Raw genomic sequence first — 115,343 nt, 5'->3', positions numbered from 1 at the left:
TACTGTGTCTATGCTACGTTTCATAAATATTCCAACATAGTCTCCTAATTGGACGCCGTTTTTAATTAACATATGAGCTATTTGATTACTTTTTTTATTTAGCTCCTCATAAGTTAAAGTACCTTCCCTTGAAGATAAAGCTATACGATTTGGAAATTGAGTAACAGTATTATAGAACATATCGACGATACTTTTCTCAGGATATACTGCTGTCGTATCATTCACTTGACTATAAAGTGCCATCTCGGCCTCTGTAATAATATTAAAATGTTTTATATACTTATTAGTATTTTGTGATATACCAACTAAAACACCTTGTATTTGTTGTGCATAACTAGTAATCGTTGTCTCTTTCCAATTAACACTATTAAATATTATTTCTACACTTTGCATATTTTTACTAAATACAAATTGTAATGTATTCGTGTCTTTTAGCTCATAATATGTTTCACCAATAATAATAGGTGACATTTCATATAATGTATTACCGTTTTGAAACTCTTCTATTTCTTCCTCATTCATTTCTTTAATTTGCTCCAGTTGCTCTTCAATTTGAAAATTTAAACTTTCATAGGAGAGAAAATTAGAAACTTCAATAGTAATTGGAAATAAACTTCCTCTTACATGATAAAGCACGACAATATGTTTTTCTTTAGAAATATGATATAACCACGTTGTAGTCGCTCCTATTAAATCCACAATGTGAGTCAAATTTGAAAACAGTTCCGTTTTCCTTTTTATCCTAAGTTCCGTTCCTTGCACATCTTTAGGTATTTTAATACTTCCTTCTACTTTTCCTAAAAATTCTTTTACCATCTCACTATAAGAAATTGCTAATTTCATATTTATGTAAATTCCTCTCTTAAATATAATAAAGGTGTGAATTTTCACACCTTTTTCATCCCTTATTAACGGGCAGATTAGTTCAATTCATAATCAAGAGAGGATCCCCTTGATTAGAATTGAACTTTCTCCTTATTCGCTTTTAAACTCACCAATAAGCTCTTGTAATTCCTGAGAAAGCCAACTTAAAGAAGTCGCTAATTCTGCAATATCTTGTACTGATATTTCTTGCTCTTTCATGCTTTCTTCAACATTACTACTGCTGTTGGCATAAGTATTTGCAATATGTGATAATTCATTTACGACTTGAACAATATTCTGGCTATTTTGTAAAATGTCACTCGAATTACCGGAAACAGCTTTTACTTGATCTGTAACAGATTGCGCTGATTTTGAGATTTTTTCAAAGAAATCTCCACTACTTTGAACAAGCGAAATTCCAGTTTCTACTTCTTTTGAACCTTTTTGCATGGAAACTACAGCATCTTCTGTCTCAGCTTGTGTTTCACCAATTAATTTCGCTATATCTTTTGCAGACGCTTCCGTTTGTTCTGCTAATTTTCGTACTTCATCAGCAACAACTGCAAACCCTCTTCCAGCTGCTCCAGCACGTGAAGCCTCAATAGAAGCATTTAAAGCTAATAAATTTGTTTGATTTGAAATACCTGTAATTACAGTTACGATATCACTAATTTCTTTTGACCTTGTTTCTAACGAATAAATGATGGAAGATAAATCTTGTACTGCATTTTGGATTAAACTCATTTGATTAATAATTTGTCCAATCACTTCATTACCTTCAATTGAATGTTGTTCCATACCTTCAGAAGCAACCGCAACTTGTTTTGCAGCCCCAGTTATTTCTTCTACCTTATCTTCCATTCCATGTACAATTCCTAAACATTGTTGTACTGAAGTTTTTTGAGACTGTGCCCCTACTCTTAAACCTTCAATAGAACTTGCAATCTCTTGAACTGCCATGCTGTTTTCCTCTGTACTCGCCGACAATTCTTGTGAAGAAGAAGAAACTTGCTCAGCAGTTTGCCTTACTTTATCTATAATCCCTTTAAATTTTTCAATCGTGTTATTGAAATAAACATTAATAATTCCAATATCATCTGGTCTTTCTTTTAATTTAATACTTAAGTCACCTTCACCTATTTTACGTAACCCTTCTCGTAAATCTTTTAATGGAGCTAGCGAGTGACGCACGATAAAGAATTGAGTAATAGTCGCAATTGCTAATGAAATAATGATGAAGAGTAAGCCCTGTATCATAAACTTCTCTTTTGTAATAGGAACAATGGAAGCATCTAAGTCAGCCGCAATAATTGCAACAATATTGTTTTCTCCATCTGTAATTGGTTCTAATATTGTCACCCACGAACCTATTTCATCTTCATATACTTCTGTCATTTGAGCCTTTTTCGTATCAATCACTTTATCGTATGCCTTCATCCAATGAGCGGGTTGTTCATAATAATCTCCCGGCTTTATAGGAAACGCATTTGTTAACTCTGTAGTCAAACCAACGAGTTGTAATTCTCGCTTTTCATTCGGCTTTGCTCCTGTAACATACGTTTGTCCAACGCTTTTCAATTCTTTTGATACTTCATCTAATTTCTCTGTTAACTTTTCTTTTTTCACTTTTTCGGCTGTAGGATCTTTCGCCATGTCTCTAACTAATTCTACATCCAGTTTTTTCAATACTATTTCTCCTGTTTCAATAGACTGCCTTTCAAATAAAGACATCATACTATTTTGAAACATGTTGAAACTTAATGCACCCATACTTCCAACAAGTGTCAAAATAACTAATACGGTTAATAAGACGTTCTTTTGAAGGAACGATAACTTATGCCAATATTTTTTCATTAATATCCACCTTCCTTAATCAACATAAACAAAAAAAACAAAATATATGAATATTTTGTTTGAAAATGTTTCTCAATATGTTCGAGAATAAAAAAAAGCCAATGTAAAAGCATTGGCCAAGACCAACCCTATCCGTCCGGTAACTGGCTAGCGTAGCCTTTCGACCTTAGCTCCTGTAGTTTTGCGTCCTCATGTTTCCATCAGTTTGCCTTTCTCGCTGAACGAGTTGAACGATATGGGAGTTCTATGAGAATTAATTTATTCTCTTTCAAAGATTACAACATATAAATCAAAATGTCTACTTATTTAGAGATATAAATACAAATTTTTAATGAATTGCTTTTTCAAAATAATTTCAAAAAGTACGTGAATGTTACTTTTTTTATGTTATATAATAAAAAATGTATAAATAACAAGGATTTCTTCGGGTATTTATTTAATTTTCATTCAAATTAAACTATTCGAATATATCTTAACTAATGAATTTCGGAGGTAGTTTATCATGTTTTGGCTACAATTTCTTACCTTGTTACTCTGTATTTTTATTGGTGCACGCCTAGGCGGAGTTGGTTTAGGAGTAATGGGTGGAGTTGGTATGGCAATACTCGTTTTTGTCTTCCACTTACAACCAACGGCGCCTCCTATCGATGTAATGCTTATGATTTTGGCAGTAATTACAGCTGCTGGTGCTTTGCAAGCCGCTGGAGGAATGGACTACCTTGTTCATCTAGCTGAAAAGGCATTACGAAAAAATCCAAAACGCATTACATTCTTTGCTCCAATTGTTACTTATTTATTTACACTTTGTGCAGGAACTGGTCACGTTGCTTATTCTGTACTTCCTGTTATCGCTGAAGTCTCTCGCGAATCCGGAATTAGACCAGAACGACCAATGTCAATTGCCGTAATTGCTTCCCAACAAGCAATTACAGCTAGTCCTATATCAGCTGCAACAGTTGCACTTTTAGCAATGTTAGCTGACTATAAAATCACCTTATTAGATATTTTAAAAGTAAGTATCCCTTCTACTTTCATCGCTTGTATGATAGCTGCATTTGTTGCTAGTAAGATGGGAAAAGAATTAAATGAAGACCCTGAATACTTAAAACGATTAAAAGAAGGATTAATTCCTAAGCTTGAAGAGAAAAAAGAATTTGTAGGTGTAAAGGGCGCAAAATTATCAGTTATCCTTTTCCTTGTAGGAACCTTCCTTGTTGTACTTCTTGGTTCATTTGAAGCACTTCGTCCAGGATGGATAGTTGATGGGAAGTTAGCCCGTCTTTCCATGCCGAACACAATTGAGATGGTTATGTTAACTATCGCGGCTCTTATTATTATTTTCTGTAAACCAAATGTAGAAAGCATTGTATCTGGTAACGTCTTTAAAGCAGGAGCAACAGCAGTTGTTGCTATTTTCGGTATCGCTTGGATGGGAGATACTTTCTTTAATGGAAACTTAAATATGATTCAAGGATCGATTCAGCATTTAGTAACAAGTGCACCTTGGCTATTTGCTATCGCACTATTCATTCTATCTATTTTACTGTACAGCCAAGCAGCAACAGTTCGTGCCTTAATGCCACTTGGACTATCTCTTGGTATTCCACCAGCGCTACTGATTGCGATGTTCCCTGCAGTAAATGGATATTTCTTCATTCCAAACTATGGAACAATCGTTGCTGCCATTAACTTTGACCGTACTGGTACAACAGGTATCGGTAAATACGTATTAAATCATAGTTTTATGATTCCGGGCCTAATTGCAACATTTACTTCTATCGGAATTGGAATGCTCTTAATTTCAATTATGTTTTAAAGAAAAAGCACAAACCTTTATTTAAAAAGGTTTGTGCTTTTTTAATCAAATATTTGTTTAAATTTTGGGCAGTCTATTTCTTCATGTAGCACTTAAAATACTACACTTCCTTCCCTACAAACTTCTCTTTACTTCTTCAACTAATTTTCTCGTACTTTCATACGCAGATTCCGCTAAACTAATTGCTGAAATAACTGAAACACCGTCCGCACCCGCCTCTATAACTGCCGCTGTATTTTCAATTGTAATCCCACCAATACCAACGATTGGCACTGTAATTCCTTGTTCTCTAAAATAAGCTAATCCTTTCGTTCCTTGAACCGCTTTCGTATCTTTTTTCGTACTCGTTGGGAAAATAGGACCAACACCTAAATAATCCGCTCCATTTTCGATTGCAAAGCGTGCTTCTTCAATTGTATGAGCAGATACGCCGATAATTTTATCTCCCATTTTTTCACGAACAGATGTAATTCCTTCATCATCTTGTCCAACATGAACACCATCTGCATCTAATTCAATGGCTAATTCTACATCATCATTTACAATGAAAGGAACACTATATTCCTTACAAAGCGTCTGCAATTCTTTTGCAAAGCGCACTCTATCTTCTCCGATTAAAGAACCTTCCCCCTTCTCGCGAAACTGAAAAAGTGTCACTCCACCATCTAACGCTTCTTTCAATACAGCTAAAGGATCCCTCGTGCAGTTATTACTTCCCATAATAAAATACACTTGCAATAGCTTAGACATTTTATCTATTTCAATGCGTGCCATTTCTTTCACTCCCTCTTACTCTAACTCCACAATCTTCCCATACTTCTCAATATCACCTGAAGTTGTATTCGCTAATTGATTTAAAAATTCAATTTGGAAACTACCAGGCCCTTTTTCTACCGCCTTAGCAGCTGCCAGTTCCGAAGCTACACCATAAAACGTTAATGCGGCTACTGCTGCTTTTACATAATCTTTTTCCACTGCTACAAATGCTCCTATTACAGAAGTTAGTAAACAACCTGTTCCCGTAACTTTCGTTAAAATAGGGTGACCATTTCGAATAACAATAGTTCTCTCTCCATCTGTAACAACATCTTCTTTTCCAGTAATGACCGCAACTGTATTTAGTTCATCTGCTGCCTGCCTTGCAATACTTACAACATTGCCATTTCCAGTACCAGCGTCTACCCCTTTAATTTCCCATTTCTCATTAATAACATTTGCTATTTCAGCCGCATTTCCGCGGATAATTGCTAAATCTATTTCGGCTGGAATATGTCTCGCAACTTCTGTTCGATACGAAGTTGCTCCTGCACCAACTGGGTCAAATAGTACTGGCACATTGTTCGCATTTGCTGATTTACCCGCGAGTAACATCGCTTCTACTTCTTCAGGACGAAGTGTCCCCATATTTAATACTAACGCTCCAGCAATGCTAGCCATTTCTGCTACTTCTTCTTTTGCATACGCCATTACAGGCGATGCTCCAAGTGCCAACAAACCGTTAGCAGTAAAATTTGTTACAACAACATTTGTAATATTATGAACGAGCGGATTAGATTCTCTCACCAAATCCACTACTTTACTAATTTCTTTCATATTCATCCTTTTCATCTCCTAACTATAATGATGGGAGATACACAAAAAGACACTTTGCGCGTACGCAAAGTGCTGAACATGTGCTTTTACACTCTCCCTACGCTGGCATTATCCAACAGGTTCAAATGGTCAATGACGGACTAGTCATACTCTCAGTTTGCATCCACAAACTCCCATGTGCTTATTATTCATCTACTTCAAAGTCTACTCTTATTCTACTAAAATAACAAGTTCTTTACTTTTCTATTTAATATAGAAGCAACCTATATAACAATAAACATAATCAAGTGAAACTTTAATCAGTGAGTGTTTTGTTCATCCCACTAAAAACCGATCAAATATGGAGCGAAACTGAATCTCAAGAAGATGTATGCTATATTTAACTTATGGAAATTTGAAAGGATGTTTTTAATATGTCAAAAAGCGTTGTAATCGCTGAAAAACCTTCCGTTGCACGAGATATTGCTCGTGTACTTAAGTGCGATAAAAAAGGAAATGGCTACCTTGAAGGTAGTAAATATATTGTAACTTGGGCTTTAGGTCATCTCGTTACATTAGCAGATCCAGAAAGTTATGATGTGAAATATAAAAAGTGGAATTTAGAAGATTTACCGATGCTACCTGAGCGTTTGAAATTAACGGTTATTAAACAAACTGGTAAACAATTTAATGCTGTAAAAAGTCAGCTACTTAGAAAAGATGTAAATGAAATTATTGTAGCAACAGACGCTGGACGTGAAGGGGAATTAGTCGCACGCTGGATTATCGATAAAGTTAAGCTAAATAAACCAATCAAACGTTTATGGATTTCTTCTGTAACCGATAAAGCAATTAAAGATGGTTTTGCAAATTTAAAACCAGGTAAAGCCTATGACAATTTATACGCTTCAGCAGTTGCACGTTCAGAAGCTGACTGGTATATCGGTCTTAATGCAACTCGTGCTTTAACGACTCGCTTTAATGCCCAGTTAAATTGCGGCCGTGTACAAACCCCTACTGTTGCTATGATTGCTAGTCGTGAGGATGAAATAAAGAACTTCAAAGCTCAAACTTACTACGGCATCGAAGCTCAAACAATGGAGAAGCTCAAACTTACTTGGCAAGATGCAAATGGCAATAGCCGTAGTTTTAATAAAGAAAAAATCGATGGTATTGTAAAAAGTTTAGATAAACAAAATGCTACTGTTGTGGAAATTGATAAGAAACAGAAGAAGTCATTCTCTCCTGGTCTTTACGATTTAACTGAATTGCAACGTGATGCAAATAAAAAGTTCGGTTACTCTGCTAAAGAAACATTAAATATTATGCAAAAATTGTATGAACAGCATAAAGTACTAACGTACCCTCGTACAGATTCACGCTACATTTCATCTGATATCGTTGGAACACTTCCAGAACGTCTAAAAGCATGTGGTGTTGGAGAATACCGTCCCTTCGCACATAAAGTATTACAAAAGCCTATCAAACCTAACAAATCATTTGTTGATGATAGTAAAGTAAGCGATCATCATGCGATTATTCCAACAGAAGGATACGTTAACTTCGCAGCATTCACAGATAAAGAACGCAAAATTTATGATTTAGTTGTAAAACGTTTCTTAGCTGTTTTATTCCCAGCATTCGAATACGAACAACTAACGTTACGCACAAAGGTCGGCAATGAAATATTCATTGCACGCGGAAAAACGATTTTACATGCTGGTTGGAAGGAAGTATACGAAAATCGATTTGAAGACGATGATGTAACTGATGACGTAAAAGAGCAAATTCTACCTCACATTGAAAAGGGCGATACATTAACTGTAAAGTTACTTATGCAAACATCAGGTCAAACGAAAGCACCTGCACGCTTTAATGAAGCAACTTTACTTTCAGCAATGGAGAATCCTACAAAATATATGGATACGCAAAATAAACAACTTGCTGATACGTTAAAATCGACTGGTGGATTAGGTACTGTAGCGACACGTGCAGATATTATCGACAAACTTTTCAATTCTTTCTTAATTGAAAAACGTGGTAAAGATATTCACATTACATCAAAAGGTCGTCAATTACTTGATTTAGTACCAGAAGAATTAAAATCACCTACACTAACTGGTGAGTGGGAACAAAAACTTGAAGCAATTGCAAAAGGAAAATTAAAGAAAGAAGTATTCATTTCGGAAATGAAGAACTATACGAAAGAAATTGTTTCTGAAATTAAATCGAGTGATAAGAAATATAAACATGACAACATTTCAACAAAGTCTTGTCCAGATTGCGGTAAACCAATGCTAGAAGTAAATGGAAAAAAGGGGAAAATGCTCGTATGCCAAGACCGTGAATGTGGTCATCGTAAAAATGTATCTCGTACAACAAATGCTCGCTGTCCGCAATGTAAAAAGAAACTAGAATTACGTGGTGAGGGTGCAGGCCAAATTTTCGCATGTAAATGTGGCTATCGCGAGAAATTATCAACATTCCAAGAGCGACGTAAAAAAGAATCTGGAAACAAAGCCGATAAACGCGACGTTCAAAAATATATGAAACAACAGAAAAAAGAAGAAGAACCATTAAATAACCCATTCGCGGAAGCATTAAAAAAATTAAAATTTGATTAAACAAAAAGGTTCCTACCTCTATCGGTAGGAACCTTTTATTTTAGTGAATGATTTTACTTCCTTTTGCATTCTCAACAAATTTTTCACTTGATTTGTTAATTGGTGTTTTCAGTAATAACGCAGCAACAATCATAACTACTACGAAAACACTTAACACAAGTAAATCTCTTATTACGATATCCCAAAGCATTCCGCCTACCGTTTCACGAATTGCACTAATTGCGTATGTGAACGGTAAGAACGGATAAATCGCTTGGAAGAATTTCGGTGTCATTTGAATTGGGAATGTTCCGCCCGACCCTGCTACTTGTAGTACAAGTAAAATGATCGCCATCGATTTCCCAACGTTTCCGAAAATAGAAACGAGTGAATATACGATACAAACGAAGACTCCACCAATAAATAAACTAAATAATACAAACCAGAACTTATCGACTACGTACGTACCGAGTAAGAATATATCTCCCATCGATACGATAAACGCTTGTGAAAGACCTATCGTTAAGAATGTTAATAAACGTCCGAAGTAAATTTCATGGCTCTTATAATTCGCGCCCTCTTCGTGTACTTCTACCGTTAATAATGAAACCATTAATAATGCGCCTACCCATAATGCAAGCACTGTATAGAATGGTGACATCGCTGAACCGTAGTTCGGCATCGCAAATAATTTATTTTCTTTTAAATTTACTGGATTCGCAAAGTAATCACTTTGCTTCTCAACATCGTTTTTCAATAAGCGTATGATGTCTTTTAAATCCTCTTCAGATTCAAAATCACGAATTTTATCTGCTAATTCTTTAATCTTTTTCTCAGTCTCCGGCATTTCAGCTTTAATGTCTACTAATTTCTTTCTACCGTCTACTAAGCCTTTTGATGAATCTTCTAGTAATTTTTTAACATCTGGAAGCTTTTTGTCTGCATCATTTAAAATTTGAGTTGTATTTTTCGACATCTCTTTTGTACGAGCAATTGCTGTATTGAAATTAGGTACAATTTCTGAATCATACGTCGATAATACATCTGTTAATTGAGCTGATCCGCCCTTCGCAGCGTTGTTAATACTTTCAATTACATCTTTTGTAGGTTTCTGGCCATTGTTAAGAAGTGTAATTCCCTTATTCGTTGCCTCTACACCTTTTTGTAAGCTGCTTTTCGCTTTGTTTAATTTTGCGATTCCATTATTAAGGTTTTTATCACTATTTACATCCGCTAAAACCTTATTTGTACTTTCTAGAACTGGAATCATATCATCAATTAAACCGATTCCAGATTGGAATTGACCATTTAAACTATTTAAAGCTACTTTCGTTGAATCTAAATCGTTAATACCTCTATTCTTTACATCTTCTTTCGCCTTTTGTAAGTCTGCTTTTGCACCTTCAATACCATTTTTTACTTTATCGTAATCTGCTTTTGCATTATCATATGCTGTATTTGCATCAACTTTAGCTTGATCGACTGTGCTAACTGCTTTTTTATAATCTGCTACAAACGTTTCATTATAATCTTTTTCAGCTTGATCAATTAATCCATTTGCTGCATCTAATTTTTGATTCGCTACATCCGTTACATCTTTCTTTACTTCTTGTCCTTTACCAATAACATTTACAATATCTTTAATACCGTTGTTTGCATTTTCCATACCGCTTTTCAGCTTAGTTAAGCGATCCACTCGCCCTTGGAAAAAGCTTTGACCAAAATCAGTCGTCGCCGATTTTTGAAGTTCAGTAAATACATTAATAAGATACGAAATACCTTCTGTACGAGCTTGCAATTGATCTGATACCGCATTTAAATCTTTCTTTGCTTGTTCTGGATCAAATTGCCCATTTTGCAATCCATTTACAACACTTTTTCCATAAGCTGTTCCTGCACGTGATGAACTTAAAACATTATTTACTGTTTGATTAATACTTTGTGCTATATTTTTATACCCATCACTATTCAACTTAGAAAGATCTGGTTTCGCCGGGAATTCAGGTAATCCATTCATTCCAGACAAATCAGGGATGTTTAAATCAACACCTGGATTCATTAAAAAGTCAGTAAATGCAGCAGCTCTATCCATAACGCCTTGTGCTGCTACTAAATCATTTCTTATCGTCCCTGGAGCATTTTTTAATGTTTGATCTTGTCTTGCAAAGAACTTATCTAAATTCGCCAATGCTTCCTGCCCATCATTTATTACACTCTCTACAACAGGTAAATCTTTCTGCGCTACTTTCACAACATCTTCTGCTCGAGTTGCATCATCTAACGCCTTATCCATGAGTGTATTCATTTCTGGGAACTGCGCTTCTAGCTTAAAGACAAGATCTTTTACTTTTTCGATACTTGGTAAGTTTGTTTCTAAATCGATTCCAAGGTCATTGAAAATTTTAAAAATCTCACCGTTTGCTGTTTTAACAAAGTTTTTACTAATTTCTTCTGTAATACCTGATGCACCTTTTGCTGTAATCTTCGGTGCAATCGCGTTTACTTTTTCATTCACATAGTAATCCAGTTCTGGTTTTTTCGGATTTTCATCCAGAACAGTTGCGATTTTTTCAGAGAAGTCTTTTGGAATCGTAATACTTGCATAATAATCCCCACGCTCAACTCCGTAAATTGCTTGTTTTTCATCTACAAATTTCCAGCCAAGATTTTTGTTTTTCTTAAGGGAGTCTACAATCTCTTTCCCGATATTAATATCTTTCCCTCTTAAATTAGAACCTGCATCTTGGTTAGAAACTGCAATGGGAACCTCTTTTGTATTTCCATACGGATCCCAAGAAGCTTTAATGTTAAACCATGCATATAACGATGGTAAAATCATTAATCCTAAAACAATAACAATTGCAGCCCAATGTTTGGCTACATTCCGTAAATCTGTCTTATAAATACGCCAAATTTGTTTCATAGAAGTTATCACCTAATTATATATTTTTCCTTCTTTAGAAAATGATACATGCATTTTGCAATTATATCACTTTCTACATCGTGTATTAACCAAAAACGCACTATTTTTTCCCATTAACTTTCACTTACTTCATTATATAACGAAGTGAGTCAAAGTATGAATACAAAATGACCAAATCGGTTTTACATTCAATAATAACAAATATATATGAAATGTCATAAAAAATACAAGTATTTTCTCTTGGAAATACTTGTATTCCTAAAAAAATCCTCACAGCTTTTATTCTCTGTGAGGATTTCTTCTATTATATATCCAATTGAACCTCTACACCGAAATGATCTGAAATTACATTTCTGTTTGTACCATTAAAAATAACTTTTGAAGAATGAACTTTTTTACTTTGGTTACACAATATTAGATCGATTCGCAAATTATGTTTATTTTCATCCCAACCAGCAATCTCACCTTGGACAGTCGTTCCTTCATCCTTCTCTATTGCTAATTCATATGTGTCATACAACCCTTTTTGCATCATATACTCATAACCTTCGCCTTCCAACCGAGCATTGTTATTAAAATCCCCCATTAAGAAGGCGAGCTTATTGCTATCTACACGCTCCATCAAACGATCAACTTGACCTTTGAATGACTCTTCTTCATCATTCCACCAACCGAGATGGCAAGAGTAAAACGTTATATCCTTACCATTATAAGCAATTGTTGTACTTACAATTTTACGTGTTTTCCAATACGTTGTATCCTCGTTCTCTGAAATGAAGAACGTATCTTCTTTTATAATATTATGCTTCGTTATAATCGCTAATCCTTCTTCATACACGTCATAACCAATATGAGAGAAATCCCAAGCAATATTGTAATCTTTTACATGTAGCGCTTTTAACTCTTCTAATAGTAAAAGTCCAAAATTATCTTCTTTCTTGTTACCGCATACATTTTCAGCTTGTATGGACTGACTTACTTCTTGCAATGCGATGACATCGTACTCTTCTTCTTGAATTACTTTAGCAAGGTATTGTATCTTTTCTATTTGATTCTCTTCTTGCCAAGAATGACAGTTTAAAGTTAGCAATTTCATATTATTACGCACCTAACATATCTTGAATGTCTGACTTTAATACGTCAGCTTTCGGACCATATACCGCTTGTACACCTTTATCTTTTACAATAAGCCCTAGAGCACCATTTTGTTTCCACTGTGCTTCTGGTGCAACAACATCTAAATCTTTTACTGTTACACGTAAGCGCGTCATACAAGCATCTACGTCAGCAATATTTTCTTTTCCACCTAATAAATCGATAACTTTTGTTGCTAGTGAACCGTCTTGTACATTTCCTGTTCCTTCTGATGCCTCATCTTCATTATCAATATAGTTACCTGCACGCCCTGGTGTTGGTAAATTGAATTTTTTAATTAAGAAATTAAATAGTGTAAAGTTAAGACCGAAGAACACTAATGAAACAATAACAAAGTTGATTAAGTCTCTTGTTAAACCTGCGTTAACCATCATTGGTGTACGAGTAATTAACTCAATAAATCCAAATGCATGAACACGTAAGTTAATTAAATCAGCTAGCGCGAATGCAAGTCCTGTTGTAATAGCATATACAACATATAATACTGGAGCAATAAACATGAACATGAATTCAATTGGTTCTGTTACACCTGTTAAGAATACTGCTAATGCTGCTGATAAAAACATTGGTTTATATTTTGCACGCTTTTCTTTATCCACGTTACGGAACATCGCAAATGCAATCCCCATTAACGCTGCTGTTGAGCCGATAACTTGTCCAGCTTTGAAACGAGCTGGTACAACGTTATTTAATAAATCGTTATATGCCTTCGTATCTCCATTTGCTAGTAAATTATTTAAATCTGTAATCCATGCAAGCCATAATGGATCTTGTCCTGCTACAACTTGTCCAACTTTTGAACCAGTTAACATCGTATATGTTCCGCCTAGCTCTGTATAGTTCATCGGAATCGTTAACATATGGTGTAAACCAAATGGTAATAATAAACGCTCTAACGTTCCATATACAAACGGTGCAACAACTGGTGCGCTATCTTTTGAAGCTGCAATCCAGCGACCAAATTCATTTAACCCACTTTGGATGAATGGCCATATAAGTGATAATACAATCGCAGTAACTGTAGACCAAAGAATTACAACGAATGGTACAAATCGTTTTCCATTAAAGAATGCTAATGCCTGTGGCAGTTTATTATAGTTATAATATTTGTTATATAAAGTAGCTCCTAAGAAACCTGTGATGATCCCTACGAACACTCCCATGTTTAATGCAGGTGCACCAAGTACAGAAGTAAAGTAATCTTTTACAATTAAATCTCCCGCTATTACTGAAGAAACTTTCGCTTTTGAATCCGCTAACATTTCAGCGTTTACGCCAAATATAGCTCCTGTAATTCGGTTTGTTAAGACGAATGCTAATAGCGCTGCAAATGCACCACCCGCGCGATCTTTCGCCCAAGATCCCCCAATTGCTACTGCGAATAAGATGTGTAGATTTGTAATGATTGCCCAACCGATGTCTTCCATTACGCGAGCGATTGTATGAACTGCGTTAACATCCCCAGCAGACATACCAATTAACTTACCGATGGAAATCATTAAACCAGCTGCTGGCATTACGGCTACAACAACTAATAAAGCTTTCCCGAACTTTTGCCAAAAATCAAAAGACGTAATTTTCATCTGTTCTTCCTCCCCTTTATTTATAACAACATAATGATTTAAATTATAATTTCTGTCCCTTTTATGAAAACGATTCCTCATATCATTTTTCTTTTTTTTTACGCAACCGTTTTCATAAATCTATTTTAATAAAAGCGTTTTCACTTTGCAATAGAAATTTATTTTTTTTCATAAAAAAAGATGCTCAAAGAGCATCCTTTTTTATTATGAAATGCGATAAACCCTTGTTTCATAAGGTTTTAAAGCAATTGTTGTTACTTCTTCATGTTCCGCAACTTCATAGTTATTTAAAAGCAAACGTTTGCGTTCTAGTGCAAATGAACCCTCATTATACACAGCTTCCTCTTTTGAGATATTACTAATTACAATGACTTTTTCATCCTGTAACGTACGTGTATATGCATAAATTTGTGGATCGTCTTCTAAAAGTAAATCGTACGTACCATAGTTCAGTACATCGTGCTCTTTTTTCAGGGCAATCATTTTCTTATAGAAATTGAAAATAGACTTTTCTTCATTTTTTTGCTTTTCAACATTAATTTCTTTGTAATTTGGATTCATGCTAAACCAAGGTGTACTTGTTGTGAAACCAGCATTCATCTCATCATTCCACTGCATAGGTGTACGTGAATTATCGCGGCAAGAAGCCCATATAATCTCCATCATATCTTGATGTGGTACGCCCTCTGCAATTTTCTCGCGATATAAATTTTTAATTGCTACATCATCGTAATCTTCAATATTTGGTAACTGAACATTTGTCATACCAATTTCTTGGCCTTGATAAATAAACGGTGTACCGTGCATAAAGAAATACATCGCCCCTAGAGCTGTTGCACTTTCACGCCAATATTGTTTATCATCTCCCCATGTTGAAACGATACGTGGTTTATCGTGATTCTCAATATATAAAGCGTTCCATCCTTTATTTTCTAATCCTTTTTGCCATTTCGTTAATACTTTTTTCAATCCTACAACATCAAGGTCTTTCTTCTTCTCTGCATCCCATAAACTTAAATGTTCAAATTGGAATACCATATTGAACTTACCTTGCTCTTCTCCAACCCATAGCTCAGCATCTTCAATCTTAACACCATTTGCTTCACCAACAGTCATAATATCGTACTTAGAGAATGTATTTTCTTTTAGCTCTTCTAATAAAGGTTGAATACCTTTCACATTCATATGTTTATCAAAAGATGGCACATATTTTAACTCTTTTGGATTTGGCATATCCTTGAGGCCTTCTTCTTTTTTAATATGACTGATCGCATCAACGCGGAAACCATCAATACCTTTATCAAGCCACCAATTAACCGTATCATATAGTACTTCGCGAACTTCTTTATTCTCCCAGTTTAAATCTGGTTGTTTACGTGAGAATAGATGTAAATAATATTGTTCTGTTTCTTCATCATATTCCCATGCCGAACCATTAAAAATACTTTCCCAGTTGTTTGGCTCCGCACCATCTTTACCATCATGCCAAATATACCAATCACGCTTCGGATTATCTTTAGATGAACGTGATTCAATAAACCATGGATGTTCATCACTCGTATGATTAATAACTAAATCAATAATAAGCTTCATATCACGCTTATGAACTTCATCTAGTAAAGCATCAAAGTCTGCCATTGTACCAAACTCATCCATAATATCTTGATAATCACTAATATCATAACCATTATCATCATTAGGCGATTTATACATTGGACAAATCCAAATTACATCTATACCTAAATCTTTTAAATAATCCAGTTTTGCAATAATACCTTGTAAATCTCCAATACCATCACCATTTGAATCCATAAAGCTTCGTGGATAAATTTGATAAGCAACCGCTTCTTTCCACCATGTCTTATTCATAGTCATTCTCTCCTTTTGCATCCCATCGGATTTTTATGCAAACGTTTTCGTAACACTATCATAACAAAATATGAACAGTTTGCAACTGTTTTCATTGAACTCTATGTAGATTCTTTATTCTTATGCTTTATTTATTTCTCACAAAGGTAAATCTCATTCTTCACCTCTCCTTGAAACTGGTAGCCCCTCTCTCTTTATAGAAGAAGTTCCTTATATAAAGGCTGTTGAATTTTTTAATAGCGGTAACATCCCTGAAAATTTCAAGCGCTCTGGTTCCTATGTCTATAAACCTATTCCCCTTAAAGGCATTCAAATCATGCAATACTTTCTTTCTCATGCACCAAATAAAGATGCTAGTATTTGGCATCAATCGATCATAGGTGCTGTTGAAAATATTTCGCCGAATGAAACGGCTTATTTTCATCGTAAAGCAATTATTGCTCAAGAATACATTACCTCTTGGAAATGCGATGATGAAGAAAATCGAAATATACGCTGGGTTAAAGGTTTACGAGAAAGCTTAGATCCTTATACACTAGGTGACTATGTGAACTGGCCCGATATCGATATTAAAAATTGGCAAACTAGTTATTATGGCTCTAACTTTCACAGATTACGTAAAGTAAAAACCATGTATGATCCTTGTGATGTTTTTCATTTCCAACAAAGTATTCCTCCTTTTCATACGTGAAAAAAGGGGATAACATTAAAAAATCATCCAATATACCGTTACCTCGCAGTATGTTGGATGATTCAAGTTGATTTTCTATATCGTTTCAAATTCTTGCTCCTACTCATAAACTTTTACTTACAGATTAATTGTATTTCGTATCATTTTCATGCAATGAATGTAATTTAATATTTGGTACTTTATCTTTTTCAATACCTCTATTATAAGAAACAGGAACTTGAAATTCGAATTGCTTTGTCTCATGTTTTTGTAAATAGACTGGTTTCGGTACTGGATAGCTTTTTGAATTCTCGTTTGCATTATCGTATAAAACAACTTTTAATGCTTGTGAATGATTACGATAATTTTTTAAAGTAACAATGCACTTCGGTTGGATATTCTCTCCATTTTTCTCCATTCTACACTGGCTATCTTCTTTTTTATATTCTATTGCTTCTACCCCTGTTTTTCCTGCGTAGTACCATGTTTTATTCAATGTCTGGAGGATTGTATTTAAAATAAACGGCATCATTACAATCAAAATACTAATGCCTACTACTTTTATCTTATTCGTTTTTCTAAATGTACTAGACTCCTTTTTTCCTAGCCATTTTAAAAATAATATAAATGCAATTACATGTAGTATGAAAGAAACAATCAATATATTTGAGACTTTATAATCCATATAAACATACGTATGTATCGGAACCTTATAGACATTGAATAGTTTTTCCCCAATTAATTCATTATCATTTGGAATTTTTAATAATAACAAAACCCCTATACTGTAACAAATAGCTACTAATCGATCATACTCAATACGAATCATTCTTTCTCCCCTTCACTTTGTATTTTATTATCGATTTTAGCTATTATTACCATACTATACAATCTTTTTATAGAGGATAACGTAAAAAAGTTCCTTATAAATATATAAAGAACCTTATTAATATACACTATGAATTAAAAAATCAATATACAATTTTCACATAGAGATTTCTTCAAAATATGTTGGATCATGTATTGTAATTTTTTTATCTAAAATTGTAACAATGCTATCATTTTTTAATTGTTTTAATACGCTGCTAACTGTCTCTCGAGATGTTCCAGATATTTTGGATATTTCAATTGTTGTAAGTGGACATGAAATTACAATCTTTTCTCCACTCTGTTCTCCTAAATCCTGCATTAAATAATTTAACGTTTGGATAACACGATCTTGTGCATTAGGAATTGTAATATTTTGCACTCGATTTTCGTTCAATTTTAATATAGATGATAATTGCTGAACAACGTACATCAATTGCGTTCTGCTGGACTTTACCATATCTTCAAAGATTACCGTTGGAATATAATATACCTCCACATCCGTCATTGCTTCTGCTGTATAGTTATATCCTCTGTCTGTAAACATACCACCATAAGGAAAAATAGAATATCGCTTCACATAGTCATCGTATAATAAGTTCCCATTTTGATTAACCCGCTCTAACTTTACAAAACCATCTAACATGAAGTAAATTCTTTCTCTTGAATCCCCTTCTAAAAATAAAAATTGACCTTTTTTATAAGTTCGCCAATAAACAAACTCTGTTAAGCCTTTCAATTTTTTTTCTGTTAAATGAGCAAATAATTCGAACTGCTTTAAGTCTTTCACTACGTTCCGTCTATTCATAAAATTCCCTCTCTCTTGCTGTATGTTGGAGCGAAAAAATCAAGAAAGCGTATTCAATTTGAATTTTATCATAATTAACTTACATATTCAGATTTCATCATGAAAACTTTATGAACAATGAGTACAAAAAATATTAATAAATAAAAAGAATGAAGTTACTAACTCCATTCTTTTTTACTACTAAGTAGCGTACATAAGAATTTAAACATACATGCATACATTCTGTTTTGAAATAATAGTACCAGCTTTTTCTTCTAGTGCTTCATATACTTTTTCTAAAGACGTAATAATTGTTTTTCTTTTTGGATTTGTATTAACAAAATTAATAGCAGCTTCAATTTTCGGAAGCATGCTTCCCGCAGCGAATTGTTGTTCTTCAATATATTCTTCTAATTGATTCACTGTGACATGCTCTAATTTTTTTTGATTCGGTTGATTATAATTTACATACACATGATCAACTGCAGTTAAAATAACGAGCGTATCGGCATCTACTAATTCTGCTAATTTCTGTGCAGCGAAATCTTTATCGATAACCGCTTCAGTTCCTTTTAACCCTTCTTCGGAATCAATTACTGGAATTCCACCTCCGCCAACAGCTATCACTATGTTTCCATCTTCGACCAAAGAATTAATCACTTTATGTTCATGAATACTTACAGGCTTCGGTGATGGAACAACACGTCTCCATCCTCTACCAGCATCTTCTTTAAACACTGCTTTTGTTTCATCCATTAATCTTCTGGCCTCTTCTTCTGTATAAAAAGGACCGATTGGTTTAGTTGGATTTTTAAATGCCTCATCTTTTTTATCCACAACAACGCGTGTTATAACCGTTGCTACGTCTTTTTTTATATTCCGTTTTTTCAATGCCTTTTCAATCGCATTTTCCATCCAATATCCAATCATTCCTTGGCTCATTGCCCCACAAGTATCTAATGGCATTGCAGGTGTCTTTTCCGTTTCTGCAGCTTTTTGCTGTAATAAAATATTCCCCACTTGTGGGCCATTTCCATGCGCAATTACTATATCCACATCATTTTCCATTATTTTCACAAGTTGTTCTGCCGTTTTTTCCAACGCTTCTTGCTGCGCTCCCGCAGTAGCTTCTCCAGACTGTATCGCATTTCCCCCTAGTGCAACTACAATTTTTCTTCGTGCCATATTCCAGCCCTCCAGTTGATTTCGCTTTCACAGCGCTTTATAAAGTAATACTGCCTGTAATTAATCCATAAATCGCAAAGAATGCTAAAGCACCAATTGCTACGGATGATGCTAATTCCACTCGAGTAAATATTTGCTTCGAACTCTTTTGCTTTTGAACATTGTAAAAAATAAAAATACCTGGCGCATATAAAGTCATTGTTAATAATAAATACTCTAAACCAGCTGCATAAACTAACCACACGCCATAAATACTGGCTATCAAACCAATTACTATATTTTTATTTCGATCTACTTCTTCAGAATTTAAGCTATGCTTCAGTTGATAAAATGCTGAAAAAGCATATGGAATTAAAATAGCTGAAGATGCTAAAGAGAATGCAAAGTTATACGCCTGATCAGAAACAACGAATGTTAACAAGAACATTTGTATTAAACCATTTGTTATCCACAATGAATTTACTGGAGCCTTATTTTTATTTTCTTTTGCGAACCATTTTGGAAATACTCCATCTTTAGCCGCTAAATATGGAATTTCAGAAGCGAGCAAAGTCCAACCTAACCAAGCACCTAATACAGAGATGACCAAACCTAAATTAATAAAGATAGCACCCCATTTTCCAACAACACTTTCAAATAAATAAGCCATAGCCGGATTTTTCAAACCCGCAATATCTGCTTGCTGCATAAGTCCAAGAGACAATAATGTGATTAAAATATAAATGATGAGTGTACCAATTAAGCCAATAACGGTTGCTTTCCCTACATCACTTCTATTTTTTGCTCGACTGGATAAAACAACAGCCCCTTCTACCCCAATGAATACCCATAAAGTTACAAGCATTGTACTTTTAACTTGGCTGCCAACTGCTCCCCATGAAAAAGAACCAGTTTGCCCCCAAAATCCATCTAAGAACGTATCAATATGAAACGCGAAGATTCCTATGACAATAAATACAAATACAGGTACTAATTTTGCGATTGTAGTTACTAAATTCACAAGTGCTGCTGATTGAACTCCACGTAAAATTAACATGTGAACACACCATAATAATACGCTTGCACCAATAATGGACGCTACATTTTGCCCGCCTTCAAAGATTGGGAAGAAATATCCTAATGAAGAAAACAATAATGTACCGTAAGCTACATTTCCAAGCCAAGCAGATAACCAGTATCCCCACGCACTATTAAACCCCATAAAATTACCAAATCCTGCTTTTGCATAGCTAAAAATACCACCATCTAAATCTGGCCGTTTTACAGTTAGATTTTGAAAAGATAATCCAAGTGCAATCATCCCAATTCCTGTTATAACCCAGCCAATAATAATGGCTCCAGCACCAGCACCTTTTGCCATATCACTCGCTAAATTAAAGGCTCCACCGCCAATCATAGACCCAACTACAAGAGCCGTTAGTGTAAACAACCCTAATTTCTTATCTTCACCCATTCCACTCACCTCTCTTAAATTGCAATAACAATACAAAAGCAATAGTGAATGATAGTGTCTAAAGGAGGAGAAAGAAGAAAGGAAGACTCCCTTTCTTCTTTACTCCATGTTTCCTAAAGTAGCTGCCATAACCGCTTTAATTGTATGCATTCTATTTTCAGCTTGATCAAATACTTTTGAATGTTTACTGCGGAATACTTCGTCAGTTACCTCCATTTCTTTCAACCCATATTTCTCATAAACTTCTTCGCCATACATCGTTTCAACATCATGAAATGCAGGTAAACAATGTAAGAAAATCACGTTTTCATTCCCTGTTGCTTTAATCATTTTCATATTTACTTGATAAGGTTTCAATAACTCGACACGTTCAGCAAATTTTTCTTCTTCCCCCATAGACACCCATACATCTGTATAAATTACATCTGCATTCGCAACAGCTTCTTCCACATTACTTGTTATCATTACCTGTTCATTATATTTTTTTGCTAAATCAATTACTTCTTGTGCAGGCCATAAAGATTCCGGTGTACAAATACGTACATCCATTCCAACGATTGCTCCACCAACTAGTAAGCTATTAGCAACATTATTTCGTCCATCGCCAACGTAAACGAGCTTCACATTTTTCAATTTCCCTATATGTTCTCTAATTGTTAATAAATCTGCTAGTGTTTGTGTTGGATGCCACATATCTGTTAATCCATTCCAAACCGGCACACCAGAATTTTGTGCTAAAGATTCTACAGTTTCATGATTAAATCCACGAAACTCAATTCCGTCAAACATACGCCCTAACACTTTTGCTGTATCCTCTACAGATTCTTTTTTCCCAAGTTGAATATCACCTTTCCCTAAATATTCAGGATTTGCCCCTAAATCTGTACATGCTACTGTAAATGCACAACGCGTACGAGTAGAAGTTTTTTCAAATAAGAGCGCTACATTTTTACCTTCTAAATAATGATGCGGGATACCATTTTTCTTTTTCTCTTTTAATTCTGCTGCCAAATCTAGAAAATATAACAATTCTTCTTGTGTAAAATCTTTTTCTGCTAGAAAGCTTCTTCCTTTTAAATTTGGTCTAGTCATTAACATAATTCATCCCTACTTTCTCCGTTATTTATACTAAATATCTTTACGAACAATTGGCATACTCATGCAACGTGGACCCCCACGACCACGAGATAATTCCGAACTTAGCACCTCAATCACTTCTATACCGTGTTCCCGTAATAACGTATTAGATACATAGTTGCGATCATATGTAACAACTACACCTGGCGCAATTGCTAATGTGTTCGAGCCATCATTCCATTGTTCACGAGCAGAAGCAATTACATCTCCTCCTCCACATGGAATAAGAACTAATTCACTTAAGCCTAATACCTCTTTTAATGCTTCCATTAAAGAAGTACGATGTGTAATTTTAAGAGTTTCCTCATCTGATCCTTTTTCTAAAATATAAATATTCATATTCCCTTTTGGCCCTTGAATGGCTGGATGAATTGTAAACTTGTCATAATCAACCATTGTAAATACTGTATCTAGATGCATAAATGCTCGACATTTTGGAATTTCTATTGCTAACACTTTCTTAATTTTATTTTGTCGGCTAAAGAGATTTTTAGCTAAACGTTCAATTGCTTTAGCTGAAGTACGAGCAGATACTCCAATCGCAATTGTTTCTTCATTTAAAATTAGCTCGTCGCCACCTTCAATTGGAAATTTATAATCACGATCTAACCAGATTGGTACATTATGTTTTGCAAATCTTGGATGATATTTAATGATGTACTCCATGAATAATGATTCACGTCTACGCGCTGGTTCTCTCATCTTATTTATCGTTAAGCCATCGCCCACGCTAGCTGCTGGATCACGAGTAAAATATAAATTAGGCATTGGATCTAAGTAAAACGGATAGTGATCTTCCATTAATTCATATAAATGTGTCTTCTTACTTGTTTCAATTTCGTTTTTCCGTACACCGCCCATAATTTTTTGAATTAATTCTTCATTTGAAAAGGAAAGTAAATATTCTTTTAAAGTTTGATGTGCAACATTTACGTCGGCCTGTCCTTCTTTTAAAATACGATCAACAAATTCTTCTCGAAGTTTTTTATCTACTAACGCCTCAGCGGCTAGTTTTTCTAAATAAAGAACTTCAACACCCCGATTGCGTAACGTTTGTGCAAAATAATCATGCTCTTTTTGAATAATTGGTAAGTATGGAATATCGTCAAATAATAATTGCTGCAAATAATCTGGCGTCAAGTTTTCCACTTCTTTACCCGGTCGTTTTAATAAAACCGTTTGTAATTCCCCAATTTCTGAAGTAACATGTATCGGATGTTTCATTTGTTGTACCTCCTTTTAAATATGTTTGATGTCTTACAAGTACATAATAAATGCTCTGCACTTTCATCTTTGTGAAAGTATCCACATTATCATTGTGAAATATTAAACAAGTTATTTTTTTAAAATCATACGAATATGTATTTTTATAACAAACTATCTCGCTTTCTCAATAAAAAATACATATATTACGCATATATGTTGAATATTTAACTTCCGTATTTAAACAAAAATCCTGTTTTTAATTTTATTAAAAACAGGATTTTTGCATCTAAATAATTAAATTTAATCTTTCTTCTATAATCTCCCTATCTGATTTCGACTGTGAAATTATAAGGCATGTATCATTTCCACATATACATCCTATTTTTTCTTTCCAATCTAACTCATCAAATAAAACACCAATAACATGTGCATTACCAGGTAATGTTTTAATAACCATTAATTGATCTACACAATCAATTTTTACAACCACTTCTCGTAATTTTTTCTTTAACTTTATATCAGTTTGTACATGCTCTTCTGAGAAAACTTTATATATCATTAATCCTTCTTGAGAAGGTACCTTCGTTAAGTTTAACTCACGAATATCGCGAGAAACCGTAGCTTGTGTTACTAATACATCTTTTTTTGCTAACAATTCTACTAATCTTTCTTGCTTATCTATTTCATACTCCTTTACAAATTGTTTAATTAACCGTTGTCTTTTTTCTTTTTTCATAAAAGACACCCCTTTTAATATTATAGCTCGCTATAATTTTCATCCGAAAGGGACAGAAAAGAATGTTGCGGAAACGTTCATAGTTTAACTGTAAATATTAAATCAAGCTAAATAAAAAAGAGAAGAACAGCATTCTGTTCTTCCTTTTACATTGAAAATCGTTCAATTGTTTGTTTCAAATCAGTTGCTTGCTTCTCTAAATCCTTTAATAATTGATCGATTGCTATCATATTTTTAGACTGTTGTAGCGTCACACGCGCTACTTCTTGCGAACCAGCTGACGTTTCTTCAGCAATTGCTGCTACAGCTTTTGTTTGTGCTCCTGTTTGATGAATGTGGCTCACTTGTTCATTCATATAACTACTAATTTGCTGAGTTGCATCGGCTACTTCCATAACACTTGATGACATTTCTTTTAAAATTAATTCCGTAGCTTCCCCACGTTTCGCCTCTTCTTTAGCTATTTTCACTTGTTCTGTCATTTTCATTGCAACTTGTTGTACTTCATCTTGCATATTCCGTAATAACTGCGATATGTTTCTTGCAGAATGATCACTTTCATCAGCAAGTTTCCGTACTTCTTCCGCAACAACCGCAAAGCCTCTTCCATGCTCTCCTGCGCGAGCTGCCTCAATAGAAGCATTTAGTGCTAATAAATTCGTTTGGCTAGCAATCGCACTCACAACAGACACAATATGTTCTACTTGTTTCATTCGTTCTTCTAACTTCTGTACATTTTGCATTGAATCTTCATTTTCTTTTGCCAATGTTTGAATACCTTGAATTAAAGACGTAAAGACACGAGTACTATGCCCTAAAGCTTCAACCATTTCTGAAGACAATGTATCAGACTGCTTCGCTTTTTCTTCTACTTCACTTGCAATAGAAGTCGTTGTATCAACAGCAGAAACAATTGCTTGAATTGATGCCGCTGATTGCTCAGCGCCTGAAGAAATTTCTGCAAGTGTCTCAGATACACCTTGCGCTTGTCTCGTTGCTTCGCCTGTTTGTTTTCTAATCTGCTGTACTTGATTATTTGTATACGAAAATGTTGTATCAATATTTTTTACCATGCCCCTTAAGTTTCCTAACATCATATTAAATGCAACACTTAAAGATTTAATTTCATCATCTGTCTTCGGTAATGGAACATCTTCACGAATATCACCCTCAGCTGCTTTTCTTGCCGCCTCCTCTAACTTGCGAAGCGGTTTAATTAAAAATACGGCTGCTCCATATGCTAAAATTCCAGACCATACTACCCCTAACAACATAACGATAATATTATATACAGTTTGACTTACATAACTTTGAAAATAATCGTATATCACGTAAATAAAAAAGATACTTGTTGAATATGTAATGAAAGCTAAAACTGTAGTGAATAGCATAAGTTGTGTACGTAATCCAAAAGAAAATGTTTTCCTTTCTTTTTCCATCTTCCCTTTCCCCCTTTTTATAAGCAATATAAATACTACCTATATATTATTATCCATATTTTCATTATAGAAGGATATAGAGATTTTAAAAAATATTATTTCTTTGAATATCAAATTGCACGAAAAAAATAAAGGATTCTGACAATTTATGACTAATAACAGAAATAAGGGGCAACATTTGTAAAATATATTTTTAACTGGGGGTTTTGTATGATTCAAGTTCGAAATCTAGTAAAATCATTCGGTTCACTTGATGTGTTAAAAGGAATTGATTTAGAAGTAAAAGAAAAAGAAGTAGTTGTTTTAATTGGTGCCAGTGGTTCTGGTAAAAGTACATTACTTCGCTGTCTTAACTTTTTAGAAATGTACGATGAAGGCGAAATTCACTTACAAGGTGAGCGAATTGATCCAAAGCATTCAAATTTAAATAAAGTCCGTGAAAATGTCGGTATGGTTTTTCAGCACTTTAACCTCTTTCCTCATATGACCTCACTAGAAAACATCATAGAAGCACCTATTCACGTAAAAAAATTAGAGAAAGCAAATGCAAAGGATATTGGAACTCAACTTCTCCAAAAAGTCGGCCTTCAAGATAAAGCAGATGTAACTCCTCATCTTCTTTCAGGTGGTCAAAAACAGCGCATTGCCATTGCACGAGCTCTTGCAATGAGCCCTAAGATTATGCTATTTGATGAGCCTACCTCAGCTTTAGACCCTGAACTTGTTGGAGAAGTATTGCAAGTTATGAAAGAACTTGCTGAAGAAGGGATGACAATGGTTATTGTTACTCATGAAATGAATTTCGCAAGAGATGTAGCTGATCGCGTCATCTTTATGGATGATGGAAAGATTGTAGAAGATGCTCCGCCAGCACAATTCTTTTCAGCTCCATCACATGAACGGGCAAAACAATTTTTACGCAACGTTTTATAATGTAACTTTTGTTTCGAACGAAAAAGAATACATTCATACGGTGCACAACTAATCATCCAAATAAAATATTTCAATAACATACTAAAAAACCATCTGTATGATCAATATATAGGAGGGGTTTTATGAAAAGAAAACTATTAACCATTGTTGCTAGCATTACACTATGTACATCTTTCATACTAGGAGCTTGTAGCAAAGAAAGCTCCACTACTTCAACAAATGGTGAAAAAGAATTTCGCTATGCGATGAGTGGATTATACAAACCTTTTAACTATAAAGAAAATGACGGCAAACTTGTCGGTTTTGATGTAGAAATCGGTGAAGCTCTTGCTAAAAAGATGAACATGAAGGCTACGCCAGTTACAAACCCATGGGAAACGCTGATTCAAGGTCTTCAAGCGAAGAAATATGATGTAATACTGGGTAGTATGGCAATTACAGAGGAGCGCTTAAAAGCTGTTAGTTTCTCAAATCCGTACTATCGCTCCGGCGCCCAAATTTTTGTAGCTAAAAAGAATAACGCTATCTCTTCTCCAGAAGATTTAAAAGGTAAGAAAATTGGTGTTGTAAAAGCTAGTACCTTTAAAAATCTTGTTGCAAAATATACAGATCAAATCACAGAATATGACAGCGATATTACTGCTCTTATGGATTTAGAGCCTGGGCGTGTTGACGCAGTAATTACGGATCAAATGGTTGGTCTACGTATGATAAAAGAAGGAAAATCAAATATAAAAGAAGCCGGAAAACCATTAAATCTTGATGAAATGGGAATTGCTATTCGCAAAGATGATAAAGAAATGGTTGAGAAAGTAAATAAAGCGTTAGATGAAATCATTAAAGATGGTACGTATGAAAAGATCAGTAAAAAATGGTTCGGGCGTAATATTCTCGGTGAAGAGGAAAAAATGAAGTAAGTTAGCCATTCAAAAGATTCATAAACAGTGCCCCACTGATTAAATGTTCATTTTATGTGGGGCATTTCATTCTCTACTAAAATCTATACAATATGAGGTGAAACACATGTTTGAAATTTTTATCTCTACCTATCCCACACTCTTAAAGGCTACTATTGTCACATTACAATTAACATTAACCTCCCTAGTACTCGGTTCATTAATTGGATTATTATTTGCTTTCTTTCGAATCTCGAATAACAAAGTTTTAAATAGCATTGCTCATATCTATATTGCTATTATTCGTGGTACACCTTTAATCGTTCAAATCGCAATTCTCTATTTTGGCATTACATCTGTCATTGTTTTCTCCCCTTTTTGGGCAGGAGCAATCGCTTTAGCAATTCATAACGGTGCATATATTACGGAAATTTTCCGTGGATCCATTCAATCCGTCGACCGGGGACAATTGGAAGCCGCTCGCTCCTTAGGTATGCCTTACCCTTTAGCTATGCGCCGGATTATATTACCACAAGCATTTCGTCTGTCTCTTCCTCCTCTAGGAAACCAATTTATTATCGGATTAAAAGACTCTTCACTTGTCGCTTACGTAGGACTGTCCGAGTTATGGGGATCAGGTTTATCAATTGCAGCAGGTAACTTCCAACAATTAGATACTTACATAATCGTTGGTGTATACTATCTCGTACTTGTTCTTCTATTTACTTATTTTGTTAATCTCTTAGAAAAACGACTACAACGAAAAGAAACTAACTCCGTCCAATTCCATAAAAAGAACAAAAAGGAAGTTTCTTTATAAGAAAAAGCAAGCCTGAGATGGCTTGCTTTTTCATTGCAAAAATATATTAATTTTTACTGATTTACTTTTTTAATACTCTTTTCTTCCTCTATATGTTCCTCACGATATGAAATATTATGAGGATCTAGTCCATTTCCTAAAGAACCATAGAAATGCTCTCTATGCGGATCCACTAATTCACTTCCTTGATAATACACACGTGGTGTATTCCATAGCGCTGCCAAAGCTTTTGTCATCGGCATCTCATGATAGCGTTCCGGCCACATTTCTTTAATCTTCTCTTTTACTAACGGATAGTATTTAGAACTCATAGCAGGAAACAGATGATGTTCTGTATGATATGAGAAATTGAAATGTAAAACGTCTACCCAGCGCGGCACTGTTACTGACAAACAGTTTGCTAACGGATCATTTACTGGAACAATTGGATTTAAGCGGTGATTTGTTGCGATATATGCCATTACAATAAAGTTAGCAATTAACAACGGAATGACATATGCAAATAACCATTTTCCAGGTCCCATAATAAACAATAAACTAATCCAAACTGTCCAAGGCAAAAGAAGTTGAAGCCATACAGATTTTTGATTGGATGACTTGAACTCTTTTATAAAATGAAAGAACATTCGAGTCGAATGCAATGTAAATTGAATTGTTAGTGACAGAAAACTAAAGAATGAACGTACATGTAAAGGCATACGATATACCCAACTCAAAAACTTACTCTTCTTAAGTTTCTCAAGTGTCGGCCATGCATCCGGATCATTCTCTTCATGCTGTGTATGAACATGATGCGTTGCATTATGCCACTTTCTCCAAAGCTTTGGCCCTGTTGATAATGGCATAAATGCAATCGCGCCTAAGAAATCACGAAGCCATGCCTTTCTTACAACAGTTCCATGTAAAATTTCATGCCCTAAAAATCCAAGTGAAGCAAAACATAATCCAAGAACAATCGCAATTCCTAGATTCGCCCACACATTCAATTCAAATACACCAATCGATATTAACCCCGCCAATGCCACAAGCAAATAAGCCAGTCCACCAAATAAACGAGTAGGCACTGGTTTAAATGCTTTTTTCGGCAAATGTGGTGATACACGTGCTGCATACCACCCAAACGTATGAAGCTCCTTCATCCTTTTGCTCCTTTCTTATGCCGCGCCTTGCGCAACTTACATATATCAATTCTTGCTTCCAGATTGATTTTACTAGATGATCCAAAAAGCATCTATTATAAGGAAAATATACTCACTCTATCGTCACTTATTTTTCGCTTTTATTATCAATGAAAAACATTTCTCTTTTTACTCTCTATCAACCTTTCCACATGATGAATCATAACAATAGAATTTCTATATTGTCAACACCTTTTATGACCTAGTAATAAAAGGTGGTTATATTTTTATAATCATACTTTATTTCACTAAAGAAAATGTATAGATTCCATAAGGATTTACCCACTATATATAGACATTTTCTTAAATGCCATAGACTCTATCTCATTCAATAACTCCCTATGTAATCAACAAACAGAATCACTTGAATTTAGTTTTATATAAATCCCACTACTTCATAATGCCCCACCTAATTAATTATATTAAAATAATTTATAACCTCTTTTAATAAAAATAGACTACTTCTAAAACAACACACATAAATTTCATATAATATGGAAATATTAAAAGGAAAATTGTTCTAAAATCAGGAGGTTTCCGCAATGACAAGTGATACATTTCCACAACTGCCGCTATCTTATTGGATTGAATCTACTCAGCTTCCTACTTTCCCTCGTTTATCCGAAAATATAAAGACGAAAGTTGCTATTATCGGTGCTGGTATTACAGGTATTACTACTGCCTATTTACTTGCAAAAGAAGGCATCGATGTTGTTTTAATTGATTCTGGTCGTATTTTAAACGGAACGACTGGGCATACAACAGCGAAAGTAACAGCACAACATGATCTTATTTATGATGAATTAATAAACCATTTCGGTGTAGAAAAGGCCGGGCTTTACTATGAATCAAATAATCAGGCTCTACAATTCATAAATGAAACTGTTCAAACATATAAAATCGACTGTAATTTCTCAAATGAAGATTCATATTTATATACAACTACCGATAACGGATTAAGAAATTTATCGAAAGAATATGAAGCTTATCAAAAATTAAATATACCTTGTGACTATGTTCAATCTCTATCGATTCCTATTCCAGTACAATCTGCGCTTATAATGAAAAATCAAGCACAATTCCATCCCCTTCTTTATTTAAAAACACTTTTAGAAAAGTTTGTGGAGATGGGCGGAAAGCTCTACGAACAAACAACAGCTATGGATGTGGAAAAGGGAGATCATCCACAAATAATTACAAAAGAGGGCCATCATATCACTTGTGAATATGTCGTCTCTTGTTCACATTTTCCTTTTTATGATGCAAATAGCTTTTTCTTTACGCGAATGTACGCAGAACGCTCCTACGCTCTTGCAATAAAAGCAAAAACGGATTATCCAGGTGGCATGTATTTAAGTATTGATGATCCAAAGCGCTCCTTACGCTATATAACAAACAATGGAGAAAAATTAATTTTGATTGGCGGAGAGAGTCATAAAACAGGACAAGGAATAAATACGATGCTTCATTACGAAGCACTTTATTCTTTTGCTGAAGCAACTTTTGGAATAGACGAAGTTCCTTATAGATGGTCAGCACAAGATTTAATCACTCTAGATAAGCTTCCTTATATCGGACATATTAACGAAAGAAATCCAAATATCTTTGTTGCAACTGGATATCGCAAATGGGGCATGACAACTGGAACTGCTGCCGCTCACCTACTGAAGGACTCCATCCTAAAAGTCCACAGTCCCTATAAAGAACTGTATGCACCATCACGCTTCCATGCAAATCCAGATATAAAAACGTTCCTCTCCCAAAACATTGATGTTGCGAAACATTTAATTGAAGGTAAGATTGAAACCGCATTACGTAAGCCAGAAGATCTCGAAGTTGGTGAAGGATCTGTCGTACATGTTAACGGTAAACGAGCAGGTGCTTATAAGGACAAAGAAGGAAAATTACATATCGTCGATACAACTTGTACACATCTCGGCTGTGAAGTTGAATGGAATAATGGTGATTGTACTTGGGATTGCCCTTGCCATGGTTCTCGTTTTTCAATTGAGGGAGACGTTCTTGAAGGCCCAGCAGATCAACCGTTAAAACGAGTTGATAATGAGTAAACAAATAAAGAAGTTCAACAGAATTACTGTTGAACTTCTTTATTTGTTATAAAATCTTTTCAGATAAATTTCGACACAGGGAGGGAAATATTAACATTAAATAAAATAATATATTCAGCTACAAATTAAAAGGGGTGAATATTATGCAACCTTCAGCTCCACCTCATCTAGAATCTACAGAAACTATCTTTTCAAGCTCTATTACAAAACTTGTTGTTTTTATTTGTTGGCTAGCCATTTTAGCTGATGGATATGATTTAGGTATTTACGGTGCCGTTCTACCAAAGCTCCTAGAAGACAAAAGCTGGGCGCTATCACCAGCGCACGCTGGTACAATTGCAAGCTATGCTTTATTTGGGATGTTTATTGGGGCTATTCTAGTTGGAACGATTACAGATCTAATTGGGCGTAAATGGACGCTTATATGCTGTTTAGCACTTTTTTCTATCACAATGGGTTTAGCGGCTATCGCTTCTTCTCCTAAGTTATTTGGATTATCTCGATTTATAGGAGGAATCGGATTAGGCGGTGTTATCCCAACGGCTTCAGCACTTACTGTTGAATATTCACCAAAAAAAAGGCAATCTTTTATTTATGCTCTTATGTTTACTGGCTATCCTTTAGGTATCGTATTAGGTGCTATTTTGTCTATGTTTATGTTAGAAGATTTCGGATGGAGAATTATGTTTGGTATCGGAATGATTCCACTACTCCTCATTCCTTTCATTATTCGCTATTTACCTGAGTCCATTCAATTTTTATTATCACGTAATCGCCAAGAAGAAGTGAACCAAATTCTTAATCGTTTTCAAATTGAATTTCATGTAAAAAATAAAACTCATCAAGCTCCATCTACTATACGAAAGAAAAATGGATTTTTTACTTTATTCTCAAAAGAATACATAAAAGCAACACTACTTTTTTGGATCACTTATATAATGGGAATGTTTTTAATATACGGTTTAAATACTTGGTTACCACAGATGATGCGCCAGGCGGGATATCCTCTTGGATCTAGTCTGTCTTTTCTACTTATGCTAAATATTACCGCAGCTGTTGGTGCGTTATTCGCTGGAGCAATTGCTGATCGTATAGGCGCAAAAATTGTTATTAGCATCTCTTATCTTATGGCAGCCATATGTATCGGACTATTAACAATTAAGCCATCTGTTACAATCATTTATCTTTTAATTGGCCTTGCTGGTATTGGATCGGTCGGTATTACTCAAATATTAAATGCATATGTAACACAATACTTCCCATCACATATCCGAGCTACCTCCTTAGGCTGGGGACTGGGACTTGGCCGAGTTGGTGCAATTGCTGGCCCTATTCTCATCGGTATTATAATGACAATGCAATATGACTTAGCATGGAATTTTTACTTATTCTCCTTTGCAGGTCTTATCGCAGCTATATCTGTTTTCTTCATTCCTACAAAATAAAAAGAGCACAAACTTACTTGTGCTCTTTTTCATATGCTTCAAACAGCATGTCTCGAAATAGTGTATTTAAAATTTCAATATCGATCCCTGATCCCTTTTCAATTCCTTTTACATATTGCCCATAGTAATGAATTTGTTCTTCTAAAAATTGATTTAGCACCTTAATTTTCAATCCAACATCTAATTCAGTACCTGCTTTTTTCTTTATTAACAACTTTTCAATCTCATCTAATACACTACGTTCTAATGGTAATTCTGTAATCAATCGATCAAATTCTACAGGTGGTAAAGTTGCTTTCTCTTCTAGCCACTTACAAGCTAAAATAGGACGTAATACATAAAAGTACTTTTTCAGCTTTACATTCTCACCTTGCAAAAATTCACGATAATTTTTCGACGCCATATGTAAATAATGATATATCGTTGCTTTTGGATCAAAATTCTTCTCACTCATCTGTTGAAGTAGTTCTGGAAAATTAGAGTTTTTCGAATAAAAAATTGGTGATCGAATCCACTCAAGTAAAGCTGGGTTCGATTTCGCGAATAGTTGCAACGCCTTTTTAATATCCCAACCACTTATATCTAAATCATCACTAATTGGATATTCAATTACATCACGTTTGTCATGAATTGATAAATACCATTCTACCGGATGTATATAAACAAACCTAACATCATAATCGCTATCTTTCGATGGAAACCCCCAAGCACGACTCCCTGATTCCACCGCAAATAAAATTTTTACATCATTCTCTTTTTCAATTCTTTCTAACTCCAACTCGATTTTCTCTCTCATTTCATAACATCTCCATTTTTTGATTATTTCCTTGGAAATTCGACAATACACTATTAATTTTACTACATACTAAAAAAACTGTCAGAAATTACTGACAGCCTAATAAAACTTCTATTGTTGCTTTTCGATTACAGTAGCAGCAATTCGTTCAAACTCTTTTTGAATCTCCTCTTTATATGCATCTACTATCGAAAAATCCATAGCAGCAATATAAATTCGTTCTAATTTATCACGAACCGATTTTGCTTTCGCTAAGAAAGACATTGCCTCATTCATTTTTGCTTTATACTGAATGGAAACATCACGAATTTCCTTCGCATATTTCTCATCCGTCCCTGGCGTAACAATAAGGGCATACATATCAATAATTTCATCACCCTCACGACTTGGAAAATATTCATGCGGTGCGGTGCTATCAAAAATTGCAAAGCCTAATTCTCTTACGATAACCATATCAAGACTATTCGGGTCAAATCCGCAATGATATACTTCAACTTCAAATCCTTTTTCTTCAGCTGCCTTAGCTAACTTTTTGAGCATCGTTGATTTTCCAGAGCCTGGGCGGCCTTTTATAAAATAACGATGTGGTAACCCTTCTGTTAAATTAGGAACAAAGTCAACTGCTCCTTTCGGTGTTGCAGCTCCTAAAAAACGATGTTTGACAAGCGATTGTCTCCTGCTTTTATCTGCAAATAATTTCTGGATTAGCTGATCGGTTAGTTCATTTGCTTTATTAAAATCTATATTATCAATATATATCTTCTCCCACTCATCATGTATAACCAATGCCTCTTTAAAACGTGCGTAAGCAGACTGAAAAGCTTTGCTTGCTTCTGAAACAAATCTTTCAATTTCTAATTTCTGCTTTCTTAGTTTATCTGAGTCCCAAGCAATTCCTAAATTTATATACTCTTCAACAACTCCTGGCATTTTTGGCTCAATAACATGCGGTGATGTCCCATCAACAATTCCTACTTTTAATTGTGGGATAATTACACCATCAACCGATTTATTGTCAGAAGAACAATGTAAAAATTCAATATCATATCCTTTTCCAACCCATTCACGACCTATTGCCTTTATTAAAGAAGATTTTCCCGTTCCTGGACCACCCTTTAAGATAAATAATCTGTCTAATCCTTTTAAATTCTCTTCGTATAAATTGTGAAATCCCCTAGCTGTATTACCACCAGCATAATAATTCAATACATTTCCTGTCACTGCACTCACTCCTTCGCAGCATTCTATTTACATAAGCTACAATATGCGAGCAGCTTTATTTGGGTGAATACCTATTTTGTATTGCACATAAAAAGGAAATGAATTACAATTTAACTATCAGAAAATTAAGATTCCGAAACTGAATACTTCTTTATCAAGAGAGGCAGAGGGACTGGCCCTTTGAAGCCCGGCAACCTCAGTTTATACGAACTGAATAGGTGCTAATTCCTGCAAAATGCATTGCATTTTGGAAGATAAAACTCAACTAGCATGTAAAGCTCATCTTTCTTGATACTGAAGGATGAGCTTTTTATTATTTGAAAAACATATATTGGAGGTATGTAAAATGAAAGTAATTGATTTATCACAAACATTTGAAAATAATATGTCTCAATTTCCTGGAACACCTAAAATACAACTAGAAGCTGTTACAAGTGTTGAAGAATCAGGCTATCAAGTTACAGATTTTCATTCTGTCGTTCATGTTGGCACGCATTGTGATGCTCCTGCGCATTTTATTTCAGGCGCAACGACCATCGATCAATTACCGCTGGATCAATTTGTAGGTGAAGCTGTTCTTATTGATGTAACTCATGTACAAGAACGAAAACTACCTAAAGAAGTACTGCACGATGCTGATATAAAAGAAGGAGATATTGTTATTCTCCATTCCAATCTATCTACTAAATGGAACACGGAGGCGTATGAGAAAGAAGCTTTTTATCTTTCTGAAGAATTAGCCGAGGAACTAGTACAATTAAAAGTAAAATCTGTCGGTTTAGATTTTATTTCTCCTGATGAGGTAACGACAGAAACATCACCAATTCATCACATACTACTTGGGAATAATATTTATTTAATCGAAAACTTAACAAACTTAGATGCCATTCACACGAAACGTTTCTTCTTCTCAGCAGCACCTTTAAAAATTAAAGATAGCGACGGTGCTTTTGCAAGAGCATTTGCTGTAATTTTTTAAACAAACTATACAAAAAAGCAAAGATCATCATTGACCTTTGCTTCTATTTTTTTTATTTAAATTAAGAAAGAATTGCTCAACATGAGGACGTAACCAAGCTAAATAATCCTTCTCTTTCTTCTTTGTACAAGCTATTTCTTCCCCATCTACCATTTCAACAAGTTCTAGTTCTAACAGTTGCTTCGTGAATGCTAACATATTCACTTCTTCGGATGGATACTCTTCTTTTAATTTCTCCTCAATTTCCCCCAATAAAAAACCGTCACGCATCATTGCCAATGCATCAATCCAAAGTGGCGGCATTTCATATTTTTCTCCTGTAATTGTGTCTTTTACAGTATAATTCTTTTGCTCTTTTCGAAATTGAATCGTGTGTAAACATACAGTCGAATTTAATGTTAATTCCATCATACCACCTCTTTCATAATATCTGCATAGAAAAAAGGATGCGCGTGCACCCCTTCTTATCTTTTCATAACACTACTGAACCGTTACATGAGCAATCAATCTCATGTCGATATTTTCCTCCATTATAAACGAAGTATTTTATAAAAAAAACCCTTCTTGAAACATTTTATAAAATGTTTATATTTACACAACAAGAACACTTTTCTGAAAAATCTTTTCTCAAATACATTAAACGGTCGGCAGAAAAATTTCTACTTTCGTTCCTACTCCTAGACTACTTTGGATCGTGATACTCCCTTGATGTTCCTTAATAATTTTATATGTAATCATTAATCCAAGTCCTGTACCATTCTCCTTTGTTGTGTAAAACGCCTTGCCGATTTTTTCTAACTTCTCATTCTCTATACCACATCCTTGGTCTTCAACAGAAATACACAAATGTCCTTGCGTTTTTTGATATGCACGGATATGAATTTCTCCACCCTCTGGCATTGATTCTATTCCATTTTTAATGATATTTAATAACACTTGTTTTAATTGCTTATCATCACCGTTTATAGCCGGTAGATTTCCATCTACTTGTAAATTACATTTAACTCTATATTGCGTTGCATAACTTTCCATTAGATGCACAACATATAGAAGGGTGTCTCGTATATTACACCTTTCATAATTTGTTGGCTTTGGTTTCCCTAACAACATCAATTCACTAACAAATCCATTAACCCTTTCAATTTCTTGTAGCATAATGTCGTAGCTCATCGTATCAGTTGGATTTCTTTCTTTTTGCATTTGCGTAAACCCTTTTAACGCTGTTAGTGGATTTCGAATTTCATGGGCAATTGTTGTAGACATAGTCCCAATCACAGCTAAATTTTCCGTCTCTTTCATATTGTTCATCATTTCAACCACTGTTCTTACATAAGATTGAAATCGTTTTAATAAAGAATGTGAAATAATGAAATAAAATACACATAAAACAAGTGGAATTATCACTTTTAAATCTTGTAATAGCAATGTGAAAAATACGTACTTTCCAATTACACTAAAGGAAACTAAATAAAAGTATTTTCTATTCACGAAAACTGGGGCAAATAAAATTAACAACATTTCTACCATACTACCATGTTCAAAAGGTCTATCCGTTCGCAAATAAATCATTAAATTATTAACAAGATTGATAAACATGTATCCAAATAAAAATAAATATTTTACAGAATATACATACCCTCTTTTTTGAAGATATATAGAAATAGGAAATAATGCTATTACAAATATAGGCACACCTATCCCAAGACTACCTTCTGGCCACCCTACCGCTGTTCCACTAATATTCATAGCAGGATATACAAAATAATATATAGCGTCATATAAAAAGAATATAATATAAAATAATAATATAAATACCTTTAAGGCTCTTCTTTCTTCATAAATCAAGCTCTTGTATTTGTTCATATAAAAACTCCCCTTGATCGATACAAAAAACTTTCATTGTTATCTCCTTAAAGTATAAGTATGAAATTGCTTTCAGGGCAATATTTAACCTTATAATACTAAAAGGAAGGAGATCTCTCCTTCCTTTTAGTAACAACTTATATCCACCTTACCCTATCATGTAACAATCCATCAGTAAAATTATTATGCCCTATTACAAAATCCTTCATATATAAATTTAAATACTCACCGTACTTACTTTCTGTATTTAATAACAACTCCTCGACGTAATAAGCACCTTGTTCAAATTGATCTAAAAGTAAACTAGACAAGCCCGCATAAATTCCACAACCTACCTGAAAATACGTTGCATTCGTTTTATATTTACGAAAAACTTGGCTACTATTCATTACATTATACATATATGTCTCACTATTTTCATAAACGAGTAACACACCGACCAAGTCCTCTCCAGCAACCTCTTCTTCCGCTGGATTAAACACTTTACGATTCCAGTTCCATAAATCTTCTACTTGATCTAAGTTCTGTCTAATTATATTTGTTGTATACTCATTAATTCGGTAAAGAAAACCAACTTCCATATTGAAGTTTTTCCCTAAAATTAATACTTCCTCATGTGGCATTAAACAACCATAGAATTCTTTTTCTCCTAACTTCACTTTATACTCTGAAGCATATACATCTTCATAAAAGTAAAGAGGCCGATGATGACTCATATACATCGGATAACTCCAGATTGCTTCATCTAAAAATCGCTCTACTGCCCATGAAGCATAAAGTGTATGTGGCTTTATAAGTGCTGTATCATGCAAAAACGACGTGTCATGTTCTACAATATAACATGCTCTTGGCCTTTCATTTGGTCGTTCCTTCATAAGCTCAACAACCATCCATTGAACAACACCTGGATTCATACCTGAACCTATAATCGCTTTTGTATTTGTAAATTTCTCTTTCTCCTTCTCAAACCTTGTATATCTTTCCGTAAGCTGAAAGCCGATTAAGCTGTCGTCCTGATCTACTGCTTCATTTTCCAAGGCTGAATTAATATAACAAATTCCTAATTCATTACAGCAGCTTAATACTCTAACTGTATCTGCCCCTGAAACATCAATCACAACACTCGTACTTTTTTCTTTTAAATGTTTTTTAAATTCCACTACATTTTGAAGGTTTATCTCATATAAATATAATTGACCTTTCAAATTCGAAAACAACTCATCATAATAAGTCCTATCTTTTTGTTTTATATCCACTAAATGAAATTTGGCATTCTTTAATACTTCATAAATTGGATCTTTTTCATTTGCTATCGCTTGATTTAAAATTGCTAAAACTGCTTTTGCTGCTCCACCAGCACTACCAAGCAATGTAATTGATAACGAATTCGGAAACTGCTCCACGAACAAAACCCCTTTAATAAATTAGTTGAGCAACTCCTCCTCAAAAAATAAATTGAATACATAAAAAGATAGCTCGTACACAATTTTTATAAGTTAGTGCAAAGTTACCTTTTAAAAAATCACACTATACTATGTTTATATTCAATTCATTTTTCCCCTCATCTTCAAATTAAACTAAAACAAATAGGCTCGACCTTTTCTTCTGCATATAAAAGAAAAAGTCAGCCCTTCCAACTAATCTACGGACAATGGACGGATTTTACATGTTGAATATTCACATACATTTTTGCATCACGTGCTTTTGATATTTCAATATGACCTTCATCAATTTTCGCCATTTTTCCAATTTTATTGGACTCCTCACCTAAATCAAACACCATAATTTTCCCAGTCATTTTAATAAGCTGTTCTTCAAATGTTCTAGCTAATGTAATATTTAACGGATTTACGGGGAGTTCATTTTTATTGAGGGCATACGGTACTTGGTTTTCTTTATACGGAATTAACCATTTTAAATGCTTTAAAGATATATATACCGTTTTATAAACCGGACTATAAAAAACAATATAGTCGTTCATCACACTTGTAACATAACCATGTATTGGAGCATTTCCTGCTACATAAACTTCTGTAAAAATCCCTTTAGAAGTACTTAATACTTTTCTCAAAGAAATTGAAGGGGATTCCCTCTTAATTACAGAATCAACATCTGGTTTTAGTATGTCTTCGTCATGTGGTCTTAAAAATTTATAGTATTGTACATGATATAAAGATATATATACATAGTCTTGTCCATTGTAAAGAACAATAATGTCATTTCCTACGTCTATTAATATACCTTTAAACCTTTTTTCACCGATTAATTTAACATATATATTTTCCCCAATACTTTTGTTTAACTCATTCATCTATATCCTCCTTCCTATGAATTTCAGCTTTCCAATCTTCCGTTTCAAAAAAATAATCAGGGCAATGTTCTGTCTTAATAGTAAGTAATTCCTTTTCATACTATCGAAATAAGAAATTGTTCTTCTCTTTCCCTCATAATGCCCCTCTTATTTATTAAACATTATTCATCTTCATTCTTTTTACATTTCACTACTTGACTCACACTCTTAATATGATAATTAATGATATAAATAACTTCATCACCGTTTACTAGCGTAATACATTCTTCATGCACTTCACTTAATAAGCCTTCTACACACTCTGGGCCGCCACGATTAATCTTTACCCACTTATACTTCAAGTCACGTAATACATCGACAAAAGTATCATCATCAGAGCAGAAACATGAAACATAGCCATCGCCACATTTACTTTCTTTCACTTTCTTAACTAGACTTTTCACATGTTTCAATTGGTAATATACTAATTCACCAAGAGGAAGTTGTAATGTAAGGTAATCTCTTCCTAACGATACAAGTACCCCCACTCGACTCTCTGGTCCACGAAGATTTACTTTTACAGTCTCACCGACTAAGCCTTTAATTTGTTCACAGCATAATATACTTTCCAAATTTATATCCTCCTTTCTTATTATCTTCCTCTTCTTGACTGTCTTTGTGCGCGAGCTCGACCTGAATTATTACTTTCACTTTCACTTTCACTTTCACTTTCGCTTTCTTCGCTCTCTCTACAAGGTACTGTTACACTCTTAATATGAGATACTGCAACTAATATAACTTCTTCTTTTACAATTAGTGTCACAAATTCACAAGAAACATCTTGTAAAATACCTTCAACTTTCTCTGGGCCACCACGATTAATTTTCACCCAGCAATATTTGAAGCTTTGAAGTAACTTTTCAAAGTCATCTTCACATTCACATTCCAACCATCTGCAATCATCTGCTTTACAATCTTTCGCATTTTTTGTAATACTTTTCAGATGACGAATCTGATAGTAATAGAGCTCTCCTTTTTCATTCTTTAATACAAAGTAATCCGAACATACAGCGACTATTGTCCCTTTTTGAGATTCTGGACCACCCCTGTTTACTCTCACAAAAGATCCAATTAAGTCTTTCAGAAAATCACAATGAAATAAACTCACGAGAAAACCCCTTCCATTAATTTATAAGCTTTTGCACTGATAGTATATGTATCTGTACAGGTTACGTTCTCTATGTTTGTCCTAGCTAGAAAAAAATATGCTTTTAACATGGTAGACTACTACCTATCAAAATTTGAAGAAAGGCTAAGAACTCCTTATGTTTTTGATATCTTCAAACAAAAAATCCCTTATGAATATACATTTCTGCATATCTTCATAAGGGATTTTCCATAGTTTAATCTTCGTCTTTAACATCCATATCTTCTGGAATTGGTTCGTTCAATATTTCTTCCACTAATTGCTTATATTTCTCCATTTGTTCTAAATGTGTATTAAATTGTTCTTTATTTACTAAATATTGCTCTCCATCGAATAGCGCACGAATTTTCTTTTGCTGAATTAACTCTTCAATATACGATTTTGGTAAATTCAAATACTCCGCAGTCTCTTCTACTGTTATATACAATGCGTTCATTCCTTTATTATTTTTTCATCTATACTGTATCTTACTTTATTTTTGTAAACAAATAAAAAAGATTTTGTAAATGCAGTTCAAAAAGCAGGTAGATGCATTCCATATATTGTATAGTATTATATAGTAAGAATTTTTTAAATATAGAATGGTATTACCCATTTACACAAAGGAGAGTTAACATATGGCTACTCGTCACATCATTACAATGTTAGAAAAAACACTACAAGTTGAAACAGAAAACACAATTTCTCATTTGAATGTATCTTTATCTGATCGTTTTCTTTCTCAAAGCACAGCAATACATGAAAACAATTGTTATCATACAATTGGTGAATGGTACAAAAATCACTTCTTATTCCAACAAGATGATTTCCTTTGGGCTAAATATGCCTTCTATGACGCATATTGTGAAGCCATCAAAAAACAAGGTCATCTTACAAAACGTGTTCGCCAAATATTAGAATCATTAGCTCGAATGCATGGAAAACAGTATATTGCTTCTATACTAAATATGCCATTTCCTAATGAACGCGCTAAAGGGACAGCGTAATTTAGCCATGTTCTGCGTAAGCAAAACATAGCTAAATTGTTTTCTAGGATGCTTTACCAATAAAATGTTCATATCATATGAACTGATGAAACCGGTGTCATTATAATGATAGAAAATATAGTAAACAGGAAAACCCCCACGTACATCTCTCATCCATTTGAATAGAGAAATACGTGGGGGTATACTTGTTCCTTATTATTTCATCATCTGCTTAATCAGTTCGCGATTTCTCTTCTTAAATACTTCATTATGAGAAGAAACCATTCCATACTCACTTGCATCTGGTTGGATAAATTGTTTTGCTTTATTCACAGCATTTCCCGCATCTTGGAATGCACCTGCAATTAAGTGTAGTTTCCCTTCGTGCTTTAAAATATCTCCAGCAGCATATAATCCATCTACTGAAGACTCACTATTTGCATTACCTGCAATATAATAATTATCTATAATTGCAACGTCTAACTCACTATTTTCTAATAATGTAATGTCGCGTTCATATCCATGATTAATAATAACTTCATCAATAGGTAAATGAGAAACCTCACCTGTTTCATGATTTGTTAATTCTACATATTCGATTGCTTCATGATTATCACCAGCAATTAATTTTGTAATCGATGTATTAAAGAAACACTCCGCCGAGCTGTTCATAAGTTGTTTTACTTGTGCTTCATGACCAGATAATTCTTCTTTTCTATACGTTACATACACTTTTTTCGCAATTGGTTCCAATTCATTTGCCCAATCAACAGCAGAATTGCCTCCACCGGAAATAATAACTGTTTTACCTTTGAAACGCTTTAAAGATTTAACTGTATAATTTAAATTCGATACTTCAAATCGCTCAGCACCTTCAATAGATAACTTTTGCGGTTTCAATATACCACTTCCTGTTGCGACGATAACTGTTTTTGAAAAGTGTTCTTCGCCAGTACTTGTTTTTAATGTAAAAGTACCATCTTGATTACGAATAATCGATTCTACTTTTGTATCTAATACAACTTCTGGCTTAAATGTTAACCCTTGCTGTACAAGTTGTTCAATTAACTTATCACCTGTAACTGGCAATAGTCCTCCTACATCCCAAATCATCTTTTCCGGATACACATGTATTTTTCCACCTAAATGTGGTTGAAATTCTATTATTTTCGTTTTCATTTCTCTGAGTCCACTATAAAAAGCTGAATAAAGCCCTGCAGGTCCTCCGCCTATCACGGTTACATCAAACAATTCTTCTCGATTCATTCGTGCTCACTCCTCAGCTATTAATCATTGATTATCATTCTCAATAAAATATAACCTGTTTCCGCAAAATTTACAATCAAAATTACTATTGACAATACACCTATATAAAATTATATTATTTAAAGAATCAATAGTGATAATCATTATCATTTTGTTAATAATTAGCAAATTTGAGATTACATCTTCTTTCATTAATATGGTTATTACTATATTATAAAATCTCATATTCAAGATTTTTAATAAATTATTTTGCATTACCACTACTATTTCAAAAAGATTACAGTTAAACAAATTATTGTATACACATATCATCTATGTTAAAGGAGAAAGACAATGAAAAAGTTATTTATTTCACTAACAGTCCTTTTCGTTCTTGTTATGAGCGCTTGTAGCAATAGCTCTACAGACAAAAAGGACGATGCAAAAGGTAGCAAATCAGAAACAATTACATACCAATCTGAAAATGGTAAAGTAGAAGTTCCTGCAAATCCAAAACGCGTTGTTGTATTATCATCATTCGCTGGTAACGTAATGTCATTAGGTGTAAATCTTGTTGGGGTAGATTCATGGTCTAAACAAAACCCACGTTTTGATAGCAAACTTAAAGATGTTGCTGAAGTATCAGATGAAAATGTTGAAAAAATCGCTGAACTAAATCCAGATTTAATCATCGGTTTATCAAATATTAAAAATGTCGATAAGTTAAAGAAAATCGCGCCTACTGTAACATACACTTACGGAAAAGTTGATTACTTAACACAGCATTTAGAAATCGGTAAGTTATTAAACAAAGAAAAAGAAGCAAAAACTTGGGTTGATGACTTCAAGAAACGTGCACAAGAAGCTGGTAAAGAAATTAAAGCAAAAATCGGTGAAGATGCTACAGTTTCTGTTGTAGAAAACTTCAACAAACAGCTTTATGTATACGGCGAGAACTGGGGCCGCGGAACAGAAATTCTGTACCAAGAAATGAAATTAAAAATGCCTGAAAAAGTAAAAGAAAAAGCATTAAAAGAAGGTTACTACGCATTATCTACTGAGGTATTACCTGAATTTGCTGGTGATTACTTAATCGTAAGTAAAAATAAAGATACTGATAACTCATTCCAAGAGACAGAATCATATAAAAACATCCCAGCAGTAAAAAATAATCGCGTATATGAAGCAAACATGATGGAATTCTATTTCAATGATCCACTTACATTAGATTTCCAACTAGACTTCTTCAAGAAGAGCTTTCTTGGTAAATAATACAAACATGAGGAATTCTTAAATTAAGAATTCCTCTTCCTTTATTCTATGAACAGAAAAGATGTGAAACGAATGACAAAAGATCACGACAATCCACGTTCTATAGCTTTTACATACAAACTAATTTTGAGCATAATTGCATTCTTTCTTATTTTTATGGTGGCAATGGTATTAGGGGCTGCCGATACTTCAATAAAAGATGTATGGTTAGCGCTCACTTCCTCTGCTAAAGGGGACAAAATATCTATTATTCGAGAAATTCGTTTACCACGTGAAGTAGCTGCAATTTTTGTAGGAGCTGGACTTGCTGTTTCTGGAGCAATTATGCAAGGATTAACACGAAATCCGCTTGCAGATCCTGGATTACTAGGGCTATCTGGTGGAGCAAATGCTGCACTTGCACTGACACTTGCTTTCAACCCTTCCATCAGCTATCTTTACTTAACATTAGCTTGCTTTATCGGTGCTGCAATCGGTGCGATTATGGTATTTGGAATTGGTATGGTGAAAAAAGGCGGGCTGTCCCCTCTTCGAATTGTATTAGCCGGTGCTGCCGTTTCAGCATTTCTACTCGCAATTTCAGAAGGAGTCGGCATTTACTTTAAAATTTCACAAGAGGTATCACTTTGGACTGCTGGGGGCGTAATTGGAACAACTTGGGGCCAATTAAAAATTATTATTCCAGTCATTTCAATTAGTATCTTTATCGCTATCTTACTAGCAAAAAAATTGACAGTTCTTAGCTTCAGTGAAGAAGTTGCTATTGGACTAGGTCAAAAAATTATTGTTATTAAAACCATTCTATTTATCATTATTATATTACTTGCTGGTGCGTCTGTAGCTCTTGTCGGAAATATGGCATTTATCGGCTTAATGGTACCTCACATGGTACGCCCAATTGTCGGTCCAGATTACCGATTTGTTATACCGATGTCAGCAATTGCTGGAGCTTCCTTTATGCTACTTGCAGATACAATCGGACGTACTATTAACGCTCCATACGAAACACCAGTTGCAGCAATTGTCGCGATTGTAGGGTTACCATTCTTCCTATTCATTGTACGTAAAGGAGGAAAAACATTCTCATGATGCAATCTATTTTAAGAAAACAGCGTCTCATTATACTCACTTTACTTATAGTAATCATCACAACCATTGTAGTTGGAATGGGACTTGGTTCAGCATCTTTATCTTATGATCGACTACTCCCAACATTAATGGGGCAAGGGACGTTTAAAGAGGAGTTTGTTTTATACTCTTTAAGGCTACCTAGAATTGTCATTACATTATTAGCTGGTATGGCTCTCGCTTTATCAGGAGCTATTCTTCAAGGAATTACTCGAAATGATTTAGCTGAACCTGGTATTCTTGGTATTAACTCTGGGGCCGGTGTTGCTGTTGCTATTTTCTTTTTATACTTTCCAATAGATGTAGGTTCATTTCTCTACTTACTACCTGTAGTTGGATTTATCGGAGCATTTCTGACAGCTGTTCTAATTTACGTATTTTCATATAGTAAATCAACTGGACTTCAGCCAATCCGATTAACATTAACCGGTATCGGTTTTGCATTTGCACTATCTGGAACGATGATTGTCCTTATCTCATCCGCAGATCGTATGAAAGTAGACTTTATTTCAAAATGGATTGCCGGAAATATTTGGGGAGATGACTGGATATTCGTTTTAGCAATGCTCCCATGGCTAATCGTATTAATTCCGTTTGTTTTCTATAAAGCAAATCGATTAAACATTTTAGCATTAAACGAACCAGTCGCAATCGGTGTTGGAATTGAAATTGAAAAAGAACGTAGGTACTTATTAGTTGCAGCTGTTGCTCTTGCAGCTGCAGCTGTTTCCGTAACAGGAGGAATTAGCTTTATCGGATTAATGGCTCCTCATATCGCGAAATCTTTAGTAGGTCCAAGACATCAAATCTTCATGCCTATCGCCCTTTTAATCGGCGGATGGCTATTATTATTAGCAGATACAATTGGAAGAAATATCGTTGATCCTAATGGCATTCCAGCAGGTATTGTCGTTGCTTTAATTGGGGCTCCTTACTTTATGTATTTGTTGCTTAAAAAAGCTTAAAAGACACCCTCAAGATTTTTTCTTGAGGGTGTCTTTGTTTCATTCTACTGCTGCCCATATCCTTCAAACTTCTTCGCCAAATTCTCCATCTCATCTTCTGGCAATAACTTCGGTTCTCCGACGCTTTTCGTTTGATAATAAATTTGTGCACAAAACTCAATTTCTTCCGCAACAGTAAATGCCATTTTTATATTATTTGCACCTGCAATTAAACCGTGATTCGCAAGTAAAACAGCACGGCGATCAATCATGCCTTCAAAAGCAGCCTCTGCTAATTGCTTCGTACCAAATGTTTCATACGGTGCACAGCGCACATTCGGACCTGCAAAAGCAATTAAATATGACACAGCCGGAAGCTCCCATCCTAATGACGCAATCGTCTTCGCGTAAGGAGAATGTGTATGCACAAGCGCATTTATATCTTCACGCTTCCTATAGTAAATAAGGTGCATATCTAATTCACTTGATGGTTTTCTCTCTCCTTCTACTACTTCACCACCTAAGTTTAATATAACCACATCTTCAGGCTTTGTTTCATAATACTCTAAACCACTTGGGCTAATCGCAACAAGACCTTGTTCACGATTAAAGATACTAATATTACCGCCCGTTCCCTTTGTTAAACCACTAGAAATCATTTTCTTTCCATACGCTACAATTTCTTCTCTTTCTTTTTGTAATAACATATACATCCCCCTAAGTATGAAGCTTATGATGACTGACTTTTATATTTATCTATTTATTGAAATAGCTTTTTTAAATTCTCCGTAAACGGTGCCTTTACAATCCCTTTTTCTGTAATAATCGCTGTTACATTTTCATGTGGAGTAACATCAAATGCTGGATTATATACTTTACTTTCTTTCGGAGCAGAATATTGTCCGAAGCGATTAATCACTTCAGAAGCATCTCTTTCCTCGATGGGAATTTCTTTTCCTGTCGGTGTTTTCAAGTCGATTGTCGGCGTTGGCGCTGCTACATAAAACGGAATGTTGTAGTATTTCGCTAAAATAGATACGCCTAATGTTCCAATTTTATTTGCTATATCACCGTTCGCTGCCACACGGTCGCATCCAACAATTACGGCGTCAATCTTCCCTTGTGACATGACCATAGCTGCCATATTATCCGTAATGACAGTAACATCAATTCCCGCTCGCTGTAGTTCTAATGCCGTTAACGTTGACCCTTGTAATCTTGGACGTGTTTCATCCGAAAAGATTTTTAAGTCCCATCCTTTTTCTTTTGCTAAGTACATTGGAGCCGTCGCAGTACCATACTTAGTCGTCGCTAACGCACCAGCATTACAATGTGTTAATACTCCCATTCCATCACGGAATAATGTTAATGCATGTTCTCCAATTTGACGGTTAATTTCTTCATCTTCTCTATGAATTTCTTTTGCCTCTTCTAGTAATCTATCTTTCAACTGTAAGATTGATAAATGAATATTATCTGCCGCTACACTTTCCATTCTTTCAAGTGCCCAAAATAAATTTACTGCAGTCGGTCTTGATGTCGCCAAGTATGTACATACCTTTCTTACTTCATCCATAAATCCTTCTTCCGTACTTTCAGCAAATTCCTTTACCCCTAAATACACTCCATAAGCTGCTGAAACACCAATCGCTGGTGCACCTCGTACTTTCATTACTTGAATGGCATTCCACACACTTTCAGCTGTTTTAAATGATTCATAGACAATTTCATTCGGTAATAACGTTTGATCTAACAAAACTAAAGCATCATCTTTCCACTGAATTGGTATTAATTGCTCTTCCATCATATTCTCCCCTTACTCCGCGTAGTGCATTGACTGTTCTTTTAACGTTTCTACAAAACTTGTACCTGTTCTATATTGATTCGCTCGTAAAATAAAACTCTTCGCTACTTTAAGACAAATTCGCTCCGCTCTAGCACGTGCTTCCTCATTCTCAATACAAGTAATATCTTTTACTTTCGCTAATCCAACAATACGGCGGATTAATTCAAGACCTGTCACTGCAGCTGTATCCTCTAATACAGATTGTAAATATACTTCGTTAAAGCCTTCTTCCTTCGCCATAATCTCGGTCACATGAATATCCCAAGCATCTAAAAACTTCTTCTTAAATAAATCAATTACCTCTACCATCGTAGTTTGTAACCAATCCATATACGTATCTTTCTCAGCTCCAGGTGGCATCGTTGCATCTGCATTCACCCAAGCAAACATTAAATTCGCCATTACATTCCCAACGTCATATCCCATAGGTCCATAAAAAGCAAACTCAGGATCAATAACCTTTGTAGAATCATCTCTTACAAAAACAGAACCAGTATGTAAATCACCATGAAGCAATGCCTGTGCATTCGTCATAAAAGAAAATTTACGTTTCGCTACTTCCATACGAAGCTCTTTATCACTATAAATATGCTCCCTAATCCATCCCTCATTTAAAGGAAATAACTCATTACGCTTATTATGATTTGTAAATGGTTCTGAATATACGAGGTCCTCTGTAATCTCACATAATTCAGGATTTATATAATTCTTCACAAGTTCCTTCTTCTCTTTATGATTCATTACAACATCAGATGTTAATAAAAGTGTATTTACCATAAAAGTAGTTAAGTCGTCAGCAAGCTGCGGAAATATTTGATGATTTATAAGTGCTGTACGTAATATTGTGTGATCCGATAAATCTTCCATTACGCAACAGTTCATCACACTATCAAATAAATACACCTTAGGAACAAGTCCAGGTGCTAACTCATCCTCTAACTGCAAAACATCTGATTCTATGCGAATACGATTCGTCGACAACTTAAACTCATCTGAAATGCGAGCTGTATCCCCAGCTTGCTTTACGATGACAGAGATGTTCTCTTTTTCATCCCAAACGCGGAACACATAATTTAAATTGCCATCACCTATTTCTTTACACTTTAGCCCCTTTGCATGTTCAAACTTAGATAATTTCTCTTTCACATATGCAATCACATCGCTAGCTTCCATTAAAAAATAATTTGTGAACTTAGACATGGTTTCCCCTCCACACCAATTGTAAGCGTTTTCTAAAAGCTATAAAAAATAATAGGTTGAATTTTTTCATCCTATAAATATGTATTCTTCTTTTTGAAAGGTATATCTAGGTTTTATTATATCTCGTTAGCACTTTGAGTCAATATTTCTAACTATCAGCGTAATATACTTCCTAATTATATATTTGAGATGACAAAAATTGTTCAAAAAGATTTCGATTCATTTTATTTTATTTATCGCACAATTCTTTGTAAAATAGAAATAAGCAGTTCCTTTTCAAATACATAACTTCTAAGAAATATTTCCTTCCTAAGAATTTACACTTACACCATATCTCTAACATACACACTACTCTTTCAAACAATCATTGAAAATTTATAAACTTAAAGTTACCTTTCCATTCCCTGTTAGCCTTAATTGAGAATAAATATTAATTAAATCGGTATAAAGTTGGTTTATTCTCTTGACAAAATAACCACTTCTATATGATAATTAATATCGAATTAGAATTATTATAGTTAATTAAAAAATATATTTTATGAGCACACTATTTTTTGATGCTCAAAACCAACATTTAGGAGGAATTTTAATATGTTATTAATCGGCACAGAAGTAAAACCGTTTAAAGCTAATGCTTACCATAATGGAGAATTTATCCAAGTTACTGACGAAAGTTTAAAAGGAAAATGGAGTGTAGTTTGTTTCTACCCAGCTGACTTCACATTCGTTTGCCCAACTGAACTTGAAGACTTACAAAACCAATACGCAACTCTAAAAGACTTAGGCGTTGAAGTATACTCTGTATCTACAGACACTCACTTCACTCACAAAGCATGGCATGATAGCTCAGAAACTATCGGCAAAATCGAGTACATCATGATTGGTGACCCAACTCGCACAATCACTACAAACTTCAACGTTTTAATGGAAGAAGAAGGTCTTGCTGCTCGTGGTACATTCATCATCGATCCAGACGGCGTTATCCAATCTATGGAAATCAATGCTGACGGTATCGGCCGTGACGCAAGCATTCTTGTTAACAAAATTAAAGCTGCTCAATACGTACGTAACAACCCAGGTGAAGTTTGCCCAGCTAAATGGCAAGAGGGTTCTGCAACACTTAAACCAAGCCTTGACCTTGTAGGCAAAATCTAAGGAGTTCGATCAAAATGATACTAGATGCAGATATAAAAACACAACTATCCCAATACCTTCAATTAATGGAGAACGATATTTTACTTAAGGTAAGCGCGGGAGACGATAACGTATCTAAAGATATGTTAGCTCTAGTAGACGAATTAGCTACTATGTCATCTAAGATTACAGTAGAAAAAGTTGAATTAGAGAGAACACCAAGCTTTAGCGTAAACCGCCCTGGTGAAGACACTGGTGTCGTATTCGCTGGTATTCCATTAGGACACGAATTTACATCATTAGTGTTAGCTTTACTACAAGTAAGTGGACGCGCTCCAAAAGTTGAACAAAAATTAATCGATCAAATTAAAAACATTCAAGGCGAATATCATTTTGAATCTTATATCAGCCTAAGTTGTCATAACTGTCCTGATGTTGTACAAGCTCTTAACGTAATGAGCGTTCTTAACCCTGGTATTACACATACTATGATTGATGGCGCTGCATTCAAAGAGGAAGTAGAAAGCAAAGACATCATGGCAGTACCAACTGTTTACCTAAACGGCGAATCTTTCGGAAGCGGTCGTATGACACTTGAAGAAATTTTAGCTAAAATGGGTAACGGTCCAGATGCATCAGAGCTTTCTGATAAAGATCCATACGATGTTCTTGTTGTTGGTGGGGGCCCTGCTGGTGCAAGTGCAGCAATTTACGCAGCACGTAAAGGCATCCGCACTGGTATCGTTGCTGAGCGCTTCGGTGGTCAAGTAATGGATACTATGGGCATTGAGAACTTCATCAGCGTAAAAAAGACTGAAGGTCCTAAGCTAGTAGCAAGCCTTGAAGAACACGTAAAAGAATACGACATCGATGTAATGAATCTACAACGTGCGAAACGTTTAGAGAAAAAAGAACTTATTGAAGTGGAACTTGAAAACGGCGCTATTCTGAAAAGTAAGAGCGTAATCGTTTCTACAGGTGCTCGCTGGCGTAATGTTGGCGTACCAGGTGAAGCTGAGTTCAAAAATAAAGGTGTAGCATATTGCCCACACTGTGACGGTCCATTATTCACTGGAAAAGACGTAGCAGTTATCGGCGGAGGTAACTCTGGTATTGAAGCAGCTATCGACTTAGCAGGTATCGTTAAGCACGTAACTGTTCTTGAATTCATGCCAGAATTAAAAGCTGATGCTGTATTACAAGAGCGTCTTAACAGCTTACCAAACGTAACTGTTCTGAAAAACGTTCAAACGAAAGAAATCACTGGTACTGATAAAGTAAACGGTATTTCTTACATCGATCGTGAAACTGAAGAAGTTCATCACGTTGAATTACAAGGTGTATTCGTACAAATCGGTCTTGTGCCAAACACAGACTGGTTAGGCGAAACAGTTGAACGCGTTCGCGGTGAAATCGTAACAGACAAGCACGGCGCTACAAACGTACCAGGAGTGTTTGCTGCAGGTGACTGTACAAATAATCCGTACAAACAAATCATCATCTCTATGGGTTCAGGTGCAAACGCAGCTTTAGGTGCATTTGATTACTTAATCCGTAACTAATAAAAAACAGGTGCCTTGGCACCTGTTTTTTTATTACCCTAATGTATAAACTAAAAACCTCTCATTCCCATTCTTCTCATAAGCACCTGGCAATCTAACTTCTTTCTTCAGCTCAAACGCAGTCTGATTTTCTAAGAAGAAAATATAGTCCTCAGAAGGATAATATAAAATAATATCCACTTCTCTCCCCGTATTTTCTACTGAAAGCAAAATGTTATTTACTACATTCATAAACACTTGCACAGAAAACGGATTAAAGAAATAAAACCTATTATCATGTGGATCAATCTTATATTCCTGCGCTAAACAACATTGGAATTGAATTTTCCCCTTACTGTTTCGTGCCTTTCGGGCATAACGATCTCGATTATCCATCGCTTCTTTATAAAATTCTTCATTCATTTCAATTCCAACTGCTGAAGCCCCACATTTATGATGCATATAAAAGTTTAATCGCCCTTTTCCGCACCCAAAGTCTACAATTCGGTCGCTACTTCGTATTTCATATTGATTCAATAACTCATCTAACCCGCTATACGGCGTCGGTTCATAGCGGTGATAATGCATAGACTTGTTAAACCCTTTTTGCTCACCGACTGTTTTTATATGTAAAACTGCATCGTAATATTGTTCGTTCATTCGTTTTCTCCTATTAAAAAATGGTACTTATTATTATACACCATGTACTGGAGGCTCATTTTTCATCAAATTAATAGGTACGTGAAATTATATTAACGATTTTCTTAATATATCTATCGTAACTTCAAATATATCAACGATTTTCTCAATATATCTATCATAACTTCAAATATATTAACGATTTTCTCAATATATCGATTTACCGACAATTCACGACAAAAAAACAGGAGCTCTTTAGCCCCTGTCTTCTAACACTTTCAATACAGTTTGTTTCAATATTTCTACCCCATCCATAATACAACTATGATCAAATCTCATATACGGATGGTGTAATCCAGGTTGTAGGTCTGCTCCTAGTCCAAGCATGACAGCTTTTAAATGTGGTCTTTTCACTGTATAGTAATGGAAATCATCGCTTCCTGTCGTATAGAGAGGCCCTGTGCATCTCTCTTCCCCATACACTTCGAGAATACCTTTACGCATAAAGCGCTCTGCTTCTTCGGAAACCTCTGCTCCTGGTGCAAGATCCATCCATTCGTATGAAGTTTTCGACCCCATCGATGCAGCTGATTCTATTACATGCTCAATCTTTTTCTTTAATTCTTCTAATAGTATATTACTCTCTGCTCTTACATCTAAACTGAAATGACCATTTCCCGGAATAATATTTAAATTATCACCACCAGCTTGGCATCTCGTCATTTTTACTGAATAAGAACTTTGCGGTGGCAGCCAAATATTTTTCAAACCGACATTAATCATGGAAATGACATCAATCGCATTCACACCTTGGTGTGGTCTTGCCCCGTGTGCATCCTCCCCATGAATCATACCCTCTAAAAATCCTGCTGCTCCATGGCGAATAGATGAGGCTGCTTGTTTCAAAGATAGTTCTTCAATTGGTCTTAGATGGACGCCAAATAAGAAATCAGCATCATCTACAGCACCTTTCTCCACCATCTTCAAAGCACCATTACCCTTCTCTTCTGCCGGCTGAAAAATAAATCTAACCGTACCACTTTTCCATCTCATATTTTTCAATTGTAAAATAAGTCCCATTACAATGGTCATATGAGCATCATGGCCACATGAATGGTTCGCTTTAAATTCTCCATTTACTTCTTGCCAAAGTGCATCCATATCAGCACGAATCGCAATAACTGGATTCCCGCCTCCAATCTCAGCAATTACACCTGGACAATCATCAAATGTTCTATATGAAATTCCTTCTTCTTTTAAAAAGTCAGTAATATACGCTGTCGTTTCATATTCTTTCCAACTTACTTCAGGGTTTTCGTGTAAATGCTGAAAAATCTCCGTTAAGCGCTCTTGTAGTTCTAATGTTTTCAACGTTCCAGTCTCCTTCCCACATTACAAACGATTCGGGTTAATTATACTTATGAAAAACAGATGTTTTTATGAACATATTGAATTTTAAGAAAAAAGTCAATTATTTATTTTTAAATACTTAAAAACCTTACTCTGCACTTATATTAAAAACTAAACAAACAACTAGAACATTCCTTATTTTCTGTTTTTTATGTTGACGCTTACATAAACTTTTAGTTATCATAACCTAATAAACGTCTATTTTACGACAATTCTAAAAATACAAACAAACATACGTAACAAGGAGGAACTTTATGAAAAAAGAAATACCCTTTGGAATAGCGATTATCCCTATTATCATTACCGTTGCAGTTATGATGGTTACAATTGTTGTATTAAAACAAACCCCTCACGTTCCACTTATTATCGGTACAACCGTTGCTTCTATTGTCGCTTGGCGTTACGGTTACAAATGGAATGATCTTGAAGAAGCAATGTATAAAGGGATTCGTCTTGCATTACCTGCTATCGTCATTATTATTCTTGTTGGCTTAACAATTGGTGCTTGGATTGGCGGTGGAATCGTCGCAACGATGATTTATTACGGTTTAAAACTTTTAACTCCATCACTATTTTTAGTTTCCATTACCGTCATTTGTTCTATCGTTGCATTAGCAATTGGTAGCTCTTGGTCTACAATGGGGACAATTGGTGTTGCTGGAATGGGAATTGGCCTAAGTATGGGAATCCCAGCTCCAATGGTTGCTGGTGCCATTATTTCAGGCTCTTATTTTGGCGATAAAATGTCACCGCTTTCAGACACAACTAACTTAGCCGCAGGATTAACAAATACAGATTTATTCGCACACATTCGTCACATGTTATTTACTACAGTTCCAGGTTTAATTATTACTCTTATCGTCTATGCTCTCTTAGGAAGAAGCTTCGGCGCTAACAATATTGATGCGAAGAGCATCGATCAAACGTTACAAGTATTGCAACAAAACTTTGTTATCTCACCTTTCCTACTCATTATACCCGTAGTCGTTATGGTATTGGTCGCAAAAAAGGTCCCTGCTATACCAGCGATTCTCGTCGGTATTATTTTAGGATTTTTATCACAAGTCTTTATTCAAGGTGGTTCTGTCTCAGCATCTGTCGGTGCACTCCAAGCTGGATTTGTTATAGACACTGGAAACAAGCTAGTAGACGAACTATTTAACCGCGGTGGCTTAGATTCGATGATGAATACAGTCTCTATGACAATTGTCGCTATGACTTTCGGAGGAGTATTAGAACATACAGGTATTCTTCGCTCAATTGTAAATCAAATTTTAAAGTTAGCGAAATCAGCAAAAGGGCTTATCGCTTCTACTATCGCATCTTGTTTTGCAACAAACCTTACTTGCTCTGAACAATATATTTCAATTGTTGTCCCTTCAAGAATGTACGCAAATGCATACACAGAAAAAGGACTACATTCAAAAAACTTATCCAGAGCATTAGAAGATGGCGGAACATTAACTTCTGTCTTCGTTCCTTGGAATACGTGCGGTGTATTTATTCTCGCTACACTTGGCGTAGGTGCATTTGAATATGCCCCTTATGCTATTTTGAATTTCATCGTACCTATTATCTCAATCATTTATGGCATAACAGGCTTCACAATTGTAAAACTATCAGACATTGAAAAAACAGAATTACTAAAGAAACAAAAAGCTCAACTAGAAGCTTAAAAATAGCGGTAAATTCAGTTCATATAGTGCGCGAGGTCGCCCTTGTTGATAGGGCATTTCCTCGCCACAAATATGAGCATACCCGTAATCAACTAATTTCTTTAACAACCTTTCTGTCGATCTTCGAGTCACTTGTAAGTACTCAGAAAGGTCAGCTGCTGTAAACTTCAATGACGGATGCGATTGACTAAATTGAATGATTTTTGACAAGTTGGCCGGACTAAGCTTCGTTTCCTTCGCTATTTTCATTAGTTCCGGATTATCATTTTTCAAACTTTGTACTCTCTGTTTTTTCGGGAACGGACCAAACAAATCTTTATCACTTGTTAGTATATAAAAACAACGATCTATTGGATTATTCTTTGCAAAACTTTGAGCAATTTTTGCATTTTGCTCCGCCTCTTTCACGGTTTTCCCATAACCAAATCCAATAGCTATCGTTCCTTCTACGCTCGCAAACAAGTTATCTATCGCATTTGTTTTAATAATTGATTCGATATCACCACGAGTTGTATACAAAATGCATGTCATTTCATCCACTTGTTTAAATGAACCACGTAGTTCTTTTGAAATGACATCTAGTTTTTCAAGCAAACTCGCTCGTAATTCTAAGGAAGAAATAATACAGGCACCAACAGTAGCTGAATAGCTTTTTGCTAACTCAGCTTTTATTTTTGCATCTTTTAGCCCATGTATAATGGACTGTGTTGGATCAATCATACGCTCTGAAGGAACACCTATTTTTTGAAGCTCATCGTAAACAGCGTGAATACTAGTTAAAGCTAAATGAGCCTCTCCAGATTGATATTTAGCTACATGAAAATCGATAACTCTATTTATTTCATCTTTACTCCACAGCATATTTTCATAATCCAACACTTGCGGGCTTTCTTTTATACCAATATCATGGAACACATTTGTAATAAACGAGCGGTCTACTAAATCGATGGAAATGTTATGTGGTTGAATACTTTGATGATACATGATAGAAAGAATTGAAGATGCGACAGTTGTCTCGTCTTGCTGTAAGTATGTACTTGGAATTCGTAATTGTTCTCTTATTTCTTTTGCCATATAATAAGGTAAAGCACCTGAGAAAAAGATGACATCACAAGGCTTTAGACACTTTAATAATTCAGAAGATTCCGCCGGATGAAGGTAAATATATGGATCAATTTCTATTCCTTCTAATTTTTGAGCAATAGGAAAAAGGTTCTCCATAAACTCCTTTGAACCGACAACTGCAATTTTTATCATCATTTTCTCTAACTCCTTATCATTAATTAACGACTATTTAACGTCAACTATATCAAATGTACAAAACTATTGTAAACAGGAAGGGGTTTCTATTCAATGAAAATTACAGCTATTCATCTTTACGCAATTCGTTTACCGCTTCGCAATCCGTTTGTTATTAGTTATGGCTCTTATTCTGATATGCCCTCTATTATCGTCAAAATGGAAACAGATGAAGGTATTATCGGTTACGGTGAAGGCGTTGCTGATGATCACGTCACAGGTGAATCATGGGAAAGTACTTTCCATACTTTAAAACATACGCTAACCCCTGCTCTAATCGGGAAAAATCCAATGAATATCGAAAAAATACACGACATGATGGACAATACAATTTACGGTGTTCCAACAGCGAAAGCTGCAATTGATATTGCTTGTTTTGATATAATGGGCAAAAAACTAAATCAACCTGTATATCAATTAATTGGCGGGCGCTATCATGAAGAATTCCCTGTCACTCACGTTTTAAGTATTGCCGATCCTGAAGATATGGCTGAAGAAGCTGCTTCTATGATTCAAAAAGGTTACCAATCTTTCAAAATGAAAGTTGGTACGAATGTAAAAGAAGATGTGAAACGTATTGAAGCTGTACGAGAACGCGTAGGAAATGACATCGCTATTCGCGTTGATGTAAACCAAGGCTGGAAAAATAGCGCAAACACATTAACAGCACTGCGTTCATTAGGACATTTAAACATTGACTGGATTGAACAACCTGTTATCGCGGACGATATTGATGCCATGGCTCATATCCGTTCTAAGACGGACCTCCCGCTTATGATTGATGAAGGACTAAAAAGTTCTCGTGAAATGCGCCAAATTATTAAATTAGAAGCTGCTGATAAAGTGAATATAAAACTAATGAAATGCGGTGGCATACATCCAGCTGTAAAGCTCGCTCATCAAGCTGAAATGGCCGGCATTGAATGCCAAGTGGGATCAATGGTCGAATCATCTGTTGCCTCTTCCGCAGGATTCCATGTCGCTTTCTCAAAGAAAATCATTACGAGCGTAGAGCTAACAGGACCATTAAAATTCACGAAAGACATTGGAAACTTACATTACGATGTACCATTCATTCGCTTAAACGAAAAGCCCGGACTCGGCATTGAAATAAACGAAGATACACTACAAGAACTAACCGTCTTTCAAGACGTTGTACGCTAAAGGAGGACTATCATATGACGGTTCTATACAAAGGAACATTAAAACAAAATAACGAATCATTTCACGTTACATTACTATCACTAGAGCACATCGAACAAATTTTATCACTACAAAACATCGTAATTGAAGCACTAGAAGATAAAAGTCGTTTACAACCACTCTCACAAGAAGAATTTCAATACATTCTAGAAGGAAACGGCATGATGATCGGTGCTTTTATCGAAAACAAACTCATCGCATTTCGCGCTCTACTCGTCCCTCCTATCGACGATGAACATTTAGGGCTTGATATTGGTCTATCAGAAAGTGAACTGCACCGCGTCATCTATCAAGAAATCTCAAACGTTCATCCGAACTGCCGAGGAAATGGGATGCAAAAAATATTAGCGAAAGTCATTATGGAAGAATTGCAAAAAGAAGACAGCAAATATGATTACGTATGCTGCACCGTTGCTCCTTTTAACATTCCGAGCTTGAAGGATAAATTTGCGCAAGGAATGGAGATTGCTGCGCTGAAGGAAAAGTATGGTGGTAGTCTGCGGTATGTTTTTGTGAAGAAATTGCGCGGAGATAAAGAAAGCGATTTGACGGATGTTCAAAGTATTCTAATGAGTGATGCTAGTGGACAGCAGGCTTTGCTTTTGGAGGGGTATCGTGGGTATGAGATGGCGAAAGTGGATGGGGATTTTGTTGTGAAGTTTGGTCGATAATCTATATACTCGAAAAGAGGAGATGTCTGCTGTGACCTCTCCTTTTACTTTCTCTTCATTGAACATATCGATTGCAACTCCAAATATATCAGCGGTTTTCGAAATATATCGGCGCAACTCCGAATATATCAGCGATTTTCGAAATATATCGGCGCAACTTCAAATATATCAGCGATTTTCGAAATATATCGACTTACCGACAAAGATTGACAATAATTGCAACCTATACAAAGCGCAACATTAAACCGTCATCTTCCAACTAGATAAAGCTAACCAGTTCTCCATTTCCTTATAATCAGGCATTATCTTCCCGACAAGACGCCAAAAAGATCGATCATGATTTAAATGAACCATATGACACATTTCATGAACAACTACATAGTCAATTACTCGCTGTGGTGCCATTGCTAGCTTCCAATTGAATGTTAGTTGTAAATTCGAATCGCAAGTACCCCAAGTACGACTACTATCTGTAATACGAATAGAACGTGGTTTTGTTTTGAAATTACTTTGATGCACTTTAATACTCTTCTCTACTAAAGATTTACACTGCTTATAGTAAAATCGTTTTAAAGCTTGTTGTATTTTCTCATCCTTAAGCTCTTTCACATAAATATGTAACTTATCCCCTTCAAATACTGCGTTGTCTTGCTCAATGCTTGCATCTTGGGAAATCTGTATCGGATACGTATTCCCTAAATACAAAAAGCCCTCTCCTTGATCATAATCCTTTTCCTGTGGTCCATGCGCTCGTTCCGCCATTTCCTTACGAGTTGTCTGAATCCAATCCCACTTCTCCTCTAGCAACTGGACTAAGTATTCAACAGGTGTCCCTTTCGGAGCCTGCGCTTCCACATTTCCATACGAATCCACAAAAAGACGCACGGACTTTTTCTTCTTATAAGTTATATGAAAATTAATTGTCTCACCTAAATATGTATGTACCATTTCATCACCTAGCGTATTATTTTACAAATAAAAAAGAGTAGGATACAAACGTCCTACTCTACCTATTATATCATTTACTGCTTTAACGAACTCATTATCCTCTATACTTTACACCTAATCCCTTAATGAAATTCCTTGCGTATCTATCGCCGCACTCTTTGTAATTTTTATGACCTTTTTTTCTTAATAGAGCGCCTAACTCTCCTTTTGTTACCGTAACGCCTACGCTATCTAATATATCAAGTACATCCTCACTCGTTAAAGATAGTGCGATTTTCATTTTCTTTAGAAGAAGGTTATTAGCACTCTCCTTGCTTTGTACAGGTGCCGGTTGTCCTGGTTTCGGATCTTGCTTCCCTCTTTTTAAAGTAATAAATCCATTGAAAAATGCCTCTAACATCATCATATCGCATGTTTTTACGTACTCATCTTCAGCTACCTCATCATTTTCAGCTTCATGCTGAGGAGCTCTCTTTATTTTTGTAAGCATATCAACTACGTCTTCTTTCGTTACTTCCATCCCGCCAAGTTTAAAGATTTCCACCATATCTATATCTCTTATATCTAAAGCGTATCGTACTCTTTTTAATATATCGTTGTTGCTCATTGCCATTGGGTTTCCCTCCTGAAATGTTGATTATTTATTCAGCGGTTAAAGTTTATGCTATAACCTGCTTTAAATTATCATGTTTAATCTAGCCTTTTAGTTATTGTCCACTAAATTAATACTTTAACATTTTAAAGATATGTTTTATAGTCTTACCCGAACTTTTCTCTATCATTGTATCTACAGAGCTCTTACATGTTTTTTATATGCCTATAAAAAGATTTCTCTCTTAACATTAACTAAAAGAAAAAAACAGTGTTTTGATTTCTCAAATACACTGTTCTTTTCCAGCTCTGCACTTATTTTCAACTCACTCATGTCATGCACTACATATGAAATGATTTAAGTGCTTAAAAGTTAAACCGTCTCACTATCCTGAGCCACACCAACACTATCCTCAAACTTATCCAACAAAGCACGCACCTCATCAGTCGATTTCGTACTCATCAATTGATTTCTCAATTCAGCAGCTCCGGGGAAGCCTTTTACATAAATTTTGAAGAAGCGGTGAAGCCCTGTGATTGAGCGTGGCAGTACTTCTGCATATTGATCTTGAAGATCAAGTTGTAGTCTTAAAAGATCTAGGTGCTCTTTACTGCTATGCTCTCTTGGCTCTTTTTCAAAAGCAAATGGATTTTTGAAGATGCCTCGTCCGATCATTACGCCATCAATGCCGTATTTTTCAGCAAGTTCCAGCCCCATTTTACGATCAAGAATGTCTCCATTGATTGTTATTAACGTATTTGGTGCGATACGGTCACGTAATTTTTTAATTTCCGGAATTAGTTCCCAATGCGCATCTACTTGGCTCATTTCTTCTCTTGTACGTAAGTGAATAGAAAGGTTTGCAATATCTTGTTTGAAAATGTGCGTTAACCAATCTTCCCACTCGCTTAACTCTTTAAAGCCAAGTCGTGTTTTTACGCTGACAGGTAGTCCGCCCGCTTTTGCTGCTTGGATAAGTTCTGCTGCAACGTCTGGACGTAGAATAAGGCCACTACCTTTTCCTCTTGATGCAACGTTCGGAACTGGGCAACCCATGTTAATATCGATACCTTTAAATCCTAGCTCTGCCATACCGATACTCATTTGACGGAAGTATTCAGGATTGTCTCCCCAAATATGTGCTACCATCGGTTGTTCATCTTCTGTAAAAATTAAACGGCCACGTACACTTTTCATACCTTCTGGATGGCAATAGCTATCCGAGTTTGTAAACTCTGTGAAGAATACGTCCGGACGACCTGCTTCACTTACTACGTGACGGAAAACAACGTCTGTCACATCTTCCATTGGTGCAAGTACAAAAAATGGTCGTGGTAATTCACGCCAAAAATTATCTATCATTTCAAATTCAAATCCTCTCACTATGAATACAATTTCAAAATCTTAATTTATAATTTGTGAAAATCAGCAATATTTATTTTAACTAAAATCGCTTATGAATGGTATTTTTGTAAACCAAAAAGCAGGTGGTATAGATTTCCCCTATATCAACTGCTTTCCTATTATACCAACTTAAGCCAAGCCACACACTCCACATGAGTCGTATGCGGGAACATATCAACAGGTTGTACTTCCTGCGTTTTATATCCGCCTTCTTCTAGTACTTTTAAATCACGTGCTAATGTTGCTGGGTTACATGATACGTATACGACGCGGTTTGGCTTCATGTCGATGATTGTATTTAGTAATGCTTCGTCACAGCCTTTACGCGGTGGGTCTACGACCATTGTGTCGGCGATTACGCCTTCTTTGTACCATTTTGGAATGACTACTTCTGCTTCTCCTACGCCAAATTCAGCGTTTGTCATGTTGTTTAGTGCTGCGTTTCGGTTTGCGTCTTCGATTGCTTCTGGGACGATTTCAACGCCGTACACTTTTTTCGCTTTTTGCGCTAGGAATAACGAGATTGATCCGATTCCGCAATAGGCATCGATTACTGTTTCGTTACCATTTAATTTTGCGTATTCTAACGTTTTATCGTAAAGCACTTTCGTTTGTTCTGGGTTTACTTGATAGAATGAACGTGCTGAAATCGCAAATTTAATGTCACCGATAAAGTCATGAATGTATTCTGATCCGTACAGTACTGTCGTTTTGTCTCCGAAAATTACATTCGTACGCTTCGTATTTACGTTTTGAACAATTGATTTTACTTCTGGGAATTTCGCTGCAATTTCTTCAATAATTGCTTTTTTGTTCGGCAATTCTGCTGTACGCGTAATGAAGACAAGCATAATTTCCCCTGTTACTTGTCCGTAACGAGCCATTACGTGACGAAGTGTTCCTTTGTTACGCTCTTCGTTGTACGCAGTGATACCGTGCTTTTCACAAATACGTTTTACTTCTTGGATTAATGTATCGTTTTCTTCTGCCTGAATTAAGCATGATTCCATATTAATGATGTCATGCGTTCCTTGGCGATAAAAACCAGCTACAAGTCCGCCTTCACGTTCTCCGATTGGTACTTGTGCTTTATTACGGTATACCCACGGATTCTTCATGCCAAGTACAGGATGAACAGGAACATCACCTAGTCCTCCGATACGCTGCATAACGTCACGTACTTGTTTTTCTTTCGCTTGTAATTGTCCTTCATAAGTTAAGTGCTGAAGCTGACAACCGCCGCACTGATTATATACTGGGCATTCAGCATCTTTACGATATGGACTTTCTGTATGAAGCTTCATTAAACGACCAAATGCGAAGTTTTTCTTCACTTTAATAATTTTAATTTGCGCTTCTTCACCTGGTAATCCGTTTTTAACGAAAATAGGATAGCCCTTTACTTTCGCAACACCGGCACCATCATGTGTTAAATCTTCAAATACTACATCTATAAACTCGTTTTTCTCAACTGGTGGCGTCATTTTAGTACTCATTTTCCGACCTCTCTTTTTCATAACACTGCGTTACATTTTATCATACTTATATGGTCTTTTTCTATTGGAAGAAAAAAAGCTATTGACGATACTTCTCTGTTAATGTTACGCTACTACTAATTTAATACGGACGATGTTACCTCATATATACTTGATAATATGGATCGAGAGTTTCTACCCGGCAACCTTAAATTGCTGGACTATGGGGAAAACTAATGAATATTAGCCTATGCGCAAAAAAGGACTCATATTGATTAGCTTTCTCTCATAGATGAAAGTGAATCCATATGGGTCTTTTTTTATTTTTATTTTTCTAAAAGGTCAGACATCTTACGTATGACATAAAACCTCATTCCTTTATTTTTAGTAATATAACGAGCGTTTTATGTACAAACTTTATACGAACTTCTGAAAGGGGCAACTACATGCAATATGTAATGAGCATTATCGGTATTATTGCCGTGTTAGGTTTATGTTTTGCTTTGTCAAACAACAAAAGTAAAATCAACTTCCGTGCAATTGCAATTATGATTGGTTTCCAAATTTTAATCGGTTGGTTTATGTTTGCTACAAAGATTGGTCAACAAATCATTATTTTCATTAGTAAAGTCTTCAACAAACTAATTAAACTTGGTACGACAGGTGTCGATTTTCTCTTTAATGGAATTCACAGAGATTTTGTCTTTTTCTTAAACGTATTATTAATTATCGTATTTTTCTCAGCACTACTTTCAATCTTTAGTTATTTAGGTGTTTTACCATTCATCGTTCGCGTTGTCGGCGGTGCTATTTCAAAAATTACTGGTTTACCACGTGTTGAGTCATTCCACGCAGTAAACTCTGTATTCTTCGGTTCAAGTGAAGCGTTAATCGTTATTAAAAACGATTTACAGCATTTCAATAAAAACCGTATGTTTATCATTTGTTGTTCTGCGATGAGCTCCGTTTCTGCTTCTGTTACAGCATCATACGTAATGATGTTAGATGCAAAATACGTACTGGCAGCTCTTCCGCTAAACTTATTCTCAAGCTTAATCGTTTGTTCGTTATTAACACCAGTTGATACGAAGAAAGAAGATGAAGTGATTCAGAAATTTGATAGAACTCTATTCGGAGACAGCTTTATCGGCGCAATGATTAACGGTGCGCTTGATGGTTTAAAAGTAGCTGGTATCGTTGCCGCATTAATGATCGCCTTTATCGGTGTGATGGAAGTTGTAAACTACGTAATTAGTGCAGCTTCAGGCGCAATGGGACATGCTGTTACTTTACAACAAATCTTCGGTTACGTACTTTCTCCATTCGCATTCTTAATGGGTATTCCAACTCAAGATATTATCCCAGCTGGTGGTATTATGGGTACGAAGATTGTTTTAAACGAGTTTGTAGCAATCCTTGATTTAAAAGACACAGCTACAACATTAGCTCCACGTACAGTTGGAATCGTTACAGTATTCTTAATTAGCTTCGCAAGTATTAGCCAAATTGGTGCAATCGTTGGTACAATCCGTGCCCTTTCTGAAAAGCAAGGAAGCGTTGTTTCTAAATTTGGTTGGAAAATGCTATTTGCATCAACACTTGCTTCTATTTTATCTGCGACAATCGCTGGATTGTTTATTTAATAAAAAAACACCTTACTTTAACAAGTAAGGTGTTTTTTTGATTCTTTATGAAACCGAGTGAAATTCAACTGCTTCTTCTGTATTGATAATCCTATCTTTATATATACCTTTTATTGAAATGTAAATGATAGATTTGTTTATGTTTTTTAACTTTCCTAATGAAAAATGATAAAGTAATCCATCGCTTTTTAAAGTCCACATCTTCCCACTCCATGGACCAGTAGCTTTTTGTTCATCCGACGCCTTTATTTCACCTTCATATTCGCATTCTCCTAAAGGAGTTTTAATTATATTCTTCTCTGTATCAATTCGAATATTTTTAATTAGCTTCAAATTTTCATCAGAGAGAATTTGAATTTCATGATCTTTCTGTTTAAAAAAGAGTTTTCCGTCTTTGGTATTTACATATTCTGCATTATTCATTTTATCTATCATAAAATCATATTCTTCTTTTGTAATACCTAAGTTTTGATGATAAGGAAACGTTTTTTTCGGTATAATTTCTTCTTCGGCATACTTCAAATACCAATCTAAATTATTTGTAATACTATCGCTCATTTTATTTCCTATTTTCTCTAATTTCTCTTTTATCTCATAAGGAAATTCTAGTGTCATAATATCCGCCGTCACTTCCGCATTCATAAGATGCGATGGAATATACTCTTCCACGCTATTCGCTTTACTCACTTCACTTTGACAACCAACTATAAATAGCGATATGAAAAAGATATATATTATTTTTTTATATTTCATTTCTATTCTCCACTCCATACATTATTCTTACTTAGTTTTATAGCGGTTTTCATTATAGTATAAAATCTTTATATTTTAATAAAATACATATCCTTATGCAAAATTGCATATTAATATGTATTCTTCTTACTTTAAAATTAGCTTAAATAACTTTCCAAATTATACAAATAACAAGTATTAAATGTTATAATTTGTAAAAAACATTGGAGGACCTTATGAAAATTCACGCCCTTTTCGATTTCTTACATTTACTAGTCTTAACCCTGAAAAGCTATTATGTATGGGGAATGCCTATCTATGTCTTCATTATTCCTCTTATCTTTGTAGTCGGTTATATTATTATTAATTCTAATAAGAAACAAAAAAACACATCTATTCAAAGTCACTAATCTATTACATTAATAACCTCCTAAAAATCATATTCCCCTCATTTTCTTCAAATGATATGATGAACAAGGGTATATCCCCACCACTCTTATAGCGGTGGGGATTTTAATGTCAATATGCAACATACTACACAATAGAAGGTGATTTTTATGAGAAAATACGCAGCAATTGCTTTATGTACGTCTGCCATTCTAGCAGGCTGTAATACTAACAATGTAAGTCCAGAACCTAAAAAAGAGAAAACGGCTCAAGGGATTAAGAAACAAGAAGAGACTGTGCAAGAACAAGGTAAAATCTCATATAATTCAGTTACACACGAATCTACAAACACAAGTATTCATATTACAGACATAAAAGATTCTTTAAATGAAGTACAATATAAAATTTGGCGCACAGCTGATGGCAAGGAAAGTGCTAAATCTTTTTCTTCTAAAGAAAAAGAGAAACAATTCACACTTCCTTTTGATATAAAGGAATTTGAAGGAAAACGCGGTGAGTTCCAAATTGAAGCAACAGGAATGAAAGAAGATGGGAAAACAATCCCGCTTACGAAATCTACTATTACTTTCGAACAAAAGGTTCCTGTTCTTATGTATCACGCAATTGATGATTATCATGGTCAAGGCATTAAAGACTTATTCGTATCACCAGCTAACTTTGAAGCACAAATGAAACATTTAAAGGACAATGGTTATACGCTTTTAACGTTTGAACGCTGGGGCGATATAAATAAAGTAAATAAACCGATTTTCGTTACATTTGATGACGGTATGAAAAATAATATGAATGCATTTCGCATTTTACAAAAGCTAAAAGATGATACTTTTAAACCGGCAGCAACAGAATATATGATTGTTGATAACGTTGATGTAGAAGGAGCATTGTCTACTTCTGAAATAAAAGAAATGGTTGATTCCGGCATTTTCTCGGTGCAATCTCATACTGCAACACATGCAGACTTACCGAAAATTACAAACTATGAGGAAGAGTTAAAAGGTTCAAAAGAAAAGCTAGAAAAAATAACAGGTAAGCCTGTTATCGCGATTGCTTATCCATTCGGTCATGTAGATGATAAGGTTGTTACAGAAACGAAGAAGTATTATCAATTTGCGACGACGACAAAGCCTGGGCAATTCATTACGAAGGGTGAACCTGATGAATTGTTAAAGATGAAGCGCGTTCGTATACACCATACAACGACTGTAGAGCAGTTTGCTTCTTCAATTAAGTAAATATAAGGGCTCAATACATTTTGAGCTCTCTTTTTACTTTATATTTATATATATTTTTAGAATTTTCTTGTATTATATATAGTAAGAAATCTTTCAAATTAAAGGAGATTATACATATGTCATTTGAACAAACGTTAGAGAAATATGCTGCTCTTGCAGTTAATGTTGGTGTTAATATTCAACCTGGACAAACTTTATCAATTAGTGCACCTCTTGAAGCTGTACAATTTGTACGCCTCGTTACAGAAAAAGCATATAAATCTGGTGCAAAACACGTATATGTAGATTGGAATGATGAGACGTTAACACGCTTAAAATTCGATCTAGCTCCTGAAGAAGCTTTCGCTGAATTTCCATCTTGGAAAGCACATGCTCGTGAAGAATTAGCAAAAGAAGGCGCTGCATTTATGTCTATCTATGCAGAAAACCCTGATTTATTAAAAGGTGTAGAACCATCGCGTATCGCAACAGCTCATAAAGTAGCTGGAGAAGCAATGAAAGTATACCGTGATTACGTACAAGCAGATAAAGTAAGCTGGTGTGTCATTTCTGTTCCTACGAAAGAATGGGCTGCGAAAGTATTCCCTGACGTAGCGCCAGAAGAACAAGAAGCCAAGTTATGGGATGCTATTTTCAAAGCTACTCGTGCTGATTTAGAAAATCCTGTAGAAGCATGGAAAGAACATGATGAAACATTACATACAAAAGTGGATTACTTAAACGAAAAGCATTATAAAGCTCTTCACTATACAGGTCCTGGAACAGATTTAACAATCGAACTTCCAGAAAAACATGTATGGGCTGGTGCTGGTAGCTTAAATGAAAAGAACGTACCATTTATGGCTAATATTCCAACTGAAGAAGTATTTACAATGCCACTTAAAACAGGTGTAAACGGCCAAGTTTCTAGTACAAAACCGTTAGTATTTGCAGGTAATATTATCGATAATTTCACGTTAACATTTGAAAACGGGCGTATCGTAGACTATAAAGCTGAAGCTGGTGAAGAAGCTTTAAAACATTTAGTAGAAACAGATGAAGGTTCTCACTTCTTAGGAGAAGTAGCTTTAGTACCTCATGACTCACCAATTTCAAACACAAATGTTTTATTCTACAATACACTATTTGACGAAAATGCATCTTGCCACCTTGCAATCGGAAATGCTTATGCATTTAACTTAGTTGGCGGAAAAACAATGTCTAAAGAAGAACTTGCTGAAAACGGTGCAAACGCTAGTATCACACACAACGACTTCATGATTGGATCAGCTGAGCTTGATATTGACGGTATTACTGCTGATGGCAGACATGAGCCTATCTTCCGTAAAGGTAACTGGGCGTTTTAAATTTATTACCATAAAGAAACACATTGGATAATCCAATGTGTTTCTTTATTTATTTGGTCTCAATTCAAATTTTATCGTTCTATTTTCATGCGTAAACTCCGGTCTATACGTAGCGATATACGTATTTTCTTTCGCTACGTCAAATAGCATGATATCTTGAATTTTTTCATCTGGTGCTAACTTTTTACTAATAAAGCTATCAGGGTTATTATATTCTTTAAATCTTGTACCTTTCTTATCGGTAATCTCAAATTCATAAAATGCAAAAGGTATTTCCTTTTTACTATTATTTTCTACTTTGAAAATAATCCCCAAAATCTCCTCTTTCTTTTTATTCTCATCATAATCCGGATATCCTAATTTAACTGAATCGATAGTTACTTGCAAACCATCTACGTCTACTGTCTCCCCTATTTTATACACTTTATCTTGAACATCTTCTTGTTTACTTTCATTACTATCTTTAGTCTCAGTGCAAGCACTTAAACTAAAAGCTATGCCAAAAATTAAAACAATTTGACTTACCTTTTTTAACATACTCTTTCCTCCACATAAGACAATATTTCATATGTATCATAACAAAACGCTTTACTCTTTCTTGTCATATTTTGTCGTATTAATTGTTAACTGCACAAATAGAAAAAAGCTATCTTCTACAAAAGATAGCTTTCATGATGCCGATGAAACCTTAAGCCCAATGACACCCAAAACAATAAAAAGAATACAAAATGCTTGAAATAAACTAATATGCTCTTTAAAAAAGTACACACTAATGATTGTAATAAGTAACGTTCCAACGCCAGACCAAATGGCATATGCAATGCTTAAGTGGATCTTTTTAACGACGATAGCAAATAAGCTAAAACAAATTCCATAAAATACAAAAATCAGTACACTTGGAACGAGCTTTGTTAAACCATTCGATAATTTCATCGCAATTGTTCCAGCTACTTCAAAAATAATTGTAACAAGTAATAATAGCCAATATACCATACTAGAATCTCCTTCTCTGTTACCTTATAGAGATTCTAGTATACTACTTATAATCCCAATGAAATATATTTAATTTCTAAATATTCCTCGATGCCGAAATGGCCTCCTTCACGACCGATACCACTTTCTTTAAATCCACCAAATGGTGCTTGTGCAACTGATGGAAGACCATCGTTTAGACCGATAATACCGTACTCTAATGCTTCACTAATTTGGAATGCTTGGCTAATGTCTTTCGTGAAAATATACGCAGCTAAACCGTATGGTGTATTGTTTGCACGTTCGATTACTTCATCAACTGTTTTAAATTTCGCAACTGGTGCCACTGGCCCAAATGTTTCTTCATTCATACAAAGCATCGTATCATTTGCCAACCCAATTACAGTCGGTTGAATGAAATGTCCCTCTAACTCTGCGACCTTTTGACCACCATATAAAACTGTTCCACCTTTTTGAATAGCATCTTCAATATGTTCTTGTACTTTTGAAACTGCATTCTCATCAATAAGTGGCCCGACAGTCGTTCCGTCACCGAAACCGTCTCCTACTTTCAACTGCCCTACTGCCTTTTGGAACTTCTCTACAAATACTTCGTATACTTCTTCTTGAACGAATACTCGGTTTGTACATATACACGTTTGTCCTGCATTACGGAATTTCGAACCAATCACCGCTTCTACTGCTTTATCTAAATCTGCATCATTCATTACGATAAACGGAGCGTGTCCCCCTAACTCAAGCGAAACTTTTTTCATCGTTTGCGCCGCACTAGCCATTAACTCTTTCCCGATTTCCGTTGACCCTGTAAAGGACACTTTTCGAACGCGACCATCTTCCATCCATGTATCAGCAATTGCTTTTGCACTACCTGTTACGATATTGATTACACCCTTTGGAATATCTGCTTCATGGGCTAATTCCGCTAATTTCAATGCAGTTAGCGGCGTTTGACTTGCCGGTTTCACAACGGCTGTACAGCCTGCTGCAAGCGCTGGGGCTACCTTTCTCGTAATCATAGCAGCTGGGAAGTTCCAAGGTGTAATAGCTGCCATAACGCCAACTGGTTGCTTCATAACTAAAATGCGCTTATTCGGATGAGAAGCAGGAATCATTTCACCATATACACGTTTCCCTTCTTCTGCATACCATTCAACAAAACTATTTGCATAATTTACTTCACCAAGCGCTTCTGCAAACGGCTTTCCTTGTTCCTTCGTCATAAGCGCTGCGATCTCTTCTTTATTTTCATCAATAAGCATGAACCACTTTTTTAACTTCGTTGCACGATCTGCTGCCGTTAACTTAGACCACGTTTTAAAAGCTTCATGTGCAGCATCAACAGCTTGCTTTGCCTCTGTTACTTCGCCTTTTGGTACAGTTGCAAATATTTCCTTCGTCGCAGGATTATTTACTTCAATTTGTTCTTGTAGTGTAATCCACTCACCATTTATATACATCGCCTTTTTATCTATACTTACAAAAGTCGCCTTTTTATCCAATGTTTTCTTCCTCCTCTATGAACTTCTTAATTTTCCTAGTAGCAGCAGATTGACTAATTTGCAAAAACTCAGCTACTTTATAACTTGATCCATACGTTTTATACGCTTTAAGAATAATATTTCTCTCTACCTCTTCCAGCATTTTATAAAGGCTTTGCCCCGATTGTTCAACTGCAGCCTCTTGCATAGAGAGTGGCAAATCCTCTACCGTTACAACATCATCGACAGTAATAACAATTCTCTCAATTACATTCTCTATTTCTCTATTGTTTCCTTCCCACGGATATCCAACAAACATTTGTAACGTACTCGGCGCTAGTTTCACATCACGTCCGTACTTTTTATTAAATTGCTGCAAGTAATGATAAATAAGCGGCAAAATATCTTCTGTTCTTTCCCTAAGCGGGGGAATTGCAATTGGAATGACATTCAGACGATAGTATAAATCTTTCCGAAATGTTCCTTGTTTCACCATCTCGCTTAAATCTCTATTTGTTGCCGCCACAATTCGGACATCCACTTTTTTTAATTCTCTTCCGCCTATAGGACGAAATGTTTTTTCTTGCAATACTTGCAAAAGCTTCGCTTGAATTTCCAGCGGCATTTCACCGATTTCATCTAAAAAAAGAGTTCCTTTATGCGCGGATTCTAATAGTCCTTTTTTCCCTTCACGATTCGCACCTGTAAAAGACCCACCTGAATATCCAAAAAGCTCTGATTCAATTAAATTAGTTGGCAATGCCGCACAATTAATTTCATAGAAACTTTCATGCTTACGGTGACTCACTTCATGTAAATGGCGTACTAATCGACTTTTTCCTACTCCAGTCTCGCCTAAAACGAGAACAGTACTATCCACTACAGATACTTTTTTGATTGTATCGACTATTTTTTGCATAGCTAGACTTTTAAAAATAAGTCCTTCATGCTCATATGTTTCTCTTAATTCTTTTTTATATGTTTTTAGCTGATTATCCATTTCCTCTACCTTTTGACGTAATTGATAGAGTTCAGTAAGGTCGCGAGAATAACTAATCACTCTTCTTAAATTTCCCTCATCATCAAAAACAGGCCTTGTACGAACGTGTAAATACTCTCCTGATTTTGTAGTTTGAACGAGTTCAATTGGCCTCTTTTTTTCAATCACTTCTAATGTCGCTGATGGATAAAAGATTCCATCCTTTTGTAGTTCTTTTACATGCTTACCAACTAACTCTTCGGCAGCTAGTTGGTAGTGCCTTTCACATGTACTATTTACACGCACAACGATCCCTTGCTCATCTGTAACAAAAATTTCGTCAAACGCATATTCAAATACATCTTTTAAATCCATTAACACTCGTTCCTTTTCTGCAACCATCCTAGCCACCCCTAACTTCAAATCCATCGATCCACTTCACTACCTTTATTATAAAGTGAATTTTCTGCATTTAATATAGAGTCAGCTAGAATGTTTGCTATTTATACTTCAGTTTTTAAACGCGAGCGATGTTTGTTTGTTCATAACAAGCTTGCAACGATTCTTCAATTATTGTTAATCCTTCTTCAAGTTGCTCATCTGTAATAACTAAAGGCATTAACACACGGATAACATTTCCATATGTTCCTGCTGATAATAACAGTAACCCACGCTTATTTGCTTCTGTACATAGATTAGCTGTTAACGCTTTGTCAGGTGCTTTCGTCTTACGATCTTGAACGACCTCAAATGCACACATTGCTCCTAACCCACGCACATCACCGATGCAATGATATTTATTTTTCATCTCTTCGAATCGGTTCATTACGACTTTTCCTAATTCTATCGCTCTATCATTTAATTTCTCATTTTCTATTACATCGAGAACAGCTAATGCAGCCGCACACCCTAATGGACTTCCTGCATACGTTCCACCAAGTTCACCTGGTGCAGACTCATTCATAATTTCTTTACGTCCAATGACACCACTTATCGGTACACCAGCACCTAATGATTTAGACACTGTAATTAAATCTGGAACGACATCATAGTGATCAATTGCAAAATATTTTCCTGTACGACTAAAGCCTGTTTGTATTTCATCCGCTACAAATAAGATGCCGTTCTCTGAACAAATGCGGCGTACTTCTTGAACAAATTTCTTACTTGGGACGATAAATCCACCTTCCCCTTGAACAGGTTCCATTACAACAGCTGCAATTGTTTCTGGTGCTACTTCCGATATGAAGAAGTTCGTAAACTCTTCAATAATAAAATCATCATACTGCTCTTCCGTTAATCCCTCTGGGCGACGGTATTCGTATGGAAATGGCGCTTTATATACTTCTGGAGCAAAGGGACCAAACCCAAATTTATATGGCTTCACTTTACTTGTCATCGTCATTGTCATTAATGTACGCCCGTGGAAACCTTTAGAAAATGCGATAATACCAGGTCTCTTCGTATATTTACGAGCGATCTTCACCGCGTTCTCAACTGCTTCTGCACCACTATTTAAAAAGAGGACTTGCTTATCGAAACTTCCCGGTGCCAATGCCGCAAGCTTTTCCGCTAATTCAATATATGGCTCATACATCATGACATTAAATCCAGTATGAATGTATTGATCGACTTGTTTATGGAGCGCTTCTTTAACCGTTGGATGACAATGCCCTACGTTAATTGTCCCAATTGCTCCTGCAAAATCAATGTACTGATTACCATCAACATCTGTTACAAGAGCACCATTTGCAGATTGTACAAACGTTGGGATGCCGTTACTTACTCCTTTTGGTACTATATTTTGACGGCGTTCTAATAAAGATGCCGCTTTCGGTCCTGGAATTTGTTCATTTATTTTAGCAAATTTTTTTGTGTTCATTGCGTACCCCATCCTTTTCTTTACATTGTTTTCTCTTTTTATTGCAAAATGTATGCCAACTTTCTTTTCTAGCATTTATCCTATATTCTTTGTATCCAGGCATAAAAAATAAGTCTACAAAGACTCATTAAGAGTCTTTATAGACTTATTTTCCTTACACATTAGACTTTTCTTTCTCCCAGAAAAACTCACCCGATTGAGAAATAAACTCTTCAACAGAATCTAACACTAAATCAGCAAGTGGTTCTAATGTTGGACGGTCTCCCGTACCAGATAGCACCCCAATTGCATAGCAATCGCCATTTTGGGCTAAATGTAAATCAGTTGGCGTATCTCCAACAACCGCAACCTCACATGATGCTAAATTAAATTTCTCACAAAACACTTCTATAATCTTTTTATCTGGTTTTTGCGCAGGGAATGTATCCGAGGCTATAATATAATCAAAAAAGTTCTCCAACTTATATTGTTTTAAAAATAATTCTGTTGGTGCGAAATCATCCGCCGTGACAACCCCTAATATAAATCCTTTATCTTTTAATGCCTGTAACACTTTCGGTAAGTCTGCTGTCATTTTCATATGCGAACGATGCTCATACATAAGGGAAAATAACTTCTCACTTACCCACTGATGCATCTCTTCTTCTCTAGCAGACTCAATATAATTACAAAGCCCCTTCGCTACATCAAGGCTTGTTCCAGCAGCTATTGCACTCCTTGGATTAACAAATGCTCCCTCTACACCAATCTCTTCTAATAAGGTCTGCCGCATTGTACTTGGTAAATGATATAAACTTATACATTCAGCTACAAGTTCTTCAGCTACTTTTATCCATATTGAATGAAAATCCATTAATGTCCCATCTTTATCAAATAATATCGCTTTTACCTTCTCCATAGCACCGATACGATAAACTTAACTAAATCTATACAATTCAATCAAATTCACACAAGTTAGTGCTTCATCGTGTTCTCGCAGCCCCAAAGGGACGAGGGGTATAACACTCCACACGAGGCAGTATCGTTACCTCCTATTATCAAGCTTTTATTTTACCCATCTTGATAAATTTATCGAAGCATTTAAATCTCTATCGTGATGGCTATTACATGAAGCACAACGCCACTCACGTATTTTTAAACTCCACTGTCCTTCTGGTTGAACTGAATGGTCGTATTTCATGCCGCAACATGAACAAATCTTGCTTGAGGCGAACCATTTATCAGCTTTTACATACGCAATGCCATACTTCTCGCACTTGTATGACAAACATTGAAAGAAGAAGTTTAATTTTTGAAATGAAAATGCTTTCGATAGTTTTTTGTTTTTTAACAGGTTTGAAATAGATAAGTCTTCCACAACAATTCTCATTGGTTTGGTTTTCACCAATTTAGCTGTTGCTTGATGGATATGGTTATTTCGGATATTCGTAATTTTCCTAGATAACCGCAGGTGCTCAGCTTTCGCTTTTTCATATCCGGCAGATTGAATTTTTACACCTTTTTTAAATCTCCTAGACATATCTCTTTGTGCTGACTTTTTCCTTTTCAAAAGTTTTTTAACCTTAGCATCTTTGTTTATATTTCGTTCTTTCGTACCATTAGAAGCTACAAACAGCTCTTTTAAACCAACATCCACACCAATCGACTCATTGGTTAGTTCTTGTGATTCAAAGTCTTCTTGGAACCCTACACTAATCCACCAGTGACGACCATCAAAGGTAACTCTTGGATTGGATGGCTTTTTGTTTCTTGGTAGTTGTTGGCTTGTTTTCACTTCTCCAATAGACTGAATATCAACTACTTTCTTTCCTATAATCAGTCTTTCATAATTGGCATAAAACCCTTGAATTAAATCTTTTTTGGATTTATAAGAAGTGTGATAACCATTTTTGTACTTTTTGAACGAATGTTTTCGCGCCTTGTCAAAATCTTTTGAAGCCTGTTTAGGAACTTGTGCGTTGATGTCATGTAACCACTCATATCTCTTTCGCTTCTTGATCTTTGTAAATCGTTTCTGTAAAGCTAACTGTGAAACAGATTTTCCAAATAGCTTATAATATCTATCACTTATTCTTTTACAATAGTTATAAGCAAATCTTGCAGCACCAGCATGGTTTCTAAGCACTTTTTCTTGTTCAGGCGTTGGAATCAGTCTAACTTTCTTCGCCAATATCATCAGAATGTAACTCCTTTAATGAAAGATTTGTTCTTCTGAATCGTAGCGTGTTCCACCAGCATTCTCCTGAGACCACTCGGATGCAAACCTGTTAATTCCGATACTTGACTAACTCGTGAAAATTTCATTATTATTCTCACCTCATCGAACCAAACATAGCACGTACGTTCGATAAAATCAATAAAGTTTGATAGATTCAATAAAATTTATCTTGTTCAACTAAGGGCGCAATTCCTTAGCCAGTTCTCTTATGAACTTCTCATGTTTTCACATGAGCGCAGACTATATGTTTATCTCTTTAGAGATAGAGGATTTTTCCACCACCATAGGCTTGTGATGTACTCTCGTCAGTTATACGAGATAGTCGTTGAACGTTCATCCTATCACTTTTGACTTAGATGATTCGAGGCGGAAGACCCATTGTTCTAGTGTTTAGGATTTAACCTTGCACCATCTGATTGATTTTTTCTGCTTTCGCAACATTCACGCTCGCTATTTCTAGCCACGTTGTAGTTCAATCAGCTTTAGGGATTGCCCGCAGTTAACCCTCACTACTAGCCAATCACTTGACTAGCAGGGCTTACTGATATATTTAATTAACATTGGTTATAATCGGTTAAATAAATCGTAACAGTTAGTTACCCTACCTCTCATTTCTTATCTCTTCCAGTGTATCAATAAAGTATGGATGTAAAATAAAAGAATTGTAAAAATACCATAAAAATCAAACTAACTCCCAATTTACAATTCATTTTAACAAAGTAAAAAAGGATGCCTTTACAGGGCATCCTCTTGATGTTCAGGAACAAATAGTTCTAAACAATGATATATATTTTCGAATTCCATCGGTGCATCTCCACCATACTCACCATCTAAATTAATCATTAGTTTATCTGGTGAATGTACTTTAATTCGGTTCGCTTGTGTATATAACACTTTTGGATTATTAATATGTTCACCACGTTGTGCTTGTGTTGCTGCTTTAATTAAATCAGCGATAGAACCTTTTTTCAGTACTAATAGGTCAAATAACCCATCGTTAATAGATGCATACGGTGCTACCTTTTCAAATCCACCTACTGAACGAGTATTCGTAATTAAAAACATCGTAATTTCTTCTTGTAGTAACTTTCCATCATACTCAATTTCAACATATGTCGGATGCAATGATGGTAACATCTCGATACCTTTTAGGTAATAAGCAAGTTGTCCTAATACTGTCTTTAACTTACTCGGTACTTCGTATGTTAATTCTGTAATACGACCGCCACCAGCGATGTTAATAAAATATGTATCGTTCGCTCTACCGAGGTCTAATGGCACTGTTTTTCCTTCGCAAATAATATCTGCTGCCTCTTCAATAGAACGAGGTACACCAATTGCACGTGCAAAGTCATTTGTCGTTCCAACTGGAATAATTCCAAATTTCGGACGGAATTCATGCCCAACTAAACCGTTTACTACTTCATTTAATGTACCGTCGCCACCAGCCGCAATAACAACATCAAACTTACGATCCGCAGCTTGCCTCGCCGCCACAGTAGCGTCTCCAGGACCCGTTGTCGCATGACAAGATGTCTCATAGCCAGCTTGTTCTAATTTTTGTAATACTTCTGGTAAGCTCTTCTTAAATAGCTCACGCCCAGAAGTAGGATTATAAATAATTCTTGCTCGCTTCATCATTTATTAGCACAGGAAATTTCTTTATGTATCGAAAAAGAACATACTGAACTTCTATTCAGTATTCCCATGCCTACCTCCTCTCATCTTGCTATCCTTCTTTTATCCCGCTCAAACAGGCAGTAAGAACCCGATTCGTGTAGTCCATCAAAAGTAAATATTCATTTCAATGGTTTTTTTATTTGACTCCAAAATTTATCCCGCTATTTGCGGGCAGTAAATGCCCGATTGGTGAGGGCTAATAATCAATGGTGGATGAACCTCCTACTGATTAAAGTTTCACTTTATTTCTATCCATTCTTCCATAAAAATTTACATATAACGAATAATAACTATCTATTATTTCATGAGATGAAAAAAACCTCTATGTTTAGATTTATCATTATTCCCACCTTTTTGCAACTATCATACCATAGTTGCTATACAAACATTTTTCCACTTTTGACAGTTAATCAAACGTTTGTTTAAACGATTTTGTCTCATTTAAACAAACGTTTGATTAACCTAGAAAAACACCCATGTACGGGTGTTTTTCTGCTTAATCTTTAAAAGTCACTACTATTATCGCTTATTAATCTCTTCAAGTAAGATTTTGTTAACAAGTGGTGGATTTGCTTGTCCTTTTGTAGCTTTCATAATTTGACCAACTAAGAAGCCAATTGCACGGTCTTTACCGTTTTTAAAGTCTTCGATAGATTGCTCATTATTATCAAGAATTTCTGTTACAACTTTACGAAGTGTACCCTCATCAGAAATTTGAACAAGACCTTTCGCTTTAACGATTTCTTCTGGGTCTCCACCTTTTTCAATTAATTCATTAAATACTTTCTTCGCGATTTTAGAAGAAATTGTACCTTTTTCAATTAATTGAACCATTTTAGATAAACCAGCAGGCGTTAATGCAACGTCTTTTAATTCTTTTTGTTGTTTGTTTAAGTATGCAAGTACTTCACCCATTAACCAGTTCGATGTTAATTTCGCATCAGCACCGTCTGCAACAGTTGCTTCAAAGAAATCAGACATTTCTTTCGTTAATGTTAACACGTGTGCATCATAAGCTGGTAAGCCTAGTTCTGCAACGTAGCGAGCTTTACGTGCATCTGGAAGTTCTGGAATAGAAGCTCGAACTGCTTCTTTCCACTCATCATCGATGTAAAGTTCAACTAAGTCTGGCTCCGGGAAGTAACGGTAATCGTCAGATCCTTCTTTCACACGCATTAAGATTGTTTTCTTCGTTGCTTCATCATAACGACGTGTTTCTTGTTGGATGATGCCACCAGATAACAGTTCTTTTTCTTGGCGCACTTGCTCATGCTCAAGACCTTTTTGTACGTAAGTGAATGAGTTTAAGTTTTTCAGTTCCGCTTTTGTACCGAACTTCTCTTGTCCAACTGGACGAAGAGAAATGTTCGCATCACAACGTAAGGAACCTTCTTCCATCTTACAATCAGATACACCAGTGTATTGAATGATTGATTTTAACTTCTCTAAGTATGCATATGCTTCTTCTGGCGTACGCATATCTGGCTCAGATACGATCTCGATTAAAGGCATACCTTGACGGTTGTAGTCTACTAATGAACCATCAGCTGTATGCGTTGATTTACCAGCATCTTCTTCTAAATGAAGACGTGTAATACCGATACGTTTCTTTTTACCGTCTACTTCGATTTCAATCCAACCATTTTCACCAATTGGCTTATCAAATTGAGAGATTTGGTAAGCTTTCGGGTTATCTGGATAGAAATAGTTTTTACGGTCAAACTTCGTTTCCGTTGCGATTTCACAGTTTAATGCCATTGCAGCTTTCATTGCAAAGTTAACTGCTTCTTTATTTAAAGTAGGAAGTACCCCTGGGTATCCTAAGTCAATTACACTTGTTTGTGTATTTGGCTCCGCTCCGAATTCTGTTGGACTCGCAGAGAAAATTTTCGAATTTGTTTTTAACTCAACGTGAACCTCTAAACCAATAATTGTTTCTAAATTCATCTATGCTCGCCTCCTTACAGACTTGCTTTTTTTGTATGATAGTCTGTTGCTTGCTCAAACGCATGTGCAACGCGGTAAATTGTCGCTTCATCGAAGTGTTTACCAATGATTTGTAGACCAAGTGGCATGTTGTTAGCACCGAATCCACATGGAACAGAAATCGCTGGAACACCCGCTAAGTTTACTGGGATTGTTAAAATGTCATTTGCATACATTGTCATTGGATCATCAACTTTTTCGCCCACTTTAAATGCCGGAGTTGGCGTTGTTGGTCCAATAATAACATCATAGTTAGCAAATACATTTTCAAAGTCGTTTTTAATTAATGTACGTACTTGTTGTGCTTTCTTGTAATATGCATCATAGTAACCAGAGCTAAGCGCAAATGTACCAAGCATAATACGACGTTTAACTTCATCACCGAAACCTTCACTACGTGTGTTTTTGTAAAGATCTAATAAGTTATTTACATTATCAGAACGAACACCGTAACGCACGCCATCAAAGCGTGAAAGGTTCGCAGATGCTTCAGAAGAAGATAGTAAGTAATACGTTGCTAGAGCGTATTTAGAGTGTGGAAGCGATACTTCCTCCCAAGTTGCGCCCATACCTTCTAATACTTTTAAAGCAGCTAGTACTGACTCACGAGCTTCTTCGCCAACACCTTCGCCTAAGTATTCTTTCGGTACAGCAATGCGTAAACCTTTAACATCGCCTGTTAAACCAGCTAAATAGTTTCCAACTTCAACGTTTGCAGAAGTTGCATCCATGCGGTCAATACCTGAAATAGCTTGTAATAAGTATGCATTGTCTTCTACTGTACGTGTAATCGGTCCGATTTGGTCAAGTGAAGATGCGAATGCTACTAATCCGTAACGAGATACGCGTCCATAAGTTGGTTTTAAACCTACAACACCGCAATATGCAGCTGGCTGACGGATAGAACCACCCGTATCAGAACCTAGAGAGAATAGTACTTCTCCTGCTGCTACAGCTGCTGCAGAACCACCACTAGATCCGCCCGGAACGTAATCTAAGTTCCATGGGTTTTTCGTAGCGTAGAATCCTGAGTTTTCATTTGAAGAACCCATTGCGAACTCGTCCATGTTTAATTTACCGATTGTAATTGTGTCAGCAGCTTTTAGCTTTTGCACAACTGTCGCATCATAAATTGGATCGAAGTTTGCTAACATTTTGCTCGCACAAGTTGTACGAAGACCGTTAGTTACAATGTTATCTTTTACACCAATTGGCATACCGAATAATAAACCATTATCTTCAGCACCGATTTTTGCATCTAATTCTTTCGCTTTTGCGCGTGCATTTTCTTCATCTAATGTAAGAAAAGCTTTTACGTTATCTTCAACATCCGCAATACGTTTGTAAGATTCTTCTACTAAATCCGTAACGGAAATTTCTTTGCTGTTTAACTTCTTATGTAACTCTGATACTGAATGATCAAATAATGACATCGAAATTCCCCTCCTCTATTCTAATACTGCTGGAACACGGATTTGATTATCTTTGTGATCCGGTGCATTTTTTAATACTTCTTCAACTGGTAAACCTTTTTCTGGTACATCTTCACGCATAACATTTTTCATAGTTAATACATGAGTTGTTGGTTTTACATCTGTTGTATCTAATTCATTTAACTGTTCTGCAAATGTAACAATTGCATCTAGTTGTTTTTGAAATTTTTCTGCTTCTTGATCAGTAATTGCAAGACGTGCTAAATGTGCTACGTGCTTTACATTCTCAACGGAAATTCTTGACACGGCTAGGCCACCTCCATAATATATCGTTCAATCTACAATACTATTGATGATACCAAATTTTCAGTACTTCAAGCAAGTCAACACAGAGTACTTACGCCATTTTTACATAAAAAAAGAAAGGCAAATGCCTTTCTTTACAATTTACTCTTTATCTAACGGTTTATTTTTCGGAAATCTCTCGTTATCTTCTTCATTATCACGAATTGTTTTTTGTAATACAAAACAAGACATCGTTAAAAATAATGTTCCAATTAAATAGTATCCTTTTACACTAAGCGTTTCATCTAACGTATAAATCCCAATTAGCATACCTGAAAGCGCACAAACAAATGAAGTCCATGCTAAAAACGTGAACGCTTGCGTATTACGTCTTCTCATCGTTCTCCCCCTCGTTAGCTGTATACCCATTATAGATAAGTATATTTACCATGATGGATTTTTATGTAAATTCTAGTTTTATATTTATAAATCTATCATAAAAGAATACTATTTTAAAGAAAGTTTTCTGCCTAATCTGAAAAAACAATTAAAATCATTGACAATTATTTCTATTCTACATAAAATAAAAATAAATATTACGAACCTCGAAATATACGGGAGTGGAATTAATTGTTGCAATATGAACATTTTTTAGACTTACTGCTAGATAACGCCAAGAAACTTTTCTATCCTGAAGAATGGGTAAGCCTAGATTTAACACTTTCTAAAACAGAAGTATTTTGTTTACTTTGGATGGAACGAAATACAGATATTACAATGACGAAAATTGCTGATCTTCTTGATATACCGATGAGTACAACAACGGGCGTTGTAAATCGCCTTGTAAAAAAGGGATATATTGAACGCTACCGTGATGAAAATGACCGACGTATTGTATTAATTCGGTTAACAGAAAACGGCGTAATGCTCGTTCAAGAAGTAAAACAAAATGCGGCCCATTACTTTAGCTTAGTAACAGAAGCATTATCAGAAGAAGAAAAAGCATTCTTACTACAAATCTTCCAAAAAATCATGAATCACATCGCTACGTCACAGCAAAAAACAGAAGAAAAGATTTCTACACCTAAAATGAAAAACATTCCGATTGAATAAAACCCTATCTGGGTTTTTATTCAACCATTTACTTCGACACTCGTAATATTCGACATTCGAAACAAAGGGGATATAAATGATGAGAATTATCTTGTATACAGGTAAAGGCGGCGTAGGAAAAACTAGCATTTCAGCAGCAACAGCAATTCAAAGTGCGAAACAAGGATTAAAAACATTAGTAATGAGCACAGATCCTGCTCATAGTTTAGGAGATTCATTTGGTATAAAGCTATCTTCTGAACCACTAGAAATTCGTGAAAATTTGTGGGCACAAGAAATTAATACAATTTATGAAATGGAAAAAGGCTGGGGAAAATTACAGAAATATATTACACTACTCTTCACTTCCAAAGCAGCTGATGATATTACAACAGAAGAGTTAACGATGTTTCCTGGTATGGAAGATTTAATTAGCCTACTTCGCGTACTCGATTATTATAAACAAAACACATATGATGTTATTATCATTGATTGTGCTCCAACAGGAGAAACATTAGCAATGTTAAGCTTTCCAGACATGCTCGGCTGGTGGATGGAAAAATTATTTCCTATTAAAAGAAAAGTTTTAAAAGTCGTTCGTCCTGTAGCTCAACCACTCCTTGGTGTTCCTCTTCCAACCGACGATATTATGGACGAATTAACAAGTACACTTGAAAAGCTCGGAGAAATGAGAGATATTTTATCAAATCGAGAAGTAACAAGTATCCGCATCGTTGTAAATCCTGAAAAAATGGTCATTAAGGAAGCCCAGCGCAGCTTTACTTATTTGAATTTATACGATTATAACGTAGATGCCATTATGATTAACCGCGTCATCCCTAACACTGTCACCGATCCTTATTTTCAGGCATGGAAAGATACACAGAAGAAATATAAAACATTAATTCAAGATAGTTTTCAACCCCTTCCTATTTACGAAGCTCCAATGTTTGAACAAGAAGTTGTTGGTTTGTCTATGTTAGAACGTGTAGGAGATTCTTTATTTAAAACTGATCATTCCCCTACAGAAGTAAAATTTAACGGGCGCACTCAATATGTAAAAAAGGATGGCGATGAGTATATTTTCGTTCTGTCCATTCCCTTCTCAAACAAAAGTGAACTTTCCTTAAATCAAAAAGGTGATGAACTTATTATTCGAGCGGGTTCTGTTAAACGGAACATCACGTTACCAAAAACATTAACACACCTTTCTATTCAAGGAGCAAAATTTGAAGAAGATATACTAAATATTCGGTTTGGAGGTGTAGTACATGCATGAGGAATTACTACGAAGGGTAATTCGTACAAAAGTAAAAGTCGGGATGCATATATTAGAAGAGCTACCTAATCCAATCCAACAATCAGCTAAGCAAATATTAAATATTTTACAAGAGGAACTAGCTGCTTATCTGAAAGAACGAGAGCATCATGAAGTTAATTTAAAAAATATCATAATTGAATAACCATCTCTGTATAGAGGGCCTTTTTTAGGCTTTCTATACTTTATTGGAGTGATGTAAATTGATGAAAAAACATTCCACTACTATATTCTGGATCATTCCCTTATTATTTTTCATTCATAACCTTGAAGAAGCTTTCCAAATGCCACAATACCTTGCTAATCAATTTTCAATCCGTCTTATAACTAGCCAACAATTTTTCATCGCCATTTCCGTATTAACAATCTTTGTATTACTTATCGTCTTTCTATATCAACTTAACTTCTTGTCTTCTATATGCTGGATTATTTTTATACAAGGGGCCATCTTCTTCAACTCTGTTCAACATATTATTTTGTTTTTCATTTATCGCTCTTATAACCCCGGCGTAATATCAGCATTTTTCATTACTCTCTTTTCTATTTTCTTTTTTTTATCAAAAAAACACTTAATTCATCCAAAGCAATTCGTAATTACACTCCTTTTCAGCTTATTTTCTTATCCCATTATAATTTGGATCACCTTACTGTTCGCTAGCTACTTTCATTCATAAAAAAAGACCAGGAAAATTCCTGGTCTATCACTCTACTTAACAAACATTGGATTCTATGTTATACAAAATTGGAAGGTACAGAATTAGGGTTTGTTTGTTAAGTTTATATGTTGAACGAACTAACAGCGGAGGGGTTCCTTCTGTTAGTCCATTAAACCCAATGATTATTTTACGATTTTTTCAAGCTCATCAAGTGAAAGATCTACTGAAATGGAACCATCATTTGTTTCTTTCTTAATTGCATCTGTTACTTCTTTTGAATGATATAGTTCAATTACTTTTTTCAATGTTGGATCATCTTTATCTTTCGTACGAGCTGCAAAAATATTAATATATGGCTTCGCATTTTCATTCTTTGGATCTTCTAAGAAAATAGGATCCTTCGCTGGATCTAATCCAGCTTGACCAGCAACACCGTTATTAATAACTGATGCTGCAACATCTTTTAACACACGAGGTGTTTGCTGTGCGATAACCGGTGTAATTTTTAATTTCTTCGGATTTTCAGCAATACCACTTGGATCTCCAAATAGACCAAAGTCTTTTTTAAGCTTTAATAATCCAGCTGCATCAAGAAGTTTTAATGCACGTGCTTGGTTCGTTGGATCGTTTGGAATTGCAATTTCTGAACCATCTGGGATTTCATTTGCTTTCTTATATTTTTCAGAGTATAAACCCATTGGCGCAATTTGCGTTGTACCAACAGCTGTAATATCTAACTTATGCTCTTTTTTAAATTGCTCTAAGAAAGCAATATGCTGGAATGAGTTTAATTCAATATCTCCATCAGCTAACGCTTTATTTGGCGTTGTGTAATCAGAGAACTCCACCAGTTTAATCTTAATCCCTTCTTTTTCAGCTTTTTTCTTCAAAATTTCCCAAGCGTCTCCATCCGTTCCAGTTACACCGACGCGAACTACTTTTTCTTTCGCTCCTGCACCCGTGTCTCCACTTGAGCAGCCGCTTAATGCTGAGACTCCTACAATCGCTGATAATGCAAATGCTAAAATTTTCTTCATTTTCTTTTCCTCTCTTCCTTTTTATGATCTGCGTAACAAGACTTTCGCAAAGTAGTTTCCTAAATTTTGAGCTATCTGTACGAGAATGATAAGTAACACGACCGTTACGAACATAACTGATGTATCAAAACGTTGATAACCATATGTCATTGCCAAGTCACCAAGACCTCCACCACCGACAAGCCCAGCAACTGCAGAAAATTCGATTAAACCAACTGTCATAAATGTGACACCTAAGATTAATGGTGCTAACGCTTCTGGTACAAGGATTTCAAAAACAATTCTAATTGGCGAGGCGCCCATTGCTTGCGCTGCTTCAATTACTCCTTTCGGAACGGAAACAAGGTTTGTTTCAACCATTCTAGCAATACCAATTGATGCGACTAACGTCATCGGGAAAATTGCCGCTGCTGTTCCAATCGTCGTTCCGATAACACTTCTTGTTAGTGGACTCAAGGCTACTAAAAAGATAATGAATGGTACCGGACGAATTGTATTAATTATGATGTTAAGAATAGAAAAGACCCATTTATTTTCTAAAAAGTTTCCTTTTCTCGTTACATATAAAAGTAAACCTAGAGGTATACCCAGAATTGTAGCGAATATAAGGGTTACAATTACCATTAAGAGGGTATCCCCCGTCGCATCTAGTATGCGCGGCCAAAATATACTCCAATCAACTCGCATGAGCTTCTACCTCCTTCAGCTGCACTTGCAGTCTTAGATGTTGTAATGCTTTTTGAATTTCCCTCTGCTCACCTTGCAACTCTACAAGAAGATTTCCAAATAGCACATTTTGAAGTTCAATAATATTTCCGTACAGTACATTTACATCGACGTTATAGTTTTTTGCGATATATGATAGTACCGGCTGTCCTGTCTCCTCACCAGTAAATGTTAGACGATAAATTTGACCACCATTTTGAATTTTCGCTAGAACACTTTCCGGTAAATGATCATTAATGACAGAACGTACAAAGTTTTGAGTCGTCTTTGTTTTTGGTTGCGTAAAAACATCAAACAGTTTTCCTTCTTCAATAACTTTCCCCTTCTCCATTACAGCTACACGGTGACAAATTTCTTTCACAACATGCATTTCATGTGTAATAAGAAGAATTGTTAAATTGTATTCTCGATTTACTTTCTTTAATAAGTTTAGAATTTCTGTCGTTGTTTCTGGATCTAAGGCTGATGTTGCCTCATCACATATAAGAATATCTGGCGATGTCGCAAGTGCTCTAGCAATGCCCACACGCTGCTTTTGCCCACCTGATAGCTGCTCTGGATAATAGTTTGCTTTATCTTCTAACCCTACAAACTTCAGCAGTTCATTTACTCTTTCTTTTATCTCATTCTTTGGTACTTTCGCTAACTTTAATGGATAAGCAATATTTCCAAATACTGTTCTTGAATTAAATAAATTAAAACTTTGAAAAATCATTCCGATTCTTTGTCTTAGTTTACGCAATTCTTTCGTCGATAATGATGTAATATCTTTATCATCTATTGAAATCGTTCCTGCCGTCGGTCTCTCTAACATATTTACTAGGCGTAATAACGTACTCTTTCCAGCGCCACTAAAACCGATAATGCCAAAAATTTCGCCTTTCTCAACTGATAATGTTACATCCTCCACCGCATGAACAGATTGGCCAGCTGATTCATACACTTTACTTACATTGGTAAAAGAAATCATTTTTTTCCCTCCTATATGCTGTAAAAACTTGAAGCAGAGCTTTCGAGGTAAAATAAAAAGTGCCCTCCTTCTTATCAACCATAAAGATAAGAAGGAGAGCACTTATATGTACTCGTTCACATCTTCTCATCTTCCAAGCCTTTATATGGCTTGCTGGAGTTAGCACGGTATTAAAAAACCCGTTGCTGAGGTATCGTAGGGCCAGTCCCTCCACCTCTCTGGATAAGAATGTATCGATTTAATTGTCGTTTAATTAATTCTCATTATAGAACTCAGAATAATAAGAGTCAATACATTTTTTAGAAAAATATTAATTATTCCTTTATTAAAATTTTCAGATGAATATTCATCTGAAAAATAGTAACTTTCAAGGTTATTTAAAATTCTTCTTCCTCATATTTTTAAACAGGAGAATCCTCTCTACGAATTGAATAAATTTATTTGAATATGAAACTCGGAGGAAGATAAATATATGAAAACAGCTCTTTTACTCGTCGATATTCAAAACGATTATTTTCCAAATGGAAAGATGGAATTGCGTAATCCAGTAGAAGCAAGCGAATATGCTAATCAGTTATTACAACACTTTAGAACAAACAGCGAACCTATTTTTCATATCCAACACGTAGCTATAAAAGAGGACGCTACTTTTTTCCTACCTAATACAGAAGGTGTACATATTCATGAAAGCGTACGTCCACTTAGAGAAGAAACAGTTATAGTCAAACATTATCCAAATAGCTTCCGAGAAACTAATCTCCTAGAGCAATTAAAACGTTTAAATATTGAACATGTCGTTGTATGCGGGATGATGACTCATATGTGTATCGATGCAACAGTAAGGGCTACATTCGATTTTGGCTTTCAATGTACCGTTATACATGACGCTTGTGCTACAAAAGACCTTTCTTTTAAGAACGCTACTATACCAGCTGTTTATATTCACAATACAATTTTAGCTAGTTTAAATGGCGTATATGCAAATGTAATAAACACGCAAGAATTTTTAGCTACATAAAAAAACACTCCTTTCAGTGAGCAAAACTGAAAGGAGTGTTCCTTGTCGAACCATAGATTTTCTTTCAAATTGTATTATACAGGAAATTCTCAAAATGAATACTAAAAAATATGACTAATAAGTCAACTTTTCTCATCATTTTATTTCTGTTCACATGTTTATCACGCTATTAATAGGTTTTAGCTCATTCTCTTCGAACGACGGTAATATATGGGGGTTCAATTTTAAAAGGAGCTCTTCACATTCTGTGAAGAGCTCCTCTACTATTTCTTATAAAGTTTCAGAAGTAGTTTTTGCTTGCATGTGAAGTGCTAAGTAATCAGGTCCACCAGCTTTAGAGTCTGTACCAGACATGTTAAAGCCACCGAATGGTTGGTAACCTACGATTGCACCAGTACATCCACGGTTGAAGTATAAGTTACCAACGTGGAAGTCTTCGCGTGCTTTTTCAATATGGTCACGGTTGTTAGTAATAACAGCACCTGTTAAACCGTATTCCGTATTGTTTGCAATTGCAAGTGCATGATCGAAGTCTTTCGCTTTACAGAATGCTACTACTGGTCCGAAGATTTCTTCTTTCATTAAGCGAGCATCTTCTGCAACGTCAGCAACGATTGTTGGTTGGATGAACCAGCCTTTAGAATCGTCTCCTTCGCCACCTGCTAAGATTCTACCTTCTTCTTTACCAATTGCAACATAGCTCATTACTTTATCAAATGCAGCTTGGTCATTAACAGGACCCATGTTTGTACCTAATACTGCTGGGTTAGCAACTGTTAATTCTTTTGTTAATTCAACAGCACGATTTAATACGTGATCGTATACATCTTCATGGATTACTGCACGAGAACATGCAGAACATTTTTGTCCTGAGAATCCGAATGCTGATGCAACGATAGACTTAGCTGCTAATTCAAGATCTGCTTCTTTATCAACAACGATTGTATCTTTACCGCCCATTTCAGCGATAACACGTTTTAACCAAATTTGTCCTGGGTTTACTTTCGCTGCACGCTCGTAGATACGGATACCTACATCACGAGATCCCGTGAAGCTTACGAAACGTGTACGAGGATGATCTACTAAGTAGTCACCAACTTCAGAACCGTTACCTGGAACGAAGTTTACTACGCCAACTGGTAAGCCAGCTTCTTCTAATACTTCCATAAATTTCGCTGCTACTACAGGAGTTGTACTAGCTGGTTTTAGTAATACTGTGTTACCAGAAACTAAAGCAGCTGTTGTCATACCTGCCATAATTGCGAATGGGAAGTTCCAAGGAGAAATGATAACACCTACTCCTAATGGAATGTAAGAGAAACGATTATATTCAATTGGACGGCTTTCTACTGGAATACCGTCTTTTAATTTTAACATTTGACGACCATAATATTCCATAAAGTCGATTGCTTCTGCTGTATCAGCATCTGCCTCATTCCATGGCTTACCTGCTTCTTTTACAAGAATAGCAGAGAATTCATGTTTTCTGCGACGAACGATTGCTGCAGCACGGAATAAAATGTCTGCACGCATTTCTGGCTTTGATTTTCTCCAAGTTTGGAATGTTTCATCCGCTACTTGCATTGCTTTTTCAGCTAACTCACGGCTTGCTTTTGAAACACGACCAACAAGTTCCTCTTTATTTGCAGGGTTTACAGAAACAATTTTGTCTTCTGTAGTGATTTTTTCTCCCCCGATAATTAATGGATAGTCTTGTCCAAGATAAGATTCTACTTTCTTTAAACCTTCTTCAAACGCTAATTTGTTAGCCTCCACTGAAAAATCTGTAAATGGCTCATGTTTGTATGCTACTACCATTTTTTTAGCCTCCCCTTAGAAAAACGTTTACATTTTACAACATTATTCTACACGATAATTTAGATTTATTCAAATATTCCTAGACTTATATTTTAAAAATTAATAAATTTTTAAAATATAATAAAAAAAAGAGATTCATACATGCGTATGAATCTACAAAATATGAGTATATTCCAAAACATTTTTCCCGATCAATAATATAGTAACTAACAAAAATAAAGTCCTTACATATCCAACACCTTTTTGAACCGCAAACTTCGATCCAAAATAAGCACCTAAGATCATTGATAATCCCATGATAATACCGTATTCAAAATGAATTATGTCTAAGAATAAAAAAGTAATTAAAGATACAATATTACTAACAAAGTTCAAAAGTTTTCCAGATGCTGCCGCTTGAATAAAATCCAAGCCAATTAATAAAAATACAAAAATTAAAAACGACCCTGTCCCTGGTCCAAAAAAACCATCATAAAATCCTATCATTAAAATAGCAAAGAAAAATATTAATGTTTTTCTTTGCGTCATCTTCTTATAGGTAGACACACTTCCCCAATTCTTTTTTGCAATAATATAAATAGCAATAAATACCAACATTACAAGTACTAATGGGCGTAAAATATCCGATGGAATAAATTTTACTACTAAAGCACCTGCAACAGCTCCAACAATAGTTAACGGGATTAACTTTCCTACAATTTTAAAATCAACTTTTCCTGATCGAATGAAATACATCGCACTCGTAAACGTCCCCATTGTTGCCGCTAATTTATTCGTTGCAATTGCCGAAGCTGGCGATAGACCAACAAACATAAGTGCAGGAAGCGAAATTAACCCTCCTCCTCCAACAACGGAATCAATAAAAGCCGCTAAAAAACCGAATGCAATTAATAAAATAATGACTTGAAAACTTAATTCTTCCATGAGCTTTACCCCTTACCCCTATTTTTTACAACATTTTAAATTATAACAAAATTACATAAGAAAAAAAGCTGTTCCATAGAGGAACAGCCTTCATATTTAATCTAAAATTTTCACAAGTGGTTCATCTTGTTTTGCTTCACGTATAATAATAGCTTCTGGGCGTTCTACAGATTTAATCGTTACTTGTACTTTCATATAATTCGGGAAGTATTCCATAACAAGCCCTGCCACATATTGTGTAAAACCAACTATTTCAGCTTTTCCATTAAACTGGACAGGAATATCAAGCTTCATTTCTCTTAATTCATCATCTCTATACATACCAGTACCAATAACAGCTGTATAGTCGCCTTGGAAATAATCGCTTAGTTTTGCCTTAAAGTTGGATACTCTTGCAAGATCTTCACGTTTATTATCTGTTTTCGCTTGCTCTGATGGGAACAAATAATATTTTTCATTAATTTGTTTCCAATCTTCAACCGTTTCACTACCTTTTTCGACATTTGCATAAGAAACAAAATTACCTGGCACGAGCGAAGACTTTGGAGCTTGGCGATAAATCGCAAATGTTATCGGAATATTTTTTGTTTCAGGTTCTTTTTGATGTATGACTTTCAAAATTTCTTGCGCCATTTTTTTCCCTTCAGCTAACATCTTTTCATCTGGGATTGCAGCTTCACGTGGGTAACCATGCTCTTCGTTAAAATATTGAACAGAATTCATCGCTAATCCAACTACCATACCAACACGTTCCTCGCCGTTATCGCCTTTTTTCACATAATAATCATGCTCTAAAATATTTGAAATATATATTGGATTTTTTTTATTTTTCACTTCTAGTGATTCGGATCCTGTTCCTAATGCAGGATTTAATCCTATATTAGGAAATTTAACTGCATCTTTTTTTAATTTTTCCTCTAGTTCCTTTTGTTCAGCATCTGTACGTTTTCTTTTAACAAGCATCTGTATAGTTTGAGTATCTAGAGCTTTTCCGCCTTTTAAAAAATTATCTTTCGTACTAAATGATTCTTTTGCAATTCGCATTAATCCTGTTTCAAATTCATCTATATCAAGGCGACTATTTAACCCTTGCACCACTAAACCACGTGCCTTTCCACCATCAAATGGAATAGTCGTCTTATAATATTCATCCGAAATAGCGTATTTTGGAACAACTGATTGTTCTTTTGCTTTCCCCGATTTCCCAGCCACTTTTTCATCTTTGTCGGCACCTGCACTACACCCACTTACAAGTAGGCCAAGGCTTAATACCGCTAATGCTATTTTTTTCATGGTAAGTTTGCACCTCTTACTTATTTAGCTCTTGTAAGAACCTCTCTTCATTCCAAACCTCAACATTATGTTTCTCCGCTTGTGCTAATTTCGAACCAGCTGCTTCACCTGCAACAACTAAATCCGTACTCTTACTAACACTTCCTGTTACTTTTCCACCTAATGCCTCAATCTTCTTCTTCGCTTCACTTCGTCCCATAACTTCTAGCTTACCTGTTAAAACAACCGTTTTTCCTGCGAAGTAAGATTCAACATTTTGTAAATCTGCAATTTTTATACCTTTGTATGTCATATTCACGCCATACTCTTTAAACTGCTGTAATAACTCTAATACATCTTCATTATCAAAATATGTCACAACAGATTGAGCCATTTTTTCGCCAATTTCATTAATTGCTTTTAGTTCTTCTTCCGTTGCTTTTACAAGCTCATCCATCGTTTCAAAGTGCTCTGCAAATGTACGTGCTGCTTTCGCTCCAACGTGGCGAATTCCAAGACCAAATAATAATCGCTCTAACGAGTTTTCTTTAGAATTTTCAATTGCTTGTATTAAGTTTGTTGCTGATTTTTCACCAAAACGTTCTAACTGTAATAATTGCTCTTTCGTCAATGCATATAAATCAGCAAATGTACGAATGTAATCAGCATCAAAGAGTTGTGTAATGACACGTTCTCCAAGTCCATCAATATTCATTGCATTTCTTGAAACGAAATGGATTAACCCTTCTCGAATTTGAGCAGGACAAGTTGGATTTATACAACGAAGTGCTACTTCTTCTTCTAAACGAACAAGTTCACTCTCACATGCTGGACAATGAGTTGGCATGCGGTATTCTTCTTCCTCACCAGTACGCTTATCAAAAATAACGTTCACAACTTCAGGAATAATATCTCCAGCCTTCTTCACAACAACGTAGTCACCAATTCGAATGTCTTTTTCACGAATTAAATCTTCGTTATGTAAAGAAGCACGACGAACAATCGTACCAGCAACTCTCACTGGCTCTAGTTCTGCAGTCGGTGTTACAACCCCTGTTCGGCCAACACTTAATTCAATGCCTGTTAATCTCGTTACAACTTCTTCAGCCGGAAATTTATAAGCAATCGCCCACCTTGGACTCTTCGCTGTAGTTCCTAGACTTTCTTGAAGAGCAACATCATCTACTTTTATAACGATTCCATCAATCTCATAATCAAGATGCGGACGTTTTTCTTGCCATTCTTCTACATAAGCTATAACTTCTTCAATTGTTTCACATGTACGGCGATTTGGATTTGTCTTAAATCCAAGTTCACCTAAGAAATCCAGCGATTCACTATGTGATGAAATTGTTTTTTCTTCTACATTCGCAAGACCATACACAAACATAGATAAGTTACGCTTCGCTGCAATTTTCGGATCAAGTTGACGTATTGAACCTGCTGCTGCATTACGCGGATTCGCAAATACATCTTCTCCATTTTGCTCTTTTTCTTCATTTAGTTTAACGAATGAACGCTTCGGCATATAAGCTTCGCCTCTTGCTTCTAACGTTACTTCTTCATTTAAACGAAGTGGGATAGCTTTAATCGTTTTTAAATTTTGAGTAATATCTTCACCCGTTACACCATCACCACGTGTCGCCCCTTGAATGAAGCGTCCTTTTTCATAATGAAGCGAAACGGCAAGCCCGTCAATTTTTAATTCACATATATATCTTACATTCGCACCATCAATTCCTTGACGTACTCTTCTGTCGAAATCACGTAAATCTCCTTCGTTAAATGCATTTCCTAAACTTAACATTGGTGACTTATGTGTTACTTTTTCAAATATATCAAGAACAGTCCCCCCAACGCGAACGGAGGGAGAATCTTCACTCATAAACTCTGGGTTCTCTGCTTCTAATTTTATAAGCTCCTGCATATTACGGTCATATTCCGCATCAGAAACAGAAGGATTGTCTAATACGTGATATTGATAGTTAAATGTATTTAACAAGTCACGTAATTCTTCTATACGTTTTTTTACTATCTCTTTTGACATATCCTCATTCCTTTCCTATTGTTTCGTCACAGGTGCAAATTTTGCTAACAAACGTTTAACACCAATTGGGCTTGGGAACGCAATATCTAATTCTTTTGCATCACCTTCACCTTTTACACTTACAACTGTACCGACTCCCCATTTTTGGTGGGAAGCTTTATCTCCTACTGCCCAGCCAATTTGTTCGCCGCCTGTCGTCTTAGCTGCAGGGCGCGCGAAAGCTGAACGAGAGCGTGTTGCTGTTGTGATTGTCGTTTTGCCGCTACTTGCCGTTCTGCCTTTTGTACCAAACGATGTTTCACGCTTCGGCGCTGTTTCATTTAATGATTCCACTAGTTCTGTCGGGATTTCTGTAATAAATCGAGACGCAGCGTTCATACTTGTTCTACCAAATAATGTACGCATTTGCGCGTTAGATAAATATAGCTCTTCTTCTGCACGAGTAATACCTACATAAGCAAGACGACGTTCTTCTTGCATTTCATCCTCTTCCATAAGAGAACGAGTATGAGGGAATATCCCTTCCTCTAAGCCAACAATAAAGACAACCGGGAACTCTAATCCTTTCGCCGAGTGCATCGTCATTAAAATAACTTCTTCACCAGCAGTTGGGTCTTCATCTACACGATCAATATCAGCAACAAGTGCTAAATCTGTTAAGAATGCAACAAGGCTCTTATCTTCGCTTTGAGATTCAAATGTTTGCGTAACAGATAAGAACTCGTCTAAGTTTTCTAAACGACCTTCCGCTTCTAAAGAACGTTCATTTTTCAACATATCGCGATAGCCTGTTTTTTCAATAACTTCTTCTACTAATTCTGTAACAGATAAATACTCTTGCATATTTACCCAGTTATTTAATAAATTCGCGAATTCTTTTACTGCCTTTGTAATTTTTGCACTTACTCCAACATGCTCAATCTCATCAAATACAGCAGTTAATGAAATTCCATTTTGCACACCGTAATTAATAATTTTATCGATAGAAGTCGCACCAATGCCACGCTTTGGCACATTTATAATACGTGCAAAACTAATTTCATCATCTGGATTACCGATTAAACGTAAGTACGCCAAAATATCTTTAATCTCTTTACGATCGTAGAACTTCGTACCCCCGACAATTTTATATGGAATGTTAGATTTAAGGAAAATCTCCTCGACCATACGAGACTGAGCATTCGTACGATATAGCACTGCAAAATCAGTATATTTTCGTTTCCCCATTTGAATATCGTCACGAATTTTTTTTGCAACAAAATACGCTTCGTCCTTTTCAGTTGCAGCACGATAATACGAGATTTTACTTCCAACTTGATTGTCTGTCCATAATTTCTTCGGCTTACGATTCGTATTTTTTTCAATAACAGCATTCGCTGCATTTAAAATATTTTGTGACGAACGATAGTTTTGTTCTAACAGAATTACTTGTGCATTCTCATAGTCTTTTTCGAATGACAAAATGTTAGAAATATCTGCACCACGCCAGCGATAAATAGACTGGTCAGAGTCACCCACAACGCAAAGATTTTTAAAACGCGCTGCCAAATGTTTAACAAGAAGATATTGCGCTTTATTCGTATCTTGATACTCATCAACATGAATATATTGGAACTTACGCTGATAAAACTCTAATACTTCTGGAACACGTTCAAATAGCTGAATCGTCGTCATAATTAAATCATCAAAGTCTAATGAATTATTTTTCAAAAGACGCTTTTGATACTCTGTGTATACATCGCTCGTTAATTTTTCATATGGATCAGCCATTGTAATTTTTTTTGCATATTTATCCGCAGATAACAGTTCATTTTTCGCATTACTAATACCCGCTAAAATAGAGCGCGGCTCAAATTTCTTCGGATCAACATTGCGCTCTTTCATAATTTTTTTGACTACAGTTAGCTGATCACCTGAATCTAAGATTGTAAAGTTACGATTAATACCAATACGATCGATATCGCGTCGTAAAATACGTACACACATAGAGTGAAACGTCGAAATCCAAATATCTTCTGCTTCTGGTCCCACAAGTGTATCAATACGCTCACGCATTTCACGAGCTGCTTTATTTGTGAAGGTAATAGCTAGTACATTCCATGGTGCTACACCTTTTTCACCAAGTAAATACGCAATACGATGTGTTAACACACGTGTCTTACCACTACCTGCACCTGCCATTAATAGAAGTGGTCCATTCGTTGTTTGTACTGCTTTTTGTTGCTGTGGATTTAAACCGTTTAATAACTTATCTGTCATACTCATATACGCCTGCACCTACTCTCCTTTTACTGCTTTAACTGTTTTTAACGCCGATTTTATATCATCATAAATAATATTTCCAACAACTACTGTATCAGCATATTGTGCCATTTCTTTCGCCTGTTCTGCATTAGAAATACCACCGCCATAATATAACTTAGCTTGTTTCAATTCTGCTTTTACATTTTTAACAAGTTCAACATCTCCATACGTACCGCTATATTCTAAATAAAATATCGGTAAACGTAATAGCTTGTCTGCTAAACGAGCATATGCAATAACGTCATCTTCTGTTACATCACATTTCGCTTCTGTAAGCTGGGCTACTTTCGCTTCTGGATTTAAAACACAATACCCTTCCATAAAAATTTCGTCCCAGTCCATAATATCCCCAAATTCTTTCAATGCCTCATGATGAACACCTGTTACCCATTCTACTTTTCGGCTATTTAAAACACTTGGGATGTAATAAAAATCAAATCCTGGTGTAATTGCTTCTACATCAGAAACCTCTAATACACAAGGAACTGCATATCTACGAATGCTAACTAGCATGTGTAATACGTTATCAATTGTAACTCCATCACTTCCGCCTACAATAACCGCATCAGTTCCAGACTCACAAATCATTTCTAAATGTTCATCGCTTAACTCCTTATTTGGATCAAGCTTAAATACATGTTTCCATCCGGAAATATCGTACATGAAAACACCCTTCCTTTTCTCTAGTTATATATATTTCTGTTCAAAATAACAGTTTATTTTCATCATTATTGTTTTAACTTCATCTTAAATATTTGTTTAAAACGGAGAATTAAGTTTGGAATTACCTCTTCCATATTTTTTAAACTAGAGGATTTAATTTTGAAGTTTCTTTTATGCATTCTTTCATTATAACAAAAAAAGTTACTTACACACACGCACATTCCAACATCTTTTTCCACGTCAAATGTTGGATTACATATCCCAAAAATCAAACGGGATACTAATAAAAGAAATAGTATTATCTATTTCAACTTTCATAAAAAGGAGTGTTTTTCTAATGAAGCAAAATATCGGGACAATAAACGCTCTAATTCGAATTACACTTGGGCTCGTCCTCTTCGGATGTAGTGCAACTAAACTTGTACGCAAGCCGTGGTGCACTTGGTCTAACATTTTTCTATGGATTGGTGCAATGAAAGTTGCAGAAGGAATTGTTCGTTTCTGCCCTGTTGTTGAAATGTGGAAATTCGGAAAATACATGAACATGGGGGCATTTAAAATGCCTAGCATGAATTTTGCTGAAAAAGGACATGCTAAAGAAGAAGTGAATCAAACTTCCACTCATGACAAGCCAGAGTCAAAAGGAAGTTATGACGCTTCTGACAAAGAGATTGAGTCAGCGATTGAAGATATAATCCTGGCAAAACCGCTTTGAATCATTTGTCACGATGCAAGATGCTCTCAAAGGGACTTAGCTGCTGCAGTGGGCGGTTAAGTCTTCTTTATTTTACCACAAAACAGAACGTACATTCTCTTTTTGAACCTTAAAATGTATATAAAAGATATCAACCAATAAAATTCAGAAAATTAGATGCATACCTCTTGCTTAAAATGATATAAAAGTGATATCATTTTTATATCAGGAGGCGATCATATGAAAGAAAAACAAGTATTTTATGTAAATGGTTTTCTCGGTATTATTGGAATTTTGATTTTAGCTGCTATCGGTGTATTTTTCCTTGCACAAGAAATTTTCATAGGAGCGGCACTAACTATTATATTAGCCGCAGTTCTCGCTACAGGTATCGGTATTGTTCAACCGAATCAAGCGAAGGTTATTACGTTCTTCGGTAATTATTTAGGAACAATTCGTCAAAACGGTTTATTTTTAACGATTCCGTTCGCATTCCGTCAAACTGTATCTTTACGTGTTGAAAACTTTAACAGTAAAAAATTAAAAGTAAATGACGTTGATGGAAATCCAATTGAAATTGCAGCTGTTATCGTATATAAAGTTGTTGATTCTGCAAAAGCAATGTTTGGTGTTGAACATTATGATCGATTTGTAGAAATTCAAAGCGAAACGGCAATCCGCCATGTTGCAACAAAATATCCTTATGACAATTTCCAAGATGAAACCTGCGTTACGTTACGCGGAAATACTGAAGAAATCTCTGAAGAATTAAAACGTGAGTTAGAGGCGCGTCTTGAAATTGCTGGTGTAGAAGTATTAGAAACTCGTTTAACGCACTTAGCTTACGCAACAGAAATTGCCCATGCAATGCTACAACGCCAGCAAGCAAAAGCAGTATTAGCTGCTAGAAAAGAAATTGTTGAAGGTGCTGTGAAGATGGCGAAAGATTCCATCCATATGTTAGATGAAGAAGGCGTACTAGAACTCGATGACGAGCGTAAAGCAAATATGGTAAACAACTTATTAGTTGCCATCGTTTCAGATAAAGGTGCGCAGCCAGTTATTAATACAGGAAGCCTATACTAAGGGCTATAAGTAATTATGGCTAAAAAGAAAAGCTTTCCATTACGTATTGATCCTGAATTACACGCAGTCATCGAAAAATGGGCAAATGATGAATTTCGTAGCGTCAATGCACACATCGAGTATTTACTTCGAGAAATGGCAAAGCAAAAAGGGAAATTAAAAAAAGATAAAGATGCATAAAAAATCCCGCTGATTCCTCAGCGGGATTTTTACATATTAACTTTTCGTCATCTCATGCCCAATTGCACGATATCCTATATCACTTCGATAAAATAGACCATCACTCTCAATTTTACCGATTTCTTTATATACTTTATCTTTTGCTTCTTGTAAACTATTTGCCTTACAAGCAACAAATAATACACGGCCACCGTTCGTTACAAAGTCCCCATGTTTCATTGCTGTACCTGCATGGAAAACAATCACATCTTGCAGTGCATCTAGTCCGCTAATAATATCACCTTTTTTATATGCTTCTGGATATCCTTTAGAAGCAAGTACAACACCGATTACCGCTTCTTCTGACCATTGTAACGTTAGTTCACTTTCATCTAATACAGCGTTACATACATCAACTAAATCGTTTTCTAATCGAGGTAATACAACTTCTGTTTCAGGATCACCAAAGCGTGCATTAAATTCAATTACCTTCGGACCATCATTTGTTAAAATAAGACCTGCGTATAAAATACCTGTAAACGAACGGTTTTCTTCAATCATCGCCTTAGCAGTTGGATGCAATACAGTTTGAATCGCTTCTTGAACTGCTGATTCTGGAATTTGTGGTACTGGAGAATATGCACCCATTCCACCCGTATTTGGACCTTTATCACCATCAAAAGCTCTTTTATGATCTTGGGCGATTACCATTGGATGTACAGTTGTTCCATTCACGAATGCCATTAATGAAAATTCTTGTCCATCTAAAAACTCTTCAATAACAACCTTCTTACTTGCCGCGCCGAATTTCACATCTTGCAGCATTTCTTTCACAGCTTGTAATGCCTCTTCAAGCGTCATCGCTACCGTTACACCTTTACCAGCAGCTAGGCCGTCAGCTTTAATAACGATTGGTGCACCAACTTTTTGAATGTACTGTACTGCTTCTTCATAATCTGTAAAAGTTTCGTACGCCGCAGTTGGAATATCGTACTTTTTCATAAGCTCTTTTGTAAAAGCTTTACTACCTTCAATAACAGCAGCCGCTTTATTCGGACCAAATACGCGAAGTCCCTCTTCTTTAAAACGATCAACAATTCCATTCATAAGCGGAATTTCTGGTCCAACGAAAGTTAACTCAACATTATTCTCTTTTGCAAATAAAACTAATGCATCAAAATCATTTTCATCAATATCAACTGGTGTTGCAACATCTCTCATACCTTCATTACCTGGTGCTACATATACCTTTTCTACTTTTTCAGATTGTGCAAACTTCCAAGCTAAAGCATGCTCACGCCCACCGCGGCCAATTACTAAAACATTCATATTTCATCCCCCAATAATTAAATAAGTACAAACTAGAAGCTATGCTCCTAGTTTGCTTTTTCATATCAATAAAAGGTTATCTCGACCGGACTTTTTAAACATCCATATCAATAAAGGTTTAAAAAGAGGATTAAGAGAACCAAGCAGGTCTAGGCGCATTTGCCAGGAGGACACGGAGTGTAGCTTTCCTACATGAGTACCGCACTGGCGATGCAACGACGACATGCGAAGGTTATCTTAACCGGACTTTTTAAACATCCTCTATTAGTGTTTGAAATGACGTACGCCAGTGAACACCATAGCAATCCCATAAGTATCTGCCACTTTAATAGAATCTTCATCACGGATTGATCCGCCCGGTTGAATGATTGCTGTAATTCCTGCTTTTGCTGCTTCTTCTAATGTATCTGGCATTGGGAAGAAAGCATCAGATGCAAGCGCGCTACCTTGTGCTTTTTCACCAGCTTGTGTAATTGCGATTTTTGCAGAACCTACACGGTTCATCTGTCCCGCACCAACACCAATTGTCATATCATCTTTCGCTAAAACAATTGCGTTTGATTTCACATGTTTTACAACTTTCCAAGCTAGTTTTAAATCTTTCCATTCTTGCTCTGAAGGTTCACGTTTCGTTGGAATTGAAATTGTACTTTCATCTAATGATAACGTATCTTCCTCTTGAACAAGAAGTCCACCTTGTATAGAAGTTAGTTTTTTGCTTGCACTTGTCGCTTTTTCAATATTTATAGTTAATAAACGTAAGTTCTTCTTACTTTGCAACACCTCTAAAGCTTCTTGTGAGAACGAAGGTGCGATAACAATTTCTAAGAAAATTTCATGTAACTTTTCTGCTGTAGCTTTATCAATTTCACGATTTGCTGCGATAATACCGCCGAAGATTGATACTGGATCTGCTTCATAAGCACGAGTATATGCTTCGTGAATATTAGTTCCTACTCCAACACCACATGGATTCATATGTTTTACTGCTACTACTGCTGGTTCTGTAAATTCTTTTACGATGCTAAGCGCTGCGTCTGCATCATTAATATTGTTATACGATAATTCCTTACCGTGTAATTGTTCTGCGTATGCAACAGAAGAAGTTGCTGCGAATGGCGCTTTATAGAAAGTTGCTTTTTGATGTGGGTTCTCGCCATAACGTAAGTCTTGCTTTTTCTCAAATGTCACAGTTAATGTTTCTGGACTTTCTTCACCCATTTGCTCTGTTAAGTAGTTAGAGATTAACGCATCATATGCCGCTGTATGACGGAATACTTTCGCTGCTAATTTACGTTTCGTTTCTTCTTTTACTTCACCGTCTTCTTTCAGTTCTGCTAATACAACATCGTAATCTACTGGATCTACAATTACCGATACAAATTTATGATTTTTCGCAGCAGAGCGAATCATTGTCGGGCCACCGATATCAATATTTTCAATTGCATCAGCAAATGTTACATCAGGCTTAGCGATTGTTTCTTTAAATGGGTATAAGTTAACAACAACAAAGTCAATTGGCTCTATACCTAACTCATTCATTTGTGTTACATGTGTTTGATTATCACGAACTGCTAATAGACCACCATGAATATTTGGATGTAATGTTTTCACACGGCCATCCATAATTTCAGGGAAACCAGTTACTTCAGAAATGCCGATTACTTGTAAGCCATTTTCTTCTAGTAACTTTTTCGTACCACCTGTTGAAATAACTTCAATCCCTTGTTCTAGTAACCCTTTAACAAATTCTACTACTCCTGTTTTATCTGAAACACTTACTAATGCACGCTTTTTCATTTATCCTTCACCCCTGGTTGTATGTTAGTTAACAGTTGATTCTTTCACAGACTGAACAATTTGATTCACTGTATTTACGTATAATTTATGTTCAACTTGTTGAATTTTCTTTTGTAAGCTTTCTCTCGTATCCCCTTCAGAAACAACCACTGCTTCTTGTGCAATAATTGGCCCTGTATCCATACCTGCATCTACATAATGAATTGTTACTCCAGTTACTTTCACACCTGCTTCTAACGCTTGACCGACAGCATCTTTACCCGGAAAGCTCGGTAGTAATGATGGATGAATATTAATAATCTTCCCGCCGTATGCTTCTAGTAACGTCGGCCCGATTAAACGCATATATCCAGCTAGAATAACATAATCAATTTCATATTCTTCTAGCTTCTTTAATATCTCTTTTTCAAACGCTTCTTTTGACTCATATGCTTTCGCTGAAAAAGCAAAACACGGAATATGATGATAATTTGCCCGTCCAACAGCTCGTGCTTCTGGTTTATCACATACTAATAAACTAATTTCTGCATCCAATCTTTTTTCTTCTACCGCATTAACGAGAGATTGAAAGTTAGATCCACTTCCAGAAGCAAAAACTGCTAATCTACTCATAGTGCTGTGCCCCCATTAAAAGTAACGCCAGCTCCTTGTATAGTACGTCCAATAATACGAGCCATTTCTCCTTGCTCTTCAAGAAGACGAACAACATCTTTTGCATCTTCTTCCTTCACTGCTACTACCATACCAATACCCATGTTAAAAATATTGAACATTTCTTTCTCTTCCAGTTTTCCAACTTCTTGAAGCAAACTAAAGATCGGCTGAATTTCCCAAGATCCTAGTTCAATCTCAGCACCGATTCCTTCTGGCAACATGCGTGGAATATTTTCAATAAATCCACCACCTGTAATATGCGCCATACCGTATACTTCATGTTTCTTCAATAGTTCTAAAATAGGTTTGACATAAATTTTCGTTGGTTTTAATAATTCTTCACCAAGAGGTAGTTCTAAGCGGCCATAAATACGCTCTAAAGATAGTTCCCCATCTTCTAATAACACTTTTCGTACTAAAGAGTAACCATTGCTATGAATACCGCTAGATGCTAAGCCAATTAGCACGTGACCAGCTTCAATCTTTTCACCTGTTACAATTTTCTTTTTATCAACAATCCCAACTGTAAAACCAGCTAAATCATATTCTTCCGTAGAATACATTCCTGGCATTTCAGCTGTTTCTCCACCGATTAATGCACAACCAGCTTGGCGACAGCCCTCTGATATACCTTTGACGATGTTTTCAATTTTACTAGGTTCAGCTTTACCACAAGCAATATAATCAAGGAAGAAAAGCGGCTCTGCTCCTTGGACAACAATATCATTTACACACATTGCTACTGCATCAATACCAATTGTGTCATGTTTATCTGCCATAAAAGCGAGCATCAATTTCGTTCCCACGCCATCTGTTCCAGATACTAATACAGGTTCTTCTAATGCAAATTTTGATAGATCAAACATACCTCCAAAACCGCCTAAACCGCCTAGTACTTCTTTTCTCATAGTTGTTTGTACGTGTTTTTTCATGCGAGATACCGCTTCATATCCAGCTTCAATATCTACTCCTGCTTGCTTATATGCATTCGCCATCGTTATTTACACCTCGTCTTTTAATTTCTCCCCATCCAGGGCGGGCTATTTTAAGAAAGGATCTAGCTTCTACATCAAAAGAAGTAGAAGCTTTTCTCACTTTTCTTATTTCATGCTTTCTAAAAGCTCTTGCTCATAATCATAAAGAGCTGTTGGATAGTCCCCATTAAAGTAAGCCATGCATAGGCCGCCATATTTCCCTTCATATGGACGTCCAATTGCATCTACTAATCCATCTTCGCTTAAAAATGTTAAAGAATCTGCTCCGATCATTTCACGGATTTCTTCTACTGTATGATTTGCTGCAATTAATTCTTTTCTCGTTTGAATATCAATGCCATAGAAACATGGATATTTCAGAGGTGGTGAAGCAATTCTTACGTGAACTTCTGTCGCTCCAGCCTCACGAAGCATACGAACAATTCGTTTACTTGTCGTTCCTCTTACGATAGAGTCATCAATCATAACAACTCGTTTCCCTTCAACTACACCTCTTACTGCGGAAAGCTTCATCTTAACCCCTTGCTCGCGCAGTTCTTGAGAAGGTTGAATAAACGTACGTCCAACGTAACGATTTTTAATTAATCCTAACTCATATGGAATACCTGTCGCCTCCGCATAGCCAATCGCAGCTGAAATACTAGAGTCTGGTACACCAGTAACAACATCTGCTTCAATAGGAGCTTCTGCCGCTAAACGTTTCCCCATATTCTTACGTGCTGCATGAACATTAACGCCTGCAATATTAGAATCTGGTCGTGCAAAGTAAATATATTCCATACTACAAATTGCATGTTCTACATCGTTTGTGAAACGATCTACGTGAATTCCTTCATCATTAATGATAAGTAATTCACCCGGTTCTACATCACGAATGTATGTTGCACCTACTACATCAAAAGCACATGTTTCAGATGCTACAACGTAAGCATCCCCCATCTTTCCAATTGAAAGCGGACGGAACCCATTCGGATCTAATGCAACGATCATTTCATTTCCAGTTAGTAAAAGATACGCAAACGCACCTTTCACTTTATTTAAAGCCTCTTTTACACTTTCAATTAAAGAATCTTTCGTGCTACGTTTAATAAGATGTAAAAGTACTTCTGTATCTGAACTAGTTTGAAAAATACTGCCCTCTGCTTCTAATTCACGACGAAGCATTTTTGCGTTAATTAAATTTCCGTTATGAGCTAACGCCATACTATGATCGGAAAAACGGAACAACAATGGTTGAACGTTAGCAACTTCACTTCCACCAGCTGTTGCATATCGTACATGTCCGATTGCTGATTTTCCATTTAATCCTTCTAGCTCACCTCTTGAAAACACTTCTGATATTAAACCTAACCCCTTGTGACCGACGATTTTTTCCCCATTATTTACGACAATGCCTGCGCCTTCTTGCCCACGGTGCTGTAAACTGTGCAATCCGTAGTATGAAACTTGTGCTGCATTTTCATGCCCCCAAATTCCGAAAACGCCACATTCTTCGTTTAACCCCTTTATTTCAGCAAGCATGGGATTGCCCCTTTCCAAGCCTTTCTCATTTCATCTACATTTGCTGTAAGTAATACTTCATTTTCTTCATTATGAATTGTTACTTCATTTGTACTTGTTACTTCTCCAACTTGGATTGCTTCTACCACTTTCTCAAACGCCTCTTTATTTTCACGTTTTACAGTTATCACGAAGCGAGACTGTGATTCAGCGAATAATGCTGCTGTTGCTTCTCCATTTAATTTCACAGTAGCACCTAAGCCTTTAGCACCAATTGCACTTTCTGAAATCGCAACTGCTAAACCACCTTCAGCAACATCATGTGCAGATTGAACAAGACCAGCTTGAATTGCTTCTAATACTTGTTTTTGGCGTTTTAATTCTACATCTAAATCGATACTTGGTGATTGACCGAAAATTTTGCCGTGAATCATTTTCTGTAATTCACTTCCGCCAAACTCAGCTTTCGTCTCACCAATTACATACACTAAATCACCAGCTTGCTTAAACTCTTGTGTTGTTACATGTTTTAAGTCATGCACAAGTCCGACCATCCCAACAGTTGGTGTTGGATATACAGCTTCACCACTACGCTCGTTATACATCGATACGTTTCCGCCGATAACTGGTGTTTGTAATGTGCGACAAGCTTCACTCATACCGTCTACTGATTTCTCAATCTGCCAGAAGATTTCTGGTTTTTCTGGGTTACCGAAGTTTAAGCAATCTGTAATTGCAAGTGGCTCTCCTCCAGAACATACGATATTACGCGCTGCCTCTGCTACTGCAATTTTACCGCCCATCTCTGGGTCTAGATAAATGTAGCGAGAGTTACAATCTGTCGTCATTGCTAATCCTTTTTCTGTACCGCGTACACGTACAACTGCAGCATCTGAACCTGGCGTAACAACTGTGCTTGTGCGAACTTGGTAATCGTATTGATCGTATACCCACTCTTTACTTGCAATTGTTGGTTGCTGTAATAAAGCGAATAACGTTTCTTTATAATTTTCTACTTTTGGCGTTTCCATTTTCATTGCTTGGAATTCAGCAAAGTATGCTGCTTCTTTTGATGGCTTATGATAAATTGGTGCTTCTTCTGCTAAAGCATCTGCTGGAACTTCAGCTACCTTTTCACCTTTATGGAATAAACGAAGCATTTTATCTTCCGTTACTTTCCCCATCGTAACCGCTGCAAGACCATACTTCTCAAATAAATCTACTATTTCTTGTTCTCTACCTTTTTTCACGACAATTAACATACGCTCTTGTGATTCAGATAGCATCATTTCATATGGTGTCATTCCTGTTTCACGCTGTGGTACATCATCTAAGTACATTTCAATACCCATTCCTGCTTTACTTGCCATTTCTGCAGAAGATGATGTTAAACCAGCCGCACCCATATCTTGAATTCCAACAAGTGCATCGGATTGAATTAATTCTAAACACGCTTCAATAAGAAGTTTTTCCATAAATGGATCCCCTACTTGAACCGCTGGACGTTTCGCTTCTGAGCTTTCAGATAGTTCTTCCGACGCGAATGTTGCACCGTGAATACCGTCACGACCAGTTGATGCTCCTACGTACATTACTGTGTTACCAGCACCGTGCGCTTGCCCTTTTTTAATGTCTTCGTGGTTAATCAAACCTACGCACATTGCATTTACAAGTGGATTTCCTTCATAACATGGATCAAATTGTACTTCGCCGCCAACAGTCGGAATACCGATGCAGTTACCGTATCCTGCAATTCCTGCTACTACTTCTTCGAATAAATATTTCACACGTGGTGACTGTAATTCACCGAAACGAAGTGAGTTTAATAGAGCTACCGGACGTGCTCCCATAGAGAATACGTCACGAATAATACCACCAACACCTGTTGCAGCTCCTTGATATGGTTCAATAGCTGAAGGATGGTTATGACTTTCCATTTTAAATACAACTGCTTGATTATCACCGATATCTACAATTCCAGCACCTTCTCCAGGTCCTTGCAGAACGCGCTCACCTGTCGTTGGAAACTTACGAAGAACTGGTTTCGAATTTTTATAACTACAATGTTCAGACCACATTACAGAGAATAACCCTGTTTCTGTATAATTTGGCAGACGACCTAAAATCTTTTCAACCATGGCAAACTCTTCGTCTGTTAGCCCCATTTCCGCATATATACGCTCTTCTTTAATTTGTGTTGGATTTGGTTCAAGCATTAACGACATATGTTTCCCTCCACTGTTTTAAGATAGATTGAAAGACTTTTAACCCTTCAGCACCGCCAAGTAATTCATCTACAGCACGCTCTGGGTGTGGCATCATACCAAGTACATTTCCTTTTTCATTTACAATACCAGCAATATCTGAAACGCTACCGTTAGGGTTTTCTACGTAACGGAATGCGATTTGATTGTTCTCTTCTAATTGTTTAAGAGTCGCTTCGTCACAATAGTAATTCCCCTCACCATGCGCGATTGGAATATTAATTACTTCATCTTTTCCATATTGTGATGTAAACATCGTTTCATTATTTTCAACTCGCAACTGAACAGTGCGACACATAAATTTTAAGTTTTCGTTTCTCATTAACGCTCCTGGTAGTAATCCTGATTCAACAAGAATCTGGAATCCATTACATACACCTAAAATCGGCTTTCCTTGCTCAGCAGCTTTTTGCACTGCTTTCATTGCATTAGCAAAGCGAGAAATAGCACCGCAGCGTAAGTAGTCACCATAAGAAAATCCGCCTGGTAGTAGAATTGCATCATATTCATCTAAATTCTCTGTATCGTGCCAAACGTAATCTACTTCTTCGCCAAGCTCATCTTTAATTGCATGGAACATATCGACATCACAGTTCGAACCCGGAAATACTATTACGGCAAATTTCACTGTGCGACAACCTCCTCAACTTCATAACGGAAGTCTTCCATTACAACGTTCGCTAATAGTTTTTCACACATTTCCTTTACCTTGCTATCTAAATCAGATACAGATTTATCAATTGTTAGTTCCATGTACTTTCCGATTCGAACGTCTTGTACTTCTGTGAATGAAAGACTATGAAGTGCTCCTTTTACTGCTGTTCCTTGTGGATCTAATACGCTTTCTCTTAATGTTACATATACCTTAACTTTATACATGTGAAATTCCCCCTAAACGTTTTAAAATCTCTTCATAAGCATCTGTTAAATTTCCAAGATCGCGACGGAATACGTCTTTATCAAACTTTTCATTGCTCGTTTCATCCCATAAACGGCAAGTATCTGGTGAAATTTCATCCGCTAAAATGATTTCTCCTTCTTCTGTTACACCAAACTCTAATTTAAAATCTACTAATCTTACACGACAGCTTGCGAAATGATCAATCAACACTTGATTGATTTGTAGAGCCATATCTCGTAATACACTTACTTGCTCTGGTGATGCAACGTTTAATACACGAATATGATCTTCCGTTACAAGCGGATCTCCTAAATCATCATCTTTGAAGTAAAATTCTACGATTGGTTCTGCAAGTACAGTTCCCTCTTCCATTCCTAATCGTTTTGAAAGACTTCCTGCAATTACATTTCTTGTGACAACTTCTAAAGGAATAATACTCACTTTTTTAACAAGTTGTTCTGTTTCAGATAACTTCTCAACAAAATGTGTTTTAATTCCCACTTCTTGTAACTTTCTGAACAATAAAGTTGTAATTTCATTGTTCAAACGACCTTTTCCTGTAATCGTCTCTTTTTTCTCCCCATTGAAAGCAGTCGCACTATCTTTGTACTCTACCCAAACCATATCTGCTGATTCTGTACGATAAATTCTTTTTGCCTTACCTTCATACAGCAATTCTAGCTTTTGCATTTCGCAAGCCCCCTGTAGTTTGAAAAATGTGAATAATGTTTTTATAAAGAATGGCACAGAATGACTCTATTCTGTGCCATATGAAATTTTACGCTTCGTTTAATCCAAGGCGTTCAAAGATTGTATCAACGTGTTGCATATGATGCTCATAGTTGAAGCATTCATTAATTTCTTCTTGTGTTAACTTGCTTGTAATACGCTCATCAGCTTCTACAAGCTCTTTAAATTGTACTTGTGTTTCCCAAGCTTCCATCGCTTTAGGCTGTACGATATCATAAGCTTCTTCACGTACCATACCTTTGTCAATTAGTGTAAGCATTACGCGCTGAGAATAAATTAAGCCGTATGTTCTTGTCATATTGCGTTTCATATTCTCTGGGTATACAGTTAAGTTTTTAACGATATTACCAAAGCGATTTAACATGTAATTTAATGCGATTGTAGCATCTGGTAAAATTACGCGTTCTGCCGAAGAGTGAGAAATGTCACGCTCATGCCATAATGGAACATTTTCGTAAGCTGTCATCATATAACCGCGGATAACACGAGCTAAACCAGTCATATTTTCAGAACCAATTGGATTACGTTTATGTGGCATTGCAGAAGAACCTTTTTGACCTTTTGCGAAAGCTTCTTCAACTTCACGTGTTTCACTCTTTTGTAAACCACGAATCTCAACTGCCATCTTTTCGATAGATGTTGCAATTAGTGCAAGTGTTGACATGTAGTGTGCGTGACGATCACGTTGCAATGTTTGTGTTGAAATTGGTGCTGCTTCTAATCCTAAGTTTTCACAAACATATTTTTCTACGAATGGATCGATATTTGCATATGTACCAACCGCACCAGATAGTTTACCAACACGAACTGTATCAGCAGCTTGTTTGAAACGCTCTACGTTACGTTTCATTTCTTCATACCAAAGACCAAGTTTTAAACCAAATGTTGTTGGTTCTGCATGAACACCATGTGTTCTTCCCATCATGATTGTGTATTTATGCTCTTTCGCTTTGTTAGCTAAAATGCTTACAAAGTTTTCTAAGTCTTTTAATATGATTTCATTCGCTTGTTTTAAAATGTAAGATAACGCTGTATCTACTACGTCTGTAGATGTTAAACCGTAATGAACCCATTTACGTTCCTCACCTAATGCTGGCGTTTCGGATACAGCACGAGTGAATGCAACTACGTCATGACGTGTTTCTTTTTCAATTTCATAAATACGATCAATATCAAATGATGCATGTTCACGAATTTTTTTAACATCTTCTTTTGGAATATCGCCAAGCTCAGCCCATGCTTCACAAGCTAAAATCTCAACTTCTAACCACGCTTTAAATTTGTTCTCTTCCGTCCAAATCGCACCCATTTCAGGGCGTGTATAACGACTAATCATCTTTTTCCCTCCAACAGTTGTTCTTGATGGTCCCAAATATGCAAACTCTTCGCTTTTTCTAGAGCGACTTCAATATTATCATTTAAAATATTAACATGCCCCATTTTTCGCTGTGCTTTTGCTTCTTCTTTTCCATACAAGTGTAAATAGCACCCGGTTAATCTATTCACTTGTCTTAGGACCCCTTCTATATGTTCGCCTAAAATGTTTACCATGACAACTGGTTTTAACAAATTTGTTTCTCCTAGAGGTAAATTACAGATTGCTCGAATATGTTGACCAAATTGACTCGTCTCACATGCATCCTGTGTATAGTGTCCTGAATTGTGAGGTCTTGGCGCTAATTCATTAATATAAATCTCACCATTATCTGTAGCAAACATCTCTACAGATAGTGTTCCCACAAGTTCTAATTCATCCGCAAGTACCTTTGCATAAGCAATTGCTTTTTGAGAAAGCTCTTCTGTAATGCGAGCTGGAACGATAGATTCATGTAAAATGTTATTTACATGAATATTTTCTGCTACTGGAAACACTTTTGTTTCACCACTTACACTACGAATCACAATAACTGATACTTCTTTTTCAAAAGGCACCCATTTCTCTAAAATACATTCTGCTTTATCCACAAGATTTCTTGCTGTCTCAACATCAGCTTCACTTCTTAAAACAACTTGTCCTTTCCCATCATATCCACCTGTCGTCGTTTTTAAGACAGAAGGGAATGATAACTCAGCAATTGCTTCTGTAAGCTGATCTTGATTTTGAACTAGTCTATACGTTGCTACTGGTAACCCAGCCTTCTCAATCGCATTCTTTTCTGTAAAACGATTTTGCGTTGTATTTAACAACTGACTACCTTGTGGTAAGTACGCATGTTTTTCAAGCCATTGTAAACATCTATAATCAATATTCTCAAATTCATATGTGACAACATCACTTATCTCTGCTAAATGCTGAATTGCTTTTAAATCATCATATGGTGCAACAATTTCAATATCAGCAACTTGTGCACATGGCGAATGCTTTGTAGGATCTAAAACAGCAATTTTATATCCCATCTCCTTAGCTGCCAATGCCATCATTCTTCCTAGCTGGCCGCCTCCAATAATGCCGATTGTTTTTCCAGGTAAAATGATTCTCGTCATACTAGCTCACTACCTTCACGCACATCTTTTTCAATCGCTTCTCGTCTCAATTCTAATGCATCATGTATGTCATCATGGAATGATCCAAGTATTTGTGCGGCAAGTAATCCAGCATTCGTTGAACCGGCTTTACCAATTGCAACAGTTGCAACTGGAACACCTCCTGGCATTTGGACGATGGATAATAATGAATCTAAGCCGTTTAATGCTTTTGATTGAACTGGAACTCCAATTACAGGAAGATTTGTCTTCGCTGCAACCATTCCTGGTAAATGTGCTGCTCCACCAGCTCCAGCAATAATAACTTTCAATCCACGTTCACGAGCCGTCTCTGCATATTCAAACATATAATCCGGAGTCCGATGAGCGGATACAACTTTTTTCTCATACGGTATATTTAATTCATCTAAAATGTCACAAGCATATTTCATTGTTTCCCAGTCTGACGTACTTCCCATTATGACTCCAACTAGTGATTTCATATTAGAATCCCCCCGATTCAAATAAAAAAAGCCTGAAATAGAACAGTTTCTCTTTTACTATGAGAGAAAGCGCTCTACTCAGGCATACGTATCCCTTGTGAATAGAAAAATACCGAGTGACTTTCCCTCATAGTCTAACGAATAACGGTCGTTAGGTAGAGACTTGCAGGCCATATCCCCGCGATTATATGAGGTCTTATATTATTGTTTCTATGGTTATATTAACAATATTTCATAAACAATGTCAATAAATAATCGAATGTTTTTTTATTAGTAGTCAATAACGTTCGTGTTTTAGTTATATTCAAAAGAAGAATTGCAACTATATGCAAGAAGAAAAGGGAATTAGAATATATATTTCTAGACATCTATTTTACGTATAATCTTTTAAATGGCACTTCAGTATGTTTTAAATCAAAATATATACACTCTTGTATTATTATAACGATTTAATTTCTAAGGAGGATAACTGTTAAAGAAAGAACTATGCTATTATCCTATTTATTTTTCTCTATTGTAGTAATTTCTGTAATTATTAAATACTTATTTATAGCATCTCATTATTTAAAATATATACTTATGATAGAAATAATGTGTCCTATTTTAAGTATTACTTTAGTGGCTATTTCATTCTTTTTCGTCTTTAGCTTTATTAAATTTATGGATTATAGCATTCGGTAAATAAAAATAAACACAAAAAAACCTAAGTCAAAATGACTTAGGTTCTTGCTTGGCGACGTCCTACTCTCACAGGGACAAGGTCCCAACTACCATCGGCGCTAGAGAGCTTAACTTCCGTGTTCGGTATGGGAACGGGTGTGACCTCTCTGCCATCATCACCAAACTATGAAGGCATATTCCTTCAAAACTAGATAACATTGCTACATATTATATGGTTAAGTCCTCGATCTATTAGTATTCGTCAGCTCCACATGTCACCATGCTTCCACCTCGAACCTATCAACCTGATCATCTTTCAGGGATCTTACTAGCTTACGCTATGGGAAATCTCATCTTGAGGGGGGCTTCATGCTTAGATGCTTTCAGCACTTATCCCTTCCGCACATAGCTACCCAGCTATGCCCTTGGCAGAACAACTGGTACACCAGCGGTGCGTCCATCCCGGTCCTCTCGTACTAAGGACAGCTCCTCTCAAATTTCCTACGCCCACGACGGATAGGGACCGAACTGTCTCACGACGTTCTGAACCCAGCTCGCGTACCGCTTTAATGGGCGAACAGCCCAACCCTTGGGACCGACTACAGCCCCAGGATGCGATGAGCCGACATCGAGGTGCCAAACCTCCCCGTCGATGTGGACTCTTGGGGGAGATAAGCCTGTTATCCCCGGGGTAGCTTTTATCCGTTGAGCGATGGCCCTTCCATGCGGAACCACCGGATCACTAAGCCCGACTTTCGTCCCTGCTCGACTTGTAGGTCTCGCAGTCAAGCTCCCTTATGCCTTTGCACTCTACGAATGATTTCCAACCATTCTGAGGGAACCTTTGGGCGCCTCCGTTACACTTTAGGAGGCGACCGCCCCAGTCAAACTGCCCACCTGACACTGTCTCCCGGGTCGATAAGACCCGTAGGTTAGAATTTCAATACAGTCAGGGCGGTATCCCACCAGCGCCTCCACCGAAGCTAGCGCTCCGGTTTCAATGGCTCCCGCCTATCCTGTACAAACTGTACCAAAATTCAATATCAGGCTACAGTAAAGCTCCACGGGGTCTTTCCGTCCTGTCGCGGGTAACCTGCATCTTCACAGGTACTATAATTTCACCGAGTCTCTGGTTGAGACAGTGCCCAAATCGTTACACCTTTCGTGCGGGTCGGAACTTACCCGACAAGGAATTTCGCTACCTTAGGACCGTTATAGTTACGGCCGCCGTTTACTGGGGCTTCAGTTCAGAGCTTCGCTTACGCTAACCCCTCTCCTTAACCTTCCAGCACCGGGCAGGTGTCACCCCCTATACTTCGCCTTACGGCTTCGCAGAGAGCTGTGTTTTTGCTAAACAGTCGCTTGGGCCTATTCACTGCGGCTTTCCGTTAAGAAAGCACCCCTTCTCCCGAAGTTACGGGGTCATTTTGCCGAGTT

98 protein-coding genes, 2 rRNA genes, 5 pseudogenes and 6 riboswitches (2 of these 111 only partly in view) are annotated in these 115,343 nt (G+C 35.9%); of the genes and pseudogenes, 30 read left to right on the top strand and 75 right to left on the bottom strand.

From position 1 onward, the window contains the following. Positions 1 to 843 carry the beginning of a non-ribosomal peptide synthetase family protein gene (locus NST27_RS02140; RefSeq protein WP_000761488.1) on the bottom strand. 2,739 nt of this gene lie to the left of the window's left edge, so 843 of the gene's 3,582 nt are visible here — the first part of the coding sequence; its start codon is at positions 841 to 843; its stop codon lies off the left edge, out of view. 132 nt (positions 844 to 975) lie between these two features. Then, a complete protein-coding gene (locus tag NST27_RS02135) occupies positions 976 to 2,718 on the bottom strand; it encodes a methyl-accepting chemotaxis protein (RefSeq protein WP_000761081.1) in 1,743 nt (580 codons plus the stop codon). 135 nt (positions 2,719 to 2,853) lie between these two features. Further along, a riboswitch (cyclic di-GMP riboswitch) is annotated at positions 2,854 to 2,938 on the bottom strand. A 282-nt stretch (positions 2,939 to 3,220) separates the two neighbouring features. On the opposite strand from NST27_RS02135, the gene NST27_RS02130 reads away from it, so the two are divergent. After that, entirely contained in the window at positions 3,221 to 4,534 is a 1,314-nt protein-coding gene (locus tag NST27_RS02130; protein ID WP_000498691.1) for an anaerobic C4-dicarboxylate transporter family protein, read from the top strand. A 114-nt stretch (positions 4,535 to 4,648) separates the two neighbouring features. On the opposite strand, the gene thiE is transcribed toward NST27_RS02130, so the two are convergent. Beyond that, a complete protein-coding gene (thiE, locus tag NST27_RS02125; RefSeq protein WP_000090967.1) occupies positions 4,649 to 5,308 on the bottom strand; it encodes a thiamine phosphate synthase in 660 nt (219 codons plus the stop codon). Positions 5,309 to 5,323: 15 nt separating this feature from the next. Then, on the bottom strand, positions 5,324 to 6,133 hold the full coding sequence (gene thiM / locus NST27_RS02120; protein ID WP_001056095.1) for a hydroxyethylthiazole kinase: 810 nt from the start codon (positions 6,131 to 6,133) through the stop codon (positions 5,324 to 5,326). A gap of 71 nt (positions 6,134 to 6,204) precedes the next feature. Further along, positions 6,205 to 6,314, bottom strand: a riboswitch (TPP riboswitch). Between the two features lie 226 nt (positions 6,315 to 6,540). Here thiM and topB point away from each other — a divergent pair. Beyond that, complete coding sequence (gene topB, locus NST27_RS02115; protein WP_000047297.1) at positions 6,541 to 8,730, top strand: DNA topoisomerase III; 2,190 nt, start codon at positions 6,541 to 6,543, stop codon at positions 8,728 to 8,730. A 40-nt stretch (positions 8,731 to 8,770) separates the two neighbouring features. On the opposite strand, the gene NST27_RS02110 is transcribed toward topB, so the two are convergent. The 4 genes from NST27_RS02110 to NST27_RS02095 form a co-directional block, all read right to left on the bottom strand. Further along, on the bottom strand, positions 8,771 to 11,632 hold the full coding sequence (locus NST27_RS02110) for a YhgE/Pip domain-containing protein (RefSeq protein WP_000810083.1): 2,862 nt from the start codon (positions 11,630 to 11,632) through the stop codon (positions 8,771 to 8,773). A 304-nt stretch (positions 11,633 to 11,936) separates the two neighbouring features. Beyond that, the gene (locus tag NST27_RS02105) at positions 11,937 to 12,728 is read right to left on the bottom strand and encodes an endonuclease/exonuclease/phosphatase family protein (protein ID WP_061661671.1); all 792 of its coding nucleotides are present in this window, start codon (positions 12,726 to 12,728) and stop codon (positions 11,937 to 11,939) included. A gap of 4 nt (positions 12,729 to 12,732) precedes the next feature. Continuing rightward, the gene (locus NST27_RS02100) at positions 12,733 to 14,370 is read right to left on the bottom strand and encodes a PTS transporter subunit IIBC (protein ID WP_000705558.1); all 1,638 of its coding nucleotides are present in this window, start codon (positions 14,368 to 14,370) and stop codon (positions 12,733 to 12,735) included. Positions 14,371 to 14,574: 204 nt separating this feature from the next. Beyond that, positions 14,575 to 16,239 carry a glycoside hydrolase family 13 protein gene (locus NST27_RS02095; protein ID WP_001044703.1) on the bottom strand — a complete coding sequence of 555 codons (1,665 nt, stop codon included), beginning with the start codon at positions 16,237 to 16,239 and terminating at the stop codon, positions 14,575 to 14,577. Positions 16,240 to 16,393: 154 nt separating this feature from the next. On the opposite strand from NST27_RS02095, the pseudogene NST27_RS02090 reads away from it, so the two are divergent. Further along, positions 16,394 to 16,930, top strand: a pseudogene (locus tag NST27_RS02090) (BBE domain-containing protein); the annotation flags it as partial. A gap of 124 nt (positions 16,931 to 17,054) precedes the next feature. Here NST27_RS02090 and NST27_RS02085 read toward each other — a convergent pair. The 9 genes and pseudogenes from NST27_RS02085 to NST27_RS29475 all read right to left on the bottom strand — a co-directional run. Beyond that, the gene (locus tag NST27_RS02085; protein WP_000619194.1) at positions 17,055 to 17,738 is read right to left on the bottom strand and encodes a hypothetical protein; all 684 of its coding nucleotides are present in this window, start codon (positions 17,736 to 17,738) and stop codon (positions 17,055 to 17,057) included. 156 nt (positions 17,739 to 17,894) lie between these two features. Further along, on the bottom strand, positions 17,895 to 18,584 hold the full coding sequence (locus tag NST27_RS02080; protein ID WP_001081905.1) for a Crp/Fnr family transcriptional regulator: 690 nt from the start codon (positions 18,582 to 18,584) through the stop codon (positions 17,895 to 17,897). Between the two features lie 201 nt (positions 18,585 to 18,785). After that, positions 18,786 to 19,748 (bottom strand): carbamate kinase, encoded by a 963-nt coding sequence (gene arcC / locus NST27_RS02075; protein WP_000113948.1) that lies wholly within the window; start codon positions 19,746 to 19,748, stop codon positions 18,786 to 18,788. 37 nt (positions 19,749 to 19,785) lie between these two features. Beyond that, positions 19,786 to 21,201, bottom strand: coding sequence for an arginine-ornithine antiporter (arcD, locus tag NST27_RS02070; RefSeq protein WP_000503402.1), 1,416 nt, complete (start codon positions 21,199 to 21,201; stop codon positions 19,786 to 19,788). Between the two features lie 99 nt (positions 21,202 to 21,300). Then, the gene (gene argF / locus NST27_RS02065; RefSeq protein ID WP_000930289.1) at positions 21,301 to 22,299 is read right to left on the bottom strand and encodes an ornithine carbamoyltransferase; all 999 of its coding nucleotides are present in this window, start codon (positions 22,297 to 22,299) and stop codon (positions 21,301 to 21,303) included. Between the two features lie 30 nt (positions 22,300 to 22,329). Further along, entirely contained in the window at positions 22,330 to 23,562 is a 1,233-nt protein-coding gene (gene arcA / locus NST27_RS02060; RefSeq protein ID WP_000682331.1) for an arginine deiminase, read from the bottom strand. 268 nt (positions 23,563 to 23,830) lie between these two features. Beyond that, positions 23,831 to 24,280: an arginine repressor gene (gene argR, locus NST27_RS02055; RefSeq protein WP_000711827.1), complete on the bottom strand. Its 450-nt coding sequence runs from the start codon at positions 24,278 to 24,280 to the stop codon at positions 23,831 to 23,833. A gap of 146 nt (positions 24,281 to 24,426) precedes the next feature. Then, positions 24,427 to 24,999 (bottom strand): annotated as a pseudogene (locus tag NST27_RS29480) (methyl-accepting chemotaxis protein); the annotation flags it as partial. A gap of 369 nt (positions 25,000 to 25,368) precedes the next feature. Then, positions 25,369 to 25,554: pseudogene (locus NST27_RS29475) on the bottom strand (HAMP domain-containing protein); the annotation flags it as partial. Between the two features lie 375 nt (positions 25,555 to 25,929). On the opposite strand from NST27_RS29475, the gene NST27_RS02045 reads away from it, so the two are divergent. The 3 genes from NST27_RS02045 (at position 25,930) to NST27_RS02035 (ending at position 28,368) form a co-directional block, all read left to right on the top strand. Further along, complete coding sequence (locus tag NST27_RS02045; protein WP_000616925.1) at positions 25,930 to 26,652, top strand: amino acid ABC transporter ATP-binding protein; 723 nt, start codon at positions 25,930 to 25,932, stop codon at positions 26,650 to 26,652. A 122-nt stretch (positions 26,653 to 26,774) separates the two neighbouring features. Further along, entirely contained in the window at positions 26,775 to 27,569 is a 795-nt protein-coding gene (locus NST27_RS02040) for an ABC transporter substrate-binding protein (RefSeq protein WP_000823767.1), read from the top strand. 43 nt (positions 27,570 to 27,612) lie between these two features. Continuing rightward, positions 27,613 to 28,368, top strand: a complete 756-nt coding sequence (locus NST27_RS02035; RefSeq protein ID WP_003283038.1) for an amino acid ABC transporter permease — start codon at positions 27,613 to 27,615, stop codon at positions 28,366 to 28,368. A gap of 53 nt (positions 28,369 to 28,421) precedes the next feature. Here the strand turns inward: NST27_RS02035 and NST27_RS02030 are convergent, their stop codons facing one another. Then, entirely contained in the window at positions 28,422 to 29,507 is a 1,086-nt protein-coding gene (locus NST27_RS02030; RefSeq protein ID WP_000661226.1) for a fatty acid desaturase family protein, read from the bottom strand. A gap of 581 nt (positions 29,508 to 30,088) precedes the next feature. Between NST27_RS02030 and NST27_RS02025 the strand changes: the two genes are divergently transcribed. Then, complete coding sequence (locus NST27_RS02025) at positions 30,089 to 31,615, top strand: FAD-dependent oxidoreductase (protein WP_000199992.1); 1,527 nt, start codon at positions 30,089 to 30,091, stop codon at positions 31,613 to 31,615. 143 nt (positions 31,616 to 31,758) lie between these two features. Next, a complete protein-coding gene (locus NST27_RS02020) occupies positions 31,759 to 33,060 on the top strand; it encodes an MFS transporter (RefSeq protein WP_047385547.1) in 1,302 nt (433 codons plus the stop codon). A gap of 13 nt (positions 33,061 to 33,073) precedes the next feature. Here NST27_RS02020 and NST27_RS02015 read toward each other — a convergent pair whose 3' ends face one another. Together NST27_RS02015 and NST27_RS02010 are read right to left on the bottom strand one after the other, a co-directional pair. Further along, positions 33,074 to 33,856 carry a nucleotidyltransferase domain-containing protein gene (locus NST27_RS02015; RefSeq protein WP_001208232.1) on the bottom strand — a complete coding sequence of 261 codons (783 nt, stop codon included), beginning with the start codon at positions 33,854 to 33,856 and terminating at the stop codon, positions 33,074 to 33,076. 111 nt (positions 33,857 to 33,967) lie between these two features. Then, entirely contained in the window at positions 33,968 to 35,077 is a 1,110-nt protein-coding gene (locus NST27_RS02010; RefSeq protein ID WP_047385546.1) for a PRK06851 family protein, read from the bottom strand. A 148-nt stretch (positions 35,078 to 35,225) separates the two neighbouring features. Next, positions 35,226 to 35,338: riboswitch (SAM riboswitch) on the top strand. Between the two features lie 85 nt (positions 35,339 to 35,423). On the opposite strand from NST27_RS02010, the gene NST27_RS02005 reads away from it, so the two are divergent. After that, positions 35,424 to 36,056 carry a cyclase family protein gene (locus tag NST27_RS02005; protein WP_047385544.1) on the top strand — a complete coding sequence of 211 codons (633 nt, stop codon included), beginning with the start codon at positions 35,424 to 35,426 and terminating at the stop codon, positions 36,054 to 36,056. A 27-nt stretch (positions 36,057 to 36,083) separates the two neighbouring features. Here the strand turns inward: NST27_RS02005 and NST27_RS02000 are convergent, their stop codons facing one another. The 7 genes from NST27_RS02000 to NST27_RS01970 all read right to left on the bottom strand — a co-directional run bounded on the left by NST27_RS02000 (position 36,084) and on the right by NST27_RS01970 (position 41,852). Beyond that, entirely contained in the window at positions 36,084 to 36,464 is a 381-nt protein-coding gene (locus NST27_RS02000; RefSeq protein ID WP_000424119.1) for a hypothetical protein, read from the bottom strand. Between the two features lie 228 nt (positions 36,465 to 36,692). Further along, complete coding sequence (locus NST27_RS01995; protein WP_001046106.1) at positions 36,693 to 37,919, bottom strand: ATP-binding protein; 1,227 nt, start codon at positions 37,917 to 37,919, stop codon at positions 36,693 to 36,695. Positions 37,920 to 38,056: 137 nt separating this feature from the next. Further along, the gene (locus tag NST27_RS01990; protein WP_000434718.1) at positions 38,057 to 39,322 is read right to left on the bottom strand and encodes a hypothetical protein; all 1,266 of its coding nucleotides are present in this window, start codon (positions 39,320 to 39,322) and stop codon (positions 38,057 to 38,059) included. 239 nt (positions 39,323 to 39,561) lie between these two features. Then, complete coding sequence (locus tag NST27_RS01985; protein WP_001004268.1) at positions 39,562 to 40,230, bottom strand: hypothetical protein; 669 nt, start codon at positions 40,228 to 40,230, stop codon at positions 39,562 to 39,564. A 161-nt stretch (positions 40,231 to 40,391) separates the two neighbouring features. Then, positions 40,392 to 40,841, bottom strand: coding sequence for a hypothetical protein (locus tag NST27_RS01980; protein ID WP_000443836.1), 450 nt, complete (start codon positions 40,839 to 40,841; stop codon positions 40,392 to 40,394). A 20-nt stretch (positions 40,842 to 40,861) separates the two neighbouring features. Next, on the bottom strand, positions 40,862 to 41,377 hold the full coding sequence (locus NST27_RS01975) for a hypothetical protein (RefSeq protein ID WP_000051532.1): 516 nt from the start codon (positions 41,375 to 41,377) through the stop codon (positions 40,862 to 40,864). Positions 41,378 to 41,612: 235 nt separating this feature from the next. Continuing rightward, positions 41,613 to 41,852 carry a helix-turn-helix domain-containing protein gene (locus NST27_RS01970; protein ID WP_001998970.1) on the bottom strand — a complete coding sequence of 80 codons (240 nt, stop codon included), beginning with the start codon at positions 41,850 to 41,852 and terminating at the stop codon, positions 41,613 to 41,615. A gap of 181 nt (positions 41,853 to 42,033) precedes the next feature. On the opposite strand from NST27_RS01970, the gene NST27_RS01965 reads away from it, so the two are divergent. Continuing rightward, positions 42,034 to 42,402: a hypothetical protein gene (locus NST27_RS01965; protein WP_000235475.1), complete on the top strand. Its 369-nt coding sequence runs from the start codon at positions 42,034 to 42,036 to the stop codon at positions 42,400 to 42,402. A gap of 195 nt (positions 42,403 to 42,597) precedes the next feature. Here the strand turns inward: NST27_RS01965 and NST27_RS01960 are convergent, their stop codons facing one another. After that, positions 42,598 to 43,647, bottom strand: a complete 1,050-nt coding sequence (locus NST27_RS01960; protein ID WP_001078268.1) for an NAD(P)/FAD-dependent oxidoreductase — start codon at positions 43,645 to 43,647, stop codon at positions 42,598 to 42,600. A gap of 333 nt (positions 43,648 to 43,980) precedes the next feature. Between NST27_RS01960 and NST27_RS01955 the strand changes: the two genes are divergently transcribed. From NST27_RS01955 to NST27_RS01945, 3 genes are read left to right on the top strand one after another with little or no spacing between them, the layout of a single operon-like run. Further along, positions 43,981 to 44,898: an iron-hydroxamate ABC transporter substrate-binding protein gene (locus NST27_RS01955; protein WP_000732594.1), complete on the top strand. Its 918-nt coding sequence runs from the start codon at positions 43,981 to 43,983 to the stop codon at positions 44,896 to 44,898. A gap of 48 nt (positions 44,899 to 44,946) precedes the next feature. Further along, the gene (locus tag NST27_RS01950) at positions 44,947 to 45,987 is read left to right on the top strand and encodes a FecCD family ABC transporter permease (protein ID WP_001986097.1); all 1,041 of its coding nucleotides are present in this window, start codon (positions 44,947 to 44,949) and stop codon (positions 45,985 to 45,987) included. Beyond that, positions 45,984 to 46,991 (top strand): FecCD family ABC transporter permease, encoded by a 1,008-nt coding sequence (locus NST27_RS01945; protein WP_000983759.1) that lies wholly within the window; start codon positions 45,984 to 45,986, stop codon positions 46,989 to 46,991. The genes NST27_RS01950 and NST27_RS01945 overlap by 4 nt, the downstream gene beginning before the upstream one ends. A gap of 44 nt (positions 46,992 to 47,035) precedes the next feature. Here the strand turns inward: NST27_RS01945 and NST27_RS01940 are convergent, their stop codons facing one another. The 3 genes from NST27_RS01940 to mtnK are packed head-to-tail and all read right to left on the bottom strand — an operon-like array spanning position 47,036 to position 50,016. Then, entirely contained in the window at positions 47,036 to 47,677 is a 642-nt protein-coding gene (locus tag NST27_RS01940; protein WP_000926564.1) for an L-fuculose-phosphate aldolase, read from the bottom strand. Between the two features lie 53 nt (positions 47,678 to 47,730). Continuing rightward, on the bottom strand, positions 47,731 to 48,777 hold the full coding sequence (mtnA, locus tag NST27_RS01935) for an S-methyl-5-thioribose-1-phosphate isomerase (protein WP_001986279.1): 1,047 nt from the start codon (positions 48,775 to 48,777) through the stop codon (positions 47,731 to 47,733). Positions 48,778 to 48,786: 9 nt separating this feature from the next. Next, positions 48,787 to 50,016, bottom strand: coding sequence for an S-methyl-5-thioribose kinase (mtnK, locus tag NST27_RS01930; protein ID WP_000033274.1), 1,230 nt, complete (start codon positions 50,014 to 50,016; stop codon positions 48,787 to 48,789). A gap of 591 nt (positions 50,017 to 50,607) precedes the next feature. Here mtnK and ahpC point away from each other — a divergent pair. Together ahpC and ahpF are read left to right on the top strand one after the other, a co-directional pair. Then, the gene (ahpC, locus tag NST27_RS01925) at positions 50,608 to 51,171 is read left to right on the top strand and encodes an alkyl hydroperoxide reductase subunit C (RefSeq protein ID WP_000924420.1); all 564 of its coding nucleotides are present in this window, start codon (positions 50,608 to 50,610) and stop codon (positions 51,169 to 51,171) included. Positions 51,172 to 51,185: 14 nt separating this feature from the next. Then, positions 51,186 to 52,712: an alkyl hydroperoxide reductase subunit F gene (ahpF, locus tag NST27_RS01920; RefSeq protein WP_000599501.1), complete on the top strand. Its 1,527-nt coding sequence runs from the start codon at positions 51,186 to 51,188 to the stop codon at positions 52,710 to 52,712. Positions 52,713 to 52,745: 33 nt separating this feature from the next. Here the strand turns inward: ahpF and NST27_RS01915 are convergent, their stop codons facing one another. Together NST27_RS01915 and NST27_RS01910 are read right to left on the bottom strand one after the other, a co-directional pair. Further along, entirely contained in the window at positions 52,746 to 53,351 is a 606-nt protein-coding gene (locus NST27_RS01915) for an SAM-dependent methyltransferase (protein ID WP_001005631.1), read from the bottom strand. A 234-nt stretch (positions 53,352 to 53,585) separates the two neighbouring features. Continuing rightward, positions 53,586 to 54,701 (bottom strand): M20 peptidase aminoacylase family protein, encoded by a 1,116-nt coding sequence (locus tag NST27_RS01910; RefSeq protein ID WP_000853518.1) that lies wholly within the window; start codon positions 54,699 to 54,701, stop codon positions 53,586 to 53,588. A 293-nt stretch (positions 54,702 to 54,994) separates the two neighbouring features. On the opposite strand from NST27_RS01910, the gene nhaC reads away from it, so the two are divergent. Beyond that, positions 54,995 to 56,416, top strand: coding sequence for a Na+/H+ antiporter NhaC (nhaC, locus tag NST27_RS01905; RefSeq protein WP_000711521.1), 1,422 nt, complete (start codon positions 54,995 to 54,997; stop codon positions 56,414 to 56,416). Here nhaC and NST27_RS01900 read toward each other — a convergent pair. Further along, positions 56,405 to 57,676 (bottom strand): hypothetical protein, encoded by a 1,272-nt coding sequence (locus tag NST27_RS01900; RefSeq protein ID WP_000972807.1) that lies wholly within the window; start codon positions 57,674 to 57,676, stop codon positions 56,405 to 56,407. The genes nhaC and NST27_RS01900 overlap by 12 nt on opposite strands. Before the next feature lie 93 nt (positions 57,677 to 57,769). Here NST27_RS01900 and NST27_RS01895 point away from each other — a divergent pair, with 93 nt between their 5' ends. Continuing rightward, complete coding sequence (locus NST27_RS01895; protein ID WP_000704490.1) at positions 57,770 to 58,879, top strand: mandelate racemase/muconate lactonizing enzyme family protein; 1,110 nt, start codon at positions 57,770 to 57,772, stop codon at positions 58,877 to 58,879. A gap of 14 nt (positions 58,880 to 58,893) precedes the next feature. Further along, entirely contained in the window at positions 58,894 to 59,589 is a 696-nt protein-coding gene (locus NST27_RS01890) for a hypothetical protein (RefSeq protein ID WP_000217576.1), read from the top strand. 240 nt (positions 59,590 to 59,829) lie between these two features. Here NST27_RS01890 and NST27_RS01885 read toward each other — a convergent pair whose 3' ends face one another. The 4 genes from NST27_RS01885 to rlmD form a co-directional block, all read right to left on the bottom strand. Continuing rightward, positions 59,830 to 60,537, bottom strand: coding sequence for a M48 family metallopeptidase (locus NST27_RS01885; RefSeq protein WP_000233734.1), 708 nt, complete (start codon positions 60,535 to 60,537; stop codon positions 59,830 to 59,832). Positions 60,538 to 60,631: 94 nt separating this feature from the next. Further along, the gene (locus tag NST27_RS01880; RefSeq protein WP_001251728.1) at positions 60,632 to 61,150 is read right to left on the bottom strand and encodes a YehS family protein; all 519 of its coding nucleotides are present in this window, start codon (positions 61,148 to 61,150) and stop codon (positions 60,632 to 60,634) included. 351 nt (positions 61,151 to 61,501) lie between these two features. Continuing rightward, a complete protein-coding gene (locus NST27_RS01875; protein ID WP_000566708.1) occupies positions 61,502 to 62,491 on the bottom strand; it encodes a tRNA dihydrouridine synthase in 990 nt (329 codons plus the stop codon). Positions 62,492 to 62,652: 161 nt separating this feature from the next. Beyond that, a complete protein-coding gene (gene rlmD, locus NST27_RS01870; RefSeq protein WP_000105028.1) occupies positions 62,653 to 64,029 on the bottom strand; it encodes a 23S rRNA (uracil(1939)-C(5))-methyltransferase RlmD in 1,377 nt (458 codons plus the stop codon). Between the two features lie 121 nt (positions 64,030 to 64,150). Continuing rightward, positions 64,151 to 64,252: riboswitch (purine riboswitch) on the top strand. A gap of 202 nt (positions 64,253 to 64,454) precedes the next feature. On the opposite strand from rlmD, the gene NST27_RS01865 reads away from it, so the two are divergent. After that, complete coding sequence (locus NST27_RS01865; RefSeq protein WP_001200484.1) at positions 64,455 to 65,651, top strand: NupC/NupG family nucleoside CNT transporter; 1,197 nt, start codon at positions 64,455 to 64,457, stop codon at positions 65,649 to 65,651. Between the two features lie 45 nt (positions 65,652 to 65,696). Here the strand turns inward: NST27_RS01865 and NST27_RS01860 are convergent, their stop codons facing one another. Then, positions 65,697 to 66,404, bottom strand: coding sequence for a hypothetical protein (locus tag NST27_RS01860; protein ID WP_000875597.1), 708 nt, complete (start codon positions 66,402 to 66,404; stop codon positions 65,697 to 65,699). Positions 66,405 to 66,940: 536 nt separating this feature from the next. On the opposite strand from NST27_RS01860, the gene NST27_RS01855 reads away from it, so the two are divergent. After that, a complete protein-coding gene (locus tag NST27_RS01855) occupies positions 66,941 to 68,023 on the top strand; it encodes a polysaccharide deacetylase family protein (protein ID WP_001233713.1) in 1,083 nt (360 codons plus the stop codon). A 116-nt stretch (positions 68,024 to 68,139) separates the two neighbouring features. Further along, positions 68,140 to 69,369: an aminopeptidase gene (locus NST27_RS01850; protein WP_000007357.1), complete on the top strand. Its 1,230-nt coding sequence runs from the start codon at positions 68,140 to 68,142 to the stop codon at positions 69,367 to 69,369. Between the two features lie 45 nt (positions 69,370 to 69,414). Here NST27_RS01850 and NST27_RS01845 read toward each other — a convergent pair whose 3' ends face one another. The 13 genes from NST27_RS01845 to NST27_RS01785 form a co-directional block, all read right to left on the bottom strand. Then, a complete protein-coding gene (locus NST27_RS01845) occupies positions 69,415 to 69,906 on the bottom strand; it encodes a DUF4352 domain-containing protein (protein ID WP_000915110.1) in 492 nt (163 codons plus the stop codon). Between the two features lie 132 nt (positions 69,907 to 70,038). Then, complete coding sequence (locus tag NST27_RS01840) at positions 70,039 to 70,362, bottom strand: DMT family transporter (RefSeq protein WP_000263257.1); 324 nt, start codon at positions 70,360 to 70,362, stop codon at positions 70,039 to 70,041. A 47-nt stretch (positions 70,363 to 70,409) separates the two neighbouring features. Beyond that, a complete protein-coding gene (gene gabD / locus NST27_RS01835) occupies positions 70,410 to 71,861 on the bottom strand; it encodes an NADP-dependent succinate-semialdehyde dehydrogenase (RefSeq protein WP_000358120.1) in 1,452 nt (483 codons plus the stop codon). Beyond that, positions 71,854 to 73,221, bottom strand: coding sequence for a sigma-54 interaction domain-containing protein (locus tag NST27_RS01830; RefSeq protein WP_000225137.1), 1,368 nt, complete (start codon positions 73,219 to 73,221; stop codon positions 71,854 to 71,856). The genes gabD and NST27_RS01830 overlap by 8 nt, the downstream gene beginning before the upstream one ends. Before the next feature lie 115 nt (positions 73,222 to 73,336). Further along, positions 73,337 to 74,701, bottom strand: a complete 1,365-nt coding sequence (gene gabT, locus NST27_RS01825) for a 4-aminobutyrate--2-oxoglutarate transaminase (RefSeq protein ID WP_001092997.1) — start codon at positions 74,699 to 74,701, stop codon at positions 73,337 to 73,339. A 154-nt stretch (positions 74,702 to 74,855) separates the two neighbouring features. Further along, positions 74,856 to 75,599: an HAD family hydrolase gene (locus NST27_RS01820; protein WP_000416670.1), complete on the bottom strand. Its 744-nt coding sequence runs from the start codon at positions 75,597 to 75,599 to the stop codon at positions 74,856 to 74,858. Between the two features lie 147 nt (positions 75,600 to 75,746). Continuing rightward, complete coding sequence (locus NST27_RS01815; RefSeq protein ID WP_000599308.1) at positions 75,747 to 76,877, bottom strand: RNA-guided endonuclease InsQ/TnpB family protein; 1,131 nt, start codon at positions 76,875 to 76,877, stop codon at positions 75,747 to 75,749. Then, positions 76,877 to 77,005 carry a hypothetical protein gene (locus tag NST27_RS01810; RefSeq protein WP_000672782.1) on the bottom strand — a complete coding sequence of 43 codons (129 nt, stop codon included), beginning with the start codon at positions 77,003 to 77,005 and terminating at the stop codon, positions 76,877 to 76,879. The genes NST27_RS01815 and NST27_RS01810 overlap by 1 nt, the downstream gene beginning before the upstream one ends. Before the next feature lie 649 nt (positions 77,006 to 77,654). Then, a complete protein-coding gene (locus NST27_RS01805; RefSeq protein ID WP_000977679.1) occupies positions 77,655 to 78,560 on the bottom strand; it encodes a diacylglycerol kinase in 906 nt (301 codons plus the stop codon). Positions 78,561 to 79,118: 558 nt separating this feature from the next. Next, entirely contained in the window at positions 79,119 to 80,546 is a 1,428-nt protein-coding gene (gatB, locus tag NST27_RS01800) for an Asp-tRNA(Asn)/Glu-tRNA(Gln) amidotransferase subunit GatB (RefSeq protein WP_001047685.1), read from the bottom strand. A 14-nt stretch (positions 80,547 to 80,560) separates the two neighbouring features. After that, on the bottom strand, positions 80,561 to 82,018 hold the full coding sequence (gene gatA, locus NST27_RS01795) for an Asp-tRNA(Asn)/Glu-tRNA(Gln) amidotransferase subunit GatA (RefSeq protein WP_000051455.1): 1,458 nt from the start codon (positions 82,016 to 82,018) through the stop codon (positions 80,561 to 80,563). Between the two features lie 15 nt (positions 82,019 to 82,033). Beyond that, the gene (gatC, locus tag NST27_RS01790; protein WP_000086999.1) at positions 82,034 to 82,324 is read right to left on the bottom strand and encodes an Asp-tRNA(Asn)/Glu-tRNA(Gln) amidotransferase subunit GatC; all 291 of its coding nucleotides are present in this window, start codon (positions 82,322 to 82,324) and stop codon (positions 82,034 to 82,036) included. 141 nt (positions 82,325 to 82,465) lie between these two features. Continuing rightward, positions 82,466 to 82,702, bottom strand: coding sequence for a YiaA/YiaB family inner membrane protein (locus NST27_RS01785; RefSeq protein WP_001254393.1), 237 nt, complete (start codon positions 82,700 to 82,702; stop codon positions 82,466 to 82,468). 231 nt (positions 82,703 to 82,933) lie between these two features. Between NST27_RS01785 and NST27_RS01780 the strand changes: the two genes are divergently transcribed. The 4 genes from NST27_RS01780 (at position 82,934) to NST27_RS01765 (ending at position 85,387) form a co-directional block, all read left to right on the top strand. Beyond that, a complete protein-coding gene (locus tag NST27_RS01780) occupies positions 82,934 to 83,416 on the top strand; it encodes a MarR family winged helix-turn-helix transcriptional regulator (RefSeq protein ID WP_000942481.1) in 483 nt (160 codons plus the stop codon). Positions 83,417 to 83,492: 76 nt separating this feature from the next. Next, a complete protein-coding gene (locus NST27_RS01775) occupies positions 83,493 to 84,674 on the top strand; it encodes an ArsA family ATPase (RefSeq protein WP_001985980.1) in 1,182 nt (393 codons plus the stop codon). Then, a complete protein-coding gene (locus tag NST27_RS01770) occupies positions 84,667 to 84,858 on the top strand; it encodes a DUF3926 domain-containing protein (protein WP_000544105.1) in 192 nt (63 codons plus the stop codon). The genes NST27_RS01775 and NST27_RS01770 overlap by 8 nt, the downstream gene beginning before the upstream one ends. A 61-nt stretch (positions 84,859 to 84,919) precedes the next feature. Next, complete coding sequence (locus NST27_RS01765; protein ID WP_001986283.1) at positions 84,920 to 85,387, top strand: HXXEE domain-containing protein; 468 nt, start codon at positions 84,920 to 84,922, stop codon at positions 85,385 to 85,387. A gap of 164 nt (positions 85,388 to 85,551) precedes the next feature. Here NST27_RS01765 and NST27_RS01760 read toward each other — a convergent pair whose 3' ends face one another. From NST27_RS01760 to NST27_RS01750, 3 genes are read right to left on the bottom strand one after another with little or no spacing between them, the layout of a single operon-like run. Beyond that, entirely contained in the window at positions 85,552 to 86,406 is an 855-nt protein-coding gene (locus NST27_RS01760; protein ID WP_000721595.1) for a MetQ/NlpA family ABC transporter substrate-binding protein, read from the bottom strand. A 21-nt stretch (positions 86,407 to 86,427) separates the two neighbouring features. After that, positions 86,428 to 87,093 (bottom strand): methionine ABC transporter permease, encoded by a 666-nt coding sequence (locus NST27_RS01755; RefSeq protein WP_001261865.1) that lies wholly within the window; start codon positions 87,091 to 87,093, stop codon positions 86,428 to 86,430. Then, positions 87,083 to 88,102, bottom strand: coding sequence for a methionine ABC transporter ATP-binding protein (locus NST27_RS01750; RefSeq protein WP_000623013.1), 1,020 nt, complete (start codon positions 88,100 to 88,102; stop codon positions 87,083 to 87,085). Before NST27_RS01750 ends, NST27_RS01755 begins: the two co-directional genes overlap by 11 nt. A 123-nt stretch (positions 88,103 to 88,225) precedes the next feature. Further along, positions 88,226 to 88,331: riboswitch (SAM riboswitch) on the bottom strand. 243 nt (positions 88,332 to 88,574) lie between these two features. Here NST27_RS01750 and NST27_RS01745 point away from each other — a divergent pair. Further along, positions 88,575 to 89,140, top strand: a pseudogene (locus NST27_RS01745) (cysteine hydrolase family protein). Positions 89,141 to 89,390: 250 nt separating this feature from the next. Here the strand turns inward: NST27_RS01745 and pruA are convergent. The 6 genes from pruA to NST27_RS01715 all read right to left on the bottom strand — a co-directional run bounded on the left by pruA (position 89,391) and on the right by NST27_RS01715 (position 98,148). Further along, positions 89,391 to 90,938, bottom strand: coding sequence for an L-glutamate gamma-semialdehyde dehydrogenase (gene pruA / locus NST27_RS01740; protein ID WP_047385540.1), 1,548 nt, complete (start codon positions 90,936 to 90,938; stop codon positions 89,391 to 89,393). A gap of 153 nt (positions 90,939 to 91,091) precedes the next feature. After that, complete coding sequence (locus tag NST27_RS01735; RefSeq protein WP_047385539.1) at positions 91,092 to 91,862, bottom strand: TSUP family transporter; 771 nt, start codon at positions 91,860 to 91,862, stop codon at positions 91,092 to 91,094. Positions 91,863 to 91,958: 96 nt separating this feature from the next. Continuing rightward, entirely contained in the window at positions 91,959 to 93,155 is a 1,197-nt protein-coding gene (locus NST27_RS01730; protein ID WP_000717034.1) for a CamS family sex pheromone protein, read from the bottom strand. Between the two features lie 16 nt (positions 93,156 to 93,171). Continuing rightward, a complete protein-coding gene (ligA, locus tag NST27_RS01725; protein ID WP_000031613.1) occupies positions 93,172 to 95,181 on the bottom strand; it encodes an NAD-dependent DNA ligase LigA in 2,010 nt (669 codons plus the stop codon). A gap of 15 nt (positions 95,182 to 95,196) precedes the next feature. Then, entirely contained in the window at positions 95,197 to 97,446 is a 2,250-nt protein-coding gene (gene pcrA / locus NST27_RS01720) for a DNA helicase PcrA (RefSeq protein WP_002100669.1), read from the bottom strand. Between the two features lie 12 nt (positions 97,447 to 97,458). Beyond that, positions 97,459 to 98,148 (bottom strand): heptaprenylglyceryl phosphate synthase, encoded by a 690-nt coding sequence (locus NST27_RS01715; protein ID WP_000272103.1) that lies wholly within the window; start codon positions 98,146 to 98,148, stop codon positions 97,459 to 97,461. Positions 98,149 to 98,485: 337 nt separating this feature from the next. Here NST27_RS01715 and NST27_RS01710 point away from each other — a divergent pair, with 337 nt between their 5' ends. The 3 genes from NST27_RS01710 to NST27_RS01700 all read left to right on the top strand — a co-directional run bounded on the left by NST27_RS01710 (position 98,486) and on the right by NST27_RS01700 (position 100,108). Further along, positions 98,486 to 98,863: a YgaP family membrane protein gene (locus NST27_RS01710; RefSeq protein WP_000812345.1), complete on the top strand. Its 378-nt coding sequence runs from the start codon at positions 98,486 to 98,488 to the stop codon at positions 98,861 to 98,863. Between the two features lie 219 nt (positions 98,864 to 99,082). Continuing rightward, a complete protein-coding gene (locus NST27_RS01705; protein ID WP_000660669.1) occupies positions 99,083 to 99,928 on the top strand; it encodes an SPFH domain-containing protein in 846 nt (281 codons plus the stop codon). 15 nt (positions 99,929 to 99,943) lie between these two features. Further along, positions 99,944 to 100,108, top strand: a complete 165-nt coding sequence (locus NST27_RS01700; protein WP_001085171.1) for a toxin-antitoxin system HicB family antitoxin — start codon at positions 99,944 to 99,946, stop codon at positions 100,106 to 100,108. 36 nt (positions 100,109 to 100,144) lie between these two features. Here NST27_RS01700 and purD read toward each other — a convergent pair whose 3' ends face one another. The 12 genes from purD to purE all read right to left on the bottom strand — a co-directional run bounded on the left by purD (position 100,145) and on the right by purE (position 113,246). Continuing rightward, the gene (gene purD, locus NST27_RS01695; protein WP_001101977.1) at positions 100,145 to 101,416 is read right to left on the bottom strand and encodes a phosphoribosylamine--glycine ligase; all 1,272 of its coding nucleotides are present in this window, start codon (positions 101,414 to 101,416) and stop codon (positions 100,145 to 100,147) included. A 264-nt stretch (positions 101,417 to 101,680) separates the two neighbouring features. Beyond that, positions 101,681 to 103,216, bottom strand: coding sequence for a bifunctional phosphoribosylaminoimidazolecarboxamide formyltransferase/IMP cyclohydrolase (purH, locus tag NST27_RS01690; RefSeq protein ID WP_000745442.1), 1,536 nt, complete (start codon positions 103,214 to 103,216; stop codon positions 101,681 to 101,683). Between the two features lie 24 nt (positions 103,217 to 103,240). Next, the gene (purN, locus tag NST27_RS01685) at positions 103,241 to 103,828 is read right to left on the bottom strand and encodes a phosphoribosylglycinamide formyltransferase (RefSeq protein WP_000088589.1); all 588 of its coding nucleotides are present in this window, start codon (positions 103,826 to 103,828) and stop codon (positions 103,241 to 103,243) included. Next, complete coding sequence (gene purM, locus NST27_RS01680; protein ID WP_001262439.1) at positions 103,825 to 104,865, bottom strand: phosphoribosylformylglycinamidine cyclo-ligase; 1,041 nt, start codon at positions 104,863 to 104,865, stop codon at positions 103,825 to 103,827. The genes purN and purM overlap by 4 nt, the downstream gene beginning before the upstream one ends. Before the next feature lie 105 nt (positions 104,866 to 104,970). Next, complete coding sequence (gene purF, locus NST27_RS01675; RefSeq protein WP_000879025.1) at positions 104,971 to 106,386, bottom strand: amidophosphoribosyltransferase; 1,416 nt, start codon at positions 106,384 to 106,386, stop codon at positions 104,971 to 104,973. Continuing rightward, positions 106,371 to 108,590 carry a phosphoribosylformylglycinamidine synthase II gene (gene purL, locus NST27_RS01670; RefSeq protein WP_047385538.1) on the bottom strand — a complete coding sequence of 740 codons (2,220 nt, stop codon included), beginning with the start codon at positions 108,588 to 108,590 and terminating at the stop codon, positions 106,371 to 106,373. The genes purF and purL overlap by 16 nt, the downstream gene beginning before the upstream one ends. Continuing rightward, positions 108,574 to 109,257 (bottom strand): phosphoribosylformylglycinamidine synthase subunit PurQ, encoded by a 684-nt coding sequence (purQ, locus tag NST27_RS01665; protein ID WP_000666787.1) that lies wholly within the window; start codon positions 109,255 to 109,257, stop codon positions 108,574 to 108,576. Before purQ ends, purL begins: the two co-directional genes overlap by 17 nt. Next, positions 109,254 to 109,508, bottom strand: a complete 255-nt coding sequence (purS, locus tag NST27_RS01660; protein WP_000278823.1) for a phosphoribosylformylglycinamidine synthase subunit PurS — start codon at positions 109,506 to 109,508, stop codon at positions 109,254 to 109,256. Before purS ends, purQ begins: the two co-directional genes overlap by 4 nt. Further along, entirely contained in the window at positions 109,501 to 110,220 is a 720-nt protein-coding gene (gene purC / locus NST27_RS01655) for a phosphoribosylaminoimidazolesuccinocarboxamide synthase (RefSeq protein WP_001170544.1), read from the bottom strand. The genes purS and purC overlap by 8 nt, the downstream gene beginning before the upstream one ends. Positions 110,221 to 110,308: 88 nt before the next feature. After that, entirely contained in the window at positions 110,309 to 111,616 is a 1,308-nt protein-coding gene (gene purB / locus NST27_RS01650; RefSeq protein ID WP_000625682.1) for an adenylosuccinate lyase, read from the bottom strand. Next, a complete protein-coding gene (gene purK / locus NST27_RS01645; RefSeq protein WP_000196771.1) occupies positions 111,613 to 112,764 on the bottom strand; it encodes a 5-(carboxyamino)imidazole ribonucleotide synthase in 1,152 nt (383 codons plus the stop codon). Before purK ends, purB begins: the two co-directional genes overlap by 4 nt. Beyond that, the gene (gene purE / locus NST27_RS01640) at positions 112,761 to 113,246 is read right to left on the bottom strand and encodes a 5-(carboxyamino)imidazole ribonucleotide mutase (RefSeq protein ID WP_000839367.1); all 486 of its coding nucleotides are present in this window, start codon (positions 113,244 to 113,246) and stop codon (positions 112,761 to 112,763) included. The genes purK and purE overlap by 4 nt, the downstream gene beginning before the upstream one ends. Positions 113,247 to 113,356: 110 nt before the next feature. Beyond that, positions 113,357 to 113,458: riboswitch (purine riboswitch) on the bottom strand. 274 nt (positions 113,459 to 113,732) lie between these two features. Between purE and NST27_RS01635 the strand changes: the two are divergent. Further along, positions 113,733 to 113,931, top strand: a pseudogene (locus tag NST27_RS01635) (hypothetical protein). A gap of 43 nt (positions 113,932 to 113,974) precedes the next feature. Here NST27_RS01635 and rrf read toward each other — a convergent pair. Next, a 5S ribosomal RNA gene (gene rrf, locus NST27_RS01630) occupies positions 113,975 to 114,090 on the bottom strand. Between the two features lie 48 nt (positions 114,091 to 114,138). After that, a 23S ribosomal RNA gene (locus tag NST27_RS01625) occupies positions 114,139 to 115,343 on the bottom strand; it runs 1,717 nt beyond the window's last position.

Source organism: Bacillus sp. FSL W8-0770 (genome assembly GCF_038008705.1).
GTDB classification, from domain to species: Bacteria; Bacillota; Bacilli; order Bacillales; family Bacillaceae_G; genus Bacillus_A; species Bacillus_A cereus.
The sequence above is the reverse complement of the archived record's forward strand: the minus strand, read 5'-3'. Positions and strand labels throughout refer to the sequence as shown.

What these genes read in the sequence shown, in the direction of transcription:
- NST27_RS02135 (WP_000761081.1), bottom strand. Translation starts at nt 2,718, where the DNA reads ATGAAAAAATATTGGCATAAGTTATCGTTCCTTCAAAAGAACGTCTTA.
- NST27_RS02130 (WP_000498691.1), top strand. Translation starts at nt 3,221, where the DNA reads ATGTTTTGGCTACAATTTCTTACCTTGTTACTCTGTATTTTTATTGGT.
- thiE (WP_000090967.1), bottom strand. Translation starts at nt 5,308, where the DNA reads ATGGCACGCATTGAAATAGATAAAATGTCTAAGCTATTGCAAGTGTAT.
- thiM (WP_001056095.1), bottom strand. Translation starts at nt 6,133, where the DNA reads ATGAATATGAAAGAAATTAGTAAAGTAGTGGATTTGGTGAGAGAATCT.
- topB (WP_000047297.1), top strand. Translation starts at nt 6,541, where the DNA reads ATGTCAAAAAGCGTTGTAATCGCTGAAAAACCTTCCGTTGCACGAGAT.
- NST27_RS02110 (WP_000810083.1), bottom strand. Translation starts at nt 11,632, where the DNA reads ATGAAACAAATTTGGCGTATTTATAAGACAGATTTACGGAATGTAGCC.
- NST27_RS02105 (WP_061661671.1), bottom strand. Translation starts at nt 12,728, where the DNA reads ATGAAATTGCTAACTTTAAACTGTCATTCTTGGCAAGAAGAGAATCAA.
- NST27_RS02100 (WP_000705558.1), bottom strand. Translation starts at nt 14,370, where the DNA reads ATGAAAATTACGTCTTTTGATTTTTGGCAAAAGTTCGGGAAAGCTTTA.
- NST27_RS02095 (WP_001044703.1), bottom strand. Translation starts at nt 16,239, where the DNA reads ATGAATAAGACATGGTGGAAAGAAGCGGTTGCTTATCAAATTTATCCA.
- NST27_RS02085 (WP_000619194.1), bottom strand. Translation starts at nt 17,738, where the DNA reads ATGATTCGTATTGAGTATGATCGATTAGTAGCTATTTGTTACAGTATA.
- NST27_RS02080 (WP_001081905.1), bottom strand. Translation starts at nt 18,584, where the DNA reads ATGAATAGACGGAACGTAGTGAAAGACTTAAAGCAGTTCGAATTATTT.
- arcC (WP_000113948.1), bottom strand. Translation starts at nt 19,748, where the DNA reads ATGGCACGAAGAAAAATTGTAGTTGCACTAGGGGGAAATGCGATACAG.
- arcD (WP_000503402.1), bottom strand. Translation starts at nt 21,201, where the DNA reads ATGGGTGAAGATAAGAAATTAGGGTTGTTTACACTAACGGCTCTTGTA.
- argF (WP_000930289.1), bottom strand. Translation starts at nt 22,299, where the DNA reads ATGTTAATGACTAGACCAAATTTAAAAGGAAGAAGCTTTCTAGCAGAA.
- arcA (WP_000682331.1), bottom strand. Translation starts at nt 23,562, where the DNA reads ATGAAACATCCGATACATGTTACTTCAGAAATTGGGGAATTACAAACG.
- argR (WP_000711827.1), bottom strand. Translation starts at nt 24,280, where the DNA reads ATGAAAAAAGAAAAAAGACAACGGTTAATTAAACAATTTGTAAAGGAG.
- NST27_RS02045 (WP_000616925.1), top strand. Translation starts at nt 25,930, where the DNA reads ATGATTCAAGTTCGAAATCTAGTAAAATCATTCGGTTCACTTGATGTG.
- NST27_RS02040 (WP_000823767.1), top strand. Translation starts at nt 26,775, where the DNA reads ATGAAAAGAAAACTATTAACCATTGTTGCTAGCATTACACTATGTACA.
- NST27_RS02035 (WP_003283038.1), top strand. Translation starts at nt 27,613, where the DNA reads ATGTTCATTTTATGTGGGGCATTTCATTCTCTACTAAAATCTATACAA.
- NST27_RS02030 (WP_000661226.1), bottom strand. Translation starts at nt 29,507, where the DNA reads ATGAAGGAGCTTCATACGTTTGGGTGGTATGCAGCACGTGTATCACCA.
- NST27_RS02025 (WP_000199992.1), top strand. Translation starts at nt 30,089, where the DNA reads ATGACAAGTGATACATTTCCACAACTGCCGCTATCTTATTGGATTGAA.
- NST27_RS02020 (WP_047385547.1), top strand. Translation starts at nt 31,759, where the DNA reads ATGCAACCTTCAGCTCCACCTCATCTAGAATCTACAGAAACTATCTTT.
- NST27_RS02015 (WP_001208232.1), bottom strand. Translation starts at nt 33,856, where the DNA reads ATGAGAGAGAAAATCGAGTTGGAGTTAGAAAGAATTGAAAAAGAGAAT.
- NST27_RS02005 (WP_047385544.1), top strand. Translation starts at nt 35,424, where the DNA reads ATGAAAGTAATTGATTTATCACAAACATTTGAAAATAATATGTCTCAA.
- NST27_RS02000 (WP_000424119.1), bottom strand. Translation starts at nt 36,464, where the DNA reads ATGGAATTAACATTAAATTCGACTGTATGTTTACACACGATTCAATTT.
- NST27_RS01995 (WP_001046106.1), bottom strand. Translation starts at nt 37,919, where the DNA reads ATGAACAAATACAAGAGCTTGATTTATGAAGAAAGAAGAGCCTTAAAG.
- NST27_RS01985 (WP_001004268.1), bottom strand. Translation starts at nt 40,230, where the DNA reads ATGAATGAGTTAAACAAAAGTATTGGGGAAAATATATATGTTAAATTA.
- NST27_RS01970 (WP_001998970.1), bottom strand. Translation starts at nt 41,852, where the DNA reads ATGAACGCATTGTATATAACAGTAGAAGAGACTGCGGAGTATTTGAAT.
- NST27_RS01965 (WP_000235475.1), top strand. Translation starts at nt 42,034, where the DNA reads ATGGCTACTCGTCACATCATTACAATGTTAGAAAAAACACTACAAGTT.
- NST27_RS01960 (WP_001078268.1), bottom strand. Translation starts at nt 43,647, where the DNA reads ATGAATCGAGAAGAATTGTTTGATGTAACCGTGATAGGCGGAGGACCT.
- NST27_RS01955 (WP_000732594.1), top strand. Translation starts at nt 43,981, where the DNA reads ATGAAAAAGTTATTTATTTCACTAACAGTCCTTTTCGTTCTTGTTATG.
- NST27_RS01950 (WP_001986097.1), top strand. Translation starts at nt 44,947, where the DNA reads ATGAACAGAAAAGATGTGAAACGAATGACAAAAGATCACGACAATCCA.
- NST27_RS01945 (WP_000983759.1), top strand. Translation starts at nt 45,984, where the DNA reads ATGATGCAATCTATTTTAAGAAAACAGCGTCTCATTATACTCACTTTA.
- NST27_RS01940 (WP_000926564.1), bottom strand. Translation starts at nt 47,677, where the DNA reads ATGTTATTACAAAAAGAAAGAGAAGAAATTGTAGCGTATGGAAAGAAA.
- mtnA (WP_001986279.1), bottom strand. Translation starts at nt 48,777, where the DNA reads ATGATGGAAGAGCAATTAATACCAATTCAGTGGAAAGATGATGCTTTA.
- mtnK (WP_000033274.1), bottom strand. Translation starts at nt 50,016, where the DNA reads ATGTCTAAGTTCACAAATTATTTTTTAATGGAAGCTAGCGATGTGATT.
- ahpC (WP_000924420.1), top strand. Translation starts at nt 50,608, where the DNA reads ATGTTATTAATCGGCACAGAAGTAAAACCGTTTAAAGCTAATGCTTAC.
- ahpF (WP_000599501.1), top strand. Translation starts at nt 51,186, where the DNA reads ATGATACTAGATGCAGATATAAAAACACAACTATCCCAATACCTTCAA.
- NST27_RS01915 (WP_001005631.1), bottom strand. Translation starts at nt 53,351, where the DNA reads ATGAACGAACAATATTACGATGCAGTTTTACATATAAAAACAGTCGGT.
- nhaC (WP_000711521.1), top strand. Translation starts at nt 54,995, where the DNA reads ATGAAAAAAGAAATACCCTTTGGAATAGCGATTATCCCTATTATCATT.
- NST27_RS01900 (WP_000972807.1), bottom strand. Translation starts at nt 57,676, where the DNA reads ATGATGATAAAAATTGCAGTTGTCGGTTCAAAGGAGTTTATGGAGAAC.
- NST27_RS01895 (WP_000704490.1), top strand. Translation starts at nt 57,770, where the DNA reads ATGAAAATTACAGCTATTCATCTTTACGCAATTCGTTTACCGCTTCGC.
- NST27_RS01890 (WP_000217576.1), top strand. Translation starts at nt 58,894, where the DNA reads ATGACGGTTCTATACAAAGGAACATTAAAACAAAATAACGAATCATTT.
- NST27_RS01885 (WP_000233734.1), bottom strand. Translation starts at nt 60,537, where the DNA reads ATGGTACATACATATTTAGGTGAGACAATTAATTTTCATATAACTTAT.
- NST27_RS01880 (WP_001251728.1), bottom strand. Translation starts at nt 61,150, where the DNA reads ATGGCAATGAGCAACAACGATATATTAAAAAGAGTACGATACGCTTTA.
- NST27_RS01875 (WP_000566708.1), bottom strand. Translation starts at nt 62,491, where the DNA reads ATGATAGATAATTTTTGGCGTGAATTACCACGACCATTTTTTGTACTT.
- rlmD (WP_000105028.1), bottom strand. Translation starts at nt 64,029, where the DNA reads ATGAGTACTAAAATGACGCCACCAGTTGAGAAAAACGAGTTTATAGAT.
- NST27_RS01865 (WP_001200484.1), top strand. Translation starts at nt 64,455, where the DNA reads ATGCAATATGTAATGAGCATTATCGGTATTATTGCCGTGTTAGGTTTA.
- NST27_RS01860 (WP_000875597.1), bottom strand. Translation starts at nt 66,404, where the DNA reads ATGAAATATAAAAAAATAATATATATCTTTTTCATATCGCTATTTATA.
- NST27_RS01855 (WP_001233713.1), top strand. Translation starts at nt 66,941, where the DNA reads ATGAGAAAATACGCAGCAATTGCTTTATGTACGTCTGCCATTCTAGCA.
- NST27_RS01850 (WP_000007357.1), top strand. Translation starts at nt 68,140, where the DNA reads ATGTCATTTGAACAAACGTTAGAGAAATATGCTGCTCTTGCAGTTAAT.
- NST27_RS01845 (WP_000915110.1), bottom strand. Translation starts at nt 69,906, where the DNA reads ATGTTAAAAAAGGTAAGTCAAATTGTTTTAATTTTTGGCATAGCTTTT.
- NST27_RS01840 (WP_000263257.1), bottom strand. Translation starts at nt 70,362, where the DNA reads ATGGTATATTGGCTATTATTACTTGTTACAATTATTTTTGAAGTAGCT.
- NST27_RS01830 (WP_000225137.1), bottom strand. Translation starts at nt 73,221, where the DNA reads ATGGTTGCAGAAAAGGAACGAGTGTTAATGGATTTAAAAGATGTATTT.
- gabT (WP_001092997.1), bottom strand. Translation starts at nt 74,701, where the DNA reads ATGAACACAAAAAAATTTGCTAAAATAAATGAACAAATTCCAGGACCG.
- NST27_RS01820 (WP_000416670.1), bottom strand. Translation starts at nt 75,599, where the DNA reads ATGGAGAAGGTAAAAGCGATATTATTTGATAAAGATGGGACATTAATG.
- NST27_RS01815 (WP_000599308.1), bottom strand. Translation starts at nt 76,877, where the DNA reads ATGATATTGGCGAAGAAAGTTAGACTGATTCCAACGCCTGAACAAGAA.
- NST27_RS01810 (WP_000672782.1), bottom strand. Translation starts at nt 77,005, where the DNA reads ATGAAATTTTCACGAGTTAGTCAAGTATCGGAATTAACAGGTTTGCAT.
- NST27_RS01805 (WP_000977679.1), bottom strand. Translation starts at nt 78,560, where the DNA reads ATGATGAAGCGAGCAAGAATTATTTATAATCCTACTTCTGGGCGTGAG.
- gatB (WP_001047685.1), bottom strand. Translation starts at nt 80,546, where the DNA reads ATGAATTTAGAAACAATTATTGGTTTAGAGGTTCACGTTGAGTTAAAA.
- gatA (WP_000051455.1), bottom strand. Translation starts at nt 82,018, where the DNA reads ATGTCATTATTTGATCATTCAGTATCAGAGTTACATAAGAAGTTAAAC.
- NST27_RS01785 (WP_001254393.1), bottom strand. Translation starts at nt 82,702, where the DNA reads ATGAGAAGACGTAATACGCAAGCGTTCACGTTTTTAGCATGGACTTCA.
- NST27_RS01775 (WP_001985980.1), top strand. Translation starts at nt 83,493, where the DNA reads ATGATGAGAATTATCTTGTATACAGGTAAAGGCGGCGTAGGAAAAACT.
- NST27_RS01770 (WP_000544105.1), top strand. Translation starts at nt 84,667, where the DNA reads ATGCATGAGGAATTACTACGAAGGGTAATTCGTACAAAAGTAAAAGTC.
- NST27_RS01765 (WP_001986283.1), top strand. Translation starts at nt 84,920, where the DNA reads ATGAAAAAACATTCCACTACTATATTCTGGATCATTCCCTTATTATTT.
- NST27_RS01760 (WP_000721595.1), bottom strand. Translation starts at nt 86,406, where the DNA reads ATGAAGAAAATTTTAGCATTTGCATTATCAGCGATTGTAGGAGTCTCA.
- NST27_RS01755 (WP_001261865.1), bottom strand. Translation starts at nt 87,093, where the DNA reads ATGCGAGTTGATTGGAGTATATTTTGGCCGCGCATACTAGATGCGACG.
- NST27_RS01750 (WP_000623013.1), bottom strand. Translation starts at nt 88,102, where the DNA reads ATGATTTCTTTTACCAATGTAAGTAAAGTGTATGAATCAGCTGGCCAA.
- pruA (WP_047385540.1), bottom strand. Translation starts at nt 90,938, where the DNA reads ATGGTAGTAGCATACAAACATGAGCCATTTACAGATTTTTCAGTGGAG.
- NST27_RS01735 (WP_047385539.1), bottom strand. Translation starts at nt 91,862, where the DNA reads ATGGAAGAATTAAGTTTTCAAGTCATTATTTTATTAATTGCATTCGGT.
- NST27_RS01730 (WP_000717034.1), bottom strand. Translation starts at nt 93,155, where the DNA reads ATGAAAAAAATAGCATTAGCGGTATTAAGCCTTGGCCTACTTGTAAGT.
- ligA (WP_000031613.1), bottom strand. Translation starts at nt 95,181, where the DNA reads ATGTCAAAAGAGATAGTAAAAAAACGTATAGAAGAATTACGTGACTTG.
- pcrA (WP_002100669.1), bottom strand. Translation starts at nt 97,446, where the DNA reads ATGAGTATGACAGATAAGTTATTAAACGGTTTAAATCCACAGCAACAA.
- NST27_RS01715 (WP_000272103.1), bottom strand. Translation starts at nt 98,148, where the DNA reads ATGTACGATATTTCCGGATGGAAACATGTATTTAAGCTTGATCCAAAT.
- NST27_RS01710 (WP_000812345.1), top strand. Translation starts at nt 98,486, where the DNA reads ATGAAGCAAAATATCGGGACAATAAACGCTCTAATTCGAATTACACTT.
- NST27_RS01705 (WP_000660669.1), top strand. Translation starts at nt 99,083, where the DNA reads ATGAAAGAAAAACAAGTATTTTATGTAAATGGTTTTCTCGGTATTATT.
- NST27_RS01700 (WP_001085171.1), top strand. Translation starts at nt 99,944, where the DNA reads ATGGCTAAAAAGAAAAGCTTTCCATTACGTATTGATCCTGAATTACAC.
- purD (WP_001101977.1), bottom strand. Translation starts at nt 101,416, where the DNA reads ATGAATGTTTTAGTAATTGGCCGCGGTGGGCGTGAGCATGCTTTAGCT.
- purH (WP_000745442.1), bottom strand. Translation starts at nt 103,216, where the DNA reads ATGAAAAAGCGTGCATTAGTAAGTGTTTCAGATAAAACAGGAGTAGTA.
- purN (WP_000088589.1), bottom strand. Translation starts at nt 103,828, where the DNA reads ATGAGTAGATTAGCAGTTTTTGCTTCTGGAAGTGGATCTAACTTTCAA.
- purM (WP_001262439.1), bottom strand. Translation starts at nt 104,865, where the DNA reads ATGGCGAATGCATATAAGCAAGCAGGAGTAGATATTGAAGCTGGATAT.
- purF (WP_000879025.1), bottom strand. Translation starts at nt 106,386, where the DNA reads ATGCTTGCTGAAATAAAGGGGTTAAACGAAGAATGTGGCGTTTTCGGA.
- purL (WP_047385538.1), bottom strand. Translation starts at nt 108,590, where the DNA reads ATGTCGTTAATGCTTGAACCAAATCCAACACAAATTAAAGAAGAGCGT.
- purS (WP_000278823.1), bottom strand. Translation starts at nt 109,508, where the DNA reads ATGTATAAAGTTAAGGTATATGTAACATTAAGAGAAAGCGTATTAGAT.
- purC (WP_001170544.1), bottom strand. Translation starts at nt 110,220, where the DNA reads ATGCAAAAGCTAGAATTGCTGTATGAAGGTAAGGCAAAAAGAATTTAT.
- purB (WP_000625682.1), bottom strand. Translation starts at nt 111,616, where the DNA reads ATGATTAGTCGTTATACACGCCCTGAAATGGGTGCGATTTGGACGGAA.
- purK (WP_000196771.1), bottom strand. Translation starts at nt 112,764, where the DNA reads ATGACGAGAATCATTTTACCTGGAAAAACAATCGGCATTATTGGAGGC.
- purE (WP_000839367.1), bottom strand. Translation starts at nt 113,246, where the DNA reads ATGAAATCACTAGTTGGAGTCATAATGGGAAGTACGTCAGACTGGGAA.